We start from the raw sequence: 115,343 nt of genomic DNA on the forward strand, positions 1-115,343 counted from the left end.
ATTGGGAAAACTATACCGATAAAAAGAAAGACCACAAACTGGAAGAAGTAGTGGAAGAGGTCAAACAGGGCGGAATGCCTTTAAAAGAATACACCTGGACCCATGGGGATGCCCGATTGACGCAAGGCCAAATCATTGCATTGGTAACGTGGGCCGATGCCGCTAGGGCCAAATACTAAAAAGCTCCTCAACCAAAGGAGGAACGCCTTCAACTGCCGTTTTTTGGATGATGGTCAGGTTGCCGAAATCAGATGCTCTTACCGTGGGTTTGGGATCCACAAAATATATAGGGGTTTGATGATCTGCATAATGGATCAAACTGGCTGCTGGGTATACCTGCATGGAAGTGCCAATAATGATCAAAATATCAGCCTGTTGGGTAATTTCCGCCGCGGTTTCCAGTAAAGGCACCATTTCGCCAAACCACACAATATGGGGCCGTAATTGATGACCGGCATAATCCACATCGCCAAGGGTCAAGTCCTTTTTCCAATCCAAAACATAATTTTCATCTCGGATGCTTCGTACTTTGAAGAGTTCACCATGAAGGTGTACCACATGGCTGCTTCCCGCCTGTTCATGAAGGTTGTCCACGTTTTGGGTCACAATGCTCACATTGAACTGTTGTTCCAGTTGGGCCAAGGCCAAATGTCCTTGGTTGGGGCTTACTTCCAATAATTGCCTTCTTCGTTGGTTGTAAAATTCCAATACCAGTTCAGGATTTCGGGCAAACCCTTGGGGAGAGGCCACTTCCATCACATCATGACCCTCCCAAAGCCCATCGGCATCACGAAAGGTTTTCAATCCACTTTCCGCACTCATTCCCGCTCCAGTTAGGACAACTATTTTTTGCTTTGGCATATTGGTGGTTTTAATCTGAATGACAATGTTTTATGTGCATATTTTTTATGTACATTCAACAAGCGAATATTGGTAAGTGTAAGTATAGCTTATCCTATTCAAAATAACAACCAACCTCTTTAAAATGAAAAAACAAATCCTCTTTCTCCTTGTGGGATGCATCGCCATGGCCGGTTACTCCCAATCCAACGAAAAAGATAGTATTGCAATGGCTGCTGCTAAAGCAGATTCCATAAAGATGGAAAAAGCCATCAAAAAAAGGATGGAAATGTTCGCCAAGGTAGCAGAGATTGCCATTTTTCCAGTGATTGAAGCAGGAACATTTTCGGGTGTTGTTCCCGTAGAAGGTGTTACAGAAATCCCGAATCCAAACTTGGATTACAAACTGTTGTTCGAATTGGTGGAGTTTGATGATGAAGACCCATCCAAAGTAGATGCAAGTTTGACCGAAGTGGCGCGAATCATCAATCTACATGTGGCTTCAGGTATTCCGGTGGAAAAGATTTTTCCTGTGCTTGTAGTTCATGCAGGTTCGCTCAATGCGTTTACCACCAATACGTTTTACAATGAGAAATTCAAGATGGATAATCCCAATTTGAAGCTGATCGGCGAATTGGAAGATTTGGGTGCCAAGTTCATTTCGTGCGGACAGGCCATGTTTTTCTTCGAGGTGGATAAGGAGGCCTTGTTGCCCATGTTCAAAGTATCGTTAACGGCCCAAACCGTGATGAGCTCCTACCAAATGCAGGGTTATGTGAAATTTCGGATCAACACAAAGTAAGCCCGTTAATTGGGGTGATGAATGTTACCTACTCGCAACAAAATAGGAAACCTGACCGCTTTGATTTCTCCATCTTGCCAGTGAGGTTTTAATTGGATTAAAAGGTTCTCTACGGGATTTTGTTGGTGTTGTTTGATGTAATGCTTTACAGCCGACCACGTATTCAGATACCCGATGAGGTGTTCCAATTTCCAGCGATGGACATTTTCAAACGATGGGGTTTCCAATTCCGAAAAAGGGAAAGGGATGGTGGTGTAATGCTCGTCAATGTATCTTCTTTCCTTGTCCCAATACGGGCCGATGACGTTGGTATAAAATTCTGTGATTACTTTGTCAATTTCAGGGTTGATTTCAATCCTGCCATACCCAACGACAGCAAGCAAGGCGTTCTGCTTGCCCGTTCGTCTTACTTCCGCATAAAAGGCATCAAAATTGAACCAATGAATGGCTTGGGCCACTACGATCAAGTCAAAAATGCCATCTTCAAAATCCGTTTTTTCTGCAGGTTGAACCGAATAGGTGATGTTCTTTGCTCGCAGGGCATGGTCTAGCTGGGCCTGACTGATATCCGTGGCAAAAATGTGCTCAAAGGTCTTGGCCAGTTCAAAAGCTACCTGTCCGTTGCCCGTACCACAATCCCAGGCAGCTTTTTTAGTAGCAACCAATCCGTTCAGATAGGCAAACAATTCCGAAGGATACGTCGGTCGGAATTTGGCATACTGATCCGATTGCGAAGAGAAATTATCTTTCATGAAAAGTTGGCCAACTAGTTTTTGTAGACCACTTGTTGGATCTCACTGATCTGGATTATGGGTTGAATGTTGGTGTAATTTTTAAAATCGTTTACAATGGCGTCGCGGTTGGCACCAATGGCCTGGCCATATTTTGCAATATCGGTAACGTAAAAATAGCCCACAGCCAAATGGGCCGGTGGGTCGTTTGGGGTTCTCCCGGAAATGACCTTGTCAATTTCATAGAATTTTAGGTTGTCCCCAATAAAATTGGCCACCATGGGCATGTGCTTTTGTTCGTAATAGGCCATATCGAAGGTTTTGCCCTCTCCGTTCGGGTACAAAATGGTCACTTTGTACATGCCTTTGATTAAGGTTGAAGGCAGTTGGCCTGTTTTACAACTCACTAAGAATGCAAGGGATAACAAGGGAAGGATGCATTTCAATTTCATGTGCGTGGAGATTGGTGGTGTTTGTTTAAAGTGTTCGGGTAAATATATGATTTTCAGAATTTTGAATGCGGTGTGATTGCGACAAGGGGGCGATTTTCGATATTTATACGGTTTTTAAGTTGAAAATTTTGAGTGAATTCAGTTTACTCTATTTGTGAAGTAAAATCTCCTAGTATTTTTTACAGACTATTTTTTCTTTAGTACAGTATTACAAATTTTTTCAATTTGGAGAACTATATTGTCAAGTTGAGATTTTATTTTATCATCTTCGTAACCTTCCCAAATCACAGCTTCGTATTCCTCCATTTTATCAAGATGTTTTTGAAATTGTTCATCAGTAAATTTTCTTCTTCCTTGGTCTCTCCAATATCTTCTCCCTAAAAAATTGGAAACAGTCATAATCTTGTTAGTCAACTTAACAATTTCATTGAATGGGCTTTCAGATTCTCTCCCAAAAACGGTAATAAAACGATATTTCATTGCTCTTAATTTGAAAAAAGGTTCTTTGTTCTTTTCAAACCTTTCAATAACAGTATAAGCTCTGTCAAGTATTTCAGTATCTTCTGGTTTTTCGTTTTCCATCCTTTTTCTTGAGCTTCCTTCATTTACATACCCAAGAGGACTCCTAATTATTGAAATTGTTTCTTGTACTTCATAAAAAAGGGAAAGAACTTCTTCTGCCAATTCATATTTTCTTTTCCATTTAACTTCTCTTCTCCAAGAATTAATTCCATAGATGGCGACACTAGATGCAATAATTATCGAAAGACTTTTTAAAATTTCAAATGCTATATTCCAATCTATGTTTTTCATTTCAGATTTTGGTTTATTTCAACTGTAGGCAACTTGTTAATATAGATACGTCTTTACATCTAATCATCCCAAATTACCACAAAATCTGGTTCCTTTTCCATTTTAGATTGTCTGAATACGCCTCTTCAAATTTTTCTATCTTGCGGCCCATGGTAGATTTGGATTTGTTGGACTATTTGGAAGGGTATCTCACCGAAGAGCGCAAACAGCGTTTTTTGGAGGTGTTGCAGCTTCGAACCAAGCACATTACCGTTGCCATTGAGGATGTTTTCCAAATGCACAATACCAGTGCCATTATCCGCAGTTGTGATGTATTTGGGGTGCAGGAGGTGCATGTGGTAGAGGACCGATTTGCCAGAATGCTGGACAAGAACATTGCCATGGGCGCCGAAAAATGGGTGGATGTGCACAAATATCACAACACTTCAGCTTGCGTGGCGGCCTTGAAACAGCAGGGATATCAAATCATTGCCACAACGCCCCATGACAATTCCACGTTGTTATCCGATTTTTTCCCGGAACAAAAGTCGGCCCTCTTTTTTGGCACTGAAAAAGGGGGATTAAGCGAAGAGGTTATGCAAAAGGCCGACGGTTTCCTTAAAATTCCCATGGTCGGCTTTTCGGAAAGTTTGAACGTTTCCGTGGCGGCGGCTATCATCATACAAGAGGTGGCCCATAAAGTAAGGACTTCCCATTTGGATTGGCGCCTGACCGACGACGAGATTCTTGATAAACGGTTGGACTGGACAAAAAAATCCATTCAACATGTAAAAGGCATCATCAAAAGGTATTATGCCGACTGAGGATTTTTTGTACTTTTAACTACAAACCAATCCATTACGCTATGTTGTTCCTGTATATCCTCTTGGGCCTTGTGGTCCTTATTCTCATCTTGGGTGCCATTGCGCCAAAAACCTATGATGTTTCGCGATCTGTTGAAATTTCCAAACCAAAAAAAGAGGTTTTTGGCTATCTCAAATCCCTAAAAAATCAAGACCATTGGAGTCCTTGGGCCAAAAAGGACCCCAATATGGTGCAGACCTTTACCGGAACCGATGGCGAAGTGGGTGCCACCAATCGTTGGAAGGGCAATAAGCAAGTTGGGGAAGGGGAGCAGGAAATCACCAAAATTGTGGAAGGAGAACGCGTTGAGGGACAACTTCGCTTTTTAAAACCTTGGGAATCTACTTCTGATTGCTATTTGATCACCAAAGAAATAGATTCTGAAACAACCAAGGTTGTTTGGGGTTTTTCAGGAAAGAACAAGTTTCCCATGAGCATCATGATGCTGTTCATGAACATGGACAAAGCCGTAGGCAAGGATTTTGAAGAAGGCTTGGCCAATCTGAAAAATATCTTGGAAAAATAGTAGGAATCTAGGGCTCCACCAACTCCAAAAGCGCAGTATCAAAGTCATTTTCCAAAATTACTTTTCCATTCGTGACCAAAACTTCGGTCTCGGAATAGGTATCGAATAATTTGGTGCCATCACCAAAGAATCCTTTTACGGAAAGCGACTTTTTACCTTTTGGAAGATCTAGTCCCACCACCACTTTGTCCTTGAATTCACCTTCCATATACGTTCTGGAAAATACATAAGGGGCTTTGGTCAAAATTTTATGTTTACCGGCCCCAATGGATGGGTGGTTTCTGCGGAATTGCCCCAATTTTTGCCAGTGTTTGTGGATTTTTTGGATTTCGGGAACCGTATCCAAATCCTTCCAGTTCATGAACGAACGCAGATTGGCATCGCCTTCGGCTCCTTCCACGATCAAAGGTCTTGAGGTTTCATCCCCATAATAAATTTGGGAGGCACCAGGCGTCAACAACAATACATTGGCTGCGCGATACGGCTTTTTGCGTTCCCGATCGAACGGTCCACCATCATCATGGGAAGAAAGATAGTTCAGGACACTTTTTCCTTTCAATTTGGTATTCAGGATGTTGCTGTATTTTGAAAAAATGGATTCGTAATCGTTGTTGGCATCGCCCTTCAATTCAAAATTGATGAGGCTTTTGAAACCAAACCCAAAGAAGTCCACTTTTCTGTCCCCAAAATCGTAATCACGACCGCCTGAAATACCATAATTGTACACTTCGCCGACCATGTAGAAAGGGTTTTCGTCCAAAATCCTATCCTGATGTTTCTTCTTCCACATGTCAAAAGCATAACAGGCCTCTTTGTAAAGATCGCCCCAGGCATTTTCGTTCACATGCTTCACGGTATCTACCCGAAAGCCATCCACACCATAATCGTTGATGTAATCCGTCAACCATTTGATGATGTAATATCTGGGTGCCCTTGGGTAATCGGTGCGTTCAAAAAAGAGATTCAACTCATCCAATTCCTTGCTTAACCTACCTTCATCTTTCCATTTGGCCAAAAGAGCATCGGGCAATTCCACCGGCTCATCGGATTCGGTCAAAATATCAGGTAGATTGGCGACCAAGGTACACTCCGTGGTGTTTTCATAGGTGGTAAATTCGCAAGTTGGTCCGGTTCGTACCCAATCATCGGGCCAAACAGGGTCTTTATCTGTCACGGGTCCGGTGTGGTTCAAAACCACATCCAAAAGAATGCGTATTCCTTTGCTGTGGGCTACTTTGACCAAATTGGCCAAGTCTTTTTTCGTTCCAAAATTAGGGTCCATGGCAGTCCAGTCCTTGGTCCAATATCCGTGATAACCGTAGGTATTGCCAGTGCCTTCATTTGTGGCACCATGAATCTGCTCTACAATAGGTGTCAGCCAAATGGCATTTACGCCCAAATCGGTAAAATATCCTGCTTCAATTTTTTGAATGATACCTTGAATGTCGCCACCTTCAAATCCCCGTAAAACACCGGTTTCTTCGGTACGGTCAAAATTGACATCGTTTTCGGGGTTGCCATTGTTGAAACGGTCGGTCAACAAAAAGTAAACATTGGCCCCTTCCCAAACAAAGGGAACCTGTTTTTTGGGTTCTTGTGTTTCTACTACCTGCACAGTGGTCTCCTCTTGCTTTGGAACTTCCTTACAGCCTGAAAATAGGGGTATCATGGACATGACGACAAGTAGTTTTTTCATGAATTGGGATTTTGTCTAAAGCTATAAAATGAATATGGAATTCGAAAATTTATTTATAGCCGGGCCTCCGCAGCCCTTGAACAAAAAATCCCTTACTGTTTTCGGTTCAGCACCTTGTATTCTTCATAACAGCTAGAGATGGCATCCAAAATCTGGAGGTCGTTCGCTGTGGTGATAAAGGACTTGGAGTAATTGCAGTTGTTCAAAATGTCCTCAATATCCACTTTTTCCAATTGGAGCAATTCCATCAGGGTTTCCCGATCAAACTTGGAAGCCAATAGATCACGAATATTGTCGTCTTCCTTGATCTGACGGAGTTTCCGCATTTGTCTGGGCTTTTTCCCAAAAAGGTTCCGCAGCAAGTCCGCTGGATTGAGGATAGCCCCCAAAACCTTGGTCACTGCACTTGGATTTTTGTTTCCAGCTTCATAACTGGTTGGTAACCCTGAAATGCTGTATTGTTTGGAATTGTTGATGGGTAGGTTCTTTACATCTATTTCGAGATATCCCGTGAGTTGATAAGGTCTAACGATTACTTCTTCCAAGGCATAGGCCAATTCCGTAAGGGCTATTTTGGTTTCCCCGTATCGGAACATGTCGTTGGTAACCCGAACTTTCTGTGTCTTAAAACCGAGGTAGGACAAGTAAAGGGTATCATTAACGGCCGCCGGAATGGTAAACTTTCCGTTTTGGTTCGTAATGGTCCCCTTTACCAAATTCAGGTTGATGACGTGCACACTTTCCAGAGGAAAATCCGTCTGCGCATTCACAACTGTCGCTGTAATCTCTCTAATTTCCTGATTTTCCTCCTCATTTTGGGCAAAGCCCATAAGGGAAACCAAGGAGAAAAATGTAAGTAGAATTCTTCTCATGCAATCTTTGTAGGTATAAAAGTACTAAACAAAGAAAAATAAACAGGATCCTGCTATGATTTAATATAGAATTAACTAATAAAAACCAGGTCTCTTTTTACCTCCCTTTTTAGCGAAATTTCCTTTTTTACCGCTTTTGAACGGCTTGTTTCCGCTGGGTTTACGACCGCCGCCGCCGCCTTTAAAGCCACCGCCTTTTCTGCCGCTGCGTTTTTTGCCACCGCCCTTGCCGCCACCGCCACCTCCTGGCTTGGTAGATACTTCAACGTTTATAAAGCGTCCGTCAACCTTAAATTCGGTGAAGGTTTGAATGATAAGTTCTGTAAGCTGTGCATCGGTGTTGAAGAAGGAGAAGCTATCTTTGGTATCCACATTGTAGATGTCCTCTTTTTCCAAGTCAAGCGTATCTCGAAGAAAATCTTTCAACGACATCCAGTCGTAACCGTCACGCTCCCCAATGTTGATGAAATAACGCACAGAACCTTCAGTTGGTAGGTCGTCTTTGGAGAAATCTTCACGGTCACCTCTTTCCTTGCCACCTTCGGAAGAATTAAGGTCTTTGGTTTTGCTATAGTAGTTGTAGAATTGGGTAAACTCTACAGACACCATCTTTTTGATCAACTCATCGCGATCAATTCCATTCAATACATCATAAATGGCAGGTAGGTAGCTGTCGATTTCCTTGTTGACCTTGGTGTCTTTGATCTTGTTGGCCAAGTGGTACAATTGGATCTCGCAGATTTCAATACCTGAAGGAATCTGTTTTTGAATGAAATCCTGTTTGATCTTGCTTTCAATGGCACGAATCTTTCTTACTTCGGAGCGGGTAACGATAACCATGGAAATCCCTGATTTTCCTGCCCTTCCGGTTCTACCACTTCGGTGGGTGTAGGTTTCGATTTCGTCGGGCAACTGATAGTTGATTACGTGGGTAATATCATCCACATCGATCCCACGAGCAGCAACATCGGTTGCCACAAGCATCTGTACCTGTTTCTTTCTAAAGGCGTTCATCACCAAATCCCTTTGGTTTTGGCTAAGGTCACCATGCAATGCTCCGGCGTTGTACCCATCCTCGATCAATTTCTCGGCCACTTTTTGGGTGTCGCGCTTGGTACGGCAGAACACCACGGAAAATATTCCAGGGTTGGCATCGGCCAAACGTTTCAGGGCAGAGTAACGATCTCTTCCACCTACAGTGTAATATTCGTGTTGTACAGTGGCTGCTCCTGCATTTTTGGTTCCCACGGTAATCTCTACAGGGTTCACCATGAATTTTTTGGCAATGGAAGCCACTTCTTTAGGCATAGTCGCCGAAAAAAGCCAAGTAAGCTTCTCTTCCGGAGTATTGGACAAAATGTCCTTGATATCCTCATAAAAGCCCATGTTCAACATTTCATCGGCTTCGTCGAGTACGCAATAATCAATTTTGGAAATATCCACCATGCCACGACCGATCATATCTTTCATACGACCTGGAGTTGCCACAACAATTTGTGCACCTCTTCTGATCTGGCTGGCTTGTTCGGTAATGCTCGCGCCGCCATAAATGGCAACCACGTTCAATCCTTTTAGGTATTTGGAGTAAAGTTTTATTTCATTGGTAATCTGCAAGCAGAGTTCACGGGTAGGGGAGAGGATAAGTCCCTGTGTGGTCCTACTTTCCACATTGATCTTTTGAATCATGGGAAAACCGAAAGCAGCGGTTTTTCCTGTTCCGGTTTGTGCCAAGGCCACCAAATCGGTGTCCTGCTCCAATAAAATAGGGATGGCTTTTTCTTGTACTTCAGATGGGGACTCAAATCCTAGGTCGGAAATAGCGTCCAATAGGGGTTTGTCCAACCCCAAGGTTTCAAATTTTGTCATAGTGGTATATACCTTTGATCGCAAATATGTTGTGTTGCATAGAGCGATTTTTAGTATATCCCGTTGGCCCATCGCAACACCTTGCCCATACCGGCGGCGTTAATAAAGCGGCAAAGGTACACTAAATATGATCAGTGGGACCTAAGTAGGCAAGTTTTTTAAGAAGGCAACCAATTTTGCAACGGCCATTCCTCTGTGACTTATCGCATTTTTGGTCTCAGAAGGTAGTTCCCCAAAGGTTTGTTCATGCCCGAATGGTTTAAAAATAGGGTCGTATCCGAATCCGCCTTCCCCATATTGGGTATGGGTGATTTCCCCTTCAACAATCCCTTCGAAAACATAAGGTTCGCCGTTCCAATTTAAATGGATAACGGTTTTGAAATGGGCATTTCGGTCCGTTTGACCTTCCATTTCTTTTAAGACCTTGGTCATGTTGTCCTGTGCATTCTTGCCTTCACCGGCATATCGGGCCGAGAATACGCCAGGTCTGCCATCCAACGTATCGATCAACAATCCGGTATCATCCGAAAAACAATTGAAACCATAGGTTCGGGTCACAAAATCTGCTTTGATTTTTGCATTTTCCTCCAAAGTGGACCCCGTTTCCGGAATTTCATCAAAACAGTTGATATCATTCAAGGATAAAAGCTCAATAGAATCGGGCAAGAGCTGTTTTACTTCCTTAAGTTTATGGTCGTTGTGCGTGGCAAAAACAAGTTTCAAATCGTATGGGCTTCAATTGAAATTCAAAAGTACTAATTTCGCCCTACAACAATTTTGGAATGAAATTTAAAGTGCCTCCGGCTTTGGTCATGCTCGTTTTTGGTGGAATGATGTACCTCTTGGCCCGATTCCTGCCCATCGGCGGATTTGATTTCTTCGGCAGGAGGGAGTTGTCCTATGGGCTATTGGCGCTTGGTATTTTGGTGATCCTGATTTCCGTTGTACAATTCCTGGTAAAGAAAACTACCACGGATCCCTTACATCCTAAGAAAACTTCGGCATTGGTCACCAATGGTATCTTCACCTATACCCGAAATCCTATGTATCTGGGCATGCTCCTGTTTTTATTGGCCTTGGGATTGCAATTGGGGAACGCCTTCAATTCCCTGTTGGCGGCAGGTTTTGTGTCCTATATGAACCGATTCCAGATTAAGCATGAAGAGGAACTTTTGGAAGCCAAGTTTGGGAAGGAATATCGCATCTACTGCAAACTGACAAGACGTTGGTTTTGAGTTGTAAACTTGTAGAAAAACCGTTTTTGGGTGCTATTTAAAACAATTTGAAAGCGTTTTTTGATTTATCCACAATTCTGTAAGGTTTTTAAAAAGTTGCGATTACAAGGAATGAATTAATATGTAATTTTACACTTTAATTTTTTTGAAGCGATTCATGGTGGAAGCAGGCCGAAAATATGTTTTCGATTTTGATAGTACCTTGACAAGGGTTGAGGCGTTGGATGTTTTGGCAGAAATGACCTTGCAGGGCAACCCCAAAAGGGAGGAGATCGTAAAGGAAATCCAGAAGATAACCAATCTCGGCATTGATGGTGATATTTCCTTCACCGAATCGTTGGAGCGCAGGATCCGCTTGTTGAATGCCAATAAGGCCGACCTTCAGAATCTTGTTGCCGAGCTTCGTCAAAAAATTTCTCGTTCCATTGCGGCCAATAAGGAGTTTTTCCATGAATATTCTGAGGATATCTATGTGATTTCCTGTGGGTTCAAGGAATTTATCGATCCAATTGTTGAAGAATACAATATCCCTTCGGATAGGGTTTATGCAAATACCTTCAGGTTTGATGAAGAGGGTAATATAATCGGTTTTGATGAGACCAATGTATTAGCGGCCCACAACGGAAAAATTGAATGTTTGAAAAGATTGGATCTGGACGGAGAGGTTCAGGTCATTGGCGATGGTTATAGCGATTATGTGATGCGCGAGGCCGGTATCGCCCATAAGTTTTTTGCCTACACTGAAAATGTGCACCGTGAAAAGGCGGCAAGCAATGCCGATCACGTGGCACCTAACCTAGATGAATTTTTATTTGTGAACGATTTACCAAGAAACCTGTCATACCCCAAAAATAGAATCAAGATCCTTTTGCTTGAAAATGTACACCCAGCGGCTTTTCAAAACCTTTCCGAGGAAGGTTTTTCCGTGGAATTGGTAAAGCACAGCTTGTCCGAGGATGAACTCATTGAGCGTTTAAAGGGCGTTCACGTTTTGGGTATCCGTTCCAAGACCCAGGTCACCAAAAAGGTATTGGATGCAGCCAATAAATTGATGGTCATCGGTGCTTTCTGCATCGGTACAACCCAAATCGATTTGGAGTACAGTAGGAAAAAGGGAGTGGTGGTTTTCAATGCACCGTATAGCAACACCCGTTCCGTAGTAGAACTTGCCGTGGGGCATATCATCATGCTCATGCGAAATATTTTTACCCGCAGTAGCGAAATTCATAATGGGGAGTGGAACAAAACCGCTTCCAATTCAAGGGAAGTCCGTGGTAAGAACTTAGGTATTGTGGGTTACGGTAATATCGGGAAACAGATGTCCGTTTTGGCCGAAGCTATTGGCATGCGTGTTTATTACTATGATGTAGCCGATCAATTGGCTTTGGGTAATGCCGTTAAATGCAACAGTTTAGAGGATTTGTTGTCCGTTTCGGATGTGGTGACCCTACATGTGGATGACAACAAGGCCAACAAAAACTTTATTGGGGAACGTGAGATCAACCAAATGAAGGATGGTGCCATGCTCATCAACCTTTCACGAGGATTTGTGGTGGATATCGACGCTCTTGCCGCCGCATTGAAAAGCGGAAAATTGGGTGGTGCCGCCGTGGATGTTTTCCCAGTGGAACCAGCTGGTAACGGGGCTTTTGAAACGCCTTTGCAAGGACTTCCAAACGTTATCCTGACCCCGCATATTGGTGGTAGTACCGAAGAAGCCCAACGCGATATTGCGGAGTTTGTTCCAAATAAGATCATGGATTATATGAACTCTGGATCTACTGTGGATTCGGTGAACTTCCCGAATATCAGATTGCCAAAACAGAACAAGTCACACCGCTTTTTGCACATTCATAAAAACGTACCGGGAATCATGGCCAAGATCAATGAAGTGTTGGCCAAATACGGTCTTAACATTACCGGGCAATACCTTTCTACCGACCCAGAAGTGGGTTATGTGATCACGGATTTGGACCGTGAGTACGATAAAGAAGTAGTGAAGGAGTTGAAAAACGTGGAAAACACCATCAAGTTCAGGGTACTTTATTAAAAGATAAAAGACCGTTTCACTTCGGGATTCAAGAACAAAGACATTTTGACTCCTGACTCCTGACTCCTGACTCTTGACTCTTGATTCTTGAACTTTTTGCTTAGTTATGGTGATACGGTTCGTTCCGTAAAATGGTAAACCCGCGGTAGATTTGTTCCACCAAGAACAGCCGGACCATTTGGTGTGAAAAGGTCATTTTGGACAAACTGATTTTCCCAGAGCACTTCGCATACACTGCCTCACTGAAACCATAAGGACCTCCAATCACCAAAACCAGGTTTTTGATGCCGCTGTTCATTTTTTTCTGGAGGAAATCGGCAAAATCCATGGACGTGTATTGCTTACCTTTTTCATCCAGTAAGATCAACGTGTCAGTAGGTTGTAATTGAGCCATGATCAGCTCGCCTTCCTTTTCTTTTTGTTGGGCTTCGGACAGATTTTTACTGTTTTTGATATCAGGGATAATTCGGAATTCAAACTTGATATAATGCTGTAACCGCTTGGCATAAACCAATATAAGTTCTTCCAACTCAGCCTTGTCCGTTTTCCCTATGGCAATCAAAGTTATCTGCATGCCCAAAAATAATGATTCAAGCTAAACAATAAGCACGCAAATGTGGTGGGCAAGCAGCAATGTTTTTACTATTTTCGTTGAAACCCCAATGGAATGATATCCGAAGAACAATTTCAAAAAGAACTTGATTTGATCATCACCAACGCCGTTCGTGAAGATGTAGGCGATGGCGACCATAGTTCATTGGCCTGTATTCCGGCCACGGCGACCGGTAAGGCAAAACTTTTGGTGAAGGACGAAGGCATCATTGCCGGGGTGGAATTTGCCCGGATGGTATTCCAATACATCGACCCGGATTTAAAAATGGAAGTGTTGTTGCAAGATGGCAGTTCAGTGAAATACGGCGATGTAGTCTTTTATGTGGAAGGTAGCTCCCAAAGCATTTTGAAGGCAGAGCGATTGGTGCTCAATGCCATGCAACGCATGAGTGCCATTGCCACCAAGACACAAGATTTTGTTTCCCTTTTGGATGGTACCGATACCAAGATTCTCGACACCCGCAAGACAACCCCAGGTATAAGGGCTTTGGAAAAATGGGCCGTAAAGATTGGGGGTGGGGAAAACCATCGGTTTGCTTTGTATGACATGATCATGTTGAAGGACAACCATATCGATTTTGCAGGTGGGATCACCAAAGCCATTGTAAAAACTCAGGAATATCTCAATGAAAAGGGAAAGGACCTAAAGATTATTGTTGAGGCCAGAAACCTTGATGAAGTGGACGAGATTTTGAAGTCAACAGGAGTCCATCGAATTCTTTTGGATAATTTTGATTATGATGACACACGTGAGGCTGTGAACCGAATAGGGGAACAATGCCAGACCGAATCCTCAGGAGGAATCAACGAGGAAACCATTCGAACGTATGCAGAATGTGGGGTCAATTTTATTTCGTCAGGGGCATTGACGCATTCCGTTTATAATATGGATCTAAGTTTAAAAGCAGTGTAGATGTCCGAAGCAATTGAAGAACAGTTGGAAAAAATTCCCATTCTCAATTGGGCGGTTCGTCTATTGAAAAAGATTAAGCTCAAGGCCTTTGAAGGCCTCTCCTTTTATGATCTTATTGAAATGTACCTCATGGGGATTGTTAGGGGAGCGGTTTCCACACGTGCCAGCTCCATTGCCTTTAGCATCTTCTTGGCCTTGTTCCCATTACTGATTTTTTTGGTGACCTTGATTCCCTTCATTATACCTTTTGTAAGTGTGGGCAATGCCAATTTTGACCATCAGTTTCTCGATTTTTTGGAGTCTTTTCTTCCTTCGGCCACCAGTGAATATTTCGGTGACATCTACCAACAGATCAAAGATCAAAAACAAGGGGGACTTTTGTCTTCCGCCTTTATTTTGTCCATCTTTTTGGTGGCCAATGGCGTGAATGCCATTTTTGGGGGTTTTGAGAATTCCTATCATGTGGAATTGACGCGCAATTTTTTCCGTCAATATGCCTATGCCTTAATGGTGGGGCTCATTCTGTCCATTCTCTTAATCATTGGCGCGGTAGCCTTTGTATATTTCGAATTCTATATTGTGGAATACACCAGTGAATACTTGGGTAAAAAATTGGGGTATGATGTGGCCAAAGGGGATTCCGTGGGGATACAGGTAGCCAAGGTTTTGTTTTTCCTGAGTCTTTCCTATCTCACCACGGCCATTCTCTATTATTTTGGTACTGCGGAAGGTAGAAAGGCACGATTTTTTTCTGCTGGGGCCTTGATGACCACCCTCTTATTTTTGTTGACTTCCTATCTGTTCGGTATTTATGTTGAAAAATTTGCCCGCTATAACGAACTCTATGGAGCTTTGGGAGGATTGTTGATTCTGATGGTGTATATCTGGTTGAATTCCAATATTTTACTTTTAGGATTTGAATTGAATGCTACCTTGAACTCCTTGGGTAGAAGGCATCGACGCCAACAGGAGGAACGTGCCAAAAAACTAGAAGAACAACCACAACAACTTGGGGAAGATCAATAAAATTTCAAAGTAGGCAAAAAGGAACGTGTATGGACTTTTTTCTGGATGTAGTACTGCCCATTCCCTTGGAAAGACTTTTTACGTATAAGATCACACCTCAGGAAGCTGATTTTATTAAAAAGGGGATGAGGATTGCGGTGCCATTTGGCAAATCCAAGATCTATACTGCACTTGCCTATCGGGTGCACCAAGAAGCGCCAATTGCCTACGAACCCAAGGAAATTTACCAGATTTTGGATGAAGTTCCCTTGGTCAACGAATTTCAGTTCAATCATTGGGAATGGATTGCGGAGTACTACATGTGTACTTTGGGCGAAGTAATTCGGAGTGCCCTGCCAAGCGCCTTTATGCTGGAAAGCGAGACTTTGATCCTGTTAAACAAAGAGGTTCAAGTTGATGAAATGGACCTTCAGGATGATGAGTTTTTGGTCTTTGAAGCCTTGCAACACCAGACACATCTTCAAATTGGGGAAATCTGCGACATTGTGGACAAGAAGAATGTACTATCCCTCATTAATCGATTGGTACAGAAAGAAGTAGTGCTTCAAAAGGAAGAACTGTATGAGCAGTACAAACCTAAAATGGTGCGATATGTAAAGCTTTCGGATACCTATGGCGATGATGCAAAATTGGAAGAATTGCTGAACGAACTCTCCCGAGCCCCCAAGCAAAGTCAGGTGGTGCTGACCCTGTTCCAGATTCAGGCAAAAAACAAAAAACCGATACCGGTTGACGACCTAGAAAGAGAAAGTGGCAGCTCCAAAGCGGTCATCAAAGCTTTGATTGACAAAGGAGTTCTGGAAGAGTACCACATCAGAAAAGATCGAGTGGATTTTGAGGACACTTCCGAGGAATTCCGAAATATTGCGCTTAACGAATATCAATCCAAGGCATTTGCTGCAATTCAGACTTCCTTTGAAGAAAAGAAACCGGTATTGTTGCATGGTGTCACTTCTTCGGGAAAAACGGAAGTCTATGTAAAATTGATACAGCAATGTTTGGATGAAGGCAAACAGGCGCTTTATTTATTGCCGGAAATCGCGCTGACCTCCCAATTGATCAATAGGCTACAGCATTATTTTGGGAACAAGGTTTCGGTATATCACTCCAAATACAGCATCCACGAAAGGGTAGAGGTTTGGAACAATGTTTTGCACAATGCAGAAAAGGCCCAGATTGTGATTGGTGCCCGCTCTTCGCTCTTTTTACCATATTCCAACCTTGGTTTGGTGGTGGTAGATGAGGAGCATGAGAGCTCCTTTAAGCAATTTGACCCGGCTCCAAGGTATCATGCCCGCGATGCGGCCATTGTTTTGGCCTCGCTCCATGGTTCCCATATTGTTTTGGGCTCGGCTACGCCTAGTATCGAAAGCATGTACAACGCTAAGTCAGGCAAGTATGGCTATGCTGCCATTCCATACCGATTCGGGAATGTATTGATGCCCGATATCAATTTGGTGGATATTAAGGAAGCTACCCGAAAGAAGCGGATGAAGGGCCATTTTTCAGAGACATTGATCAATGCCATTGCAGAAGCCTTGGAAGAAGGGGAACAAGTGATCCTTTTCCAGAACCGAAGAGGTTTTGCACCTGTGGTGGAGTGTACCACCTGTGGGTATGTGGCCCAGTGCCCCAATTGTGACGTGAGCCTTACCTATCATCAGCATCGAAATCAATTACGTTGCCATTACTGTGGATACCATATGGCGTTGCAGCAAGCCTGTTTGGCCTGTGGCAATGCTACTTTGGATAAAAAAGGATTCGGAACGGAACAGATTCAGGAAGAATTGGGCCAACTTTTCCCTAAAGCAGCTGTTGGGCGAATGGATTTGGATACCACAAGGGGCAAATATGCCTATGAAAAAATCATTTCGGCTTTTGAAAACCAAGAAATGGACATTTTGGTGGGCACCCAAATGGTGACCAAAGGTCTCGACTTTAGGAATGTAAGCTTGGTGGGTATCATGAATGCTGACACCATGCTCAATTTCCCTGATTACCGGGCACATGAGCGTAGTTTTCAAATGTTGACCCAGGTGGCAGGTAGGGCAGGGCGTACCCAAAAGCGGGGTAAGGTGCTGATACAGAGTTATAATCCGTATCATCAGATCTTGCAACAGGTGACCACCAACGATTACGATAAAATGTTCGCCGAGCAATTATATGAAAGGGAACAGTTCAAATATCCGCCTTTGGTCCGCATCATAAAGATCACTTTAAAGGATAGGGATTTCAATAAATTGAACGAAGCTTCGGACTGGTTGGCTAGTTCTTTGCGGAATGTGCTCAAGATTCCGGTTTTGGGACCCGAGTACCCTCCCGTTGCTCGCATCCGAAGGGATTATTTAAAAAATGTATTGATCAAGATTCCCCGGGATTACCCGTTGGTACAAACAAAAAATAGCATTAAAAGAATCGAAAGATCTTTTAATGCTATTTCCAAGTATAAAAGTGTACGATTGATCTACAATGTAGACCACATATGATTATACGTTGGCAAGTGCTTCAGCCAGCTCGGTTTTTTTGTTTCTACTTAAAGGAATCTGTCTTCCCCCAACTTCAACATTTTTACTGTTGAATTTTTCTATCTTCTCCAGATTCACAATATAAGATTTATGGATACGAAGGAATTTTTCGGCAGGCAATTGGTTTTCGAAAGACTTCATGGTGGAAAGGATTACGATATTGGCCTCATCGGTCACCAATTTAATGTAATCTCCCAATGCTTCTACCCATTTAATGTCGTTTAGGATAACCTTACGTTTTTTAAGGTTGCTTTTCACAAAAATGTGCTCTTCATCCTCATCAACCCTGTTCATTTGCTCGAATTTGGCAACGGCTCTTTTTACAGAGGCTTCAAAACGGGCCAGCGTGATAGGTTTGTGAAGGTAATCGGTTACGTCGTAGTCAAAAGCTTTAAGTGCATAATCAGGTTTACCGGTGATCAAAATAACCTGTGGTGGGTTCTCTAGGGCCTCTAAAAGGTCAAAACCACTGATGATTGGCATTTCTACATCTAGAAAAATAAGGTCGATGTCGTGGTTTTTCAGGCCATTTTTAGCTTCAATGGCGTTGCTATACTCTGCAACTAAAGCAAGATGTGGATGATTGTTGACCAATTTGGCAACGGCCATCCGCTGCATGGAAGAATCGTCTACAATTATACTTTTTAATTTCATAGAATGGGGTGATTTGTAGGGTTTTAAATCATCGGCAAATTACACAAAAATGACGGTAAGGAACAACAAAAGATGTAAACATGGTCTATTTTGTTGTGTATATTGCCATATACGTTATTTGGGTTTATTGGGTTTTGTTGTTGTTGATAACTCATGTACTTTAAACGAAGTTTTTTTGCTTTTCTTGCAAGGTGATAGAAATATTACTACTTTTGCGCTCCTTTTAAATATATTATAATGAACCATTACGAAACTGTTTTCATTTTGAATCCCGTTCTGTCTGAAACACAGATAGAGGAAACAGTCAAAAAATTTGAGGATTTTTTGATTAACAATGGTGCCAAAATGGTCTCCAAGGAAGATTGGGGACTTAAAAAATTGGCCTATCCCATTCAGCACAAGAAAAGTGGTTTTTACCACTTGTTCGAATTCACAGCCCCTGGTGAGGCCATCGGTCCTTACGAGGTGGAATTCAGGAGAGATGAGCGCGTTATGCGTTTTTTGACCGTTAGGTTGGACAAGCACGCTATTGCTTGGGCAGAAAAACGAAGAACCAAATTAAAAGCAAAGGCATAGGTTATGGCATCTATTGAGCAACAAGCAAAAGCTAAAAAAGACGGGGAAATCAGATATTTGACCCCGTTGAACATTGAGACCAACAAACAAAAGAAGTATTGTAGGTTCAAAAAATCAGGTATCAAGTATATTGATTACAAAGATCCTGATTTCTTGATGAAGTTGGTGAACGAGCAAGGAAAATTGCTTCCTCGCAGACTTACCGGTACTTCCTTGAAATACCAGAGAAAAGTGGCCCAGGCAGTTAAACGTGCCCGTCACATTGCGTTAATGCCGTACGTTGGCGATATGTTGAAATAAAAAATACCGAAGAATGGAACTTATTCTAAGAGAAGATGTACAGGATTTGGGATTTAAGGATGATATCGTTTCCGTAAAGAACGGTTACGGCAGAAACTACCTTATCCCACAAGGTTTGGCCACATTGGCTACTCCATCTGCCAAAAAAGTTTTGGCTGAAAACCTTAAACAAAGAGCCCACAAAGAGAAGAAAATCGTTGATGAGGCGACTAAAATTGCCGAAGCCCTAAAACAATTGCAGATCCGCATCGCTGCTAAAGCTGGTGCCGGTGATAAATTGTTCGGATCTGTGACCAACATTGATTTGGCCGAGGCTTTGGACAAAGAAGGACACCAAATCGAGAGAAAATTCATCAATATTAAAGGTGGATCTATCAAAAGGGTTGGTCCTTACGAGGCAACTATCAGACTTCACAGGGAAGTTGTAGTAGAATTTCCTTTTGAAGTAATCGCTGAAGCGAAGTAACATACTGTAATAAGTATTTGGAAATAAGAGAGTTATCTTCGGATGGCTCTTTTTTTGTTTCGATTTTTTAAAGAAATTCAGACCAATTATTTTTGCACCATGAAATACAAAAGACTTTCTAAGGAACAATTGGAGGAACTGCACCCGGAGTTTATCAACTTTTTGGCAACACAATCCATAACTGCCGAAGAGTGGAAAACGCTCAAGACCGAAAAGCCCGAAGTGGCCGAGGAGGAAATCGATGTGTTCAGCGATTTGATTTGGGAAGGAGTACTCTCCAAAGTGGAATATCTGGAAAACATTTCGGAACGACACATGCACTTGTTTCATTTGACCGAAAAGGAAATGAAGCTACTTTCCGTAAAAGTGATGAATCCTGAAATTGACCTTCGAACTAAAGTCGGTTTTGATTGGTTCAAACGGAATTTTCAATCCGATTTCGTGGAATACCTAACCGCGTCCAAAGCGTATGGCGCTGATAAAAACGTGGACAAGTTTGAATTGATCAAGCAAGGAGCGGCAATAACTAAAGGCGATCTGTATAAATGGTTTGATCAGATTATGGAGTAATTAATCTGAATAAAGGAGGAGGGAGCCAAGAACCAAAACTTCTTTTCTTTTCCTTCTGAGAGGATTAGACAATAGAACTGTGAAATGTCATTCTGAACGGAGTGAAGAATCCTATTTGCTAGTAGAACTTTGATGAGATTCTTCACTCCGTTCAGAATGACACCTAGGAAATTATTTGTCATTTCGACAGAGCGAAGTATGAGCGACGAGAAATCTCACATTCAAATGGATTTCTCACATTCGTTCGAAATGACATACTTATACTTTAAACCTATAACAAACCCCTTATATTTGCACCTGAATTTAAGATTACATGGCACAAAAACCATCCATACCTAAGGGAACCCGTGATTTCTCACCAGAAGAGGTGTCCAAGCGTAACTATATCATCCAAACCATAAAAAAGCATTTTGAAGCCTATGGTTTTCAGCCCATAGAAACTCCGTCTTTTGAGAATTCAGAGACGCTAATGGGCAAGTATGGGGATGAGGGGGATCGCTTGATTTTTAAGATCTTGAATTCGGGCGATTTTATTTCCAAGGTTGATGATGTGACCTACAGTTCCAAGAATTCAAATTCGCTTACCCCAAAAATCTCAGAAAAGGCCCTTCGTTACGATTTGACCGTGCCTTTTGCCCGCTACGTGGTCATGCATCAGAATGAAATTGATTTTCCGTTCAAGCGCTACCAAATCCAACCCGTTTGGAGAGCCGATAGGCCCCAAAAAGGTCGTTTCCGTGAGTTTTACCAGTGTGATGCCGATGTGGTCGGTGCCGATTCCTTGTTGCAGGAAGTGGAATTTGTGCAGTTGTATGACGCCGTGTTCACGGATTTAGGATTGAAAGGCTGTACCATAAAGATCAATAACCGTAAAATTCTTTCGGGTATCGCTGAAGTGATAGGAGCCAAGCATTTGTTGGTCGACTTTACCGTAGCCCTGGATAAATTGGACAAGATAGGAGAGGAGAAGGTGAAGGTCGAAATGATGGAAAAGGGCATTTCTGAAGCAGCAATTACCAAGGCCCAGCCTTTGTTTGAAATGTCAGGCTCCGCGTCGGAACAATTGGAGCAACTAAAAACCTTATTGGCCAACTCTGAAGTGGGTATGCGCGGTGTTTCTGAATTGGAGGAAATCATTTCCACCGTAAATAGTATCGGATTGCAATCCGCTCATTTACAATTGGATGTGACCTTGGCCCGTGGATTGAATTACTATACCGGAGCCATTTTTGAGGTTGCCGCGCCCGAAGGCGTGAGCATGGGTTCCATTGGTGGCGGTGGCCGCTACGATGACTTAACCGGCATTTTTGGATTGAAGGATGTGAGCGGTGTGGGTATTTCTTTTGGTTTGGACCGCATCTATCTCGTTTTGGAAGAATTGAACCTGTTCCCGGATAGTTTGGATACATCTTTGGATGTGCTTTGCCTCAATTTCGGTAAAGGTGAGGGTTTGGCTTCCTTGAAACTGGTATCCACTCTTAGAAAAGCTGGCCTGCGTGCTGATTTATACCCGTCTGATGCCAAGGTGCAAAAGCAGTTCAAATACGCAGATAAAAGAAATGTCCCTTATGTGATCCTATTGGGCGAACAGGAACTAGCCGAAGGGAAATTCGTAGCCAAGAACATGAAAACGGGGGACCAAAAATCCTATGGATTGGATGCTGCAATTCAATTTGCCGAAGCCATCAAATCCGACTTTTAATTTCCTTTACGATAGTTTTGTAATAGGTAGGTCCGTGGGGCACATATTTGGCTACATTGGCCAGACCCCAGGTTTCCTCGGCAAATTGGAACAAGGGAATCAATGCTAGATCATCTACCTCACTATCCTGCTTGATCAAAGCACTTAGGGGCACCTTTAATTCACATAGAAAAATATGGTGGAGTTCGGCATCAATAAAATTTTCGGATATTTTATGAACGGCTTTAAAGGTTCCAATGGACTCCAAGTCGTTAACAGTAATGCTTAGTCCCACTTCTTCTTCTACTTCCCGAACCGCAGCCAAGGGAATGTTTTCCCCAGCCGATACATGTCCTGCAACTGAAACGTCCCATAACAGTGGGTGGGTGTCCTTGTGTTTTCCCCGTTGTTGGATCAATACCCTGCCATCCTTGGTATACAGCCAAACATGGATGGTGGGATGGAGTAGCCCTTTTCGATGTGCTTCGGACTTTAGACAGGATTGCCCCGTTGGGTTGCCTTGCTCATCCAAAATGTCCACATATTCATCCATATCCCTAAAGATAAGTACTAACTGTCATTCTGGAGGAGCTTTGCGACTGAAGAATCTAATCTAAGATCAGATGCTATGCTCCAAATGACCCATTAGTTAATCAAAATAACTGAACGTTTCTCCTTCTTTGATGGTCAACAAAGTTTCATAGATCAAACGGATTACGTTTTCCACGTCCTCCTTGTGCACCGTTTCCACAGTGGTATGCATGTAGCGCAAAGGCAAGGAAATCAAAGCGGAGGCCACACCACCGTTGCTGTAGGCAAAGGCGTCCGTATCCGTACCTGTATAACGTGATGATGCCAAACGTTGGAAAGGAATCTTTTTCCCTTCTGCGGTTTCAATAATGCGTTCCCTGAGCTTATTCTGCACTGCCGGGGCATAGGAAACCACAGGTCCGGAACCGATCAAGATTTCCCCCTCCTTCTTTTTGTCGATCATAGGAGTGGTCGTATCATGGCAAACATCGGTTACAATGGCAATGTTCGGCTTAATGGTCTGGGTAATCATTTCAGCACCGCGAAGACCAATTTCTTCCTGAACAGAGTTGGTCACGTAAAGCCCAAAAGGCAGCTTTTTCTTGTTTTCATGGAGCAGTCGGGCCACTTCCGCAATCATAAATCCACCTACGCGGTTATCCAAGGCACGACAAACGAACTTATCCTTGTTCAGGATATGGAATTGATCAGGATAGGTGATCACGCAACCCACGTGAACGCCCATTTTCTCTACTTCGGCTTTGTCTTTGGCACCTATGTCGATAAAGATATTTTCTAAGGTTGGTGCTTCTTCTTTAGCACGGTCGCGTGTATGGATGGCGGGCCAACCGAAAACACCTTTAACAACACCCTTTTTGGTATGGATGTCCACCCATTTGGATGGCGCGATCTGGTGGTCACTTCCTCCATTACGGATAACGTACAGCAGGCCATTGTCAGTGATATAATTAACGTACCAAGAAATTTCATCGGAATGCCCCTCGATCACCACCTTGTATTCGGCCTTCGGGTTGATGACGGCCACGGCGGTACCGTAGGTATCCGTGATAAATTCGTCAACATAGGGTTTTAGGTAGTCCATCCAAATTTTTTGACCCTCCCATTCATAGCCAGTGGGCGATGGGTTGTTCAAATATTTTTCAAGAAATTCAAGGGACTTTTTATTGATGATCTTAGCTGATGCCATACGTCTGATTTAGTACACAAACATAAGAATATTCACTTTTATTTAATAACCAAATCATACCTTTATATGTAATTTTGGCAGGACTTTAGACAAATGGACCGTATGTTTCGGACTTTCATTTTTGGCTTTTTTCTGATGATTTGGTCCCTTGGGTTTTCCCAGGAAACCGAAAAGGATTCATTATTGTTTCCTAAGGATTCCGTGGAGGATTACTACGTCCGTTTTGAAGGTGATTCCATTTTAATGAGCTCCATTGCACTGGATGAGGTTTATATTTTTGGGAAGCTTCAATTTGCGGATAAGAACGAGCGTCTTCGGTATTTGATCCTTCGTAGAAAGACCTTGAAAGTGTACCCATATGCCAAGTTGGCTGCGGAGCGATTGGTGGAGTTGAACGATAGTCTGCAGCACATCACGAAGAAACGACATCAAAAAAAATATACCAAAAAAGTTCAGAAATATATTGAAGAAGAGTTTTCAGCTGAACTCAAAAAATTGACCCGTACCGAAGGTCAGATTTTGGTGAAATTGATCCACAGACAAACAGGGGAGACCGCTTTTGATTTGGTGAAGGAATTGAGGAGTGGCTGGCGTGCCTTTTGGTACAACACCACGGCCAGTATGTTCAAAATCAGTTTGAAAGAGGAATTTTTACCCGAAGAGGTCCTTGAGGATTATTTGATCGAGGATATCTTACAACGTGCGTTTTCAGCGAATCAACTGGTGCGGCAAAATTCGGTGCTGGACTATGATTACGCCCAATTATCGAATAAGTGGAAAGTTAATTCCCCAGCTTCCAAAAACTAGTTCTTGGTCTTTTTGCCAAAAACGGCATCCATCACAATACTTACCGAACGGAATCCCAAATAAATGGCCAATCCGGCAAACAAAATGCCAAGGATCAAAACGGGTATGTAGAGAAAATGACCTTCGTTCTTAAAGGCCTCATAAATTAAAAAGGGGCCCATGAACATTGCCAATACAGTGAATCCGAATGATTTTAAGCCTTTGACCAAAAGTTCCTTGTCCGTATGCCTCATAGGACCAAAGTAGGAATATTAACTTATATTTAGAGGGTAATGCACAAAAATTAACCATGGAAATACTAGTTCTTGCCGCGGTTGTCCTCTTCATCATTTTGGCCACTGTGAAGTTTAAGATGCACCCCATTTTCTCCCTTACCATAGCGGCTGTGGCATCTGGTTTTTTATTGGGACTTTCCCCTCAGGATATCATGACCATCATCGGGGATGGTTTTGGCAAAACGCTTTCAGGAATCGGATTGGTAATTGCTTTTGGTACCGTTATCGGGATTTATTTGGAAAAAACGGGAAGTACCCAAGTGTTGGCGAATAGCATTTTAAAATGGATTGGTTTGAAACGGTCACCGCTGGCCATCAATCTCGCCGGATATGTCATTTCCATACCCGTTTTTTGCGATTCGGGATTTATCATCCTTTCCTCTTTGAACAAGGCGATCAGTAAGAAAACAGGAATTCCGGCATTGGTGTTTGCCATTGCGTTGGCCACAGGTTTGTATTCGGCCCATGTTTTTGTGCCTCCAACACCAGGGCCATTGGCTGCTGCCGCCATTTTGGAAGCCGATTTGGGATTGGTCTTACTCTTGGGTTTGTTAGTGTCCATTCCCGTTTCTTTGGCTGGTTACTTTTGGGCGAAGCACATTGGAAAATCCCTAAAAGAAGATGAGGAAGCCGTATCCGTTAAAGAAAATACAGAGGAGCCCAATTACGGTATCAAACCCATTCAAGCCTTTATGCCATTGTTGGCGCCCATCCTATTGATTGCTTTAAAATCCATCGTCAATTATCCTACTTACCCTTTGGGTAACGGTTTGGTCTTTAAGATTTTGGATTTTTTAGGAAGTCCTATAATCGCCTTGTTGATCGGGGTTTTCCTTGCTTTTTCATTAGGAAAAAAAGTACCGTCAAAAGAAAAGGAAGGATGGGTTGCCGAAGCCTTTAAACAAGCAGGTTCCATTGTGTTGATTACAGGCGCTGGTGGTGCATTTGGTGGTATTTTAAGAACGATTGATATTGCTTCCCTTATCAACTTGGAATCTAGTTCAGGAATGGGAGGGTTGTTGATTGCCTTTGTGATTGCGGCCATCCTGAAAACGGCCCAAGGCTCTTCAACCGTATCCATTATCACCACCTCGGCCATTATAGCACCCTTGTTGGAAACCTTTGGTCTTGTTGGTGTTACGGATAAAGCTTTGGCTGTTTTGGCCGTTGGGGCAGGAGCCATGACCGTATCCCACATCAACGATAGTTATTTTTGGGTGGTTTCCCAATTTTCCAATATGAATGTGAAAACAGCATTACGCGGTCATACCTTGGGAACCTTAATGCAGGGACTTGTAGGGATATTGATGGTCCTTCTACTTTATATGGTACTGTGAGAGCCCTACTATTGAATGGTAATGGTTTGGGAGTACACCTGGGAAACCGCAAAATAACCAAGGGCATAATCATTGGGACGTTCCACATTGTCAAAAATGTCAATATTGTCCAATCCGGTGATATCAAAAACATTACCCCTGACCGTTGCCACAGGGGTTTGGAACACTCCTAGGTTGTCGGTAGTCTGTTCCACAACCAAATCCATGTAATTGTAAAAGTCTTCCGTGGCTCCCCAAATACTGACAGTTACATCTTGACCTACATTCAAATTGCTGTCATAGAAATAGGAGAACTGAAATTCCTGTCCATTAAAAAATTGATCTTCAACTGCTTGAAATTCCCCAAATCCAAAATCGAAAATATAAAAGTTTTGAGCCTCTGGATCATCGGTAAATGAAACGATGACCTCCGTTTCCTCATCATCAAAAAGGGTATCGTCTCCTTGCTCCAGATTATCCAAAGGAACCGCAGGGGCATAATCGGTCCGTGCATAGTACCGTCGACCTTTATGGGTAATCTCCATAATGAAAGTAATACCGGGCTCCACATAAGCGGTGCGTATTCTTTGGTCTTCCGTAAAATTAGGGTTGGGTATATAAATGCCGGTTCCCGGTTCTTCTTCAATCAGATGAGAAAACGAAAGACTTTCAAAAAGTCCATCCCTAGTAGGTCTTCCATAATAAATGACAGCACTTTCCACCTGCGTGGGCTGGTTGTCCTCAAAATAACTGCTGGTCTCCTTCATGGCAATCCTAACATCCACAAATTCCTGGCTTTTGTCCACTTTTAAGATGCCTCCCACCACTAAACGGGTTTCTACCTCTGGAAGTTCCACATCGATAACATCTTCACAAGAAATGAAGGTCAAGGCTACAACAACATATATCCAAAATCTTTTCATAGCGCCTAAAATTTAAAGTTATAGGTTACGGAAGGGATAATCCCAAATATTGATGTTCTTAGGGCTTCGCGCCTGCCGGTATCCTCATTTTCCCTAAAATTGATGGAGGCCGCGTTTTTTCTATTATAAACATTGTACAAACTGAACACCCATTCCGATTGCACTTTTTTACGCTGATTTCGTTTTGGGGTCAAGGTAGCCGAAAGGTCCAACCGATGATAGTCGGGAAGCCTTACTTTGTTCCTAGGGCCATAATAGGGTACCACCACACCTTCAATTTCAAATTGCCCGATGGGATAATTGGTGGGCTGCCCTGTTTGAAAGATGAAATTGGCGTTGAAATTCCATTTCTCGTTTAGGTCGAAGCTTCCAAATAGAGCAAGGTCGTGTGTCTTGTCATAAGGAGTGCTATACCATTCCCCTAAATTAATCCCGGTTTCAAGGTCAGACCTCCCGGTATCCAAACCTAGATCTCGGCCAGGTGTTCGTTGTTCGGATCGCGATAGGGTATAAGCTAGCCATCCGGTAAACCTTCCCTCATTTTTCCGAAGTAAAAACTCGATACCGAATGCCCTTGCCATCCCGTTTAAAATGACTTGTTCAATGGCATTATTGGCAATCAGGTTGGCACCGTCTATATAATCGATCCTATTCTGAATGTCTTTGTAGTACACTTCGGTTTCAAAGCTATACCGACCGTTTTTAATGTTCCTAAAATATCCTACGGCATACTGATCTAACAACTGCGGTTTCACAAAAGGACCGCTTGGCGTCCAAACATCCAGAGGGGTAGGGGAACTGGTATTGGAAAGGAGGTGCAGATACTGCGCCAGACGGGTATAACTCGCCTTTACGGAGCTCTTGCCATTAAAATTGTAAGAAGCAGACACCCTTGGCTCCAAATTGAGGTATTTTTTCAAGGTGCCACCACGACCTGGGTTGATGGTGTCAATGGGTTGGGCTTCCCGATATACCAAGGTAAATGGATCAAAAATAACGGGATTGTTGTCTTCATAAACATAGAATTCGTCCTGACCCAAACGGTTGAACTGACTCACCCTTAGACCATACTCCACGCTCAATTTTTCGGTCAAATCGTGTTCTACATCCAAATAAATGGCATTCTCGTTGGCATATTTTTTGGTCAATTGTTCCTCAACGATCCCTGAACTGGGACTATTCGGTTTGATTTTACCCGGATTGAACACATAATACGTGTTCTGTATGCCGTAGTTCAGTTGGAGCTTATCATTTAGGTAATGCTTTAAGTCGTACTTCAGATTGAAGTTTTGGATGCCAGAATCCCATTCAAATCCCACAAAATCAAGCTCTAAGCCATAATAATAATCCGAATAGATCAAGGAGAGGTTCGAAAATAATTTCTCGGAGAACAGATGGTTCCACCTAAAATTACCCACAGCGTTCCCGTAAGTATTCACAAACTTATCGTTGACGCTGAAAAGGTCCCTGCCAAAATACCCAGAAAGGAAAATGTTGTTGTTCTCATTGATCTTATGGTTGATCTTGGCGTTCAGATCATAGAAATAGGCCTTATTGTTGACATCGAACAACGGGAGGAACAAATGTGCATACGAAGCGCGGCCCCCGACCAAAAATGCTGTTCGTTCATCTTTTATCGGTCCTTCCAAAAGCAATCTACTGGCAACGGCACCAATACCACCGTTCACTTTAAAGTCCTTGCTATTTCCCTCTTTTTGAAAAATTTCCAAAACTGAGGACACCCTACCTCCATAGCGGGCCGGAATTCCTCCTTTAAAAAGTTTTACATCTTTGATGGCATCGGGATTAAAAACTGAAAAGAACCCGAACAGGTGGGAAGAATTAAAAACGGTGGCTTCATCCAAAAGAATCAGGTTTTGATCGGTTGCACCGCCCCTAACATTGAATCCAGAAGAAGCTTCGCCTGCATTGGTGACCCCAGGGAGCAGCAACAACGATTTGATGACATCCGCCTCGCCCAGCACCACCGGAATCTGTTTTATGGTTTGTGCCGCTAGGGTATTCACGCTCATTTGGGGCTTTCTAATGTCCAATCGTTCCGCATCATCGGTAACCACCACTTCTTCAAGTTCTTCAGCTTCTTCGGCCAAGTTGAAGTCTTTCTTCAAGTTTTTATTCAGGTTGATCGTCTCAACAATATCCTGAAAGCCCAAATAACTAACGGTAATGCGATATTCACCTTTTGGAAGGGTCAAGGAGTAAAATCCGTATTCGTTGGTGGTAGTACCAGTGCGCAATTCTGTTACCGCAATGGTTACACCGATGAGGGTCTCGTTGCTTGTGGCTTCCGATACGGTTCCGCTAAGCGTATATTTTTCTTGGGCAATGAGCACATAAAAATGCCCAAACAGGGCAAGCAAAAGTGCGAGAAGATGTTTGGGCATTTTGATTGGTTTTTTTAAAAATACAAAATTGAATCGAACGATGGAAACAAACCATTTCGCCCCATCCAATTTTAACATAAAGGCTGATTACCAAAAAAATAAGGCGCACAAGGTTATTCCTTGTGCGCCTTATGGTTATGAATTTCCAAGATGAGATCTAAGCGATACGATCCAGGATTTTGTTCAATGTTGCACTCGGGCGCATGGCTTTAGATGCCAATTCTGCATCTGGAAGATAATAGCCTCCAATGTTTACTGCAGCACCTTGGGCATCAATCAATTCTTGGGCGATTTTTGCTTCGTTTGTGGACAATTCCTGATAAACTTTACCGAAAGTTGCCTTTAGATCGGCATCGTCGTTCTGCGCTGCCAATTGTTTTGCCCAATACAAGGTCAAATAAAAATGACTGCCCCTCGTGTCAATTTCATTAACCGATCTGGAAGGAGATTTATCGTTGTTCAAGAACTCTTCCGTTGCTTTGTCCAAAGCTTCGGCCAAAACCTGTGCTTTTTTATTGTTGTTTTTTTCGCTGAAGAATTCCAATGAAACGGCCAAGGCCAAGAACTCCCCAAGGGAATCCCATCGCAAGTGACCTTCTTCCAAGAATTGCTCCACGTGCTTGGGAGCAGAACCTCCAGCACCTGTTTCAAACAATCCGCCACCGTTCATCAACGGAACAATGGAAAGCATTTTGGCACTGGTTCCCACTTCCAAAATTGGGAAGAGGTCGGTCAGGTAATCCCTCAATACGTTTCCGGAGACTGAAATGGTATCCTTGCCTTCTTTGATTCGTTTCAACGTGAATTTTGTCGCCTCGATAGGGGAAAGGATTCTAATATCCAAACCTTTGGTGTCGTAATCCTTCAGGTAAATATTTACCTTCTTGATCAATTCAATGTCGTGTGCCCTTTCATCATCCAACCAAAAAATGGCAGGTGTATCAGTGGCCTTGGCACGGGAAACAGCCAATTTTACCCAATCTTGAACCGGTGCATCCTTCACTTGGCACATCCTCCAAATATCCCCTTCTTCAACATTGTGCTGAATCAAGGTTTCACCAGTGGCAATGTTCACCACTTTCACGGTACCTGAGGTTGTGATCTCAAAAGTCTTGTCATGGGAACCGTATTCCTCAGCTTTTTGGGCCATAAGACCTACGTTGGGCACCGTACCCATGGTAGTGGGGTCAAAAGCTCCATTTTCTTTACAAAAATCGATGGTAGCTTGATAAACGCCGGCATAGCTACTGTCAGGAATAACAGCTTTGGTATCCTGCAATTTGCCATTCTTATCCCACATTTTCCCTGAATTACGGATCATGGCCGGCATCGAAGCATCTATGATCACATCGCTTGGAACGTGTAGGTTCGTAATGCCTTTTTCAGAATTCACCATGGCCAGATCAGGACCGTTTTCAATGCTTTTGGCAATGGCAGCCTTGATTTCTTGATGTTGGTCTTCTGGTAATTGACCTATTTTGTTCAATAAGGTTTCAAGACCATTATTGGCATTGATTCCCAATTTTTCAAAGGTTTCCCCGTAATTTTTGAAAAGCTCAGCAAAATAAACTCTTAAAGCATGACCGAAAATAATAGGATCGGAAACCTTCATCATGGTTGCCTTAAAGTGCAAGGACAACAATAGATGATTTTTGCGAGCATCCTCAATTTCTTTGGATAGGAATTCAACCAACGCCTTCTTGCTCATAACTGTGGCGTCAATGATCTCTCCTTTTTGAAGGGCAATCTTGTCTTTCAATACCGTGACCCCACCTTTGGTGTCTACCAAATCGATACGAATATCGCAGGTCTCGGTTGTGGTCAGTGATTTTTCATTGGATTTGAAGTCGCCATGGTCCATAGTGGCTACATGGGTTTTGGAATCCGATGCCCAGGCGCCCATAGAGTGGGGATGTGCCTTGGCGTAATTTTTTACGGCCTTTGGGGCCCTGCGATCGGAGTTGCCTTCCCTTAACACGGGGTTTACGGCACTTCCCTTTACCTTGTCATACTTTGCCTTGATGGTCTTTTCTTCCTCGGTCTTGGCATCATCCGGATAATCAGGAAGGTTGTATCCTTTTTTCTGTAATTCCGCAATGGCTTCTTTCAACTGGGGAATGGAGGCACTGATATTGGGCAATTTTATGATATTGGCTTCGGGTGCTTTCGCAAGTTCTCCCAAAATGGCCAGGTCATCGGCAACCTTTTGATCGTCCGTCAAATATTCCGGAAAAATAGCGGCAATACGTCCAGCTAAAGAGATGTCCTTGGTCTCAATGGAAATATTGGCGGTCTCGGTAAAGGATTTTACAATAGGAAGGAAGGATAAGGTGGCCAAGGCAGGTGCCTCGTCTGTTTTGGTGTAAAAAATTTTAGCCATTTATATGTGTTATGTTTGAGCGGTGCAAATATACAATTTATGTATGGTGCACTTACTATGGAAGGTCTAAATATAGGCTATGCGGCGGGATTATCACAAAAAAACAAAAGCCATATCTTTGTTTTCACATAGATATGGCTTTCAGAATGGGATCGTAAGAGTTGTTCTGTGTTGCTACAGTACTGCAATCTGTGATTGCCTCTTTCGCCCCTTCAACGTTTTCTTTGCCCGGTTTACCCATCTTTCGATCGAGCCCCGTGTTACAAAGTGTTCCGATTCTTTCCTAAACTTTATCAAAACTGGAAATTGCCTTCCCGTTCGCACATAAAATTTACTATTTCTCCTTGAGCCTGACCATAGGCCTGTTTCAATTTGAAATTCCTTTTGTGATCAGTAGTGTTACCAATTAAAAGGGAAATCTCGGTTTTTTAAAGAACGTCAACTTTAAAAGTTGAAATATTCCTGTGATGGTATCACCGTCATATTTCTTTCACTAAAGTAGTATAAAGAATGAAAAGCGCAAATTTTGTAACGGATTTAAAATCAACAATATATGAACCGATGTTATTAACAATTGTTCATAAAAAAAGCACCCATATTGGGTGCTTTTTTAGATAAGGTGCTAATTGGATTAGCCCCTAACTTCCTTGATACGGGCCTTTTTACCGGTAAGACCTCTGAAGTAGAAGATTCTGGATCTACGTACTTTACCTTTTTTGTTTACCTCAATTCGTTGCAAAGCTGGCATGTTGATAGGGAAAATTCTCTCTACACCAACGGTACCTGACATTTTACGAATAGTAAAGGTTTCGGTTGCACCGCTCCCTCTTCTTTGGATTACCACTCCTTTGAAGAACTGGGTACGTGTTTTTTCACCTTCCTTGATTTCGTAATACACGGTGATGGTATCACCGGATGAAAATTCTGGGAAGTCTTTTTTTGGAACAAATTCGTCTTCAACAAATTTTATTAAGGATTCCATTGTTTGTTTTTTAGCGTTTACCAGAACCAACTTTCACGTATCTCGTCAGAGGTTGATTTTGAGATTGCAAAAGTAATGCAATATTTAGAATTGGCAAGGTGTTTTTTGATTTTTAGTGGAAAGCCCCTATTTTAATAGGTCTGGCCTTCTTTCTTGGGTACGCTCCATAGATTGTTGCTCCCTCCATTTTTCGATTTCGGGCAGGTTGCCGCTCAACAAAATTTTTGGGACTTCCCTTCCTTTGTACTCCGCAGGCCTGGTATATACTGGAGGTGCCAAAAGATTGTCCTGAAAGGTATCGGTCAAGGCAGAAGTTTCATCATTCAAAACTCCGGGAAGCAACCTTATGATGGCATCACATAAGATGGCAGCCGCCAATTCGCCCCCAGAGAGCACATAATCACCTACGGAAATTTCCCGTGTCACGAACATATCCCGGACCCTTTGGTCCACACCTTTATAATGTCCACATAAAATGATCAGGTTTCCCTTTAGGGAAAGTTCGTTGGCCATCCGTTGGTTCAGTGTTGTACCATCAGGGGTCATGTAGATGATTTCATCGTAATCCCGCTCTGCCTTTAATTGCGAAATACACTTGTCAATGGGTTCTACCATCATTACCATGCCTGCACCGCCTCCAAATTGGTAATCATCAATTTGCCTATACTTTCCCGTGGCATAATCCCTTAAATTGTGCAAATGGATTTCCACCAGGTCCTTTTCAATGGCCCTTTTTAAGATGGATGCTTCAAAAGGACTTTTCAATAGTTCGGGGAGTACGGTTATGATATCAATCCGCATGGACATGGTTCCTGAATTTTATTTCGCCCCAAAAGTAAGGAAAGCTGAAACAACATGTAGAAATAAAAAGGCTTCCCGAAGGAAGCCTGATATTATGACTTTTTCTGCTTGTTCAATTCGTCCTGTAACTGGCGACTAATTTTTTGCTCGCGCTCCAAGGATCTGCGGCGATGGGTCTCATATTCCTCTTCCAACTCCGCTAGTGCCGATTTGGCCTGTTGCGTTAAGAAATTACTGTTCCTAAATCGGTAGATAAAGAAAAGCAACAACAACAGGAGTCCAAAAATGATGGACCACAGGATGAAATTATAAGCTCCTTTGCTGATCAAGGCTCCAAAGAAAGAAATGCTGTCTTTTTCCTCGGTTACATTGTTCAGGTTATTGGTGGTTTCCTGCAGTTTGTTGTTCAGGCTCTCAATTTCAGCGTTGTTGGCATTGATGGTCCCGGTCAGCTCTTTAATGGTTTTATTGGCCGTACTGATCGTATCAAAAATATTCTTTTTGATGTCGTTCAGGCTCGATAATTTAATGACCTCATAGGCCACTCCGTTGGTGGATCTGTAATTGGTGGATACCCGTTCCAGATCCTCAAACTGGCCTTTAAGGGTAGTGTCTGTAGACTCGGTTGTTTCGTCCTCCTGCGCTTGTAGGCTGAAAATAGGGATAAGTAGTGCTAGTACTAAAAGTGTTCGTAAATGCTTCATGGTCAAATAGATTCTCGTAAAATTTAGATTAAGGGTAAAACGAAAGTACACCATTAAACCAAAAATCAAAAGAAAAACCTGATTCCTGGAGCGGTAAATCCGGGTTACCTGATCTTAATAATACGTATAACGCCTAACCTTGGCGATATATTTCGCCAAACGCACAACTTGATGGGAATATCCGTATTCGTTATCATACCATATGTAGAGTACCACACTTTTCCCGTCTGCGGATACTAGGGTCGCCGTACTGTCATAAACAGATGGGGCAGAGGTTCCTACGATGTCGGAAGACACCAATTCGTTGCTCAATGAATATTTGATCTGTTCCACAAGATCACCTTCCAGCGCATATTTTTTCAAGATGGTATTGATGCCTTCTTTGGAGGTCTTGTTTTTTACTTCCAGATGTAAAATGGCCAAAGATCCGTTGGGAACCGGAACCCGAATGGCGTTCGAGGTCAATTTTCCCTTTAGGGAAGGAAGTGCTTTGGCAGCGGCCTCTCCAGCACCCGTTTCGGTGATGACCATGTTCAGTGCTGCAGCTCTTCCGCGCCGGTATTTGCTGTGCATGTTGTCCACTAAGTTCTGGTCATTGGTGTAGGCGTGGATGGTTTCCAAATGGCCTTTTTTGATGCCCAAAGAATCTTCAATAACCTTTAAAATAGGTGTAATGGCATTGGTGGTGCACGATGCAGCAGAAAAAATCTTGACCTTGTCCGGATCAAAGTTTTTATGGTTCACTCCATGAACTACATTAGGAACTTCCTTTCCTGGAGCGGTCAACAATACTTTTCCAGCACCGTTGGCGTCCAAATGACGGGATAATTCCTTTTGATCTCTAAAAACCCCGGTATTGTCAATGATCAGGGCATTGTAGATGCCATATTTGGTATAATCAATATCTTCCGGTTTGCTGGCCCTAATGAGTTTTACGGTGGTACCATTAATGATCAACGCCTCATTTTTGGTATCAATATCCACAGTGCCTGTAAATTGCCCGTGTACGGAATCCGTTTTGAGCAATGCAGCCCTTTTTTCCAGCATATCCGGTGTCAACTCATCCCGAACCACAATGGCCCGCAGTCGGAGTTGGCTTCCACGACCGGTTTTGGCCATCAGTTCCCTTGCCACAAGTCTACCTATCCTTCCAAATCCGTAAAGGACTACATCCTTTGGTTTTATGGCCTTGGTAGTCTGCGCATCCTTTAATTTTTCTATGACAAAAGCCTTTACATTCAGGTCATTGTTCTCATCGGAATGGTATTCGTAGGTCAATTTGCCGATATCCAATTTGGCAGGAGGTAGGTTGATGTCATTGATGGCCCTCAAAATTTCCACCGAATCGAAAATTGAAATAGGTTTTTGCACAAATTCCCCGGCATATTCGTGCAGGTTGATGATGTCACTTACGTTTTTGTCGATAATCTGGTTTTTGAAGAGAACTACTTCTATGGCCTTGTCGTACCATAGGTCGCTGATAATTTTGATGAATTCTGTCGTAGCTTTTCTTCTATCTGCTTGAAAAGCAAGTTCTTTTTCGTAATTTTTAATATCACTCATGGATTTAAACTGTGCTGATAGGGTTGAAAATTTCGGCTAAATTAGATATTTCAATCGTTTTCGTAAAGGAAAATGAATATAAAAAAAGGCACCTTTTTACAGGTGCCTTACGTGTTTTTTCTGCACTTTTTATTGCAGGATCATATGTTCTTTTTCGCCATTTTCGTTGATCATGGTAAAACTCGTCCTTCCATATCGTGTGATTTCGCCAAAATACTTTTTGGCGTCATCCATATTGGTTACTTCGTTACCGTCTACTTCAATAATGACCTTGTTTTTGAGACCGTACCTTCCATAAGCCTCCGGTACGTCGATTATCTTCACACCTTTTGATACTCCAAATTTCTTTTTGTCCTCTTTGGAAAGATTTTTTACCGTAAATCCAGTTGCGGGGAGCAGAATACTGGTTTGTTTGGTAAGGGTTACATCTTTGATGATGTTTTCACCATCCCGTTCCACCATCACTTTAACTACATCGCCCGGGCGTTTGGCAGAAAGATAACCTGTTAGTTCCGAAAATTTATGAACGGATTGGTTATCTACTTGTTTGATGATATCGCCCTTCATGAGTCCGGCATTGGCTGCGCCTGATTCTTCGGTCACTTCGGAAATATATACTCCTTCAAGATCATCAATTCCCAATTCGGTGGCGGCTTCAGGGTTCAGGTCGCCCCCTTTGATTCCCAATAGTCCTTTTTGAACATTACCGAACTCCATAATGTCTTCCACTACTTTTTTGGCAATATTACTGGGAACGGCAAACGCATAACCCACATAGGAACCGGTTTGGGAGGTAATGGCGGTATTGATACCGATCAAATCCCCATTGGTGTTTACAAGGGCTCCACCACTGTTACCGGGGTTTACGGCTGCATCGGTCTGAATAAAGGATTGTGGTTTTTGTGGAGATAATGATCTTGCTTTTGCACTCACGATTCCAGCTGTTACGGTGGATGTTAAGTTGAAAGGGTTGCCCACGGCCAACACCCATTCCCCGATCTTCGCATTGTCAGAATCGCCAAAAGCCAAATAGGGAAGGGATTCTTCTGTATCGATTTTCAAAAGGGCAATGTCATAGTCCTCATCGGCCCCAATGACTTTGGCATCATAATTCTTATTGTTGTTCAGGGTAACCTGCAATTGACTCGAATTGGCAATTACGTGGTTGTTGGTCACAATATAACCGTCAGGGGAAATAATCACCCCAGAGCCTGTTCCAACTTGCGGAACCTGTTGACGTTCAAAACCATAAAAAAAATCCGAAAGGCTTGTAGGCCCCTTGCTCAGGGTCAGGTTTTTTACGTGTACCACGGAGTTTACGGTTTTTTCAGCAGCCAGGGTGAAATCCACTTCATTGATTCCGGCCCCTCTCGGCGAGGTCGGCAGGTTGCTTGTATTGATTATGGGGTTTTCCTGAGCGGTGGTCACCCATTTGTAATTTTCTTTTTCAAAAAACATCTTGTACGCCCCTAATGTAATGGCCCCTGCAAAAAGGGAGACAAGGAACAAACTGGCTATTCTCTTCATAATTCGATAATTATTTAACATTTAGCTCTAACAAAATTAAAGGAAATCCATTTTTTCATTTGTTTGTTTAACGCTGTTTTAACTCCAAAAAATTCCTTAAAAAATGCCCTAAATTTGTTCCTTTGTAGCAAATGATGAAACTACAGTTTTTTAAATATCAAGGTACGGGCAACGATTTCGTGATCTTGGACAATCGCGAGGGCAAGTTCCCCAAAACCAACACCCAATTGGTGGCACATCTTTGCGACCGCCGGTTCGGTATCGGTGCGGACGGACTCATCCTTTTGGAAAATGACGATACGGCCGACTTTAAAATGGTGTACTATAATGCTGATGGGGAAGAGGGTACAATGTGCGGAAACGGTGGAAGATGCCTTGTTGCTTTTGCCCATTTTTTGGGCATTGTGGATAGGGAAACAACCTTCAACGCTGTGGACGGCTTGCATTATGCCGAAGTGGAAGGTGACACCGTGAACCTTAAAATGGTAGATGTTGAGGAAGTGCATGAAAAACCTGCCTACAGTTTTCTGGATACCGGCTCTCCCCATCACGTACAATTGGTAAAGGATCTTAGTCATTTTGATGTGCACAAGGAAGGTAAAAAGTTACGCTACGGCCTTTACGGACAAGCGGGAAGCAATATCAATTTTGTGGAGCAAGAAGACTCAGAAACCTTTCAGGTAAGAACCTATGAAAGAGGGGTGGAGGATGAAACATTTTCCTGTGGTACCGGGGTTACCGCTGTGGCTTTGGCCATGCATACTGCCGGAAAAACCAAAGCCAATCAAGTGTATATCCATACTTTGGGTGGTGATTTGTCCATCAGTTTTGAACAACATAATGGCGGGTACACCAATATATTTTTGAAAGGTCCGGCCAAACAAGTATATCAAGGTGAAATCGAATGTTGAAGCTAAAAGGGGATAAAGTAGTACTGCGGGCTTTGGAACCGTCCGACCTGGATTTCCTTTACCAGCTGGAAAACGACACTTCCATTTGGGAAATCAGCGGTACCCTAAAACCGTACTCCAAAAAGGTATTGCAGTTATATTTGGAAAATGCCCATCTTGACATTTATGAAGTAAAGCAACTTCGTTTGTGTATTTGTGATTTGGAGGGGGAATGTATCGGTTTGATCGATTTGTTCGATTTTGATCCCAAAAACCGTAGGGCAGGTATCGGAATTGTGATTGCCCGTCCAGATGCCCGAAACAAAGGAACAGGGGCCGAGGCCTTGTCATTGCTATGCAATTATGCTTTTTCCGTTTTGGACTTGCACCAACTTTTTGCCAATATTTTAGAAGACAACGAATCCAGTATCCACCTTTTTGAAAAAATAGGTTTTGAAAAGATCGGGGTCAAAAAAGAATGGATCAGGACCAGTTCAGGGTTCAAAAATGAAATCATGTTTCAAAAGATAAATTCGGATGAATCTTAAACGAGTACTTTGGGCCACGGCCATTTTGGGATTATTGATCTGCGGGTTCATCGCGTATCAAATTTACAGTGCCATTTTTAGCCCCAATACCCAGTTCAACAATGACGAAGCGTTTGTGTACATCCATTCCGATGCTTCTTTTGCTGATGTTAAAGAATCCCTGCAACCCTTATTGAAGAACATTTCTTCTTTTGAGGCCGTTGCAAAGCGTAAAGGATATATTGTCAACATCAAACCAGGTAAGTATGCGCTAAAAAAGAGGATGAACAACAATGAGATCATCAATACCTTACGAAGTGCCAACTTACCGGTACGGGTTTCGTTCAACAACCAGGAATCATTGCAGGATTTGGCAGGAAGGATTTCGGAACAAATAGAAGCCGATAGTGTCTCTTTATACCAAGCATTTAATGATCCGGGTTTTTTGAATGCCTCCCATTTTGACGAAGATTCCAAATTGGGCATGTACCTGCCCAATACCTATGAATTTTTCTGGAACACCAATGCCGAAAGTTTCAGGGACCGCATGTTCAAAGAATATGAGCGTTTTTGGAACGAGGACCGTTTGGCCAAGGTCAAAAAAATGAATCTTACCCCAAATGAGGTCATAGCCTTGGCAGCCATTGTTCAAAAGGAAACCGTAAAATCGGACGAGCGACCACGGGTTGCCGGGGTTTATTTGAACCGGATAAGAAAAGGAATGTTCCTTCAGGCTGATCCAACGGTAATCTATGCGATTAAAAAGGAAACGGGCAATTATGACACCATCATCAAACGGGTATTGTACCGCGACCTTGAAATGGATTCCCCCTATAACACCTATAAATATGTGGGTATTCCTCCGGGTCCAATCACTATGCCAGACATCTCTTCCATTGATGCAGTTTTGAATCCCGAAAAACACGATTATCTCTATTTTGTAGCGGACGTTTCCAACTTCGGATACCACATGTTTGCCAAAACCTTGGAGCAACACAACCGAAATAAAGTGCAATACACCCGATGGCTGAATGAGCAAAAAGTGCTCAGATAACCCTCCTTGACGTTAATTTTCAGCCTTTTAACGGATTTTAAGTCTCATTTAAGAAAATCTTATGAGCTTTATAACTGTTAAAAAAATGTCTCCCCCTATATTTGCCGGCCGAAATTTTATTTCTGGACCTTGGTCTGGAAATCTTAAATAGGAACTATATGAAAAGATGGATTAGAATTGCTCTACATCTTGCCATGATCGTAGTTTTGACCAGTTTTGGATCGTACACTATAATGAAAAAAGGGGATTTTACCGTTCCCGATTCGTTGAAGGTAGCGACCGGGTCTGAAATCTTTGCACCATTGGATTCCATTGCGGGTCTTGATGTTGATGAAGTAACCCCTCCTTTTTTGGGTAAAGCCTATAACGGTTTTAAAGAGGCGCTGGCCTTTAAAGAATCCCAAGGAAGATATCACGTTGTAAATACTTTGGGCTATTTAGGAAAGTATCAATTTGGAAGTAGTACCCTTAATTTGATGGGTATCTATGACATGGACACTTTCTTGGACAGTCCCGAACTTCAAGAGAAGGCCTTTGCAACCAATATTGCCCGTAACAAATGGATATTGAGAAGAGATATCAAACGTTTTATGGGTAAAAAGATAGGAGGGATTGAAGTTACTGAGTCAGGTATTTTGGCAGCGGCACATTTGGCCGGAGCCGGAAACGTGAAGAAATATCTACGTTCTTATGGGCAAGAAGATGTAACGGATGCGTATGGAAGTAGTATTTCGTATTACTTGAAAAAGTTTGCGGGGTACGATATCTCCAAAATAGAGCAGAAAAAGAACGCTAAAGTATAGCGTGAGCATCACAAAATTAAAAACCCGGACTTATGTTCCGGGTTTTTTATGCTTGTAAAATATAGATGGTAGGTCTTTTGTCCAGGTCGATTTCTATTTCTCCCCATTCGTGGACACTTTTCGTTTTGATGAATTCCGTGGGTAATGAAATGTCACAAGCAATGCACAGCCTTGTGGATTTATGCAAAATTTTGAGCAGGTCTTTCAAAAGTTTGTTGTTGCGATAGGGCGTTTCCATAAAAATTTGGGATTGGCCCTTTTCCTGCGAAGTCCGTTCCAATTGCTTCAATACATTTTTCCTTTCGGCAAGATCAATGGGAAGATAGCCGTTAAAGGCAAAATTCTGTCCGTTCATGCCACTTGCCATCATGGCCATCAATATAGAGGAAGGTCCCACCAAGGGAACCACTTGAATTCTCTTCTCATGGGCCACTCTTACCACTTCCGAACCGGGATCAGCAATGCCTGGACAACCGGCTTCTGACAAAACCCCAATATCAAATCCATGAATGCAAGGGTCTAAATAAGAAGGGATTACGGCAGGGTTGGTGTATTTGTTCAGGGGTTGCAGTTTCAGGTTGGGTTGTGGTTTGTTTGGACTGATCCTTTTGATGAAACGCCTCGCGGTTTTCTCGTTCTCCACAATATAATGGTCGATACGCTCTATGGTGCCCTTTACAGAAATGGGAAGTACCTCCAATGGGGCATTGTCTCCCAATGTTGTGGGGATTAAATATACCTTACCGACCACTAAACCTGGTTTTGGCTCTTGCATAGGTTCAATTTAGCTTTTTTGCGATGGCTTCACAAGCCATATCGATCATTTTGTAGACTTTTTCAAAGCCATCCTCTCCTCCGTAATAAGGATCGGGAACCTCGTCAATGCCCAAATCCACTTCATCCAGCAATAGCTTTATTTTGCTGGCTTCCATTGCATTGGTCGCTAAACTGGCCACGTTAGAATAATTGCTTCGGTCCATTACATAGATATGATCGAACTCCATGAAATCCATCTCGGAAAAACGTCTGCATTTTTGACGACTGATGTCCAACCCATATTTTCTGGCGACAGCAATGGATCTGGAATCTGGAGGATTGCCTACATGATACCCTGCGGTACCGGCGGAGTCCACAAAAACGTTATCGGGATCTACTTTGGATTGCAATATGCCTTCGGCCAAGGGTGATCTGCATATATTTCCCAAGCAGACCATCAAGACTTTGGTTTTCATAAAAAGGGGATTGGTTCCTAACTGAACTTTTTGTTCAGGTCGTCAATGTATTTGCGGAACTGTTTGTCGGTTTCGGCCAAGTTGTCCACAGTTTTACAGGCGTGCAAAACAGTGGCATGGTCACGTTTCCCAATTTGGGAACCGATACTGGCCAAAGAAGCTTTGGTAAATTTTTTGGCAAAGAACATGGCCAATTGTCTAGCCTGCACAATATGCCTTTTTCTGGTTTTGGATTGAAGGGTGGCCACATCCATTTCAAAGTAATCGGATACCACTTTTTGGATGTAGTCAATGGATACTTCGCGTTTGGTATTCTTCACGAACTTCTCCACCACTTGTTGGGCGAGTTCCAGAGTTACTTCCCTTTTGTTGAAAGAGGATTGCGCAATCAAAGAAATGATGGCACCTTCCAGTTCGCGGATATTCGTTTTGATGTTCCGGGCTACATGATCAATGATATCTTCTGGCATTTCAACACCATCCCTGTACAATTTATTCTTCAGGATAGAAACACGTGTCTCATAATCAGGACTTTGCAGTTCTGCTGAAAGCCCCCATTTAAAACGGGACAAAAGCCGTTGTTCAATGTCCTGCATGTCTACAGGAGCTTTGTCCGAAGTCAAGATGACCTGCTTGCCGTTTTGGTGCAAATGGTTGAAGATATGGAAGAACACATCCTGGGTTCCCGATTTACCGGATAGGAACTGTACGTCATCAATAATGAGTACATCTATCAACTGGTAAAAATGGATAAAATCGTTACGGGTGTTCTTCTTTACCGATTCAATATATTGTTGGGTGAATTTCTCCGCGGAGATATACAACACCGTTTTTTCAGGATACTTGTCCTTGATCTCAACCCCAATGGCATGGGCCAAGTGGGTCTTTCCCAATCCAACACCACCAAATACCAAAAGTGGATTGAAAGAGGTGCCTCCCGGTTTGTTGGCAACGGCCATACCTGCCGATCTGGCCAAACGGTTGGAATCCCCTTCAAGGAAATTGTCAAAGTTATAGTTTGGATTGAGCTGGGACTCTATTTTGATGTTTCGTATCCCAGGAATCACAAAAGGGTTTTTCAGTTCGGGGCTTTTGGAGGTGATGGGTACATCCAGTTCCTGTGGTCCTACCGAAGTTCGGTTGGCACTTGGAATCTGTTCCGTAAAGGGTTCCTTGTTGCCATATTTGTTCTCCATCTTGATGATGTAGATCAGCTTTGCATTGGCTCCCAGTTCACGGGTCAAAGCTACCTTCAAAAGCTTCACATAATGCTCCTCTAACCACTCGTAAAAAAACTTGCTGGGCACCTGTATACTCAAGGCCTTATCGGTCAACTTCATGGGCTTGATCGGTTCAAACCATGTTTTGAATGCCTGCGGTTGGATATTATCCTGGATAAAAGCCAAACAGTTGTTCCATACGGAATTAGCAGTAACACTCATGAAGTTTTTCCTTGTTTTAATGGTTAGCTTTAATACTTCAGATTAAACATCTAAGGGGTAGCAAGATGCTCATTGGATGCGACAAATATGTGAACAATTCTTTTAAAAAAAAAATCAATTTGTCATTGAATCTCTTGTTTTTTTTTCGCATGTTACCCCCGCAAAAAGCAAGCCTCTAAATATATAATTTTTCAATTACAAATGGGCGTTAATTCACATTCTTTTCGAGTAAGATACGCAGAAACAGACCAAATGGGAGTGGTTTATCACGGCAACTATGCCCAATACCTTGAAATGGGAAGGGTGGAGTGGTTACGTGCCCTCGGGGTCACCTATAAAAGCATGGAAGACAGTGGTATTATGTTACCGGTAATTTCCTTACATATCGATTATAAAAAATCTGCCCTGTACGACGATCTTCTTACAGTGGAAACCCAACTCACATCAAGACCATTGGTTAAGATCGAGTTCGATTATAAGGTATTCAACGAGGCAGGGGACCTATTGGCAACCGCTCATACCGTTTTGGCCTTTATGGACAAAAAAACAGGTAGGCCCATCAAATGTCCTGAGTATATTCTCGATAAACTGGAAGATTGATTTTTTGGAGACAGGAGACAAGAAGTAGGTAAATGTTGGTTCTTGTTTCTTGTAGCAAAGCGGTCTTGATTCTTTAATAACCACAGATGAGAAAGTCAAATGGGATTTTCCCTGAAAATCAATTCAGTTCACAATCGCAATCTCCACGGTGTGCATTTCATCGAAAAGTTGAAAGATGGCATCCGATTCACCCAAACGAACCGAAAGCATCAATTGGCAATTCATGTCCATTTTTTGGGAAACGATGTTCAGGTTTTTTTGTTTGATGATGCGCATGACCTTGTCCATTTCCGAATACCCGAACTTTAATCTGAACTGGGCTTCCACAATCTTTTCTACAATCAATGCTTCTTCCAATGCCATTTGGGCGGCCGTTCGGTAGGCTTGGATCAATCCACCGACCCCTAATTTGGTCCCGCCGAATATCCGGGTAACGGTGATGAGCACATTGGTGAGATCATAGGCTTGAATCTGACCGTAAATAGGCATTCCCGCCGAATTGTTGGGCTCTCCATCGTCATTGGCACGATAAGATGGGTTTTCTACCCCTAATTGCCATGCATAACACACATGGTTGGCGGTATGGTATTTCTTTCTGAGTTCTTCAACGATTGGTTTTACTTCTTCCTCCGAAGTTATGGGATGAACGGTTGCATAGAATTTGCTCTTCTTGTCCTTGAAAAGAATTTCAGGGGAAGTTTCGGCCACCGTTTTATATACATCCGCTTTCTCCATCAAAATAAAGCTACCAATACAATACTGATGATGGCCAAGGCCACCCCGCCCCAATTTTTAATGCTCAATCGCTCCTTGAACAGTAAAATGCCCAAAAGGGTCGAGAGCATAACAATGGCTACATTATTTAAGGTAAACACCGCAGCGCTGCTCCAATTGTTGCTTCGCAAGGCTTGAATAAGAAAGTAAATGGAAAAATAATTGGGCACACCCAAGGCCACCCCTCCGATCACATTCTTGAGGTTCAGCTTCAAGTTCTGTTTTTTGCCCCCTATACCTATATATATAAGACCGGATAATGCGGCACAACCAAACACCATGGAGGAGAAGATGGGGATTTCTTGGTCGGTCAAGTGTTTTTCTTCAAAATATTTGATGCTTGCATCAATGGCGCCGGAGCCCAGAAAAACCAGTACGGGCAAAATCAAGTCTTTTCGGTTTATGGTGATACCCTTTTCTTTCAAGGATGCAAAATAAACCGCCGCTAATGCCAATAAAATACCAAGGGTTTGCAACAACGTCAAATGTTCCCCATAGAATAGAAGACCGATAATAACGGGGATTACCAACGACATTTTAGTGGCTACCGAAGCAACCGACACCCCTGAAGTTTGGGCCGTTTTCGCCATCAAGTTAAAGATGGTGATGAAAAGAACACCCATGGCCAAGGGGCCCCAAGCCCAAGATGTATTCAAAATTGCTGTTGCACTAACTGGACCTTCATATAAAAGGAAACCCACCGTACATGCCGTAATATAGTTGATGATGATGGCGACCAAGGTCTGAACCTTGTACACATCGTATAATTTGAAAACCACAAAAATCCAAGTGGAACTCAGAACACTTAATGCAAGGGCTAACATTTATAAACGAGATTTTAATTGGGTGATATCCTCTTGGCCCACTTGAAGGTTCCATATGTTGATGCCGAGGTTGGCTGCGGCATCGGTGTTTTCCTGAACATCATCTACAAAGAAGGTTTCTTCGGCAACCAACCCATTTTCATCCAATACAAATTGAAAAATTTCTTCATCCGGTTTACGCATTCCCATTTCATAGGACAAATAAAAAACCTCAAACGAATTTTTAAAGCGGTTGTACCGATTCATTCCCATTTGTTGTCTCACACTTTCCATATGCAGGTCGTTGGTGTTGCTCAACAAGAACAATCTGAACTCCTTTTCGTTTGCCAACCCTTCCAAGAATTGTAAACGTTCTTCGGGAAAATCCAAAAGAATGGCATTCCAAGCCTGAATCAAATAGTCACGATTGGCATCAGGGAAATGGGAGGAGACCTCGTTTAAGAATTCCGTAGATTCAATCAATCCCTTCTCATAATCCTTGAACAATCCATCGAGACCGGGTGTAATCCCTGAAAAACCATAAGGCAACATGGCTCGGGCCGTCGCAGGTTTATCGAGGTTGATGAGCACATCGCCAAAATCAAAGATGATGTTCTTAATCATGGGTATAAATAGATAAGGTGTCCGATACTATATTTTGGGTACTTTTCAATTTTCCAACAATTTTTGGGGCCGGAATGCCACTTTCAAAACGGGTTTGACCCACAAATACCCGCGCTTCATCCCAAAGACCTTCATTTATAAACAATTGAAGGGTCTTGGCACCACCTTCTATCAATACACTGGTAATGGAATGTTGATGAAGGACTTGGCAAATTTGATCAGCTAGAGGCTTTGAAAAATCAATGACGGCATAATCCACTCCATTCAAATATTTTGAACGGTCACTTACTTGGGTGATCACAACCGTTTTTACAGATTTGTCCAAAACATTGAAATCGGTGCCGATTTTTAAGTCTTTGTCTAAAACCACCCGAATGGGGTTTTTTCCTTCCCAATCCCTGGTGTTCAATTTTGGGTTGTCCGCTAAAACGGTATTTGTACCCACCAAAATTGCCTGTTCCTCACTTCTCCATTGATGCACCAATTGTCTGGAATACGCATTGGTGATCCAATAAGGTTCTGGATTCATTTTTCGTTTGGATGGGTCGGGAGCCAAAAAGCCATCTTGGGTTTCGGCCCATTTCAAAATAATATAAGGCCTTTTCTTTTCTTGATAGGTTAAAAACCTTTTGTGATGTTCCCTGCACTCCTGTTCCAAAATACCCACGTGCACCTTGCAACCTGACTCTTCCAATTTCTGGATGCCTTTACCTGCAACTTTATCATGGGGGTCCCTCAATCCGATGTAGACTTCTGGAATGTTATACTGAGTTATCAAATCGGCACAAGGTGGGGTTTTCCCGTAATGCGAACACGGTTCCAATGTCACATAAAGAGCGGATGACGCCAGCAAAGTTTTGTCCACCACGGAATTAATGGCGTTCACTTCCGCATGTGGCCCGCCATACGGACTGGTAAATCCTTCGCCAATGATTTTTTCGTTGTGAACAATGACACTACCTACCATAGGGTTTGGAGCGGTCGTGCCCAGTCCTTTTTTGGCAAGTTCAATACAGCGGAGGATATATTTTTGGTGTATATTCACCCAGCAAAAATAGCATATTAAACGGCATTATGGGGAATGCAACGATCCGGGAAATTAAACCGGAAGACAATGAACAAGTGGCCAAGGTCATACGCAAGGTTTTTGAGGATATGGGGGTTCCAAAAGTGGGAACTGCCTACGCGGACAAGGCCCTTGACGATATGTATTCCACCTACAATGTGCCACGTGCGGCCTATTTTGTAGTGGAGGTAGATGAAAAGGTCATTGGATGTGCCGGTGTGGCGCAACTTCAAAACTATGAAGGCAATGTTTGCGAACTGCAAAAAATGTACTTTTTGGAAGAAGCCCGGGGCAAGGGAATTGGTTCCCAAATGATTTCAAAATGTTTGGAAAAAGCCAAAGAATTCGGTTTTGAACAGTGTTATTTGGAAACCATGCCGTACATGGAAGCTGCCCAAAAACTCTACAAGAAGAATGGCTTTGAGTACATAGATGCCCCATTGGGCAATACCGGTCATTATTCCTGCCCCGTGTGGATGCTTAAACAATTGTAATGTTACTTCGGGATGTCAAAAACATATTCCAAAAGGATTTGGAGGGCGTCTATCCAAAAGAAGAAATAGATGCTTTTTTCTACGGCTGCATTGAGCATTTCCTCCACATGGAACGCTTCATTCTGGCGATTAAACCCGATATCGTTTTGACGAAGGAGGAAGAACAGCCTTTGTTTGAAACGCTGGCCCAATTAAAACAGGAAAAACCACTTCAATATATTTTGGGCGTGGCCCATTTTATGGATTTGGAATTCAAGGTGAACGAACATGTGTTGATTCCAAGACCTGAAACCGAGGAACTGGTGCAATGGGTTTTGGATGATTTAAATAATCAGAAGTCGGAAGTCGGAGATCAGATATCAGATATTCTGAAGAAGCAAAACCATTCGGACGCTGAGCGTAGCCGAAGCGTCATTTCGACTCCGCTCAATGACCATCATATAAGAATTTTAGACATCGGAACCGGAAGCGGCTGCATTGCCATTGCCTTGGCAAAGAATCTTCCTAATGCCAAGGTGTATGCTTTGGATGTATCGGAAGAGGCCCTAAAAGTGGCCCAAGAGAACGCAAAAAAGAATCAGGTAGATATAGAATTCATCCATAAAAGTATTTTGGATCCCCAACTTGATATTGAACTTCCATTTGACATTATCGTTTCCAATCCGCCTTATATCAGGGATTTAGAAAAATCAGAAATCCATAGAAATGTAAAGGAGCATGAACCCCATTTAGCCCTTTTCGTTCCGGATGATGACGCATTGATTTTTTACAAGGCCATTGCCCAATTTGCCCAAAGGCATCTGAGTAAAAATGGGTTGGTTTACTTAGAGATCAACCAATATTTGGGTGAAGAGACCAAGAGTGTTTTTAAAGCCCATAATTTTTCGGAAATTGAACTGCGCAAAGACATTTTTGGCAACGACCGAATGCTAAAAGCAAAGACTACATGAACATCAAAGAAAAAATAACTTCCCTTCGGGAAGAACTCCAGGAACACAATTATAAATATTATGTACTGGACCAGCCTTCCATAACCGATTTCGAATTCGATATGAAGCTCAAAGAGCTTCAAAAATTGGAAGCGGAACATCCTGAATTTTATGATCCTACCTCGCCGACATTGCGTGTGGGCGGAATGGTCACCAAGAATTTTGAGACCGTGGTGCATGAACACCGCATGTATTCGTTGGAAAACTCCTATTCCAAGGAAGATCTGGAAGATTGGGAAAAGCGTATCCAACGAATTTTGGGGGATGTGCCAGTGGAATTCACTTGTGAATTGAAGTATGACGGTGCTTCCATCAGTCTAACTTATGAAGAAGGAAAATTGGTCCGAGCCGTTACCCGTGGGGATGGTTTTCAAGGGGATGATGTGACCACGAACATCAAGACCATACGATCGGTTCCATTACAGTTAAAGGGAAATTACCCGCCCAAGTTTGATATACGAGGGGAAATTATCCTGACCTTGGATGGTTTTGCCAAAATGAACCAAGAACGCATTGAAGCTGGTGAAGATCCCTATATGAACCCGCGGAACACAGCATCTGGAAGTTTGAAACTTCAGGATAGTACCTTAGTGGCACAGCGGCCGTTGGAATGTCTTTTATATAGTATTGTGGGCAACAATTTGGGCATATCGTCCCAATTTGAAATGTTGGAAAAGGCAAGGGAGTGGGGTTTTAAAGTCCCAACGGTTGCCAAGCTCTGTACATCCACAGCGGAGGTGATGCAGTTTGTGGATTATTGGGATGTGCACAGACACAGTATGCCCTTTGAAACCGATGGAGTAGTGGTAAAGGTCAACAGCATTCCACAACAAGAAGAACTTGGATACACCGCAAAATCCCCAAGATGGGCCTTGGCCTATAAATTTCAAGCGGAACAGGCCACTACCATTTTGGACAAGATTACCTATCAAGTGGGCCGTACAGGTGCCATAACCCCTGTGGCCAATCTAGAACCGGTTTTGTTGGCAGGGACCACGGTAAAACGAGCCTCTTTGCATAATGCCGATCAGATAGCCAAATTGGATGTTCGGGAAGGCGATACTGTTTTTGTGGAGAAAGGGGGAGAAATCATTCCCAAGATAGTTGGTGTCGACTTTACCAAGCGACCAACAAATTCAGTGCCTACGGAATATATCACCCATTGCCCTGAATGTGGCACCGAGCTCATTAGAAAGGAAGGCGAAGCCCAACATTTCTGTCCCAACGATACCGGTTGTCCAACGCAGATTACGGGTCGCATCCAGCATTTTATTTCACGAAAGGCCATGGATATTGAAGGCATGGGGAGTGAAACGGTGGAGTTGCTTTTCAAGGAAGGGCTCATCGCCAATTATGCAGATCTCTACACCTTGACCAAGGAGCAAGTGGTTCCTTTGGAACGGATGGCGGAAAAGTCAGCGGAAAATCTGGTCAATGGGGTGGAGGCATCCAAAGCCATTCCATTTGAACGGGTATTGTTTGCTTTGGGAATTCGATATGTAGGAGAAACGGTGGCCAAAAAATTGGCCAAGGCCTATAAAAATATCGATGCGTTGATGGCGGCATCCAAAGAGGAACTGGTTGCCGTGGACGAAATCGGGGATCGGATTGCCGAGAGTGTCATCTCGTTTTTCTCAGAACCCACCAATTTGGAAATCATCAACAGGTTAAAAACCTACGGATTGCAGTTTTCCCTTTCCGAGGCGCAGTTGGAAAACCAGACGGACAAACTTAAGGGACAAATTTTTGTAGTTTCCGGTGTGTTTGAAAATATCAGCAGGGATGATCTGAAAAAACTCATTGAAGATAATGGAGGCAAAGTGGCCTCTTCCATATCATCCAAAACAAGTTTTGTGGTTGCTGGGGACAATATGGGCCCCAGTAAAAAGACCAAAGCCGAGAGTTTGGGTGTCCCCATAATTTCAGAAGAGGAGTTCATGCAAAAATTAGGGTCATGAAACCAAAATCCTATCAAGAATTTGAAGCATCATTAATTGCGGATAAACCACCGGGACATTGGTCCTTACCATTACAGGCATTGTGGCACGACGCTAATGGGGATTGGGAGGCCTCCCATGACATTGCGCAGGATATCCATTCGCCCATGGGCAGTTGGATCCACGCCTATTTACACCGAAAGGAAGGGGATAGGTGGAATGCCAGTTATTGGTATAGTCAGGCCTCTAAGCCATTTCCAGCGTATGATTTGAATAAAGAGCTACGCAAATTGGTGGATGCAAATTTATAATGATATCATTTGAATTTTTGTTGTCAGTTTTGAACAATTCTTTGATTAGTGATCTCAAAAGACTGAATTCAACATCAACATTGACGGTCTGATTAATCGGTAGCTGTGTCTCGTCAATTCAAACTAATCATCCGTCAACTAATTGATTTTTTTCTTAAAAATTACGGGCATATTAGGCTGTAATTAATACCAAAGAAAAAAATGAAAATCAAAAGTTTATCTTTTTTGTTAGTAATACTTTCTGTTATATCATGTGGAAAGGACGATCCAGAAACCTTGAATAATACACCAATATTCATTGACCAAGAGTTTGTTGCAACGGAAGATATTGATGCCAACCATGTCATAGGCACCTTAGTGGCATCTGATCCTGACGACGACCCGTTGACTTTTAAAATATTATTGAACGAAAATGACATGTTCACTTTGTCAACTTCAGGGGAACTTCGTTTAAAGGAGGGAAAAAATCTTGACTACGAAACTGCGATTGACCATGATATCAAGGTGACGGTGAGTGATGGCGACAGACAAGTTGATGCAATTATTACCATTTTGGTTGAAAATATAATTGATACTAAAGCGGAGGAACTACCATCCTTTGTAACCACATGGAAAACCACAGTTGAGGCGCAGGAGGTAACTATAGGAACCAATGCGTTATACCAATATAATTATACAATAGATTGGGGGGATGGCACTGAAGAAGAGATTCTGGCCGTTCAAAACCCAACACATCAATATGAGAAGCCAGGCAGTTATCAGGTAGTAATTCAAGGGGACTTTCCTTCAATCGTTATGGTTGATATGAAAGAAGAGTCCCGTATGGCATTAGTTTCTTTGGATAAATGGGGAACTATGGAATGGCAGGCGCTAGATAGGGCTTTTCAAGGTTGTTCAAAGATGATATATAGGGCAACAGATGCGCCGGATTTATCAAATATTACCAATTTGGATTACATGTTTGCGGACGCAACAATTGTTAATTCAGATTTGAATAGCTGGGATGTTAGCCATGTAAAAAGTATGTCACATATGTTTTTAAATGTTACTTCATTCAAAGGTGAAATAAAAGATTGGGAAGTAACTAAGGTTAGTGCAATGGATTTTATGTTTGCTGGAGCCTCTTCTTTTGATGGCGATATCAGCGATTGGGATGTCAGCGGTGTCACGGATATGACAGCGATGTTTTTGAATGCCTCTTCATTTAATCAAGATCTCGGTGGTTGGGAAATAGGTCAAGTATCTTCAATTCTAAATATGCTGGATGGAACGCGCTTATCAACTAAAAATTATGAATCAATCTTAATTGAGTGGTCAAAACAAGCAGATCAATTAGGTTCGGTTTTGGATGGTTTAGTTTTTGGCGTGTTAGATTTGAAATATTGCAGTGATGATTCTTCAAATTCTAGGGAAAGCCTAATTGTTGATCATGGTTGGGAATTTATTGGTGACTCCCAAAAATGTAACTAAAGAAAAAATAGACAAATATGGCAACCATCTAAAAAAAGATGAGTTTTTAGATGGTTGCTTCCTTTCAGCTTTATCGGCAGAACGATTCAAACCACAATACTCACACCCTCTGCAATGGTTTTTTTATCTGCATCAAAATAAAAGTCGATGCGCCCCAAGTTAATCCCGTAGCAACCCACTTGGTTCACTAACACGGAATCCCCGTTCTTATTGGTGCGCACATCTGGCTTGTCCAAAAAAGTATGGGTGTGGCCCCCAATAATCAGGTTGGTATGGTAGGTACGTTGGGCCAATTGTGTATCCATGGGTCTTTCAGGATTTTCGTAATCATAACCCAAATGGGAAAGACAGATGACCAGGTCACATTGTTCGTCTTCCTTTAATTTTCGTTCCATGTCCAAAGCAATCTCGTAAGGGTCAAGGTATTTGGTCTCTTTGTATAATTTTTTGGTTACCAGGCCATCCAGTTCAATGCCAAGTCCGTACACACCAATTTTTACACCATCCACTAGATATGTTTTGAATGGTTTGGTGTACCCATCCATCACAGTATTGGAAAAGTTATAATTGGCAGAGATCATGTCAAAAGTGGCATAGGGCATTTGGGCCAAAAGACCATCAATTCCGTTGTCAAAATCATGATTGCCAATAGTGGAGGCGTCATATTTCAGCTTACTCATCAGTTTAAATTCCAGTTCACCTCCATAAAAATTGAAGTATGGAGTGCCCTGAAAAATATCCCCTGCATCAAAAAGTAACGTATTTGGGTTTTCATTACGGATTTGCTGAACCAATGTTGCCCTTCGGGCCACGCCTCCCATATCCGGATAACTGGAATGGGTTGCGGGAAACGGGTCAATATGGCTATGCACATCGTTGGTATGCAGAATGGTGATATGTTTTTTGCCTATGTTGGAGCAAGAATTCAAACTAAGCCCTCCCATACCTATTAAGGCTGAAGCGGCTGCTGAGTTGGTGATAAAGTCCCTTCTTTTCATTTATCCAATTGTATAAAGCGGTCGTCGACCACGGCTTGTACAGTGTCCACTTTCTTAAAATAATCGATGATGGCATTGCGGAGCAGATAATCCGTATCGGTAACGGAAACCATATCATCAAAAAAACCGATACTGGCTCCGCCCTGTACCAAATAATCGGAAGTGGCCACGTAATAATTTCGACTTTCATCAAAAGGTTTGCCCTGAATGTTCACTGATTCCAATGCGCCATTTTTATCGGTCACGATTTGCATGCCCGATATGGGATGTCTGCGGGTGGCCTTGGTCAAAAAGTCGATTAACTTACGCACTGCGGTGCCGTTCAGTTCCACCACTTCAATATAATTTTCAAAAGGCATTACCTCATAGGCGTTACGCGCCGTTACCTTTCCTGCGGATATGATGGAACGAACCCCGCCATAGTTCAATACCACAAAATCCAGATCCTTTCCGGTCCTTGATTTAAAGATGGGTGCGGTCTCCGAAAAAACAATGTCCGCCATCAAATTCCCCATGGAGGTATTGCGTTCGCCATCATCCAACAACAATGATTTTGGCGCAATGGCCAAGGTGCTGTCCAATACCTCATTTATTCGGTTTCGGAAGGGTTCAATAAAGCTGGAAATGGAATCGGTCTCCTCGATCGAGGCATCAATGGGAAGCTGTTTTCCCTGGATTTCGGTAAGGGCTCCCGTATCATTTTTACAAGAAGCCAAAAAACAAAAAGTTACAATTGCAACAAATTGTTTGAATTTTAAATCATTCACGTACGTATCTTTGTTAAGTCGTCTTGGTAGATTAATTACCTTTGTAAAAATGCACAAAAATATGTTTATAAAGGGACTCCAGGTCAAATTTAAGGTTAAATCTGGGCTTAAATATTTAAAGGAGGAAATGGAAAAACCTCCTTTGCCCTTGGCCAGGGAGAAAGGGATTACCAGTGTGGGATGCATTGTGGATGTAGATCACTTTTCCAACGCGGAGGCCTTTTATGAGTTGATAGAGGAATTTTCCCTAAGACCGAATGCCATCAAGATTATTGGCTATAAAAGGGAATACGATAAAAATTCCCCCTATGCCATCCAGATGTTTTCTGATCGGGACTTAGGATGGAAAGGCCAGATTGAAAATGGGTATGCCCTGGAATTTTTAGGTAGGGAATACGATATGCTCATCAACTATTATGATGAGGATATTTTGATGATGAAATTGTTGTCAGTAAAAACCCAGGCCAGGTTGAAGGTTGGATTGGGGTCTCAAGATTCCAAGGTCAATGATTTGATTTTGAACACTCCCATAAAAGATTTTAAGCTTTTTAAGAGTGAATTAAAAAAATATTTGAAGGTATTAAACGAAATATAATGGAACAATTGTTAGGAACCGGAGTTGCGTTGGTCACCCCTTTTAACGAGGATCTGTCCGTAGATGTGGCAGCCTTGGAGCGCATTGTGGAGCACAGTGTGCAGGGTGGAGTGGAATATTTGGTGGTGTTGGGAACAACGGCCGAATCTGCAACCTTGTCCAAATCCGAGAAACAATTGGTTGTAGATGTGGTGGTCCGTGCCAATGCAGGTCGACTACCGCTTGTATTGGGCATTGGGGGTAATAACACCATGGCCTTGGTGGAGGAATTAAAAACCACTGATCTAAGCGATTTTGATGCGGTTCTTTCCGTGTCCCCATACTACAACAAACCGACCCAAGAGGGTATTTTCCGTCATTTCAAGGCATTGGCAGAGGCATCTCCAAAACCTATCATTTTATATAATGTGCCTTCCAGAACAGGCAGTAACATGCTTCCTGAAACAACCTTAAGGTTGGCACATGAGGTTCCCAATATTGTGGCGATCAAAGAAGCTTGTGGCGATATGGCCCAAATCAATAAGATCATCCAAAACAAACCGGAAGGTTTTATGGTCATTTCCGGAGATGATATCACTGCTTTGCCTACTGTATTGGCCGGTGGGGCAGGGGTAATTTCCGTTTTGGGACAAGGATTGCCGGCTCAACTTTCCAATATGATCCGTTTGGGGCTTTCGGGTGACTCAGAGGAAGCGTATGAAATCCACAATAGCTTATCCCAGCTCATGAACCAAATTTTTGAGGAAGGGAACCCTGCGGGCATCAAAAGTGTTTTTGAAAACTTAGGGTTGGCCAGCGCAACCGTTCGTTTACCCTTGGTTGAAGCAAGTGCCACATTGAAGAATAAAATCGGTTTGTCCTTGAAGGCATTGGACAAGGCACATGTTTAAAATTCGTTAAAAGTTCCCCAAAACCTTGCAGGAACCACATTTTGCCCGTTACATTTGGGAGCGGTAAATTCTTTTTTTAAATCCGTTCATTATCACTAATTTTGCAAAATGTTTTTGAAAATGAGGTCAATACTCCTTCTTTGCTTCGCAGCCATTCTCCTAACCTCCTGTAGCGAGTACCAAAAGGTGCTCAAGAACACCGATGTTGGGCCCAAGTATGATATGGCCGAAAAGTTGTACAACGAAGGGGACTACAAAAGGGCCGTTCGTCTGTTCGAACAGATAGCCCCAAAATATGTGGGTAAGCCACAAGGGGAGCGCGTCATGTTCTTTTTCGCGGATTCCTATTTCAAGACAAAGGATTACTATCTGGCTGGTTATCAGTTTGAGCGTTTTGTAAAATCCTACCCAAGGAGCGAGAAGATCCAAGAAGCTACCTTCTTGGGAGCCAAAAGCTACTACATGCTTTCTCCCAATTTCTCTTTAGATCAAACCGATACGGACAAAGCCCTAGCCAAATTGCAGGTATTCATCAACAATTATCCGGATTCCGAGTATTTTGATGAAGCCAATGCCATGGCCAAGGAATTGACCACCAAAAAAGAAAAGAAACAATTGGAAATTGCCAAGCAATACAATAAAATTGGTGCTTGGGATTTACCAAGATTGGTTTCGGCCATTAAGGCTTTTGATAATTTTGTGACGGACAATCCGGGTTCCGTTTATAGGGAAGAAGCATTGTACTACCGAATAGAGGCTTGGGCCAATTTGGCTTTTTACAGTACTTTGGACAAAAAACAAGAGCGTTTGAACGAAGCTTTGGGGTCGTACAACACCCTGATGAGGTATTACCCAGAGTCGAAGTTTAAGGATGATGCGGACAAATTGGCCGAGAAAATCCAAAAAGAATTGAGTGCATTTACCATTTCAAAATAAAAGTTTTTAAACAGTTGCATATGCAAGATTTGAAAAATACTAAAGCCGCAGTTTCCACTGTTACCTTGAACAGGAACGAATTTGATACCAGCACTGGTAACATTTATGAGGCTATTTCCATTGCTTCCAAAAGAGCCATCCAGATCAATTCTGAAATAAAAAAGGAATTGTTGGAGAAGTTGGAGGAGTTCGCTACTTACAGCGATAGTTTAGAGGAAGTTTTTGAGAACAAGGAGCAAATCGAAGTTTCCAAGTTCTACGAAAAATTGCCAAAACCACACGCCTTGGCCGTTCAAGAGTGGTTGGAAGACAAAATCTATTACAGAAACACAGAGAAAGACGCCTAAGAGATGCTTGGCGGTAAAAAAATCCTTTTGGGTATTTCCGGGGGAATTGCCGCATACAAGGCTACATTTCTTGTTAGGTTATTCATAAAAGCTGGCGCTCAGGTCAAAATAGTAATGACCCAGAGCGCCAGCTCTTTTGTTTCCCCTCTCACATTGTCTACCCTTTCCAAAAATCCCGTTCTGATGGATTTTGTGAACGAGGAAGACGGTTCCCTGTCATGGAACAATCATGTGGAATTAGGGTTGTGGGCCGATATCATGCTAATCGCTCCAGCCACTGCCAACACCTTGTCCAAAATGGCAAACGGGGTGTGTGATAATCTGCTATTAGCATCTTATTTGTCCGCTAAATGTCCGGTCTATTTTGCCCCGGCCATGGATTTGGACATGTACAAACACCCATCCACCAAAAACTCCATTGAAAAACTGCAATCGTACGGTAATGTGATGATTCCTGCCGAATCAGGGGAACTCGCTAGTGGCTTGCATGGGGAAGGGCGTATGGCCGAACCTGAAAATATCGTTCGGTTTATTGAAAAACATTTGGCCGAAGGACTTCCATTGAGCGGTAAAAAAGTGATGATCACGGCCGGGCCAACGTATGAAGCCATTGATCCAGTCCGATTTTTGGGGAACAAATCCACAGGAGCCATGGGCTTTGAATTGGCCCAAAAAGCAGCTGATATGGGAGCGGAAGTCGTATTGGTTTCTGGACCGACCCATCTCTCCATAACACATTCCGGTATTCAATTGGTTCGGGTAACATCGGCACAAGAAATGTATGAGGCCTGCCATAAGGTCTATTCTGATATGGATATTGCCATTTGCGCTGCGGCTGTGGCGGATTATCGTCCCAAGCATGTGGCCAGCGAAAAGATCAAGAAGAAGGAAGGGGATATGTTTTTGGAACTGGAACGCAATCCTGATATTCTTTTATCCTTGGGAGAAATCAAAAAGCACCAGTTTTTGGTGGGATTCGCCTTGGAGACCGAAAACGAACTTGAAAATGCCAAAGGAAAGCTACAACGCAAGCATTTGGATGGCATCGTGCTAAATTCCCTGAAAGATGATGGGGCAGGATTCGGGGGAACTACCAATAAAATTACTTTTATAGATAAGAATTTGGAGATTAAAACGTTTGGTTTGAAGACGAAGCCCGAAGTGGCCTCGGATATTTGGGACGAAATCATCTCCAGAATCCATGCGTAACGTACTGATTTTCATTTTTTTTCTTGCGATTTCAACAGTAGTTCCCGCTCAGGAACTAAACTGCGCCATCACCGTGAACTCTGATCAGGTTGGGCAGACCAATCAGCAGATTTTCAGAACATTGGAACGTTCCTTGAACGACTTTGTCAACAAGAACAAATGGACCAATCGTGTCTACCGTGAAAACGAAAAGGTCAATGCGCGGATGTTCATCACGGTGACCCAATACGAATCGGACCGTTTCGAAGCCAACATCCAAATTCAATCATCTCGACCTGTTTTCAATACCAGTTATGAAAGTCCTGTTTTCAATTATAAGGACGATGCCTTTAATTTTCAATACCAAGAATTCCAGCCGTTGGTTTACAATCCCAATTCGTTCGATTCCAACTTGGTCGCGGTAATTTCGTACTATGTGTATGTGATCCTAGGGTTGGATGCGGATACGTTCTCATTGGAAGGGGGCAACGATTATTACCGATTGGCCCAAAATATTGTAACCCAAGCACAAAGTTCCAACTATAGTGGATGGAGCCAGGAAACGGGAACCAGAACGCGTTTTGAATTGGTGGACAATCTGTTGAGCAATTCTTTTAGGGAATATCGGGTGGCCATGTACAATTACCACAGAAAGGGCCTCGATATCCTTGCCGATAACAACAGCACAGGCAAACAGATTGTTGCGGGTAGTCTCCGATTGTTTGAAACCTTGATCAAGCGTAGGCCGAATGCCTTTTTGATCCAGACCTTTTTCGATGCCAAATCGGACGAAATCAAGAATGTCTTTTCCGATGGGCCAAAAGTTGACATGGTCAAACTCAAGGAAACCCTGAACAAAGTGGCCCCATTTTATTCCTCCACCTGGAATGAGATAAATTACTAGTGCATTTCTACAAAAGAGATTTATCTTTACGGCAAAATCTTCAGAATTGCTGGCAAATCTTTCCATTCAAAATTACGCACTGATTGATGATGTGAGCGTTGCATTCACCAACGGGTTCACCACTATTACAGGTGAGACCGGAGCGGGAAAATCCATTCTATTGGGTGGGCTTTCCTTGGTTTTGGGGAAACGCGCCGACCTTTCATCCCTCAAAAATGAGGAGCAAAAGTGCGTGATCGAAGCGGAGTTCGACATTTCAAAATACCAATTACGGCAATTCTTTATTGACAATGATCTGGATTATGAGGATAGGACCATTCTGCGCAGGGAAATCCTGCCCAGTGGTAAATCCAGGGCGTTCGTCAATGATTCTCCGGTAACGCTGGACGTTCTAAAGGAGCTGGGCGAACAATTGGTGGATGTGCATTCCCAACATCAGACCCTTAGACTGACAGAGAACGATTTTCAGATGAAAGTGGTAGATGCGTTGGCCGGCAATGCTGATAATCTTGGGGAATATCAAAGGTTATTGTCGCAATTGCGAAAAGTATCCAAGGAACTTCAGGAGTTGGAGACTTTTCAGTCCAATGCCGATAAGGAACATGACTACAACAGTTTTTTGTTGGAAGAACTGGAAGCTGCCAAACTGAAGGAAGGCATGCAGGAGGCATTGGAGGTGGAATATGAGCAATTGAGTAATGTGGAGCAGATCATGGAACAATTATCTGCTGGTTATCAATTGATGAACGATGAGCAATTGGGCTTATTGGGAAGATTGGGTGACTTGAAACGCGCTTTTCAGACCCTATCGGAATTTGGTCCAGCCTACAAGGCGTTGAGTGACCGGATTCAATCAGTACTCATTGAAATGGATGATGTGGCCGCTGAGATTGAACAGATGAAGGATTCTGTAGAAGCTGATCCGGAACGATTGGAAGTAGTAAACGGACAATTACAACAGTTATATGATCTTCAGAAAAAGCATCATACCGATTCCGTTGCCAATTTAATTGCCATTCGGGAAGAATTGGCGATTAAGGTGGAGGCCGTAGCCAATATTGAATTCAAGATCAAGCAAAAGAATGAAGAGGTAGCACAAATGACCACTAAGGTCGATACCAGTGCGGGAAAAATACACCAGTCCAGAAAAGCTGTCATACCAAAATTGAAGGGAATGTTGGAAGAAAATCTGGCTACATTGGGCATGCCCTCAGCTAGTTTTAAGATCGAAGTAAATCCATCCAACTCCTTTAAAACCAACGGTAAAGATGATTTGATATTTTTGTTTGCTGCCAACAAGGGCTCCAGCTATGGAGAACTCAAAAAAGTGGCATCAGGAGGGGAGTTGTCCCGTATCATGTTGATTATCAAATCCATTTTGGCACAATACGAAAACTTGCCTACCATGATGTTCGATGAGATAGACACAGGGGTTTCTGGGGAAATTTCGAACCGAATGGGGGAGATCATGCAGCAAATGAGCGGTACCATGCAAGTATTTTCTATCACCCATTTGCCCCAAGTGGCCTCCAAAGGTCAATACCAATACAAGGTGTACAAAGAAGAAAGCGCTTCGGGAACCAGTACCCATATCAAACAACTCAGTTCGGAGGAACGTATTCGGGAATTGGCGGAAATGCTAGGGGGCAAATCGCTTTCCGAATCGGCTTTGGCCCATGCTCGTGAGCTTTTGCAGTAATACTTTGCCTTTTGTGTAGACTAGTCATTTCGAAATGAAACGCGACGTGTTGATTGAGAAATCTAGTGGATTTTGGATTCTTCGCTTCGCTCAGAATGACATAATGCTGACGTTGGGGAAACATAATTCGTAAATTGTGACAGCCACTCCTAAGCCTTCGAGTCTATTCGTGCAATTTGTGTCGGTAAATAGGAAAGGGATTCTTCGCTTCGCTCAGAATGACATAATGCTGACGTTGGGGAAACATAATTCGTAAATTGTGACAGCCACTTCTAAGCCTTCGAGCTAATTTGTGCTATTCGTGTCGGTAAATAGGGAAGAGACTCTTCCTTTGCTCAGAATGATGCGAAAGCAGGACAAGTCAATATCTCCCTAATCTATACCGCTAGGAATGATTAACAATCGAAATAGTTTAAATATCTTTGCTGAACAATCAACAATTGATAGAAAATATGGCATACAATCTCTTAAAAGGTAAAAAAGGAATCATTTTTGGGGCTTTGGATGAAAATTCCATCGCTTGGAAAACAGCAGAACGCGTTCATGAGGAAGGCGGTACGTTTGTACTGACCAATGCACCGATTGCCATGCGTATGGGACAGATCAAGGATTTGGCAAGTAAGACCAATTCCGAGATTATTCCTGCCGATGCCACCAGCGAAGAAGATTTGAAGAACCTTGTGGAGCAATCCATGGAGATTTTGGGTGGAAAATTGGATTTTGTCCTTCATTCCATCGGAATGTCCGTAAATGTTAGAAAAGGCAGGGCCTACACTGATGAGAATTACGATTTTACGGCCAAAGGCTGGGATGTGTCCGCACTTTCTTTCCATAAGGTAATGCAGACCCTTTATAAAACGGATGCCATGAGTGAATGGGGCAGTATTGTGGCCCTAACCTATATGGCAGCTCAGAGGACTTTCCCTGATTACAACGATATGGCCGATAACAAAGCCTATTTGGAATCTGTGGCCAGAAGTTTTGGTTATTTCTTCGGAAAGGAGAAAAAAGTTAGGGTGAACACCATTTCCCAATCTCCGACTCCAACCACTGCAGGTCAAGGGGTTAAGGGATTTGATGGGTTCATCAACTATGCCGAAAAAATGTCGCCGTTGGGCAATGCTACTGCGGATGACTGTGCCAACTATACGGTTTCCCTATTCTCGGACCTTACCAAAAAGGTGACCATGCAGAACTTGTTCCATGATGGCGGGTTCTCCAATACCGGTGTAAGCCAAGAGGTGATCGATGAATTTTCAAAGTAATCAATAAAAATATTATGGAAAGCCATCCTTTTTAGGGATGGCTTTTCTATTTCATATGGAGGCATTCTTTTCCATTGTGGTTCCGGTGTACAACAGGCCAGAAGAAGTTCGGGAACTGTTGCAAAGTCTTGCACAACAAGATTTTGAAAGGGATTTTGAGGTTGTGATCGTAGAGGATGGTTCTTCGGAAAGTTCGGAATCCATTATAAAAAACTTTCAAGAGCAACTCCAGATTTCGTATTACTTCAAGGAAAACTCCGGACCAGGTGATTCCCGAAATTTTGGGATGCAAAAAGCGAAAGGAAACTATTTCCTAATTTTGGATTCGGATTGCATTTTACCCAATCAATACCTTTCAGAAGTAGACAAAGAGCTGAAAGCGAATTTTGTCCATTGTTTTGGTGGTCCTGACGCCGCCGATGCCTCCTTCACTAAGGTACAGAAGGCCATCAATTATGTAATGACTTCTTTTTTAACGACAGGTGGTATCCGTGGAGGAAAAAAATCGGTCGGGAAGTTTCAACCCCGTAGTTTCAATATGGGGATTTCCAAGGAAGCTTTTGAAAAGACTGGTGGTTTTGGAAGGATTCACCCTGGGGAAGATCCAGATCTCACGTTTCGTATCTGGAATGCGGGTTTTGAATCCAGGTTGTTTCCCAATGCCTTCGTGTATCACAAACGCAGGATAGACTGGAATAAATTTTATATCCAAGTGAACAAATTTGGGATGGTACGCCCCATCCTGAACAAGTGGCATCCTGGCACCTCACGCATTACATATTGGTTCCCGACGCTTTTTATATTCGGGTTGATAGTGGCTTTTATTTTGGCCCTTTTCGGAATTGTTTTGCCCATCGCCCTATACGCCTTCTATTTCGTAATTCTGTTTTTGGACGCTCTGCGCAAGGAGGGAAACATGAAAATTGCCTTTTGGGCGCTTTACGCTGCCATTATCCAATTCATAGGTTACGGAATTGGTTTTTTCAAGTCCACAATGTTGCTTAATTTTAGTAGCAAGGAGCCGGAAGAATTGTTCCCCAAACTGTTTTTCAAGAAAAAATAACGTGGTCAAAAAGGTATTGAAAGGTCTAAACCAAAAGAAAGCGAAAGTATTTTCACTCTTCTTGCTATGCTCTTTTTTGGCTTGGTTCATCAGCAACCTTTCGGATACCTACGAGTCCAGATCGGATTTTTTGGTGAATTACCGCAACTTGCCCGATACCCTTTTGCAGGGAAAGAATTCCAACGAGCACCTTGAAGTCAAACTCAGAACGAGTGGATTTCAATTTTTGTACTACAATTTTTTTAAAAAACGGGTGGACATTAATGTTTCGCAGGCTGTTTATAGAAATGGAAGGTACGTGATCCCAGAAGATGAACTCAAGGAACAGCTGGACCAACAATTATCACAGAATATTTCACTTTTGGACGTAAATCAAAACCAATTGGTATTGGATTTGTATCAAGTGGCCAGTAGAAAAATACCGATTGTTCCAAAAATGGACCTGCAATTGGAACAGAACTATATCTTGGATGGAAAACTCATCTTGATTCCGGATTCAGTTACAGTAAAAGGACCCAATAGTGAAATTGACACCATCAAGGAAATCCGGACATCTCCCATAAAGTTGGCCAATGTTTCGGATAGTTTTGAAAGAGAGGCAGTTTTGGTTTTCCCAAAAGGATTGGAGAACAGTGTTTTTTCAGATGCTCGGGTGTCTATTTTGGGGAAGGTGGATAAGTTTTCGGAAAAGGTCTTCGAGGTTCCGGTACAGGTACTGAATGTTCCTGAAGGTTTTCATGTAAAGACTTTTCCTAGCACGGTCACTGTTCTTTGCAAGGCAAGCATAGAGCGGTTAAAATCGCTTTCAGCTGCGGATTTTGCTGTGGAATCGGATTATGAAAAGTCAAAAGGCAACGATAATACGTTATTCTTGACGATAGCCAAAAGGCCCGAGAATGCCTATGACGTTCGGTTGCAGCAAACCAGTGTAAACTTTGTTTTGGAACAGCCATGATGATCGTAGGGCTCACCGGTGGAATAGGGAGCGGCAAAAGTACCGTGGCCAAAATGTTCGAAAAGTTAGGCGTGCCTGTTTATGACTCAGACCATGAGGCGAAGTTGTTGATGGTTACCTCGCTTACCATCAAAGATGGTGTTACGAGACTTTTTGGTGAAGATGCCTATACTGAAGGGGAAATAAACCGGAAGTACATCGCTTCAAAAGTATTCAAAGACAAAGAATTGTTGAAACAATTGAATGCCATTGTCCATCCGGTGGTGCGTGAACATTTTCTGCAATGGACGGCCCAACAATCCGCTCCTTATGTGATCCAAGAAACTGCCCTGATTTTTGAAAACAATGCCCAGGATAAGTATGATTTTACCATTTTGGTAACCGCCCCAGAAGAGGCAAGGATTAAGCGGGTCATGACAAGAGATAGTATGGACAAGGAAGCAATCCTAGACCGAATGAAGAACCAAATGCAAGATGCTGACAAGATACCTTTGGCCCATTTTTGCATTGAAAATGTTGATTTGAAAACGACCAAGAGAAAGGTTAAACAACTTCACACCAAACTGTTGGCCCTCGCCGCCAAATTTTAACATTTTTGTTAAGGTTAGGTTAAACGGTAAAAGGCCTAAATGTTAAATTTTTAATTTTGACTCAATGAACAAGAAGCTTTTCGTTCTTCTGGTCATTCTGATGAGCTTATCCCTGATTGGGATTATTTTCGTTCAGGTTTATTGGATCAGGACATCCATAAACGACAAAGAAGAACAATTTTCAAGGACGGTCACGGACATTTTGGACAAAGTGGCCAACAGGGTGGAGATGATGGAGATGAAGGAGGTTTCCGACCGCATCGCTTCTCAGTTAGATTCTATTGGGCCGCCAACAAGCAGTCAGTACAGGCAAATTTTGTTTGTAGATCAGGACTTGAATTCTGATGAAATACTTTTTTATTCCCACGGAATACTAGAGGAAGATTATAATATAACATCAACGTTCTTTGATAACACGGACGGGCAAGATTCCACAACGCTTAAAAAATACACGAGTAAGCGTACCAAGGCCATTTACAAAAAAGAAACTGGTCTGGATGGGAAAACCTACGGGTTGACTCCTTTGCAGAAATATGAAAAAATCGGGAACCTGAACAGTGTGGAACGAGCAGCTATGGAAGATGTGCTTAGGGAATATGCCCAGACCACTCCCATTCATAAGCGGGTATCCAAACAGGAATTGGAACTCCTCTTGAGCCAAGAACTCCAAAATCGGAACATTGACATTGATTATGAGTATGGCGTATATAGTCAAGGCTATCCAACCAAAATAAGGTCCAATAAGTTCAAGTTTACTGGAACTAAAATGTACAGGGCGCCCATTTTCAAGGACAGCGAAGGACAAACCAGTTTTTCATTGTTGTTGACTTTTCCGACCATGAAGAAATTTATTTTCAGGTCGATCATGGGTATGGCATTTTTGTCTTTGATGTTCATTTTGATCATCATGTTGGCGTATTCCAGTGCCATTTATCAGTTGATAAAGCAAAAGCAGATTTCAGAGATCAAGTCTGACTTCATCAACAACATGACCCATGAGTTCAAGACCCCGATTGCCACGATCAATTTGGCGGTAGAGGCCATAAGGAATCCAAAGGCCATTGAGGACAAGGAAAAAGTATTGCGCTATTTGGGAATGATTCGTGATGAGAACAAACGTATGCATGCCCAAGTAGAGAATGTATTGAGAATTTCCAAACTGGAGAAAAATCAGTTGGATATCAGCAAGGATAGGGTAGATATGCATGACATTATCAGCGATGCCATTGCGCATGTAGAGTTGATCGTGCAAGACCGTGGCGGTTATGTAAATGCGCATTTAGATGCCGAAAGGTCAGATGTTTTGGCCAATGACATGCACATGACCAATGTGGTGGTTAACATTCTGGACAATGCGATCAAGTATTCGCCAGAAACCCCAAAAATAGATGTGTTCACCGAAGTGGTGAAGAACAATATTATAATAAAGATTCAGGATCATGGAGCTGGTATGAGCAAAGCGGTTTTGAAAAAAGTGTTTGAAAAATTTTACCGGGAACATACCGGTGACGTTCACAACGTAAAGGGTCACGGATTAGGATTGGCCTACGTTAAACGAATTATTGATGATCACCAAGGAGAGGTTTATGCCGAAAGCGAAAAAGGTAAAGGAAGTACCTTCTTCATAAAGCTCCCTTTAATTTAAAACGAACTATGGAAACAGAAAGAAAAAAGATACTACTCGTAGAGGACGACCCTAATTTCGGGATCGTGTTGAAGGATTATTTGGCTATGAATGATTTTGAAGTGGTTTTGGCCAAAAACGGAATGGAAGGTTTTGAAAAGTTCAAAAAGGACAATTTTGATGTCTGTATTTTGGACGTGATGATGCCTTACAAGGATGGATTCACCCTTGCCAAGGAAATTCGCGAAAAGAACGAGAACGTTCCGATCATATTCCTGACTGCAAAGACCATGAAGGAAGATGTGTTGAAAGGTTACAAGGCGGGTGCCGATGATTACTTGAACAAGCCCTTCGATTCTGAAGTATTGTTGATGAAACTGAAGGCCATCCTACAAAGAAAGGCAACCGGTTCATTGGCGGATAGCAAGCAGTTCGAGTTCCAGATCGGGCATTTCCATTTGAACTCCAAGCTCCGCTTCCTTAAATACCAGGAAGAAGAGCCCATAAAACTTTCTCCAAAAGAGAACGAACTGTTGCGTTTGTTGGCCTTGCATGAAAATGACTTGATGCCAAGGGAATTGGCATTGACCAAAATCTGGAGGGATGATAACTACTTCACTTCCAGGAGTATGGACGTGTATATTGCCAAATTGAGAAAGTACCTTAAAAAGGACGATTCAGTGGAAATTTTGAACATACACGGAGAAGGATTCCGACTGGTGGTCAAGGCCGAAAACCAATGATCACATCTAAAATAAATAGAAAAAGCTACCATATGGTGGCTTTTTTTATGTTATATATTGAAGGGAAAGCCAGCCTTTCCCGGGCACATTATTTCAACCGGTTTAAAATCTCTTTTACAATTTTGGCGGGTTTATCCTCAATGGAAACCGTAATTTCCTTTTTGGGCGGTTCCAAGGTATCAAACTGGGATTGAAGCAAATTTGCAGGCATAAAATGCCCTTTTCGCTTTAACAGACGGGATTGGATCAAGTCAAAAGACCCTTCCAGATACACAAAAGCCATACAATAACCCATGCCGGCTCGCAAGAGGCTCCTGTAGTTCTTTTTAAGGGCAGAGCAGGCAATGATGGCTCCGGTATGTCGGTGATCCAAGGCCAATTTATTGAGTTTGATCAACCATTCTTTGCGATCTTCATCATTCAGGGGTTGACCGGAACTCATTTTTTCAATATTGGACTTGGGGTGAAAGTGGTCGCCATCAAAAAAGGGACGGTCCAACTCTTTGGCCAATAGTTTTCCAATTTCAGTTTTTCCACAACCGCTTACGCCCATTATGACCAAAACACTCTTATTGTGGGGCATGCTGTAAGGATTTAAGGCGGTCCGTGACCAATTCAATCATTTTATCAGGTTCAAGATTATAGGGTATCCACAAAATGCTGTCGTTCTTTCGTAACCAGGTCAGCTGGCGTTTTGCAAACCGTCTGGTATTTTTTTTGATTTCTGAAACGGCATGTTCCAGTGGAAAAAGGCCATCAATATATTCAAAAAGTTCTTTGTAACCAACCGTTTGTAATGCATTCAGATTGCGATGCGGGTACAATTTTTTCACTTCCTCCAACAAACCCGCTTCCATCATCAGGTCCACACGCAAATTGATTCGTTCGTAAATCACTTCCCGAGGTGCATCTAGACCAATATACAAGGTATCAAAAGGTCTTTCGGCTTTCTTTTGATTTAGGAAAGAGGAATAGGGCCTGCCACTGGCAATACAAACCTCAAGTGCCCTGATCAACCGATGGGGGTTATCTAGATCCACTATTTTATGATAATGCGGATCACGGACCCTAAGTTCATCTTGAAGGGATTCTAATCCTTCTGTTTCTAATCTTTTGTTGAGATTATCACGTATAACCGGTTCAACATCAGGGAAATCATCTAGCCCATTGACCACGGCATCTACATAAAGTCCACTTCCGCCTACCATGATGGCAGTATCATATTTTTGGAATAAATCATCCAAAAGTTGGATTGCTTCCTTTTCAAAATCTCCCACGGAATAGGGCTCCAAAATGCTTTTATGTTGAATAAAATGATGGGTGGCAGCCTCCAATTCCTGTTTGGAGGGGACGGCAGTTCCAATCGCCATTTCCTTGAAAAACTGACGTGAATCCGCCGAAATGATCTCTGTGCCAAAATGTTTCGCCAAAAGAATTCCCAAGGCCGTTTTTCCTATGGCCGTCGGCCCAACCACTGTCAAAAGAACCTTATTGTTCATAATGGATGGCCGCAATTATAGCAATGGGTGGCATCGTCCCTGTGACCTTCCACGGAACAATTGGGACAGGCTTGGGTGTTTACATGTACAATATGTTTGCCCTCTTCCTTGCCTCCAGTTTTATTGCTTTTTGTAAATTCAGCAGTAACGATACCGGTCGGTACCGCAATGATGCCATAACCCAAGATCATGATCACGGTGGCCAAAAATTGGCCTAAATTGGTTTGAGGGGCGATGTCGCCATACCCAACGGTGGTCAAGGTTACAATGGTCCAATAGATGCTTCGGGGAATGCTGGTAAAACCGGATTCGTCTCCTTCCACAATGTACATCAGCGTCCCCAGAATCACGGAAAGGATGAGCACCACATAGATAAAAACAGCTATCTTGGTCCGACTGGCCTTTAGAGCGGCCTGCAATTGTGAAGCTTCCCCAATGAACTTCACCAATTTCAATATCCTGAAAATCCGAAGTAAACGGAATGCCCTTACCGCTAACAATACCTGGGATCCAGCAAAAATATAGGATAGGTATAATGGTATTGTGGAAAGAAAATCGATGATGCCATAAAAGCTCAATGCGTATTTCCATGGTTTTTTAATGCTGATGAGCCTGGCAATATATTCCAAGGAAAATAAAATAGTGATGATCCATTCCAGGGTCAGTAGGGTAGTATGATGCTTATCGTCAAACCCTTTAATGCTTTCGAGCATGACCAATACCACACTAAAGATGATCAACACAAAAAGAAGGAGGTCAAAAAGTTTGCCCGCAGGAGTGTCCGCCTCATAAATCACTTCATGAAGTTTCCTTTTCCATCGGGATTGTTCTTTTGGTTCTATCAACTTGAAGAGGTTAGGGGTACTGTCTTTAATCTATTGTTTTTTCTAAGATAGGATTCTATGATGAAGGTGGTGTTATCGTCACTTGCCATCGGGGTCATGATGGATTCCAAGATATGAATATTATTGATCTGATGGTTGAGTTCCACATATCCAAAACCTTGAAGCTTACCGCTTTTGATCAGGATGAAACTTCGCTCGCCTGTAATTCTACCGCGATCCAATAGGGCAATATCCTTGCCTTGAATACTATACCTTTCATATGCGGTGATTACTTTTTCATTGCATTCCAAAACACTTGCGCCTTCTATTTCCTGAATGGTACAGACAGCTTCAAGGTCTAGGGAGCAGGGGCAAAGTTCAAATTCGGTTTGGATTTTTCCCAAGAAATTTTTGGCCGCTTCGGTTCCATTGAAGGCCATGGAAGTGGATTTTAGGACCCTGCTATCAGCAACCTCCAAAACGATATGTTCCGTTCCATTTTGGCCAAAATCCACGATATGTGAGAATAGTTTCTTTTTGCTTACCTGGTTGAATTTGGGATTGTTCTTTTTCTGCTCCAAATAGGCTTTTAAAATGGCGATCAATTCGCTTCCGGTGGGTTCGTAGGAAACCTTTTTGGTCTCTTTTTGAAGTTTTCTGCCCAACTTTCCGATATTGGTAAAATGCTGGTTTACTCTCTTTTTTATATCCTTGGTCTTTCCCAAAAATATGATGGCCCCTTCTCGATCGTGTAAATAATAAACTCCTGTTTCCGAAGGAAGGTTGTAGACCATGTCCAATTGATTGGGGGAGAGCTCTCCATGGGTCTCTTCACGAATTACTTCGGTGATGATCTTTTTGTCCGTATCCTTGTTCAACAATAGTTTGAACAATTTCAAGGTAGCCAAGGCATCGCCATTGGCCCGGTGCCGGTCACTCATCGGAATACCTAGGGAGCGGGCCAATTTTCCCAAGCTATGAGATTCTGCATCCGGGATCAATTGTTTGGATAGGTCTACCGTGCAAAGTGTTTTTCGTTGGTAATTATACCCCAATCGCCTAAACTCTGTCCGTAGTATTCTATAATCGAATTGTGCATTGTGCGCCACAATAACGGCGCCTTCGGTGATTTCCACAATCCGTTTGGCCACTTCGTGGAACTTGGGTGCGGAACGGAGCATGGCATTGTTGATTCCCGTTAGTTTGGAAACAAAGGGTTGTATTTCCCGCTCTGGATTGATCAGGCAAATAAATTGATCTACAACCTGATGGCCATCAAAGCGGTGGATGGCAATCTCCATGATGCCTTCTTCATTGTATTTTCCTCCCGTGCTTTCAATATCCAGTATGGCGTACATGAAATCCCTTGGTTGTTTTACGAATAATTCCTTGACCCAAATATACTACTTCCAATGCGCACCATGGTACTACCTTCTTCAATGGCGATTTGGTAATCACCGCTCATCCCCATGGAAAGTATAGAAATGCCTGACAGCCTTTGTTTCAATTTTTCAAAAATGGATTTAAGATGGGCAAACTCCTTCCGGATTTGTCCTTCGTCCGAAGTGAAAGTAGCCATACCCATGAGCCCGACAACTTTTATGTTTTCCATTGTTTGAAATTCATCTGAGGCGATGAGTTCATTCAATTCCTGCTCATCCAAACCAAATTTGGTATCCTCTTCGGCAATGTGCATTTGCAGCAGACAGGAAATCACACGGCCATGCTTTTGAGCCTGTTTGTCAATCTCCATCAATAATTTCAGACTGTCCACACCATGGATCAACGACACAAATTCGGCCATGTATTTCACCTTGTTGCGTTGAAGGTGCCCGATCATGTGCCATTCAATATCCTTGGGCAAGGCCTCCCATTTCTCCACCATTTCTTGGACTTTGTTCTCCCCGAAAACCCGTTGACCCGCTTTGTAAGCCTCTAAAAGGGCTTCCTTTGGTTTGGTTTTGGAAACAGCGACCAAGGTAACGTTTGTTGGAATGTCCGATTTAATCTGTAGTAAATTGTCCTTAACTGACATTTTGCATTTTTGAATGTAGTTCAACTTAGAACTTCAAAGTTCGTAAATTGTGAGTCCACTACGAAGTTTTGGCTCAATATAGGTGCTTTTTGGTGGCATGGTCAATCCTGCATTGGCAATCGCCTTGATTTCTTCAACTGTTGTGGGAGACAAACTGAACCCGACAACAAATTCGCCTTGATCCACCCGTTCTTTCATTTGGATAAGGTTGTGTTTGCCAAAACCATAGGCAATCCGTTGGTCGTTCCGAAGGTCCGTAATATTTAAAATAGGTTCCAAAACGGTCTTGAACAGAATTTGTGTGTCCAATTGACTCAAAGCATTGGAAAAGGCATAGTTGGTCATCCGTAGATGCAACAAATAGAATTCCCCTTCCAAATACATGCTGAATTCGTGCTTTTTGGAAGGTTTGTAAAGCCCATCTTCCCGTTTTTCAATCCTGAAATGCTCATCTAGCTTGATCAAAAATTCTTCCTTGGTTAACCCGTTCAAATCCTTCACCATTCGGTTGAACTCGTAAATTTTGATTTGCGATTCAGGAATCAAATACGCCATAAAATAATTGTATGGCTCGGTTCCGTTGTGTTCAGGGTTTTCATTTTGAAGTTGTTCCGCGAGCAAATGACTTGAGGCACTTCGGTGGTGACCGTCCGCAATATAGAGGGCATCCAGTCCATCAAAAGCATTTTGCAGTTTTTCGATTCCTTCGGGATAGGAGATTTTCCAGAGTTTGTGGTTCACCTTGTCCGTGGTGGTAAAATCATATTCCGGTTCCCGTTGGATTTTTTTCTGGAAGATTTCATCCACAGTGGGATTGTCCGGATAGGTCATCAAAACAGGTTCGGCATTAAAGCCGACGGAATAGAGGTAATCCGCAAACAATTCTTCCCGATGATGAAGGGTGTCCTCGTGTTTTTTAATGACGTCGTTCCTGTAATCCTCAACACTACAGGCACAGAAAAACCCCAGGCTTTTAAAATCGTCTTTCTCAATTTGATAGAGGTAGAAGCTTGGTTCTTTGTCTTTTAGGAATACGTTTTCCTCCAAAAATTCAAGATATCGGTTGCGGACCAAGTGAAAACGTTCTTTTCCTGTAATATGCTTTTCAAACTTAAACCCCGGATTGATGATATGAAGGAACGAAAATGGATTGAACTGCAGAATGGCCTGCAACTCCTCCGGACCATATTCCTCATAAGATCGGGACGCCACAAAAAAAGCCTTGTCCTTGGTAGGGCGAATGGCCTTGAAAGGTTTTACTATGGCCATGAAATTTTCATTTGGTTTAGGTGATTATCCAACAATTTAGTGCTGTTATTTTTCAACATATAAAAATCCCATGTCATTTCGAACAAAGTGAGAAATCTCACTTCAATTTATTCGGCTGGAGATTCCTCGTCGCATTGCTCTGTCGGAATGACGGCCAAACCCAATATGGAAGTTTTTAAATGCAAGAGATTTAAATTGTTAGATGTTTATTTAAACTGTGCCGAAACCTTTTCCGCTTTCTTGGACTCGGAATAATCGTAAAAACCTTCCCCGGATTTCACACCCAATTTGCCTGCCATCACCATGTTCACCAACAAGGGGCAAGGAGCATATTTCGGGTTTTTGAAACCATCGTACATCACGTTCAAAATGGAAAGACAAACATCCAAACCGATAAAATCGGCCAGTTGTAACGGACCCATGGGGTGGGCCATGCCCAATTTCATCACCGTATCAATTTCGGTAACACCGGCCACTCTATTGTAGAGGGTTTCAATGGCTTCGTTGATCATCGGCATTAGAATGCGGTTGGCTACAAAACCAGGATAATCATTGACTTCCGTGGGCGTTTTGCCCAATTTTTCCGAAAGCTCCATGATGGTTTTGGTCACTTCGTCCGAAGTGCTGTATCCACGAATGATTTCCACCAATTTCATGATGGGAACCGGGTTCATGAAGTGCATACCGATGACCTTGTCCGGACGTTGGGTCACGGAAGCAATCTGGGTAATGGAAATGGAAGATGTATTGCTGGCCAAAATGGTCTGTGGCTGACACATTTCATCCAAATCCTTGAAAATCTTAAGTTTGATGTCCAAATTTTCAGTAGCGGCCTCTACCACAAGTTCGGCTTCCGAAACGCCGTCCATGATGTGGGTAAAAGTTGAAATATTGGCCAAAGTGGCCGCTTTGTCCGACTCTTTGATGGATTCCTTGGCCACCATGCGATCCAAGTTTTTGGAAATGGTTGCCAAGCCACGTTCCAAGGAAGCCTGAGAAATATCGATAAGGTTTACGCTGAAGCCACTCTGCGCAAATACGTGGGCAATACCGTTGCCCATGGTTCCTGCGCCTATTACCGCTATTTTTTTCATGGAAATGCTATTATGTTTTGGTTATTCTCTCCGAAGATTGAACGAACAGTAAATTATTTTTTAAACGATTCAATGATCTGAAGGGCCACCCGCAACGCGTTGGTGCCTTGTTGAAGCGTAACCACCGGGGTAGTATCATTGTTGATGGCATCCGCAAAGGTTTCCAGCTCATCCAAAATGGCATTGTTCACGTCAATTTCTGGATTTTCGAAATAGATTTGCTTTTTCACACCTTCCGCATTTTGAAGGATCATATCAAAATCCCCAGGTTTTTCGGGAGCATCCTTCATTTTCACCACTTCTACTTTCTTTTCCAAAAAGTCCACAGAAATATAGGCGTCTTTTTGAAAGAAGCGTGATTTGCGCATGTTTTTCAAGGAAATACGACTAGATGTAAGGTTGGCAACGCAGCCGTTTTCGAACTCGATTCTGGCGTTCGCAATATCAGGGGAGTTGCTGATGACGGAAACCCCACTGGCATTGATCTGTTTTACTTCGGAGGGAACAACGCTCAAGATCACATCTATATCGTGGATCATAAGGTCGAGCACCACAGGAACATCCGTTCCCCGTGGATTGAATTCCGCCAAACGGTGGGTCTCGATGAACATGGGATAGCCAATTTTTTCCTTTACCGCCAAAAATGCTGGATTGAAACGTTCCACATGTCCAACTTGGCCCTTTACACCATATTTTTGGGAAAGAACCAACAGTTCCTCGGCTTCTTCCAAGGTATTGGTGATGGGTTTTTCAATAAAGATGTGCCTGCCCTTCTGAATGGATTTTTTGGCACATTCGTAATGGGAAAGGGTAGGGGTCACAATATCGACCACATCCACGGCATCGATCAAATTATTGATGTTTTCAAAATAGGTGTACCCGAATTCGGCGGCCACCTTTTTTGCATTGATCTCATCGGGATCATAAAATCCCACAAGCTCATATTTCCCCGATTGGTTTAAGAGTCTAAGGTGAATTTTCCCCAAATGTCCTGCACCCAGAACACCAACTTTAAGCATAGTATTCAATTTTGTCAAAAATACGGATATGATGGCACTTTGCCTCAAAAAATAAAAAGTAACTAAGGGTATTTTTTAGAGAACTTGTTAAATTCGTGGACCAGACCAATGACCATGAAGGATACGCTCAAGCATAGGGGAATGCGCAATAAATTGGCCGAAATTGTGGAAGCCAAGGGGATAACGGACAAGAAAGTTTTAGAGGCAATAAAGACCATTCCAAGACATTTGTTCTTGGATAGTGGTTTTGAGGACCACGCCTATCAAGACAAGGCCTTTCCCATTGGTGCGGACCAAACCATTTCACAGCCGTATACCGTGGCTTTCCAGACAGAGCTCCTTCAGGTGAAACCTAACGATAAAATCCTTGAAATTGGCACAGGAAGTGGTTACCAAACAGCGGTTTTACTTCATTTAAAGGCAAGGGTCTACACTATTGAAAGACAACAGGAACTTTTCAAAAAAACCAAACTGTTTTTTACCAAAATGGGTTATCGACCAAAAAAAATGATATTTGGTGATGGCTACAAAGGATTGCCCGAAGAAGCTCCATTTGATGGCATCATTGTTACTGCCGGCGCACCTGAAGTACCAAAAGCCTTGATGTCCCAGTTAAAAGTTGGGGGCAGATTGGTGATTCCTGTTGGGGAAAACGAACAGGTCATGACACTCTTCCTTCGGAAATCAGAAAAAGAATTTGAAAAGCGGGAATTGGGTGCCTTTAGGTTCGTTCCGTTGCTGGAAGATAAAAATTAGTTGTTGAAACTTTTTTTCACGCGGTCCAGGTTCCGTTTGGTGTCGCGATCCTTAATGGTATCCCGTTTGTCATACAGTTTTTTACCTTTTGCCAAGGCAATGTTCACTTTGGCCAAACCTCTGTCGTTAAGAAAAAGATTCAAGGGGATGATGGTAAGTCCAGAGGTGGTCACTTCCTTGCGAAGTTTTTTCAACTCCCTTTTGTTGAGCAACAATTTACGTTCTGCTTTGGGTTTGTGGTTGTAATAACTGCCATGGCTGTATTCATCAACCTGCATGTTCACCACAAAAAGTTCTCCCTTATCATTAAATTCGCAAAAGCTTTGGGACAGGTTGGCCTTGCCCAAACGAATCGATTTGATTTCAGTTCCACCCAATACGATGCCTGCCGTGTAGGTATCGAGGATCTCGAAATCAAACCGGGCCCTTTTGTTTTTTATGTTGATATTTTGCTGCATCGTGTGCAAAAGTATAAACTCTTAGTCAAGTAAATTGTAATGTTATGCTAGATTTTACGATTATGAACAAAACCAAAACCATGAAGTATCTGTTTGCTGTCGCTTTCCTTATCCTATTTGTTTCGTGCAAAGAAAATGCACCCAAACCGTTGACTGCCCAAGAAATTGTGGATAAGGCCATTGAAGCGAGTGGAGGGGAGCTTTACAAAAACCATAGCACCGGTTTTGCATTTCGGGGTAAAACCTATCACTCTAAAAATGAAAACGGAAAAATTGTGTTGGATCGGATTTCTGCAACGGATTCCATTACCATTCGGGATGTGAAAAATGGGAATGATTATGAGCGATATATCAATGATTCGTTGGTCGCCGTTCCTGATAGCATGGCTGTTCGATATGCCAACTCGGTTAATTCTGTGCACTATTTTGCCCGATTACCCTATGGATTAAATGATGGTGCCGTAAACAAGGAATTATTGGGAAAAGAAACTATTGGCGGTAAGGAATATTACAAGGTCAAGGTAACTTTTGACCAACAGGGTGGTGGCGATGATTTTGACGATACTTACCTATATTGGTTTGATATAGAAACTTTTAAAGCGGATTACCTGGCTTATGACTTTCATGTGAACGGAGGTGGACAGCGTTTTAGAAAAGCCTATAACGAACGGTATGTGAACGGTATCCGTTTTGTGGATTACGAGAACTATAAGGCCAAAAATGTGGATTCCGATATTTTGGAAATCGGACAACTTTACAACAAAGGGGAACTCGAATTGTTATCCAAAGTAGAACTGACCAATATTCAGGTAGATTAAGGTCAATCCATTTTTAACCGGATATCGGTAGGCACTCCATCAATGATCCGAACGATGAACAAATTGCTGTTGTCTGTATCATCTATTTGTTCATATTTTTCAATCCCGATCATTTTGTTCACAAAATCTGGAATGGTGTTGCTATGACCCACAACCAGCACATTTTTTCCTTCATTGATTAACTTGAATTCCTCCACATCCAAAGTTTTCGGGTCGTAGTATTGCACATCTACATTTTGTTTTACCGAAGTAGGTGCGGCGGTCATAGTGGTGCGCTCGTAATTGGTGGAATAAATGGCATCCATAGGAATGGCGTCGAATACTTCGGCCCATCTTATGGCACGGTCCAAACCATCCTGATTAAGCTCTGGGTCCGGGTTTTCAGGATCTGTCCTGTCTTTTTCCGCATGACGGATAAAATAGAAAGTAGAGATTACAGGTTCTACATTTTTCGTATCTTTTTTGCAGCTGATACTTCCAATGATTAAAATTGCAATGGCAATCAATGGTTTGATGGTTCGCATAGTACAGATCTAAAGTTCCCGTGTTTTTGTTTAGCTGATCTAAAAGTAACGTTTAATTTTTATTTTCTCGTATGCATAGGTACTTGGTCTTTTTCTCGTGTGCACTGATTTGTATCGGGTTATCTGCCCAAGAGCCCGCTTTGCCAACTGATTTTAGGCAACACTCGTTAACGCAATTCAACTCTAGTCTTTGGAATGCTACCTATGCTTACGATTGGAACCAACCCAATTCCCTTTCCGTTTGGTCGCGTTGGCAATGGCAGACCATTGATGGGGATCCCTCTTCTATTTTTGCCAATTACACCCATAGTTTAGGGCCAAAAGCAACTTTCGGGATTGGCTTTTTGCAGCATAATACGGGTACCTTTCTGAATACGGGAGGCAATGCCAATTTTGTATATGCCTTCCCTATCAATGATGATGTAAAACTGTTGGCAGGTATCAATGTTTTTGCGTTTCAACAAACGGTGGCAGACGAACAGTACGGGACCAATGAAGGGTTGGACCAAGCGACTTTGGAAAGTTTTGAAGGGTTCCGGGTAAAATTCTCGCCTGCCCTGCGTCTTATGGTAAATCGATTCGGGGTTGGTTTGGCCTTTGAAAATGGCTTCGGATTTAATCTTTCGGATAGTGAAAGTGCAACTGCCAATAATTTCAAAACGATTATTGGAACCTTGAGCAACGATTTCCCATTAGCTATTTTTCAAGATTGGGGCGAAACTTATTTTAGGCCCGTGGTGTATGTTAAATCGATACCCTACTTGGATACCCAATTCGGGATCAATGGATTACTTTCTACGCCAAAATTTTGGGTTCAGGGCGGATACAACAGTTTTTATGGAGTTTTTGGAGGATTGGGGGCCACTTTCGCTAAGTCTTTCTCTATTGGCGGGCTAGTGGAGTTTGGAACGGATCCCGAATTGGATGCAAAGGATCCCACTTTGGAATTGATAGCGTCCTACAACTTCGGAAAAACGGAAAAGAAAATCAGGGAACCTGAACCTGATGAGGAAGAGGAAGTGGTTACGGAAGACCAAATGAATGAAGAAGCACAAAGACAAGAGGAATTGGAACGCGAGAGACAATTGGCCCTTCAAAGAGAACAGGATTCCATTGCCCAGGCACAACAGTTGGCCTTACAATTGAAGGCCCAACGTGAAAAGGACAGTATTGCTGCCTTGCAAACCCAAAAAGTGGAGCTTCGACCCAATGAAAAATATGAAGAGGTAGAAAATGAGGAAGGTGTAGCCCCTGGTTTTTACTTGATTGCCAATGTGTACGGTACCCAAAAGTATTTTGATAATTTCATGAAAACCTTGCGCCAGAAGGGATTGGAGCCTAAATCGTTTTATAGAAAAATCAATAAGTACAATTACGTGTATTTGGAACGATACAATTCCATGGATGAGGCAAGAAAGGCAAGGGATAGCAAGTTCTTTGGAAAATACCCCGATAAGACTTGGATCTTCAGGGTGAAAGGAAATTGAGAATACTTTATTTTTTGATTTCCTTTTTGACCAAATGCTCCAGATAGGTCAAGGTGTTGATCAAATATTTCCGGTCACGGGTTATGGTACTCATAGAAATGGCACCTTGAATCATTGTGAACAATTGTTTGGCAAATTGAAGTGGCGGCAGGGATAGGTGCAATTCATCACTTTTGGCACCATTTTCCAAAACAAGGGCAATTTTACCTTCAATATCCTTAATGGTTTCCCTAACTGCAGCCGATAAAAGGGTGTTGTTCCCTTGTGAATCCACACCAACGTTCAGGATAGGACAACCTCCCATGGGAAGGGTAAACACATCATATTGCTTATAAAATTGAATCAAGGTAAAGAGCTTGTCCATAGCTCCTTCGTGCTCCCCTAATTTAGCATCGATGGCAGATAGTAGCTGATTGCGATTGTATTCAAAAGCAGATAGGGCCAATGCTTCCTTGTTCTCAAAATTGCCATAAATGGCACCTTTGGTAAGGCCGGTTGCCTCAGTCAAATCACTCATGCTGGTCCCCACATAACCGTGTTTGTTGAAAATGGGGGCCACGGTCTCAATAATGTAAGCGGTGGTTCGCTCTGCTTTCTTGGTCATGGAGCAAAAGGTTGGTTTAGGGTGAAACTAAGATATAAAAAAAGAGATACTGTTTGGTATGCTACCTAACAAATGCCTTCATTTTAACAGAGTTTCACCTTTAAAACCACCAGAATGGCTTTGATTTGACATCAAACTGTAATTCGTTTATGCCCAAACCCTTCTTAAGAAGTTGAGAAAATTAAGATTCATGATCTTGTCAATATCCGTTTGGCTATACCCTCGTTTTTTTAGGAGGTCCGGAACTTTTTGAAGGTCGGCAATGGTATCCATGTCCGCAGGGCTTTGTTCCAATCCATAACCGCCATCCAAATCGGTACCAATGCCCACATGGTCTGTATTGCCTGCCAATTGACAAATGTGATCAATGTTATCGATCATGATTTCTAAAGTGACACCCATATCCTTCGGTGTAGATTTTCCTCGGACCCAATTGGGAACCATCATCCAAGCATCCAAAACAACCCCGATAACAGCTTTTCTTTGGATCAATTCCTTGATTTGCTCATCTGAAAACTGCCTGTTGTGATCTACAAGCTTCCGGCAATTGTTATGACTCGCCCAAACGGGGCCATTATAGACTTTCATCGATTCCCAAAAGCTCATGTCGCACAGGTGTGTGGCATCCAGAATCAGGTTGAGTTCCTCTATTTTTTTCAATAGTTCTTTTCCTTTCGCTCCAATTCCGCCCACAGAATCCGTTCCATAGGCATAAACTCCAGGGCCGTAATGCGCAGGACCGATAGCCCGTAAACCACTTTCATAGGATTGTTCCAAATAGTCCAAATCCACAATGGAATCGGCACCTTCCAGACTAAGAATAAAACCAATGGGCTTGTTGGATTGGTCAGTTTGCCACAGCGCCAAATGGCTTTCCATGTCGTTCAAATTCTTAATCTGAACCATTTCACAGGCCTTTTCCATGGATTTGTACCACGCTAATTGTCCTTGGGTCTGTGCCCAAGCTTGATGCTGGGAATGCCATCCGGGCAGGCGATTCTCTTTTTTTACATATCGGGCAATTTGCGTCGCAACGCAAAGACCGATGTTGCCCTCTCGCATGGCAGGCAGCGAAACCATATTCTTGCCACGGTCTGGCTTGTCGGTCTTTCCTGCTTCACGTTCCCTAATTTCTGGTACGGCAAGCGTTAAATCCCGATTCCACTCCATGGCATTCATGGAAAGGTCTAGATGGGCATCAAAAATGAACATAACAGGTGTCTTATGGATGAAGTTCGAACATGGCCTCGATTTCCACGGCAATGTTGCCCGGGAGCATCATGCCTACGGCGCTACGAACGCCTATACCGTTATCTTCGCCGAAAACATCGGCCATCAATTCGCTAAAACCATTGATCACATAGGGTTGATTGCCAAAATCAGGGGTACAGTTCACCATCCCTAGCACTTTGACCACTCTTTTGATTTTATCCAAGCTGCCAAAATGGGTGGAAATGGTAGAAAGCATGGTCAAACCCACTTGACGGGCGGCCAATTTTGCTTGATCCTTGTCTAGGTCATCCCCGGCGCGGCCAACCATCTTGGAGCCATCCATGTTAATGGGCCCTTGACCGGATACGTATAAAAAATTATCCACGACCAATATTGGTTTGTACACCCCTGCAGGTGGTGGAGCGGGAGGAAGTTGAATATTCAATTCCTCTAATCGTTTGGTAGGCAAACTTTGCATATATCTAATTAAATGATTGTATTTAAAACCAAAACCCCAATGAGGCCCATGATGCCCACAAGGGTTTCCATGACCGTCCAAGTAGACAGGGTTTCCTTTACCGAAAGGTTGAAGTATTCCTTGAACATCCAAAATCCGGTATCGTTGACATGGGAGAGCATCAAACTTCCGGAACCGATGGCCAAAACCATCAATTCTGGACTCACTCCAGTGCTGGAAGCCAAGGGTAAAACAATTCCTGCAGCGGTCAATCCGGCTACGGTAGCTGAACCCACACTGACCCTGATGGCAGTGGCAATAAGCCAGGCCAAAATCAAGGGAGATATGCTGGAACCCTTCAGACTATCGGCAATGTAATCGCTTACATGGCTGTCTATCAACACTTCTTTCAAAGCCCCGGCACCGGCAATGATCAATAAAATCATGGTGATACCAGTTACGGATGAAGTTAAGGAGGCCATGATTTTGGACATTTCCTTCCCTTTGGCAATGCCTAAGGAATAAATGGCGAAAAGCACCGAAATTAATAAAGCGATGACAGGATTTCCGATGAAGGTGAGGATGCTGCGAAGCAAACTTTCCTCCATAAAATTTTCTGCCACAATCGCGATTCCAATTAAAAGAATAGGGGATAGGGCAGTAAAAATACTGATGAAAGTAGAGGGTAGTTCTTCCTCTGGAATACTATTCGGGTTGTAAAATTCTTTAAGCGGTTTGGCCTCCACCTTTTTGATGGTACGCGCAAACAAAGGTCCAGCCACAATAATGGCAGGAATGGCAATAAAAAGACCGTACAACAAGGTTTTGCCGATATCCGCATTGAACATAGCCGCAATGGCGGTGGGTGCAGGGTGGGGTGGAAGGTAACCATGCGTTACAGAAAGCGAAGTAAGCATCGGTAAACCAACATAGAGCAATGGAAGCCCTGTGGAATACGCAACGGTAAACACTAAGGGAATCAGGATGACAAAGCCAACGGAATAGAACATCGGAATCCCAACAATGAAACCGGTGATGACCATGGCCCATTGCACGTGTTTCAATCCAAATTTGGCCACCAATTGGGTGGTTATCCGTTGTGCGGCACCGCTATCCGCGACCAATTTGCCCAACATGGCGCCAAGCCCAAGGATCAATACCAAAAAGCCCAAGGTATTGCCAATTCCCCGTTGAATGGACAGCACCAGGTTTCCCAGTTCCATGCCCTGAAAAATTCCAACAAAAAGGCAAACAATGATAAAGGCTAAAAAGGCATTCAGTTTTACTTTGGCAATCAGCAAGAACAAGAGAAGAATGCCGAGAACGGCTATGATTAGTGGCATGGGTCGGTTTTCAGTTTGTAGCTAAATATGTGTCGCTAGCTAAAATAAGGATTTAAATGTAAAGACCTAGTCCGATTTTGATATCCAACAAATTTGACTTTACCGTAAACAAAAACCTTCCCCAATTGCTCGAGGAAGGTTTCGCCTTGTAGTGAATTGTTTAATTATTTCTGAATCAACTCATCCTGATTTCTGAATACCAGTTCGTCATCAAAGGAATCCAAAAGTACAATGCTGTCCGATTGGATCTTACCTGCCAACAACTCTTTGGATAGATTGTTAAGCACCTCTTTTTGAATCAATCGTTTAACGGGTCTTGCACCATATTGAGGGTCGTACCCTTTTTGTGCCAAGTAATCGATGGCTTCTTGGGTAGCATCCAAAGTGATGTGCTGTTTGGCCAACATTTTCTTCAAGCTGTTCAACTGAAGTCCCACAATATCCTTGATGTCCTTTTTGTTCAAAGGTGCGAACATGATGATGTCGTCGATTCGGTTCAAGAATTCAGGACGGATGGTTTTACGCAACAATCCCAAAACTTCTACCCGTGCAGCTTCCGAAGCACTTTCCATGTCGATGGCGTTTTCAAACTTTTCCTGAATGATATCACTTCCCATGTTACTGGTCATGATGATGATAGAGTTTTTGAAATCGGCCAAACGACCTTTGTTGTCCGTCAACCTTCCCTCATCCAAAACCTGCAAGAGAATGTTGAAGGTGTCAGGGTGCGCTTTTTCTATCTCGTCCAATAAGACCACGGAATAGGGTTTTCTTCTCACGGCCTCGGTCAATTGACCGCCCTCGTCATAACCCACATATCCGGGAGGTGCACCCACCAATCGGCTCACAGAGTGACGCTCTTGGTATTCGCTCATATCGATTCGGGTGATGGCATTTTCATCATCGAACAGATAAGCGGCCAAGGTTTTGGCCAATTCCGTTTTACCCACACCGGTAGTTCCCAAGAATAGGAAGGAACCGATGGGTTTCTTCTCATCCTGTAGACCTGCCCTACTTCTTCTAATCGCATCAGAAACGGCAGTGATAGCCTCATCTTGACCAATCACCCGTTGATGGAGCACATCTTCCAACTTCAATAATTTTTCACGCTCGCTCTGCATCATTTTGGTGACAGGGATTCCGGTCCATTTGGCGACCACTTCCGCTATATCCTCATAAGTCACCTCTTCTTTGATCAACGTGCCTGCGGTTTGCTGTTTGGCAAGCTCATCTTCCAACTTGTCCAGTTTTTCCTGGGCTTCTTTGATCTTGCCATAACGTAGCTCGGCCACTTTTCCGTAGTCCCCATTACGTTCGGCACGTTCGGCTTCCATTTTATAGTTTTCAATATCTTCCTTGGTTTTTTGGATATTGTCCACCACCGTTTTTTCACTTTCCCATTTGGCAAAGATCTCATGTCGCTCTTCCTTCAAATTGGCCAGATCCAGGTTCAAGGTCTGTAATTTGGCCTTGTCGTTTTCCCTTTTGATGGCTTCTATCTCTATTTCGAGCTGCATGATCTTTCTGTCCAATACATCCAATTCTTCGGGTTTGGAGTTGATTTCCATTCGAAGTTTGGAAGCGGCCTCGTCCATAAGGTCGATGGCCTTATCTGGTAAGAACCGGTTGGTGATATAGCGTTGTGACAATTCCACTGCACCGATTACCGCCTCGTCTTTAATACGGACCTTGTGGTGTGCCTCATATTTTTCTTTGATACCCCTAAGGATGGAGATGGCACTTTCGGTATCGGGCTCGTCTACCATTACTTTTTGGAATCGACGTTCCAGAGCTTTGTCCTTCTCAAAGTATTTTTGGTACTCATCCAAGGTTGTGGCACCAATGGCGCGGAGTTCACCCCTCGCCAAGGCAGGTTTCAATATGTTTGCGGCATCCATGGCTCCCTGTCCACCTCCAGCACCCACCAAAGTGTGGATCTCGTCAATAAACAGTACAATATTACCGTCTGATGAGGTTACCTCTTTTATGACAGCTTTAAGTCGTTCCTCAAATTCCCCTTTGTATTTGGCGCCAGCAATCAAGGCACCCATATCCAAGGAGTAAATGATCTTGTCCTTCAAGTTTTCAGGCACGTCTCCTTGTACAATTCGATGGGCCAACCCTTCGGCAATGGCAGTTTTACCCACACCGGGTTCTCCTACCAACATAGGGTTGTTCTTGGTACGCCTAGACAAAATCTGCAAAACTCTTCTGATTTCCTCATCCCTACCGATTACGGGGTCCAATTTGCCACTGTCAGCCAACTGGTTCAGGTTCTTGGCGTATTTGTCCAGAGAGTTATAAGTTTCCTCGGCACTTTGTGAGGTCACCTTACCTCCTTTGCGCAACTCCTGTATGGCAGCGGTCAAATCTTTTTCGGTTACGCCTTGATCTTTGAGGATTTGGGAGATTTTACTTTTTGACTTGAAAATGGCCAACAGTAAATGTTCCAAGGAAACGAATTCGTCCCCCATGTTCTTGGCCACTATGCTAGCTTCGTTAACGGTTTTTCCTGCTTCTCTTGACAACATGATATCTCCTCCCGAAACCTTGGCGAAACTTTGAAGTTCCTTATCCAAGATTTGGTTCAGCAGGTTTACGTTTACGTTCAATTTCTTCAAAATGAAGGGAAGCACGTTTTCATCCACTTCTGAAATAGCTTTGAAAAGGTGTTCGTTCTCAATTTGTTGATGCCCTAATTCTTGGGCCAATTGCTGGGCCCGTTGAATGGCTTCCTGTGATTTTATGGTAAAATTATTAAAGTTCATCGTCGTTGTTTTTCTCTCTATAGTCAAGAATCCTACCAGCGTAGAATTACCGTCAAAATGTCTGATAATCCTTAAAAATAAAGGACATTTAGTCAGGTGTAAGCTTTTTGAAGTACAACGACCTATGAACTAAATTTGCAGTATGGGAATATTTGACAGTGTCTTCGGAAAGAAGGAAAAACAAGAGCAAAAGCAATTGCCTTGGATAGAATTAAATGATAGGACTCAATTGGATATGATTTTGGAAAAATCAAACCAAAGAGCACAGGTAATCTATAAACACTCCAGCACCTGCGGGATCAGCAGTATGGTGTTGAACATGTTTACCAATTCCTATGATCTGGAAACGGATTGTGACCTCTATTTTTTGACCATTCAGCACCACAGGGACATTTCCAATGAAATTGCCCATAAGTTTCGTGTTCGTCATGAATCACCTCAGATGTTGATCATCAAAGATGGGGAAGTGACTTTTCATACTTCGCATGGGGCGATAGCGGATATAGACTTTTCAAAATATTTGTAGAGACGAAAAGTCGAGAAAATGTCGGTTCGAGCGCAGTCGAGAACTTTTTCTCATCTCGACTGCGCTCGATGTGACACTATTCCAAAATTGAATTAATTGAATTGATATTTTGAGACAATGCCTTTCAGCCTCGCTTTGAGGTCTTCTCCGGCATCATATACCATTTGTTCATTGGATGGGAAAGGAACTTCCCTAGCGTTCAGATAAACCAAAAGGTCGTCTTCCAAAGCTCTTTTATCACCTTGATAATTGGCGAACACATGTTCAAAAACAAACTGGCTGGAAAGAGGATAAGCATTGATTTCCTGACCGTTGTTTAAGTCGGTGAACCGAACCTTAGCCCCAATTTGGGCACTTTTGGTTTGGGTGAACTGGAAGAACTTACAAGTAACGGTACGCATTTTATCAACCTTGATCTTATTGCCCAAGCTGTCCTTCACAACATTTCCATTTTTGTCCAATAAGTATTCCCAACCATCCTTGATCTGTTTCTCCTTGATGATTTGGGTTTCGTTTACACGCTCAGGAGAGACATTGATTTCCATGAAATCGAGGTTCATGGCATAATCATACTTTACATTGGCCAATGGGTTGGTGTGGTATTGCAACCAGAAATTGTCAATGCCGAAAGCATTAAAATCCAATAGTTCGCTTTCCAAACGCTCAGGAATGATCTGCTCGGTCTGATTAGCAATCTCTACACGAACATATTCCAATCCTTTGTTGTAGGCTTGGTCCATTTTGGCAATGGTTTCCTTGTATCCGGGATTTATTTCCTGAAGATACTTCAAATCGTCATAGGCGGCCCTAAAATCCGCTTTGTATTCGGCTGTGGCCAACAAATTTGAGGCGTTTTCGTAAAGATGCTCGGATAGATCATCCTTGGTAGCCAGAATTTTATTGTCGTAGTTCACAAAATTGAACTTGGCATTTCTGCCTTCGTCATTAATATGAAGTGGAAGCAGAGGTTTGATCCTTTCTTGGATCTGTTTCAACTGCAAATACTTATTGTAGATGTTTTCCAAATTGGCCGGATTGCCATCATTTTGCAAGAAAGCGATTTCCTGCTGTTCCCTTTCGGTATGCTTGGCAAAGGCCTCTTCCAAAAGTGTGATGTATTCCTGATTCCCTTTTTTGGTCTTGTTTTCAGCCAAGTTTTTAATGGCCTTGTTCATTGCGGTAACATAGTTTCCGGTATTCAGGGCCTCTTGGGTTTTCTTGACACCTCCACAAGCGGCAAGAACGATAATTGTGGTTAAGAGTAGAACTTTTTTCATGGTCGTCGATTTTACTGGTTACTTAGGCGGGTTCAAGAGCTGTGCCAAAAAACCACTTCTTATTAACGAAAAAGGATGAACGGTAGTATATTTTCGGTGAAAAGCTTAGAAATGAGTGTTTTGAGGCATTCTTACAAAAGGTAAAAATTGTTAATTGCCGTTTGATAAATTTGATGGTCAATCCACTTTTTTTAGGTTTTAATCCCCTTTCAATTTGTAATTTTACCGCTTATTAAAAAACCATAGGCAATGCAACGAGACCAAGCGATTTTCGATTTGATAGCAAAAGAAAAGGAAAGACAGATTGAAGGAATTGAATTGATAGCTTCCGAGAACTTTACCAGTCCACAGGTAATGGAAGCGGCAGGTTCGGTTTTAACGAACAAATATGCAGAAGGCTATCCGGGAAAACGCTACTATGGTGGTTGTGAGGTCGTGGACCAAGTGGAACAATTGGCTATTGACCGTGCCAAGGAATTGTTCGGGGCCGTATATGCTAACGTGCAGCCCCACTCGGGTTCTCAGGCCAACGCTTCGGTTTACCATGCTTGTTTACAGCCTGGTGACACCATTTTGGGATTTGACCTTTCGCATGGAGGGCACTTGACCCATGGATCACCCGTAAATTTCTCTGGAAAGTTGTACAATCCCGTTTTTTATGGTGTTGATGAAGAAACCGGAACCTTGAACTACGACAAGATCCAAGAAATTGCGGATAAGGAAAAACCGAAATTGATTATCGCTGGTGCCTCTGCCTATTCCAGGGATATGGATTTTAAACGCTTCCGGGAAATTGCGGATAGTGTCGGCGCCATTTTGGTTGCGGATATTTCGCACCCTGCGGGACTTATCGCCAAAGGAATCCTGAACGATCCTATTCCACATTGCCATATTGTGACCACAACCACCCACAAAACCTTGAGAGGTCCTCGTGGTGGCCTTATATTGATGGGCGAAAACTTTGACAATCCGTTTGGTATTACTTTGAAAAATGGGGAACTAAGGAAAATGTCAGCACTTTTAGACCTTGCCGTTTTCCCAGGAAACCAAGGTGGTCCGTTGGAACACATCATAGCCGCCAAAGCAGTTGCTTTTGGAGAAGCACTTTCCGATGATTTCTTGCATTATATGATCCAAGTGAAGAAAAATGCCGCAGCTATGGCCAAGGCATTCATGTCCCTGGATTACAAAGTTATTTCTGGCGGAACGGACAACCATATGATGTTGATCGACCTAAGGAACAAGAACATTACCGGTAAGGATGCGGAAAAAGTGTTGGAACATGCCGCTATCACGGCCAATAAGAACATGGTACCGTTCGATACCCAATCACCTTTTATTACTTCAGGTATTCGTTTTGGTGCTCCGGCCATTACTACTAGGGGATTGAAGGAAGCCGACATGGAAACCATTGTTGGCTTCATCGATGAGGTGATCAAGGATCCTGAAAACGAAAAGAAAATAGCCCAAATAAAACAAAAGGTCAACGATTTGATGAAGTCGCGACCTTTGTTCAGTGCTTAGTATTTGCTTACAAGTACTATGTTTTATTCGAAAAGGAACAAATCTTCCTTTTCCAGTTTTTTGCTGTTCAGGGAATAGATCATGGCTTCATGCTGGGACTGATTTTCAAAATAAAGCCCCCAATAATCAAAATACCCATATTGGGCCGTTTTGGTACGCGGGTTTTCCAAGGTGGTATCTTCAAAAACAGGAACAAAGATTTCATAGGGCATTTCGGTCAATCCTTTGGTGAAGTACACAAAATGTTGTCCGATGCCAGAAATGATTGGCCCCAATTGTTTGACGATGCTATGTTCGTATAATCGGGATATGATGATGGAAGTCTCTGCAAAATGCAGGGAAAGCTCCAATATATCTAGTGAATGGTTGTTCTGGGAATTCAATTTTTTAAGTGCCACTTCCACGGATGATGACATGGTGGATTGACTTTCTTCAGAAAATGTAACGCCTCCCCAGTCCCCATTATTAAAATGCCTAAGACAGTCAATCAGCCCAAAATTGAGATGCAGGTCAAGGATCAGATCCGCCCTGTTCTCGGCATGGTTAAATTTACATTGGACCTTGGCCGATGCAAAAAAGTCCTTTTCCAAAGTTTTTAGAAAATCGTCGAGTCCGTTAGCGGCCTCAAATACCTTTGCGCCACTGTTACGATTGCTATTGGTTTTTCTTGGGAACGACATATTTTATGGGAGTAATTTTCTTTTTCCTTAAAAATAGGATGAATCTTCCTGACGGGATTACACGAAAACCTTAAAAATTCTATGGGTTTCCCGTAATTGTAGGGGGTTTACGGCAAGAAAGCGTCAATAAAAATTACTAAAACATGCTTTTTGAAGGTCGGCTTATTTTAGGGCTAAATAAAGCCTCTATTTTTCGCTGCTAGGATAAGGGCCAGATCGTTCTCGTTTTCGGTGCCAAAAAGTGTCTTTAAGTGCCGTTTTCTATTTTCAATGGAAGAGGGGGAAAGCCGAATGTATTTCTCAAGATCCTTGTTCTTGGTCCCTTTGGAAAGGTGAAATAATATTTGCTTGTCCTTTTCGTCCAATTCAATATCGTTGGCCATTTTTCTGCGGATGGCGGAGAGTGCCTTGGAGGAATAATACGGAGGGTCCGAGATGATAGTTTTTACAGCATCTTCCAAGGTTCTTGGGTCAATGTCGGTTTTCACCAAATAACCATCAGGGTCCACTGTTTTTAAGATGCTGTTGATCCTGTAATTGTCACTAAAGGAGGACATGAATACGATCTTGCTTTCAGGGACGATCTTTCGGGCCAAAATACCCAAATCCTCACCGGAGTGTGGTTGTTCTTCGTTAGGGGCAAAAAGTTGCACGTCCAAGAATAGAATGTCGTATTTAAAGGAATGCACGGAATCCTCGATGAGTTTTTTGCCCGCTTCGTAAGTGGTGGCTGTGTCCACAATAATGGTATGGCCTTCCAGTTCAATGCCCTCCAGAATAAACTTGTATCCGAGCATGGTCATTTCATGGTCATCTATGGCTAAAATTCTAAGCGTTTCCATTTCAAATTTTTATTAGCAAAAGTTAGGTGTTCAACACTTCTTTGCGTTCTACTGCATCCGAATCGATATAAATGGCAGGAATGGTCACCGTAATGGTGGTGCCTATTCCTTTCTTGCTGTCAATATCGAGCGCAGCGTGTATTTTTTTAGCTCGTGAAATGATGTTTCGCAATCCAATTCCACGTTTTCCCTTGTTCAAATCAAATCCGACGCCGTCATCCATAATGGTCAATTTCAATTTGTTCCCAACGGATTCAAAAGAAATATCCACATGTTTACTTTTGGCGTGTTTGACGCAATTTTTAAGTGCCTCTTGGACAATTCGGTAGGCATTGATTTTGATGTCTCCCAACAAATTATCCCAATTTACTTTGTTGTCAAAAGTAAAAGAACATGATATGCCGGAAGAGTTTTGGATACCATCGATCATATCTTCCAACGACACAATAAAATTATGAAATTTTTCATAAGAGGCATTGTTGAGCTCATGCGAAATGGTCCTGATCTCTTCTTCCACGTCCCTTAGTTTTTCAATGAGTCCTGCGCGTTGGGTAACCGATGCTTCATCTTCGCGTTCGTTCAATCCGCTTAAAATGAGTCGAATACCGAGCATTTCTCCCAAAATGCCATCATGGAGCTCTTCCGAAATTCGTTTTTGCTCCAATTGTTTCCCTTCTTCAAATTTACCTTGTTGGGACAACATGAGGTTGTAGATTTCTTGGTTGCTCTCTTGTTGTTTTTGACGGAATTTGAGTCGGCTATTGTTGATGTAAAGGGTTACGATGATCAAAAATGCAGCACCAAAAAGGATAAGGGCGAGTGCCGCACCGACCCAAACCTGTTTCTCTTGGGTAAGGATCTCGTTTTTTTCGATGACCTCATCGGTTTCCAAACGTATACGGGCAAACTTGTCCCTTTTGGTGCGCTCTTCTTCTTGAATGGCCTCATTGAGCTTGGAGTATTCCTCAAAATATGATTTTGCATTGGCGGTATCCAATTGTCCCAATAATTGAAGGGTTTCCAGAGAGCGATCGTTGTTATAGGTTTCTTTGGCAATATCATGGGCTTCTTTAGCTAACTGAATTGCCTTTATGGTATCACCTTCAAATGCCAAAAGCTCTGCATAATATTGTTTTGGTCGTGCAAGATCTTGTTCTTTACCTTGTTCATTGGTGACCACTAACGCTTCGTTTAACAGACTCGCCACTTTTTCTAAGTCTCCGCCAGATTTAAAAATGGAGTATGCAAGTCCTGAAATAGCTTTGGTATATAAATCGGGGTCTTGCTCTCTAAATTTGGTATCGGTAAGGAGTTTGGAGTAGGTGTCAATGGCATTGGAGTATTCCTTCATTCTCATGAGGGTACTGGCAATATTATTTTGGTTAATCCAAACAAGGTTTTGACTTTCTGAAGGTTCCAAATTTTCCAGATATTCCCCGGCCTTTTTATAATACATCAAGGATTCGTCAAATTTTTTCATTCCCCCTGAAATGACACCCAAGACATTATAGCAATTGTGAATTCTTTTATAGTCTTCAAGCTCATCAAATATTTTTAAAGCATTGTATAAACTATTTTCAGCACCCAAATAATCTTTATATGAGTCTTGAATCCTAGCCATATTATAAAACATGATTCCTATCGATTGAAGTGATTCGTCACGGGGAAGTTTTTCAAAGTTGTTCAATGCTTTTTCGTAGTGATAAAAAGCACTGTCCAGGACCGAATAGGATTCAAAAAAATGGGCCAAATCCCAATGAGAATTACCCAATTCCATAAACAACCTAGCGTCTCTTGCCTGTTGAATTACATTGGCACTTGATTTTCTAAAGTTCAATGAATCCTTTAGGTTTTTGTATACTAAAGAAATATTGGAAAGTTGATTTACACGAGTTGTATCATTTTTTAATCGACCAGCACTCCTTTCTGCTTTCTCTAAATAAAATTTTCGATCTTCATAGGATAATTCCTGAGCTTTTTTTGCTACCGCCAACCATTCTTGTATTGAATCAATTTCTGGACTGGAAGATGCTTCTTCCTTATTTCTTTTCTTGCTACAGCTGAAAATGAACAATGTTGCCAGTAAAAAAATGAATACTTTCAATTGATAGGTGCTTGAGTCATCATCCAAATTAATAAAAAAGCCCCAAAACTTTACAGGTTAGGGGCTTTGATATATTAATTGTTCGGTCAAAAAGTCCGTTGTTCGCCAACATTGAGTTCCAATCTAGCTAAACTCTGTTTTCTCACTCCTACTTCAATACGATGTTTGAATTGAATTTCCTGGAGTTCTTCCAATGTTTTGGCTTCACTTATATATTTAGAATCTTTATTCAAGATACGTTCATCTTGCTTATAAATAATAAGCATTGCTAAAATAATCAGGTTTAGAAGTATCCGTGATGCACTTCTCATGATTCAATCTTACTTCTATTATTGTCCTCTTCCTTCTGAAACAGTTCCTTCGCCATCTGTAGCGCTCTGGTCTACCTTCAATTGTTTAAAGGTTGCTTCGGTGTCCTGTACATCGGTATCCGCTTCGCAAGAATAAAATCCAACGGTCAATAATGCGATTGCCAAAATGCTTACTACTTTTCTCATAATGCTAGGTTTTAGGGTGTTAAAATTGGTTTATGGAGCCAAGATATATAGACCCTGATAGCTTATTGTGTAAGGCAAAATGAGTTTAGTGGAATACGGAATTCTGTGAGTATTCTACAGGATTTTGATAGAATTTGGTTAGTTGAGTGCCTTTACCGCCGTTTTGGAGAGGATTTCCTTCAGCATATCGATCTTGTCCTTGTACGTTTTGGAGAAAGGTAGTTCCTCTTCACGGTCATGGCTTAAGGTACAAATGGATTTGCCATAATTGATGCGTGAAACGTAGCGACTGTTCAAGATATAGCTTTGATGGATCCTGATGAATCCTTCCGGAAGTTTATCCTCGAACGATTTTAGCGTCTTGAATGCACTGATTACATTCCCGTCCTTCATATAAAAGTCCGTGGTATTGTTGTCCGACTTTAGATACAGGATGTTTTTGGTATCCAAATAACGGTAATCATTATAGGACTTGAGGCAAATCGTAGAGGGAATATCCTGTTTTGGATGCAGCTTCCTTAAACGGAGAATGGTCTTTCTGATGTCAAACTCGTTGTGGGGAAGGATCCAATAATCAAAGAAACCGCTTTTAATGGCGTTGTAGGCGTACTTTTTAGTGGTAGCGTACCCAATGATAATAGGTAGGGAGGGCATATACTGGTTCAGTTCGGTCACCATTTGAAAATAGTCCATCCCGTCTTCACCTAAATTGATCAATACAAGGTCCGGGGAATGTTTCAAAAGGGTATTCAGCCCTTCCGATGCACTGGTGGCTACTCCGGAACAAGTCAAATCTTCATACTCCTCCAAATAGAGCTGCAATTGTAGCTTGGAAGTAGCGTTCGAGTCAATGATGTTATAGGTATATTCCATGTGCAAAATGCTGATTGCAAGTTACTAACGCCCATAAAAATCCCATTGCAGTTTTCCCTTAAAAAAACTATGGGTTTCATTACAAATCGATTGATTTTCCTACAGCTTCTCTTAAAAATTCGTTAATTCACAAAAAGTGGTAACGAAAAATGAGTTTGCAACAAGTTAATTTTCAGGGGGATTTTTATTGAAGTTTTACTGCTTCAACGTTTTGGAATTTTGGTTGGATATTGCCTGAATGAGTAGATATTTCGCATAAGTTCGGTCGGTTTTTTGGTCGTTTGTTTCTTTGGTCTACTACTAGTTTACGACTTGAAGTGGTTTTATCCTAATTTTTGGAACCTTAATGACCTCCCGAATCCCTGTTATTCGATGAACTACATAAATAGATGCGAATTATTCTAAAAATCCGATCAGAACTTGATAAGTGTGAAGCGAATTAACGCTCACATAAAAAGTGACTGAACCGCCTCCGGTACCCGTTTTGGTCGGAAAGTAACGGCATCCAAAAGGCACCATTCCGTAACACCTTTCACCAACAGTTCATCGCTGTCTTTTTTCTTGATTTCTACGATTCGTGTAGAAATAGGTCCCTTGTTACTTTCAATATAAGTGTTGATCAGGATGGTATCGCCCAAAAGGGCAGATTTATGGTACGAAATATAGTGGTTCCGAACCACCCAGATCATTTCCTTCCTCATGTCCTCCGTGGTCACTTTTTCCCAATGATTTTTGGAGATTGTCTGGATCCATTCCACATACCGAACATTGTTTACGTGGTTCAAATCATCAAGGTCATCTTGTACCACCTCAAAGACTTCCGAAAAGGTTTGCATCAATTCTTTTTAAGGATTTGCACCTCGAACAGTTTGTCCCAGTTTTTGCCGGTTACAAAAAAGGTCTTTCTTTCGGGGTGATAGGCCACTCCGTTCAATACCGAATTGGTATCATCCCATTCCGACCCCTTTTTTACTTGGCTTTTGAGTCCGCCAAAATTGATGACCCCTTCAATGGCCCCGGAAGTGGCATCAATGATCATCATGCTTTCCTTTTGGTAAACGTTGGCGTAAAGTTTTCCATTCACATATTCCAATTCGTTGGCCATATTGAAGATGGATTTGTTGGTCACCGTCTCTACGTGGCCCGTTTCTTCCAAGGTTTCAGGATCAAGGAACCAGATTTTTTCAGTACCATCACTCTTGAATATTTTTTTGCCATCATTGCAAAGTCCCCAGCCTTCCCGGCTTTTACCATAGGTAAAGCTTTTGATTTTTTCAAGATTGGAGGCATCATACACAAAGCCCATTCCACTTTGCCAGGTTAGCTGGTACAGTTTGTTGTTCATTAAGGTGATGCCCTCTCCAAATAGGGAATTGTCGATGTCTATTTTTTGAAGTACTTCGCCTGTTTCAAAATTCACTTTCCTTACAGAGGACGCGCCACGTTTCCCGGTACTTTCATAGAGCAAACCATCATGAAATTCCAATCCCTGCGTGTACGCTTTGGTGTCATGTGGATAAGTGTTGATGATTTCATAGGTATACACTTCAGGAGCGGAAGCGGCCAAAAGCCTCAAATCTTCTTCAACTTCTACGGATTGACCGTCCAAATCAAATTTGGCGATCAATTTTTTGTTGCCCAAAGTGGGAAGATCCAAAGTTATTTTTCCATTTTCAACAGGTAATTCCTTTCCATCCATATAATATGTAAGGTTGGAAATTTCGAGTCCTTTCTTGTTTTTTAAGGCGACGCCAACCTGTTCATTTTGATGTAGGGTCTTGTTTTCCAATTGAATGGAAAAGAATTTGGAAGGGTCCGAATTGCCTCCGCAGGCCAAAAAGAAGAGAAGGATTCCCGTTAAAGAAAAAAGTTTCACCATGGTCTTAATTTCATTTTTCATGCGATCTGTTCCTAGAACTTCGAAATTAAGAATGAATTGGGATTGCGACAAATTTAAAAGGTCGTATATTTGCACTCGGCAAGTCCTACACGACCAGCTCCCGTAGAATCCCCCAGGGTGGGAACGCAGCAAGGGTATATGGTTGTAGCGGTGCGATGTAGGTAGCTTGCCGTTTTTTGTTTCCAGAATTTAAGCAATCATGGAAAATAAAGTTGTACTGATCACAGGAGGTTCGTCCGGCATCGGAAAATCCATTGGAACCTTTTTATCAGCCAAGGGATGCAAAGTTTATGGTACTGCCCGTAATCCCCAAAACTACCCCGATTTTGATGCCTTTGAGCTGATCCAATTAGATGTAAAGGATGTTGATAGTGTTCAAAATGCCGTAAAGCAAGTTATTGCAAAAGCTGGCCGATTGGACGTGTTGATCAACAACGCAGGGGTGGGCATCACCGGTCCCATTGAAGAGACCCCTCATGAAGAAATCCTAAAAGTTTTTGATACCAATTTTCATGGACCCGTTCATATGATGAAGGCCGTTCTGCCACAAATGCGCAAGCAGGGTGGGGGAACCATCATCAACATTACTTCCATAGCTGGATACATGGGCTTGCCTTATCGTGGATTTTACTCTGCAACCAAAGGTGCTTTGGGATTGATTACCGAAGCGCTACGTATGGAAGTAAAGGATTTTGGAGTGACCGTCACCAATATTGCCCCTGGTGATTTTGCCACCAATATTGCCGCTGGTAGATATCATGCACCCGTTTTGGATGGTTCTGCCTATGAGGATAAATATGCCCAGACCATTAATGCCATCAATGATGATGTGGACAGTGCTGGGGACCCCATTCAAGTGGCCCAGGCAGTCTATAAGATTATGCAACAAGGCAAACCTAAGGTTCACAATCCTGTTGGGGCGTTCATGCAAAAGTTTTCCTTGAAACTAAAAAGCATTTTGCCCGATAAAGTATACGAAAAGCTATTGATCAACCATTATAAGTTGTAGTTTTATAACCCTTAAAAACAAATCATAAACAGTTACCGATGAAATTTTTTATTGATACCGCCAATCTTGACCAGATTAAGGAAGCCCAAGCTTTGGGCGTGCTTGATGGGGTGACCACCAATCCATCCCTAATGGCCAAGGAAGGCATTACAGGAAAGGACAATATTCTTAAACATTACGTGAACATTTGCAACATTGTGGAAGGCGATGTTTCCGCTGAAGTGGTCGCCACCGATTTGGAAGGTATGATCAGGGAAGGTGAAGAATTGGCCGATCTACACGAGCAGATTGTGGTTAAGATCCCGATGATCAAAGATGGGGTAAAGGCACTTAAATATTTTTCCGATAAAGGAATCCGAACCAATTGTACCCTGGTGTTCTCCGCAGGGCAGGCATTGTTGGCCGCCAAAGCTGGAGCAACCTATGTTTCTCCATTTTTGGGCAGGTTGGATGATATTTCCACCGATGGTCTTAATTTGATCTCTGAAATTCGTTTGATTTATGACAACTATGAATTTGAGACCCAAATTTTGGCGGCATCCATCCGTCACACCATGCACGTGATCGATTGTGCCAAGATTGGTGCCGATGTCATGACCGGACCGTTATCATCTATTGAAGGATTGTTGAAACACCCACTTACCGATATCGGTCTGCAGCAATTCCTTGCCGATTATAGAAAAGGAAATTCTTAAGTAATTAGGATAAAAATAAAATGAGAAGGCCCTGAATTTTCGGGGCTTTCTTATTTATAAGGATTTGTACAGGTCGGCAAAACCATCAATGACCACGGTGTCCTTGGCAATCACACACTTGTTGAGACCATCAATGATCATGGCCATTTGTATTTCTTTGAAGTTTTCCCCGTAATACTGTTTGGTCTTGTCCAAATGGTACTCATCCATCAACATTTTCCATTGCGAATAGCTGGTCCTAAGGTTGATGCCCACAAAATTATAGTGCGGGTATTTTTTTTCCAGTTCGGTGATGTGCTGGTTCACATTTTTGAAATGTTTCATTTGGGAAGCGGTCCAAAAATAAAATACGGTGTTCTTTTTATCGTTGGCCAATTCCTTGAGAGACACTTCATGGTCATCCGCATCCCTTAAAGCTAGATTGGGAAGGGTGGTATTGGGTTGGAGGTTTTTGATGCTTTTGTAGAGTAAGTCAATTTCTTCCTTGTGTTCTTCGTTGGAAGACAGTGATTGGAACTTATCGATGAACAAACGGCATTCCTCACTGGGATTGTGCTCCTTCAACAAATAGTCGATAGCGATGTTGCGGAACAGGATGTCGCGAAGATTGTTCTGCTTCACTATACTATCCACAAGGGTCAATTTGTGCTTATTGAAATGTAAACGATCACTGACCGGTTGCCCCTCCGTAGTGCAATTGTCAAGACAGGTCATGTAGGCCAAATTCCCAAAGTGCCACTTCATGTAATCAAAATAGGGCCTGAAATAAGTGAAGTCTTTATTGTCCAGATCAATGTTCTTCCTAAAATCGTAAAAATTGGCAGGAAGGTCATGAAAGGCTACCTCTCCAGTTTGTTTCTTATGGAAGAAAGGGTACTTTTCCTTGTTGATGTACAGATCATAATCAATGGAAGCCTTGGCCATGTCCAAAACACGTTCCGATAATTGGTTGTCGGCGGCAAATTGTTCCAAGTGCTCCAGTTTAAGGGCACGGAGGGAATCGATTTTGCGACTGAATTCATCCGGGTCCAACGGATAAAAATCCTGAACGGCATCATTATCTTTCTCATTGCTCAAGAACATTTCTATCAAGAAATTGTTGATTTCGCTCCCGGTTCCGGAATATACCAAGGATTCGTCAAACTCGACGGTATTCAAACGTGCCAACAGACTATCTCCCTGTTGTAGATACACGTATTGGAGCTCGGGCGCATGGTCAAAGTGATAAAGCCCTTCATCAATACTGTCCAAGTTGAAGGCAAATCTATTATTGTCGTCCAGTTTTACAGAATCCACATAAGAATCGTTGTGATAGAGCACCACATAGTCGCTTGTTGGGTTGACAATTTCGCCACCAAAAAAAACTGTTGATTGTTGTTCTGTTTTGTCAGAACAAGAGAATACGAATAGTAAGGTGAGGCCGAGTAAAAATTTTACCATATGCAGGGAACCTTCCATTAGGCTACCAAAAATAGCAATACAGGTGGGTCCACGTTGTTAATGGGTCGTTAAATGTTGTTAAGGTGCTCAATTCTGCCGTTCAATTAACGCTGATTATGTTAGAAATAAGGATTCGTTTTAGCTACTTTTGCACAAAAATTACATAGTTGCATGTTATCAGTATCCAATTTATCCGTACAGTTTGGCAAAAGAGTGTTGTTTGATGAAGTGAACGTCACCTTCACCCATGGCAACTGTTACGGGATCATTGGCGCCAACGGTGCTGGAAAATCCACTTTTCTAAAAATTCTTTCTGGACAGGTTGACCAGACCTCGGGCCATGTGCATTTGGAACCAGGAAAAAGGATGTCCATTTTGGAACAGAACCACAATGCCTATGATGAATTTACGGTATTGGAAACCGTGGTGATGGGGAACAAACCTTTGTTCAAGATCAAAAAGGAGATCGATGCGCTTTATGCAGACTATACGGATGAAAACGCAGAGAAGATAGGGGAACTACAGGTGCAGTTTGAAGAAATGAACGGCTGGAACGCCGATAGCGATGCTGCCGCCCTTTTGTCTAATTTGGGCATTACCGAAGACCTGCATTACACCACTATGGCCGATATGGATTCCAAATTGAAGGTGAGGGTACTTTTGGCCCAGGCCCTATTCGGAAATCCCGATGTTTTGGTGATGGATGAGCCTACCAACGACTTGGATTACGAGACCATCAACTGGTTGGAGAATTTCTTGGGCAACTATGAAAATACCGTGATCGTGGTATCTCACGACAGGCACTTTTTGGATGCCGTGTGTACCAGCATCGCAGATATCGATTTTGGAAAAATAAACCTGTTCTCAGGTAACTATACATTCTGGTACGAAAGTAGCCAATTGGCTGCTCGCCAGCGTGCCCAACAAAACAAGAAAGCCGAGGAAAAGGCCAAGGAACTTCAAGAGTTCATCATGCGTTTTAGCGCCAACGTGGCCAAGAGCAAACAAGCTACTTCGCGTAAAAAAATGTTGGACAAACTGAAGGTAGAAGATATAAAACCGTCTAGCCGAAGATACCCTGCCATCATTTTTGATAGGGAGCGCGAAGCTGGTGACCAAATCTTGAACATTGAAAAATTGTCCGCAACTTCTGATGATGGGGATTTACTCTTCCAAGATGTGAACATCAACTTGGCAAAAGGGGACAAGGTTGCTATCTTATCAAAAGACTCTAGGGCCACTACGGCTTTTTACGATATCATTTCTGGCAAAACGAAGGCAACCAGTGGCAGCTTCCAATGGGGAGTGACCACAACCCAATCCTATTTGCCGGCAGATAATTCCGATTTTTTCAAGGACAACATCAATTTGGTGGACTGGCTGCGTCAATGGGCCAAAACCGAAGAGGAGAGGGAAGAAGTCTACATTAGGGGATTCTTGGGTAAAATGCTTTTCAGTGGCGAAGAGGCCCTTAAAAAATGTACCGTGCTTTCCGGTGGTGAAAAAGTACGTTGCATGCTAAGCCGTATGATGATGCTCCGTGCCAATGTGTTGATGTTGGATGAACCTACCAACCACTTGGATCTCGAAAGTATTACGGCCTTCAACAACTCCTTGAAAAACTTTAAGGGAACCGTGCTGTTGACCACTCATGACCATGAGTTTGTGCACACTGTAGCCAACAGAATCATTGAACTTACGCCTAAAGGAACCATAGATCGCTACTTGACCTTTGATGATTATATGTCAGACAAGACCATCAGGGAGCAGCGTGATAAAATGTATGCCGTTACGGCCTAGGTATTAAAATACTTGCTGTTCCAAATGGCGGGGTTGAAATTTTTCCCCAAGGCAAATCCGTAAAAGATTACCACGGAGGCAATGCATTTGAACATAAAGAAGTAAATGATCCAGAATTCCGCTGTAGTGCTTTTTTTGGAAAAAAGACCTTCGGGCACCATCAAAGTCACCAAATAGCTGATCAACAGGACCAGAATTACCAAGTTACCAACGTTCTTGAAGGGCCAAACCATTAATTTACGCAAGGGATGTAGGTCGTTGCCCCATTTGTGTACCAAATAGAAATATTCGTTGCCGATAGGTGCAAAAAGCAGGGGGTCGTCCTTATCTTCCAACTTGAAGAGCTTGGAAGGCGCCATGATTTTGAACCCTTTGAGTTCCGTGTTATGGAGTTTTTCCAAATGTTTGATTTTTGAAATGGCTTCTTGTGGAATCTTTCCTTTAAAATAGGAGCTGTTCAAAAAGCGAAGCCTGTAGTCAATGCAAATTTCCTTGATTTGGTCAATGTGAAAGATCTTATCGGTCTCCAAAAGGTCAAAATCAAAATGATTGTGGTTGCCGTTGTTTTGGCTTCCCAATTGTTGTTGGATCCTTGCTTCCTTAAGGTTGTCTTGCTTTAAAATCTCACGTACTTCGGACAAGATTTGAGCTTCTCTTGGTTGGTTCTCCTTGGTTCTTTGGAGTTTACGGTGAATGTCTGTTTTCTGGAACATTTGGGTCGTTTTTCTTAGCAATTCTCTCAAAGTTAAGGAATTGAATTCTTGAATATGACATCCGTCATAAAATTCTAAATGTTAAGATATTGTTAAATGAGGCAAGCTATCGAATTTTCAAATTGGAATTCAGGAAATTGATGTATCTTATCGAAGTTTTTGGCATTTAATCGTATAATTATACTAAAAAAGTTGGTCCCAAATCCTTAAGAACACTGATGAAAACCCCCATTTCGAAAATCCTACTTGGCATGTGCATGGTCTTTTCTCTTTCGGGAATGGCCCAAACTGCTTCCAAAGACCTAAATTTCAGTACAGAAGAGACCAATAATCACAAGATTCTTTTGGCGGCCGTAAAAGCGACCCAATTAGAAGATTTGTTGGATAAATCTGGGCCCTTCACCATTTTTGCTCCTTCGGATGCCGCTTTTGAAAAATTTTCCAGTGAAAAAATTGCGCAACTCATCAATTCCAAGGACAAAAGCGAGCTGAAATCGTTGTTGACCTACCATATCGTAGCCGGACAGTTAACGGCTAGTCGTATTTTACGGGCAATGTGTAGGGGAAATGGTCAGGCAAGCTTCACCACTGTCCAAGGGAAAAAATTAATGGCCCATTTGGATGGTTACGATATTGTTCTGACCGACCCCATGGGGAATACAGCGCGCATCACCACAGCAGACCTCAATTTGAACAAGGACGACGTGGTTCATGAAATTGATAGTGTGATTCTACCTACGCAAATGTAATTAGCGAAGTTCCGCTCCCAATTCCTTTTGATACTGAGCTAATAGCTTGCCCATAATCTTGTCGATTTGCTTATCGGTAAGGGTCTTGTCCTCATCCAGCAAAGTGAAGCTCACTGCATAGGATTTTTTGCCTTCTGGAAGGTTTTTGCCCGTGTACACATCAAAGAGGTTTACCTTTTTCAAAAGCGATTTTTCAGTTTTCCATGCGATATCATACACCTTTTGGAAACTTACCGAATCATCCAGCAACAAGGCAAAGTCGCGGGTAACCTCTGGGAATTTTGGTATTTCCCTAAAAGTTACGTTTTGGGTGCTCACGGATTCCAAAATGGCATCCCAATTAAAATCCGCAAAGAAAACTTCTTGTTTCAAGTCGAATTTTTTAAGCTCTTTCTTGGATACCAACCCAAAAGAAGCCAAAGTGATATTGTTTTTCACCAAGCTCAATCCTTCGGATAAATGGTCAAGATGTTGTGGTTGTACCCCAAGGTCCTTTATGCCCAAGCGTTCAAAAATCGTTTCCACAATCCCTTTTATATAGAAGAAATCCGTGTTTTTTGAAGCAGTGGTCCAAGAGTCCTGTTTGCGCTCGCCGGAAACATAAAGGGCTAGATGCCTTTTTTCTTCATGTCCGTCAGCAGTTTTGCTGTAGGTCTTGCCAAACTCAAAAAGCTTAAGGTCGTTTTTTTGTCTGTTATGGTTGTATCCCACAGTTTGAAGACCTGAAGATAACATGGAAGTCCGCATCACAGAAAGGTCAGAGCTAAGGGGATTCAACATTTTTACGGCTAGGTTTTCATCTTCGGAAGATAGGGTGTCGACTGAAACCAAACTATTGGTCATGATTTCATAAAAACCTTTGGCGGCCAAAGTGTTTCCAACGATATCCTGGATCCTATGGTTTTCAAACCTAGAAGTTGTGGCAATGGATGCATTCAGTTTTTCCTTAAAATCGATATTGTTATAGCCATAGACCCTCAGGATTTCCTCGATAACATCCACCTCACGGGTAACATCCACTCGATAGGTAGGAATGGTCAAACCAAGTCCGGATTCCGTCACGTTGTTGATTCTTATTTCCAAAGAAGAAAGAATGGATTTGATGGTATCCCTCGGAATTTCCTGTCCAATAAGGTTATAAATCTTGTCGAAGGTCAAAAAGACCTGGCGATCCTGAGGCTTTTTGGGATAGAGATCTACAATTTCAGAAGAAATGTAACCTCCGGTAATTTCCCTGATTAACAGTGCTGCGCGCTTTAGGGCATATTCGGCCATGTTAATGTCGATACCTCTTTCAAAACGGAAGGAAGCATCCGTATTAAGGCCATGTCTTTTGGCTGTTTTTCGGATAGCGATTGGGTCAAAATAGGCACTTTCCAAAAATATGGAAGAAGTGTTCTCGGTAACCCCCGAGTTCAATCCACCGAAAACTCCGGCAATACACATGGGTTTTTCAGAATCACAGATCATCAAATCTTCGGCATGCAATTCCCTTTCCACCCCATCCAAGGTCTTGAATTTGGTACCGGCCGCCAAAGTTTTCACTTCAATTTTGTTGCCTTTTATTTTGGAAGCATCAAAAGCATGCAAAGGTTGCCCAAGATCGTGCAACACGTAGTTGGTGACATCCACCACATTGTTGATGGGTGATAGGCCAATGGCCTTCAATCGATTTTTTAACCAATCTGGGGAATCTTGAACAATGATATTACTGATGGTTACACCACAGTATCGTGGGGCTAAATGGCTATCCTTCACTTCCACATCGATTTTTAACGAACGATTATCAATGGAAAAGTTACTTGTGGAAGGGGTAACCAGTTCTTTTTGGATTTCCTTTTGCTCCAACCCGGCCTTTAGATCGCGTGCCACGCCAAAATGGCTCATGGCATCGGCCCGGTTAGGGGTAAGGCCTATTTCAAAAACCTCATCATCCACCACATCAAAAATCTTGGAACAAGGTGTACCGGGTTTCAATTCTTCGTTCAGGATCATTATGCCAGCGTGACTGCTGCCCAGACCAATTTCGTCTTCGGCACAGATCATTCCCTGGCTTTCTTCACCACGGATTTTACCTTTTTTAATCACCCATGCTTCCCCTTCTTTGGTATACAAGGTGGTACCAATGGTTGCCACGGGAACTTTTTGCCCAGCAGCAACGTTGGGAGCACCACAAACAATTTGCAAGGGGGTTTCTTGGCCAACATCTACAGTGGTCAATTTCAGTCGGTCTGCATTCGGGTGTTGTTCACAAGTAATCACGTGGCCTACCACAATGCCCTTTAAACTGCCCTTAACCGATTCGAATTTGGATATACCCTCAACTTCCAGACCTAAATCTGTTAAAAGTTCGCCTGTTTTTTGCGAGTCCCAATCAATATTCAAAAATTGCTTCAGCCAGTTGTAAGAAATCTTCATACCCCATTTTTAGAGTGGACAAATATAAAACAATAGGGGAACAGATTCAACGTAAATAATGGTCATATACCGTTTGGTTTGATATGTTGTCGACTGGATTTGCTACATTTAGGAAAAATCTTTCATTATATGAAATGGAAATGGTCCTTGTTAGTGATTGTTTTACTGGCGGTTACGTCTTGTAAAAAGGAAGCGAAAAAGGAATTGGCCCTTGGAGACTGGCGGGCTACCTTAGGTGTTTCTGAGGGGCAAGAATTGCCTTTTAATTTTACGCTTTCCAAGGACGAAGCAGGCAATTATCTCATGAAAATGTACAATGCTGAAGAGGAGGTGATTGTAGATGAATTTACCTTTAGCGGAGATTCCATCAACATAAGGATGCCCATTTTTGAGGGCCATATTTCTGGAACCTATACTGAAAATGAAATCAAAGGAGATTTTATTGAAGAAGGTAAAGAACGCACCGTGCCCTTTACCGCAACATTTGGCAAACGTGACCGATTTGAGATAAAACAAGATGCAAAGGTGAACATTTCCGGTATTTGGGAAGCTTATTTCAACGTGAATACGGACAATGAGTACCCAGCCAAGGGCATTTTTATGCAGAATGGGAACAAAGTGAAAGGCACTTTCCGCACTAAAACCGGGGATTACCGCTATCTGGATGGGGTGTTGTCCGGGGACAGTCTCAAACTTTCTGCTTTTGATGGATCACATGTGTTTTTGTTCTTGGCTCAGGTGACCGATAGTACCCTGGATGGTAAATTTTATTCTGGCAGACATAGCGTTCAGGAGTTTTTGGGCGCACGAAATGAAGCCTTTGAACTACCCGACTCCGATAGTCTTACTTATTTGAGGGATGGATATGAAAAACTGGATTTCTCTTTCCCCGATGAAACAGGAAAAATGGTGAACCTTTCCGACCCTATTTTTAAAGACAAACCCGTGTTGGTTCAGATTATGGGTACTTGGTGTACGAATTGTTTGGACGAGACCCGGTTCTATGTCGATTTCTTGGAGAAAAATCCTGAATTGGATGTTCAGTTTGTTGGTTTGGCCTTTGAATATGCCAAAACGGAGGAGAAGGCATTTGAAGGCATCAAACGGCTAAAAGAGCGTGAAGATGTTCCTTATCCCATTTTATTGGCGCAATATGGTACCTCCAACAAACAAATGGCGAACGAAAAATTGCCTATGCTCAATCATATATTGTCCTATCCTACAACAATTTACATTGACAAGGACGGACAGGTTTCTAAAATACACACCGGGTTCAACGGACCTGCTACAGGTGAAAAATTTGAGCAATTCAAACAACAGTTCGATGAAACGCTACAGTCGTTGACAGGTGAAAAGGTAGTTGCTAAATAATAGTGGATTTCCCTAGATCAATGTTTTCATCGTTCATCTTGAAATTGTCCTCAATATCCACAATGTTGTGAGCGATAAAATCTCCCACTTGGTTGGTACCATATTGACTTTTGGATTTCAGGTCGACAGTAACAATGCCTTTTTTTAAGGACTTGTCCACTGCTTTTTTCACGGCCCAAGCCTCTTCATCTAGTCCAAAATGTTCCAACAGCATAGCTGCAGATAGGATGGAAGCAATGGGGTTGGCAATATTTTTGTCCTTGGCTTGTGGATAAGATCCATGAATGGGCTCAAAAAGGGCATTTTCGTCCCCAATGGAGGCGGAAGCCAACAATCCGATGGATCCACTGATCACACTTCCTTCATCAGATAGGATGTCACCGAACATATTTTCAGTTAAGATCACATCAAATTGGGTCGGGTTCAGAATGATCTGCATGGCAGCATTGTCCACAAACATATAATCCAAGGCCACTTCAGGATAGCTTTCACCGATTCGAGTAACCACTTTTCTCCATAACCTGGAAGATTCTAACACGTTGGCTTTATCAACTAGGGTCAGTTTCTTTTTTCGGGCCTTGGCAGCCTTAAAGGCCAAATGGGCAATACGACTGATCTCTTCCTCGGAATATTCACAAAGGTCGGAGGCAACAGTTCCTGCGTTGTTCAATTTTTTCTCACCAAAATAGATGCCGCCGGTCAATTCCCTAAAGATCACAAAATCCGTCCCTGCGATAATTTCCTTTTTTAACGGGGATTTGTTTAACAGGGTAGGGTGTGAAATTACAGGTCTGATATTGGCATACAGCCCAAGTGCTTTGCGTAATTGCAGCAAACCTTGTTCCGGTCTAATCTTCGCATCTGGATTGTTGTCATATTTAGGGTCACCGATTGCACCGAACAATACCGCATCCGCTTCTTGGCAGAGACTTAATGTTTCCTCAGGAAGGGGAGTGCCTTTTTTTTCAATGGCTATGGCCCCAACAGGAGCTTCCTTAAAAGTAATGGTATGGTTAAAGGTTTCTTCTACCGCTTGCAAACATTTTACCGCCTGGGCCAAAACCTCGGGTCCAATACCATCACCAGGAAGTAAAGCAATGTTAAGGTGCATAGAAAGACCTTTGTTTAAGCAAGATTTTGAATACCGATGTTGCTGGTTTCCACAATTTCATGGATATCGTTGTCCACGATTTCCTTTTTGCGGTCCGCATATTTCAGGAAGTTCTCGTAAACCACGTCCAATTGCAATTTGGTGAGTTCGTAACCTACTTTTTTGGCTCGATAGGCCAAAGCGGCACGTCCACTTCTAGCGGTCAACACAATGGATGATTCACTTACACCAACATCTTTTGGGTCGATGATTTCATAGGTTTCCCTTTGTTTGATGACCCCATCTTGATGGATTCCAGAACTGTGCGCAAATGCGTTGGACCCCACAATGGCCTTGTTGGGTTGAACGGGCATTCCCATTTTTTGGGAAACCATTTGGCTGGTATCCCACAACAGTTTACTGTTGATGTTGGTATCTAGGTTCAAATACGGATGTTGTCTCAGGATCATCACCACTTCTTCAAGCGAAGTGTTTCCGGCACGTTCACCGATACCGTTGATGGTACATTCAATTTGGCGCGCTCCGTTGATAACCCCTGCAATAGAATTCGCAGTGGCAAGTCCAAGATCGTTATGGCAGTGGCAAGACAGGATGGCCTTATCGATGCCCGTAACGTTTTCCTTCAAATATTTCATTTTGGCTCCGTACTCTTCTGGCAAACAATAGCCAGTGGTGTCGGGAATGTTCAAAACAGTGGCACCGGCTTTGATAACGGCTTCGCAGACCCTGGCCAAATACTCGTTGTCCGTACGACCAGCGTCCTCTGCGTAAAATTCCACGTCTTCCACAAAGGTTTTGGCGTAGGCCACGGCTTCCACAGCTCTTTCAATAATCTGCTCGCGGGTGGAGTTGAACTTAAATTTGATGTGGGAATCAGAAGTTCCGATTCCGGTATGTATTCTTGGTCTTTTTGCAATTTTGATGGCCTCGGCGGCCACTTCGATATCTTTTTTAACGGCACGTGTCAATCCGCAGACCGTGGCATTCTTCACCAATTTGGCAATTTCCTGTACAGAATTGAAGTCGCCAGGGGAGGAAATAGGGAAACCGGCTTCGATCACATCCACACCCAGTTGATCCAACCGTTCGGCAATCACCAATTTTTGTTCCGTGTCCAATTTGCACCCCGGAACTTGTTCTCCATCTCTTAGCGTTGTATCAAAAATTTGTACCTTATCTTTACCCATTATTCCAATCTGTTTTTTCTAGGATATACGAAAATAGAGAAGGTAGGGCTAAAATGAAAGGTAGGCTAAGTTTCGTTACAACGTTAAATTACATACTGAGTAATTTAAATTACTGAAATACAATATTTTAAATTGATTTTTTTACGATGACAAATGCCCATAAGGACGCGTTGTTTGTGTTGATAAAATCGCTTTCCAAATCGGAAAAGCGCCAATTTAAACTGTATGTTGGCCGCTTGGGGGTCAATACGGATGCGAAGTTTTTGGCGCTGTTTAACCTGTTGGACAAGATGCGAAAGTATGATGAGCATCAAATTTTGGAAAGTGGCATTGTCACAAAAGCGCAGCTTTCCAACTTGAAGGCCCACCTCTATAAACAAATTTTGGTCAGTTTACGGTTGAATCCGGTGAATCAAAATGTACGGATACAGATCCGTGAGCAATTGGATTTTGCCACTATCCTTTATCAAAAAGGGCTCTACAAGCAAAGCTTGAAAATATTGGACAAGGCCAAAAGTTTCGCTATTGAAAATGAGGAAAAGAATGTGGCCTATGAAATTGTGGAGTTGGAAAAGGTAATCGAGACCCAGTACATCACCCGAAGTATCCCGGATCGTGCGGATGAATTGGCCGTACAGGCCAAGGAACTCAGTGCCCACAATGTCATGACCAGCAAATTATCCAACCTTTCGCTTCAATTGTATAGTATGATGTTGAAGGTAGGTTATGTACGAAGTGATGAGGACCTTAATACAGTTAAGACCTATTTTGAGACGCATTTGCCCAACTATGATTTGGAAAGTCTAGGTTTTAGGGAAAAACTGTGGTTGTATAAGGCCTACCTCTGGTACAGCTTGTTGACCCAGGACTTTTTGTCAGCCTACAAATATGCCAGTAAATGGGTTGATCTTTTCAATGACAACCCAGGCATGATTCCATTAAACCCTGTGTTTTACTTGAAAGGCAACCACTATCTGTTGGAATCGCTCTTTTTTGTGAAGTACGCTTCCCAGTTTAGGGAAACTTTGGAACGATTGGAAGAGCAGGTGGAAGATCCCAATTTTCCGCAGAACGACAATATTGCTTCCTTGGCTTTTTTGTACATCAACACCAATAAATTGAACCTTCACTTTTTGGAAGGCACCTTTGAAAAGGGTATCTACTTGGTGAACATCATCGAGTACGGCATCAAAAAACACAAGGAAAGGATAGATGAGCACCACATTATGTTGCTTTATTACAAGATTGCTTGTTTGTATTTCGGTCATGGGGACAATAAAAACTGCATCGTTTATCTCAAAAAAATCATATCCAACAAGAACCTCAAAATGCGGGAGGATCTAATGTGCTTTGCACGGGTGCTGAGTTTGGTGGCCCACTACGAAGCCGGAATGGACTATCATTTGGAAGTGCAACTTAAAAGCACGTACAAGTTCTTGTTGAAAATGAACGACTTACATGCTGTTCAAAAGGAGATGATCAAATTCTTGAGGAACCTTGGGGAAATCTATCCAACGGATCTTAAGAACGAGTTCCAAAAGTTGTATAACGAACTGAAGAAATACGAAAATCACCCTTATGAAAAGCGGGCATTCCTGTATTTGGACATCCTTTCATGGCTGGAAAGTCACTTGGAGAACAAGCCTGTCGGACAAATCATACGCGAAAAGGCATTGGCCCTTACCCGTTAATACAAGCATCCCAAACAGGGTCTTTTGGAGGCGGTGCCACAAAGGTGATGGATTCTTTTGTCACGGGATGTTCCAATTCCAAACTTCGGGCGTGTAGATGTATGCCTCCGTCAGCGTTGCTTCGGTCTGCTCCGTATTTCAAATCTCCCTTGATCCAGCAGCCCATAGTGGCCAATTGCGCCCTAATTTGATGATGGCGTCCTGTTTTTAGGTCGATTTCCAACAAATAATAACTATCCAGTTTTTTGATCAGGCGATAATCCAGAACAGCCTTTTTACTGTCAGGAACTTCCTTGGAATGCGCATAGGATTTGTTTTGCTTGGGATTGCGGACCATCCAATGGGTGAGGGTAGCACTATCTTGTTCAGGTGGATTTTTAACCACGGCCCAATACGTTTTTTTTGTCTTTCCTTCGGAGAATAATTTGTTCAATCTGGGAAGTGCCTTGGAAGTTTTTGCAAAAACCACCAAACCGGAAGTAGGCCGATCCAACCGATGGACCACGCCCAGATACACATTGCCGGGTTTGTTATATTTTTCTTTGAGATATTCCTTGACCACATCGCTCAAAGGGGAATCGCCAGTTTTGTCACCTTGTACAATATCCCCAACACGTTTATTGATCACAATAAGGTGATTGTCCTCAAAAAGGACCTGGAGATTGGATTTATTGGATCGTTGGATTTCAGGATTATTGGATTTCACTTTAAGGTTGATTTAAACTTTGAAGTCATTTTAATGATTCCATTGAGTTTTTGGACAAGTTCTTGTGTTTGCTGGTTTGTAAGAAATCCCAAGTCGTTTGATATGAGGAGTTGGGTTTCTAATTCATACATGGATCCGATGGCAATTTCCAAAAAATGAGACAATTCTTTATTTGAACTTCTGGAACATCCTTCTGCAATGTTGGATGGAACCGATACTGAAGCCCTTCTCAATTGATTTGTAATGCCGAATTTTTCAGTTTCAGGAAAATTGTTGCTGACTTGATAAATGTCCGAGCAAAATGTTTTGCTCAGCTTCCATATTTCCAATTCCTTAAATCGATGCATATTGGCTGTTTCATGGAGGCTGAAATAATAATGTTCTTTTTTTAATATTCCGATAATCTAACTATCCAATTGTCCAACAGTCTAGTATGATTCTTCCTCGTTGGGAAAGTCCTTGCTTTTTACATCTTCCACGTATTGGGAAATGGCATTGCTCATCTCATCATAAAGATTCAGATAACGTCTCAGGAACCTTGGGTGGAATTCATGGGTCATGCCCAACATATCGTGTACCACCAAAACCTGACCATCAACACCGCCTCCAGCACCTATTCCGATTACAGGAATGGAAACACTTTCCGTAACCTTTTTGGCCAATTTGGCAGGAATTTTTTCAAGGACGATGGCGAAACAGCCCAATTCCTCTAGCAATTTGGCATCTTCCATCAATTTATCCGCTTCTTCTTCTTCCTTGGCCCTAACAGTGTAGGTCCCGAATTTATAAATGGATTGTGGCGTAAGTCCCAAATGTCCCATAACGGGGATGCCCGCTTCCAATATCCTACTGATGGAAACCTTGATTTCCGAACCGCCCTCCACCTTTACGGCATGGGCACCACTTTCCTTCATGATCCGAATAGCGGAGCGCAGTGCTTCCTTGGAATCCCCTTGATAACTACCAAAAGGAATATCTACGACCACCAAGGCCCTTTTGGTGGCACGAACCACTGAAGAGGCATGGTAGATCATTTGATCCAGGGTTATGGGCAAGGTGGTCTCATGACCGGCCATTACATTACTGGCCGAATCACCCACCAAAATGGCGTCTACATTGGCAGCATCCACAATTTTGGCCATGGAATAGTCGTAGGAAGTCAACATGGAGATTTTCTCCCCAGTTTGTTTCATTTCCACCAACGACTTAACGGTTATCCTTTTGTATTCTTTTTTCGCAACAGACATTGTCCTCGTTATTTATCAGCTAAATGTAAGCAGATTTGTTTAATTTGGACTTCAATCAAAAAACTAAAGAAATGAAAAATATACTTAGCGCACTGATACTCTTTCTTTTAGCTGTAACGGTAAATGCGCAGGGGCCAAGCCCTTCCGAAGAAGAAACCAAGCAAAAGATTCAAGGCGTTATCGAGACCTTTTTTGATGGATTCCATAAACAGGATTCCACTATCATTAAATCAACCGTTGCAGATAATGTAGTCCTGCAGACAACGGCTAAGAATCCTCAAGGAAAAACCTTGTTCAAGATTGAGGAGTTCTCCAAATTCCTGAAATCTATTGTTTCCATTCCGGATAGTGTAAAGTTCGAGGAGAAGTTGACTTCCTTTTCCATTCAAATAGACCGTACCATGGCCAATGCCTGGGTGGGATACGAATTTTGGCTGAACGATACCTTTAGCCACTGTGGAATCGATTCCTTTCAATTGGTGGATTTTGATGGGGAATGGAAAATCGTTTATTTGATAGACACTCGTGGAAAAGAGGGTTGTTTGGATTAACAATCACTCAAAAATACCCCCACGGCAAGACCTCCTTCGGAGGTTTCCTTGTATTTGGAACTCATGTCCTTGGCTGTTTCCCACATGGTGTTCACCACTTTATCCAGCGGCACCTTGGCATCTTTTGGGTCGGTATCCAAAGCCAATTCCGCTGCGTTTATCGCTTTAATGGCACCCATGGCATTACGTTCAATGCATGGCACCTGTACCAAGCCACCAATAGGGTCACAGGTAAGGCCGAGGTGGTGTTCCATGGCAATTTCGGCGGCCATAAGCACCTGTTCCGGTGAACCACCCATTAGTTCTGTCAACCCAGCGGCGGCCATAGCGGATGACACCCCAATTTCCGCTTGACAACCACCCATGGCAGCAGATATGGTAGCCCCTTTTTTGAAAATGCTCCCTACTTCACTGGCGACCAGAAGAAACTGTCTTACATCATCAAAATTGGCATCGTGGTTTTCAATGACCATATAGTACATCAGCACAGCAGGGATAACACCGGCACTTCCATTGGTCGGGGCCGTGACCACTCTGCCCAGTGAGGCATTTACCTCGTTGACACTCAAGGCAAAACAACTGACCCATTTAATGATCTGGCGGAATTTCACCTCCGTATCACGAATACCTTCCAGCCATTCTTGTGGATTGGAGTAGGGGACCGTTCCCTTCAGTTTTTGATGCATGTCAAAAGCCCGGCGCTTTACATTGAGTCCGCCAGGGAGCGTACCTTCGGTATGGCAGCCCACATACATGCACTCCAGCATGGTATTCCAGATATTTTGCAACCCTTCATCAATTTCCTGGGCTGTTCGCAAGGAAAGTTCGTTTTCCATCACAATTTCTGAAATGGACTTCTGTTCCGCCTCACAATAATGCAGCAATTCGTTTCCTGTTTGAATGGGATAAGGAAAGGTTTTGAACGTCTCCTTGTTTTCTTTGGAATGGAGGAGTTCTTCCTTCACCACAAATCCCCCACCAATGGAATAATATGTCTCTTCAGTAAACTTGCCATTGGATAATTGGGCTGTAAAACGGATGCCATTGGCATGAAAGGGCAAAAACTCCTTTTTAAAAGTAATATCCTGTGAATAATTGAATGGAATTTCCAATTTCCCACCAAAAAGTATCTTTCCCTGTTCCTTAATCCTGTCAATACTTCCTGTAATACTGTCAATTGGGACGGTTACAGGATCGGCTCCCAAAAGTCCCATGGCTACGGCAACATCGGTGGCATGTCCCTTACCTGTTAGTGAGAGTGAGCCATAAAGTGCTACGGAAATGGATTGTACCTGTTCAAAAACACCTTCGTCCTCCAGCTCGCTTATCCAGCGCTCGGCGGCACGCCACGGGCCTAACGTGTGGGAACTGGAAGGGCCGACCCCAATCTTGAGCATATCAAAAACACTGATACATTCCATCCGTATAATTTAGATTTTCAAATATAGCATCTTGATCCCTAATAATTGAGAATTTCCAATTTGGGATGACATCATTTTGGTTTTTGTTCAAGCAGATGCCCATTTGCCGGACTTTCAAAAAAATATTCGCAATTAGCTGACACCTTGTCAGATTATTGTCCATGGCATGATCATTGACATTTCATGTCCGAAGACAAAAAGAATTTTAAACAGATATAACTTAGATACAATGAGCAAAATTATAGGTATAGACTTGGGTACGACCAACTCCTGTGTCTCTGTAATGGAGGGTAACGAACCAGTGGTGATTCCAAATGCCGAAGGTAAACGTACAACCCCATCCATGATTGCCTTTGTTGAAGGCGGGGAGATCAAAGTTGGAGACCCAGCTAAAAGACAAGCGGTAACCAATCCACACAAAACGATTTATTCCATTAAACGATTCATGGGGAACAAGTTTTCCGAATCGCAAAAGGAAGCGGAAAGGGTTCCTTATAAAGTGGTAAAGGGCGACAACGATACCCCAAGGGTGGATATCGACGGTCGTTTGTACACACCACAAGAACTATCGGCCATGATCCTTCAAAAAATGAAGAAAACAGCCGAGGACTACTTGGGACAAGATGTAACCAGGGCGGTAATCACGGTGCCTGCTTACTTTAACGATTCCCAAAGACAGGCTACCAAGGAGGCTGGTGAAATTGCCGGACTTACCGTGGAGCGAATCATCAACGAGCCAACCGCTGCATCTTTGGCTTACGGTCTTGACAAAAAAGATACGGACCAAAAGATTGTGGTATTCGACTTTGGTGGTGGTACGCATGACGTTTCCATCCTAGAGTTGGGTGATGGTGTATTCGAGGTTTTGGCCACAGATGGTGACACCCACTTGGGAGGTGATGACGTGGACCAAAAAATCATCGATTGGTTGGCCGAAGAGTTTAAGAAAGACGAGGACATGGACCTTAGAAAGGATGCCATGGCCCTTCAACGTTTGAGAGAAGCCGCTGAAAAAGCGAAAATCGAGTTGTCATCATCTGCACAGACGGAGATTAACTTGCCATACGTAACGGCTACGGCAACCGGTCCTAAACACTTGGTGAGAACCTTGACCAGGGCCAAATTTGAGCAGTTGATCGAGGATTTGGTTAAAAGGACCATTGCTCCTTGTGAAACGGCTTTGAAGTCTGCCGGACTTTCTAAAAGTGATATTGACGAAATTATCTTGGTAGGTGGTTCTACCCGTATTCCTGCAGTTCAGGAAGCAGTTGAGAAATTCTTCGGCAAAAAACCATCTAAAGGGGTTAACCCTGATGAGGTGGTGGCCGTGGGTGCCGCAATCCAAGGTGGTGTATTGACCGGAGATGTGAAGGATGTATTGTTGTTGGATGTTACCCCACTTTCCTTGGGTATCGAGACCATGGGTGGTGTATTGACCAAATTGATCGAGTCCAACACGACCATCCCGACCAAAAAATCCCAGGTGTTCTCTACTGCTGCGGACAATCAACCATCGGTTGAGATCCACGTGTTGCAAGGGGAAAGACCTATGGCAGCGGATAACAAGACCATCGGTAGGTTCCACTTGGATGGAATTCCACCAGCGCCAAGAGGTACTCCTCAAATCGAAGTAACTTTTGATATCGATGCAAACGGTATCATCAAGGTTTCGGCTACGGACAAAGCCACTAACAAAACACAGGATATCCGTATTGAGGCATCTTCTGGATTGACTGATGAAGAAATCAAAAAGATGAAAGCCGAAGCCGAGGCCAATGCCGAAGCAGATAAAAA

General features: G+C 42.6%; 115 protein-coding genes and 1 other RNA gene (2 of these 116 cut by a window edge). 53 read left to right on the top strand and 63 right to left on the bottom strand.

Annotated elements, in window-relative coordinates:
- A protein-coding gene (locus LKX84_RS03470; RefSeq protein ID WP_228235722.1) for a heme-binding domain-containing protein crosses the window boundary here: on the top strand, positions 1-179 show its 3' end. The gene continues 274 nt to the left of window position 1, outside the view; only the last 179 of its 453 coding nucleotides appear in the window; the start codon falls outside the window, past its left edge; the stop codon is at positions 177-179.
- Here the strand turns inward: LKX84_RS03470 and LKX84_RS03475 are convergent.
- A complete protein-coding gene (locus tag LKX84_RS03475; protein WP_228235723.1) occupies positions 163-861 on the bottom strand; it encodes an SIR2 family NAD-dependent protein deacylase in 699 nt (232 codons plus the stop codon). The genes LKX84_RS03470 and LKX84_RS03475 overlap by 17 nt on opposite strands.
- A 124-nt stretch (positions 862-985) precedes the next feature.
- On the opposite strand from LKX84_RS03475, the gene LKX84_RS03480 reads away from it, so the two are divergent.
- On the top strand, positions 986-1,642 hold the full coding sequence (locus LKX84_RS03480) for a DsrE family protein (protein WP_228235724.1): 657 nt from the start codon (positions 986-988) through the stop codon (positions 1,640-1,642).
- Between the two features lie 5 nt (positions 1,643-1,647).
- Here the strand turns inward: LKX84_RS03480 and LKX84_RS03485 are convergent, their stop codons facing one another.
- From LKX84_RS03485 to LKX84_RS03495, 3 genes are all read right to left on the bottom strand, one after another.
- Positions 1,648-2,394, bottom strand: a complete 747-nt coding sequence (locus LKX84_RS03485) for a class I SAM-dependent methyltransferase (RefSeq protein ID WP_228235725.1) — start codon at positions 2,392-2,394, stop codon at positions 1,648-1,650.
- 14 nt (positions 2,395-2,408) lie between these two features.
- A complete protein-coding gene (locus LKX84_RS03490) occupies positions 2,409-2,825 on the bottom strand; it encodes an EthD family reductase (RefSeq protein WP_228235726.1) in 417 nt (138 codons plus the stop codon).
- 186 nt (positions 2,826-3,011) lie between these two features.
- Positions 3,012-3,638, bottom strand: a complete 627-nt coding sequence (locus LKX84_RS03495) for a hypothetical protein (protein WP_228235727.1) — start codon at positions 3,636-3,638, stop codon at positions 3,012-3,014.
- Positions 3,639-3,787: 149 nt separating this feature from the next.
- On the opposite strand from LKX84_RS03495, the gene LKX84_RS03500 reads away from it, so the two are divergent.
- Positions 3,788-4,441: a TrmH family RNA methyltransferase gene (locus LKX84_RS03500; protein ID WP_228236078.1), complete on the top strand. Its 654-nt coding sequence runs from the start codon at positions 3,788-3,790 to the stop codon at positions 4,439-4,441.
- Between the two features lie 41 nt (positions 4,442-4,482).
- On the top strand, positions 4,483-5,007 hold the full coding sequence (locus LKX84_RS03505; RefSeq protein WP_228235728.1) for an SRPBCC family protein: 525 nt from the start codon (positions 4,483-4,485) through the stop codon (positions 5,005-5,007).
- A gap of 7 nt (positions 5,008-5,014) precedes the next feature.
- On the opposite strand, the gene LKX84_RS03510 is transcribed toward LKX84_RS03505, so the two are convergent.
- From LKX84_RS03510 to LKX84_RS03525, 4 genes are all read right to left on the bottom strand, one after another.
- Complete coding sequence (locus LKX84_RS03510) at positions 5,015-6,703, bottom strand: alpha-amylase family glycosyl hydrolase (RefSeq protein ID WP_228235729.1); 1,689 nt, start codon at positions 6,701-6,703, stop codon at positions 5,015-5,017.
- 92 nt (positions 6,704-6,795) lie between these two features.
- Complete coding sequence (locus tag LKX84_RS03515; RefSeq protein ID WP_228235730.1) at positions 6,796-7,575, bottom strand: carboxypeptidase-like regulatory domain-containing protein; 780 nt, start codon at positions 7,573-7,575, stop codon at positions 6,796-6,798.
- A 75-nt stretch (positions 7,576-7,650) separates the two neighbouring features.
- Positions 7,651-9,441, bottom strand: coding sequence for a DEAD/DEAH box helicase (locus LKX84_RS03520; protein WP_228235731.1), 1,791 nt, complete (start codon positions 9,439-9,441; stop codon positions 7,651-7,653).
- Positions 9,442-9,582: 141 nt separating this feature from the next.
- Positions 9,583-10,164, bottom strand: a complete 582-nt coding sequence (locus tag LKX84_RS03525; protein ID WP_228235732.1) for a non-canonical purine NTP diphosphatase — start codon at positions 10,162-10,164, stop codon at positions 9,583-9,585.
- 59 nt (positions 10,165-10,223) lie between these two features.
- On the opposite strand from LKX84_RS03525, the gene LKX84_RS03530 reads away from it, so the two are divergent.
- Positions 10,224-10,676, top strand: a complete 453-nt coding sequence (locus LKX84_RS03530; RefSeq protein WP_228235733.1) for a methyltransferase family protein — start codon at positions 10,224-10,226, stop codon at positions 10,674-10,676.
- Positions 10,677-10,833: 157 nt separating this feature from the next.
- Positions 10,834-12,726 carry a phosphoglycerate dehydrogenase gene (gene serA / locus LKX84_RS03535; protein ID WP_228236079.1) on the top strand — a complete coding sequence of 631 codons (1,893 nt, stop codon included), beginning with the start codon at positions 10,834-10,836 and terminating at the stop codon, positions 12,724-12,726.
- 100 nt (positions 12,727-12,826) lie between these two features.
- Here the strand turns inward: serA and rlmH are convergent, their stop codons facing one another.
- On the bottom strand, positions 12,827-13,300 hold the full coding sequence (gene rlmH / locus LKX84_RS03540) for a 23S rRNA (pseudouridine(1915)-N(3))-methyltransferase RlmH (RefSeq protein ID WP_228235734.1): 474 nt from the start codon (positions 13,298-13,300) through the stop codon (positions 12,827-12,829).
- Between the two features lie 93 nt (positions 13,301-13,393).
- Here rlmH and nadC point away from each other — a divergent pair, with 93 nt between their 5' ends.
- From nadC to priA, 3 genes are read left to right on the top strand one after another with little or no spacing between them, the layout of a single operon-like run.
- Positions 13,394-14,251: a carboxylating nicotinate-nucleotide diphosphorylase gene (gene nadC, locus LKX84_RS03545; protein ID WP_228235735.1), complete on the top strand. Its 858-nt coding sequence runs from the start codon at positions 13,394-13,396 to the stop codon at positions 14,249-14,251.
- On the top strand, positions 14,252-15,277 hold the full coding sequence (locus LKX84_RS03550) for a YihY/virulence factor BrkB family protein (RefSeq protein ID WP_228235736.1): 1,026 nt from the start codon (positions 14,252-14,254) through the stop codon (positions 15,275-15,277).
- A 29-nt stretch (positions 15,278-15,306) separates the two neighbouring features.
- Positions 15,307-17,763 (top strand): primosomal protein N', encoded by a 2,457-nt coding sequence (gene priA / locus LKX84_RS03555; RefSeq protein WP_228235737.1) that lies wholly within the window; start codon positions 15,307-15,309, stop codon positions 17,761-17,763.
- On the opposite strand, the gene LKX84_RS03560 is transcribed toward priA, so the two are convergent.
- Positions 17,764-18,456 carry a LytR/AlgR family response regulator transcription factor gene (locus LKX84_RS03560; RefSeq protein WP_228235738.1) on the bottom strand — a complete coding sequence of 231 codons (693 nt, stop codon included), beginning with the start codon at positions 18,454-18,456 and terminating at the stop codon, positions 17,764-17,766.
- Positions 18,457-18,693: 237 nt separating this feature from the next.
- On the opposite strand from LKX84_RS03560, the gene rpsF reads away from it, so the two are divergent.
- The 5 genes from rpsF to hisS all read left to right on the top strand — a co-directional run bounded on the left by rpsF (position 18,694) and on the right by hisS (position 22,070).
- A complete protein-coding gene (gene rpsF, locus LKX84_RS03565; RefSeq protein ID WP_228235739.1) occupies positions 18,694-19,032 on the top strand; it encodes a 30S ribosomal protein S6 in 339 nt (112 codons plus the stop codon).
- A 3-nt stretch (positions 19,033-19,035) separates the two neighbouring features.
- Positions 19,036-19,332 (top strand): 30S ribosomal protein S18, encoded by a 297-nt coding sequence (rpsR, locus tag LKX84_RS03570; RefSeq protein ID WP_072882551.1) that lies wholly within the window; start codon positions 19,036-19,038, stop codon positions 19,330-19,332.
- A gap of 13 nt (positions 19,333-19,345) precedes the next feature.
- The gene (rplI, locus tag LKX84_RS03575; RefSeq protein WP_228235740.1) at positions 19,346-19,798 is read left to right on the top strand and encodes a 50S ribosomal protein L9; all 453 of its coding nucleotides are present in this window, start codon (positions 19,346-19,348) and stop codon (positions 19,796-19,798) included.
- A gap of 99 nt (positions 19,799-19,897) precedes the next feature.
- Positions 19,898-20,368: a DUF6495 family protein gene (locus LKX84_RS03580; RefSeq protein WP_228235741.1), complete on the top strand. Its 471-nt coding sequence runs from the start codon at positions 19,898-19,900 to the stop codon at positions 20,366-20,368.
- A 313-nt stretch (positions 20,369-20,681) separates the two neighbouring features.
- Positions 20,682-22,070, top strand: a complete 1,389-nt coding sequence (gene hisS, locus LKX84_RS03585) for a histidine--tRNA ligase (RefSeq protein WP_228235742.1) — start codon at positions 20,682-20,684, stop codon at positions 22,068-22,070.
- Here hisS and LKX84_RS03590 read toward each other — a convergent pair.
- Together LKX84_RS03590 and LKX84_RS03595 are read right to left on the bottom strand one after the other, a co-directional pair.
- Entirely contained in the window at positions 22,054-22,602 is a 549-nt protein-coding gene (locus LKX84_RS03590) for an NUDIX hydrolase (protein WP_228235743.1), read from the bottom strand. The genes hisS and LKX84_RS03590 overlap by 17 nt on opposite strands.
- Before the next feature lie 96 nt (positions 22,603-22,698).
- On the bottom strand, positions 22,699-23,787 hold the full coding sequence (locus LKX84_RS03595) for a M42 family metallopeptidase (RefSeq protein WP_228235744.1): 1,089 nt from the start codon (positions 23,785-23,787) through the stop codon (positions 22,699-22,701).
- Positions 23,788-23,889: 102 nt separating this feature from the next.
- Here LKX84_RS03595 and LKX84_RS03600 point away from each other — a divergent pair, with 102 nt between their 5' ends.
- Positions 23,890-24,594 carry a DUF4294 domain-containing protein gene (locus LKX84_RS03600; protein WP_228235745.1) on the top strand — a complete coding sequence of 235 codons (705 nt, stop codon included), beginning with the start codon at positions 23,890-23,892 and terminating at the stop codon, positions 24,592-24,594.
- Here the strand turns inward: LKX84_RS03600 and LKX84_RS03605 are convergent.
- Positions 24,591-24,827, bottom strand: coding sequence for a DUF6095 family protein (locus LKX84_RS03605; RefSeq protein WP_228235746.1), 237 nt, complete (start codon positions 24,825-24,827; stop codon positions 24,591-24,593). The two genes, LKX84_RS03600 and LKX84_RS03605, sit on opposite strands and share 4 nt — an antisense overlap.
- Before the next feature lie 56 nt (positions 24,828-24,883).
- Here LKX84_RS03605 and LKX84_RS03610 point away from each other — a divergent pair, with 56 nt between their 5' ends.
- Complete coding sequence (locus tag LKX84_RS03610) at positions 24,884-26,206, top strand: GntP family permease (RefSeq protein WP_228235747.1); 1,323 nt, start codon at positions 24,884-24,886, stop codon at positions 26,204-26,206.
- An 8-nt stretch (positions 26,207-26,214) separates the two neighbouring features.
- Here LKX84_RS03610 and LKX84_RS03615 read toward each other — a convergent pair whose 3' ends face one another.
- The 8 genes from LKX84_RS03615 to LKX84_RS03650 all read right to left on the bottom strand — a co-directional run bounded on the left by LKX84_RS03615 (position 26,215) and on the right by LKX84_RS03650 (position 37,470).
- On the bottom strand, positions 26,215-27,108 hold the full coding sequence (locus LKX84_RS03615) for a DUF4249 family protein (protein WP_228235748.1): 894 nt from the start codon (positions 27,106-27,108) through the stop codon (positions 26,215-26,217).
- A gap of 5 nt (positions 27,109-27,113) precedes the next feature.
- Positions 27,114-29,513 (bottom strand): TonB-dependent receptor, encoded by a 2,400-nt coding sequence (locus tag LKX84_RS03620; protein WP_228235749.1) that lies wholly within the window; start codon positions 29,511-29,513, stop codon positions 27,114-27,116.
- Between the two features lie 157 nt (positions 29,514-29,670).
- The gene (locus tag LKX84_RS03625) at positions 29,671-31,893 is read right to left on the bottom strand and encodes an NADP-dependent isocitrate dehydrogenase (protein ID WP_228235750.1); all 2,223 of its coding nucleotides are present in this window, start codon (positions 31,891-31,893) and stop codon (positions 29,671-29,673) included.
- A 631-nt stretch (positions 31,894-32,524) separates the two neighbouring features.
- Positions 32,525-32,875: a 50S ribosomal protein L19 gene (rplS, locus tag LKX84_RS03630; RefSeq protein ID WP_228235751.1), complete on the bottom strand. Its 351-nt coding sequence runs from the start codon at positions 32,873-32,875 to the stop codon at positions 32,525-32,527.
- Positions 32,876-33,001: 126 nt separating this feature from the next.
- Entirely contained in the window at positions 33,002-33,676 is a 675-nt protein-coding gene (gene trmD / locus LKX84_RS03635) for a tRNA (guanosine(37)-N1)-methyltransferase TrmD (RefSeq protein WP_228236080.1), read from the bottom strand.
- 92 nt (positions 33,677-33,768) lie between these two features.
- Positions 33,769-34,380, bottom strand: a complete 612-nt coding sequence (locus LKX84_RS03640; protein WP_228235752.1) for a tRNA (guanine-N1)-methyltransferase — start codon at positions 34,378-34,380, stop codon at positions 33,769-33,771.
- Between the two features lie 114 nt (positions 34,381-34,494).
- The gene (locus LKX84_RS03645) at positions 34,495-35,943 is read right to left on the bottom strand and encodes a glyceraldehyde-3-phosphate dehydrogenase (protein WP_228235753.1); all 1,449 of its coding nucleotides are present in this window, start codon (positions 35,941-35,943) and stop codon (positions 34,495-34,497) included.
- A 129-nt stretch (positions 35,944-36,072) separates the two neighbouring features.
- A complete protein-coding gene (locus tag LKX84_RS03650; protein ID WP_228235754.1) occupies positions 36,073-37,470 on the bottom strand; it encodes a trypsin-like peptidase domain-containing protein in 1,398 nt (465 codons plus the stop codon).
- Positions 37,471-37,604: 134 nt separating this feature from the next.
- On the opposite strand from LKX84_RS03650, the gene dapF reads away from it, so the two are divergent.
- From dapF to LKX84_RS03670, 4 genes are all read left to right on the top strand, one after another.
- Positions 37,605-38,381 (top strand): diaminopimelate epimerase, encoded by a 777-nt coding sequence (gene dapF / locus LKX84_RS03655; protein ID WP_228236081.1) that lies wholly within the window; start codon positions 37,605-37,607, stop codon positions 38,379-38,381.
- A complete protein-coding gene (locus LKX84_RS03660; protein ID WP_228235755.1) occupies positions 38,375-38,908 on the top strand; it encodes a GNAT family N-acetyltransferase in 534 nt (177 codons plus the stop codon). The genes dapF and LKX84_RS03660 overlap by 7 nt, the downstream gene beginning before the upstream one ends.
- Positions 38,898-39,941: an endolytic transglycosylase MltG gene (gene mltG / locus LKX84_RS03665; protein WP_228235756.1), complete on the top strand. Its 1,044-nt coding sequence runs from the start codon at positions 38,898-38,900 to the stop codon at positions 39,939-39,941. Before LKX84_RS03660 ends, mltG begins: the two co-directional genes overlap by 11 nt.
- Before the next feature lie 158 nt (positions 39,942-40,099).
- On the top strand, positions 40,100-40,744 hold the full coding sequence (locus LKX84_RS03670; RefSeq protein WP_228235757.1) for a hypothetical protein: 645 nt from the start codon (positions 40,100-40,102) through the stop codon (positions 40,742-40,744).
- A gap of 46 nt (positions 40,745-40,790) precedes the next feature.
- Here LKX84_RS03670 and LKX84_RS03675 read toward each other — a convergent pair whose 3' ends face one another.
- The 3 genes from LKX84_RS03675 to dnaA are packed head-to-tail and all read right to left on the bottom strand — an operon-like array spanning position 40,791 to position 43,418.
- Positions 40,791-41,519 (bottom strand): SAM-dependent methyltransferase, encoded by a 729-nt coding sequence (locus LKX84_RS03675; RefSeq protein WP_228235758.1) that lies wholly within the window; start codon positions 41,517-41,519, stop codon positions 40,791-40,793.
- A 4-nt stretch (positions 41,520-41,523) separates the two neighbouring features.
- Entirely contained in the window at positions 41,524-41,976 is a 453-nt protein-coding gene (locus LKX84_RS03680; RefSeq protein ID WP_228235759.1) for a low molecular weight protein-tyrosine-phosphatase, read from the bottom strand.
- Positions 41,977-41,993: 17 nt separating this feature from the next.
- Positions 41,994-43,418: a chromosomal replication initiator protein DnaA gene (gene dnaA / locus LKX84_RS03685; RefSeq protein WP_228235760.1), complete on the bottom strand. Its 1,425-nt coding sequence runs from the start codon at positions 43,416-43,418 to the stop codon at positions 41,994-41,996.
- 201 nt (positions 43,419-43,619) lie between these two features.
- Here dnaA and LKX84_RS03690 point away from each other — a divergent pair, with 201 nt between their 5' ends.
- Positions 43,620-44,018, top strand: coding sequence for an acyl-CoA thioesterase (locus LKX84_RS03690; RefSeq protein ID WP_228235761.1), 399 nt, complete (start codon positions 43,620-43,622; stop codon positions 44,016-44,018).
- A gap of 123 nt (positions 44,019-44,141) precedes the next feature.
- Here LKX84_RS03690 and LKX84_RS03695 read toward each other — a convergent pair whose 3' ends face one another.
- From LKX84_RS03695 to ribD, 4 genes are read right to left on the bottom strand one after another with little or no spacing between them, the layout of a single operon-like run.
- A complete protein-coding gene (locus LKX84_RS03695; protein WP_228235762.1) occupies positions 44,142-44,753 on the bottom strand; it encodes an IMPACT family protein in 612 nt (203 codons plus the stop codon).
- Positions 44,753-45,616, bottom strand: coding sequence for a DMT family transporter (locus LKX84_RS03700; protein ID WP_228235763.1), 864 nt, complete (start codon positions 45,614-45,616; stop codon positions 44,753-44,755). The genes LKX84_RS03695 and LKX84_RS03700 overlap by 1 nt, the downstream gene beginning before the upstream one ends.
- The gene (locus LKX84_RS03705; protein ID WP_228235764.1) at positions 45,617-46,219 is read right to left on the bottom strand and encodes an HAD family hydrolase; all 603 of its coding nucleotides are present in this window, start codon (positions 46,217-46,219) and stop codon (positions 45,617-45,619) included.
- Positions 46,212-47,264, bottom strand: a complete 1,053-nt coding sequence (gene ribD / locus LKX84_RS03710) for a bifunctional diaminohydroxyphosphoribosylaminopyrimidine deaminase/5-amino-6-(5-phosphoribosylamino)uracil reductase RibD (RefSeq protein ID WP_228235765.1) — start codon at positions 47,262-47,264, stop codon at positions 46,212-46,214. The genes LKX84_RS03705 and ribD overlap by 8 nt, the downstream gene beginning before the upstream one ends.
- A gap of 29 nt (positions 47,265-47,293) precedes the next feature.
- On the opposite strand from ribD, the gene LKX84_RS03715 reads away from it, so the two are divergent.
- The 5 genes from LKX84_RS03715 (at position 47,294) to LKX84_RS03735 (ending at position 52,486) form a co-directional block, all read left to right on the top strand.
- Complete coding sequence (locus LKX84_RS03715; protein WP_228235766.1) at positions 47,294-47,779, top strand: GNAT family N-acetyltransferase; 486 nt, start codon at positions 47,294-47,296, stop codon at positions 47,777-47,779.
- Positions 47,779-48,729: a N5-glutamine methyltransferase family protein gene (locus tag LKX84_RS03720; RefSeq protein WP_228235767.1), complete on the top strand. Its 951-nt coding sequence runs from the start codon at positions 47,779-47,781 to the stop codon at positions 48,727-48,729. The genes LKX84_RS03715 and LKX84_RS03720 overlap by 1 nt, the downstream gene beginning before the upstream one ends.
- Positions 48,726-50,726 carry an NAD-dependent DNA ligase LigA gene (gene ligA, locus LKX84_RS03725; protein WP_228235768.1) on the top strand — a complete coding sequence of 667 codons (2,001 nt, stop codon included), beginning with the start codon at positions 48,726-48,728 and terminating at the stop codon, positions 50,724-50,726. The genes LKX84_RS03720 and ligA overlap by 4 nt, the downstream gene beginning before the upstream one ends.
- On the top strand, positions 50,723-51,016 hold the full coding sequence (locus LKX84_RS03730; protein WP_228235769.1) for a hypothetical protein: 294 nt from the start codon (positions 50,723-50,725) through the stop codon (positions 51,014-51,016). Before ligA ends, LKX84_RS03730 begins: the two co-directional genes overlap by 4 nt.
- Positions 51,017-51,217: 201 nt before the next feature.
- Positions 51,218-52,486, top strand: coding sequence for a BspA family leucine-rich repeat surface protein (locus LKX84_RS03735; RefSeq protein WP_228235770.1), 1,269 nt, complete (start codon positions 51,218-51,220; stop codon positions 52,484-52,486).
- Positions 52,487-52,572: 86 nt separating this feature from the next.
- Here LKX84_RS03735 and LKX84_RS03740 read toward each other — a convergent pair whose 3' ends face one another.
- Both LKX84_RS03740 and LKX84_RS03745 read right to left on the bottom strand, forming a co-directional pair.
- The gene (locus LKX84_RS03740) at positions 52,573-53,484 is read right to left on the bottom strand and encodes a metallophosphatase (RefSeq protein ID WP_228235771.1); all 912 of its coding nucleotides are present in this window, start codon (positions 53,482-53,484) and stop codon (positions 52,573-52,575) included.
- Positions 53,481-54,200, bottom strand: a complete 720-nt coding sequence (locus LKX84_RS03745) for a 5'-nucleotidase C-terminal domain-containing protein (RefSeq protein WP_228235772.1) — start codon at positions 54,198-54,200, stop codon at positions 53,481-53,483. The genes LKX84_RS03740 and LKX84_RS03745 overlap by 4 nt, the downstream gene beginning before the upstream one ends.
- A gap of 112 nt (positions 54,201-54,312) precedes the next feature.
- Between LKX84_RS03745 and LKX84_RS03750 the strand changes: the two genes are divergently transcribed.
- The 13 genes from LKX84_RS03750 (at position 54,313) to LKX84_RS03810 (ending at position 67,050) form a co-directional block, all read left to right on the top strand.
- Entirely contained in the window at positions 54,313-54,846 is a 534-nt protein-coding gene (locus tag LKX84_RS03750) for a DUF6913 domain-containing protein (RefSeq protein WP_228236082.1), read from the top strand.
- Entirely contained in the window at positions 54,846-55,736 is an 891-nt protein-coding gene (dapA, locus tag LKX84_RS03755; protein ID WP_228235773.1) for a 4-hydroxy-tetrahydrodipicolinate synthase, read from the top strand. Before LKX84_RS03750 ends, dapA begins: the two co-directional genes overlap by 1 nt.
- 108 nt (positions 55,737-55,844) lie before the next feature.
- Positions 55,845-56,672 carry an outer membrane protein assembly factor BamD gene (locus LKX84_RS03760; protein ID WP_410548864.1) on the top strand — a complete coding sequence of 276 codons (828 nt, stop codon included), beginning with the start codon at positions 55,845-55,847 and terminating at the stop codon, positions 56,670-56,672.
- Positions 56,673-56,692: 20 nt separating this feature from the next.
- Positions 56,693-57,019, top strand: coding sequence for a DNA-directed RNA polymerase subunit omega (locus LKX84_RS03765; protein ID WP_228235775.1), 327 nt, complete (start codon positions 56,693-56,695; stop codon positions 57,017-57,019).
- A gap of 3 nt (positions 57,020-57,022) precedes the next feature.
- Complete coding sequence (gene coaBC / locus LKX84_RS03770) at positions 57,023-58,228, top strand: bifunctional phosphopantothenoylcysteine decarboxylase/phosphopantothenate--cysteine ligase CoaBC (RefSeq protein WP_228235776.1); 1,206 nt, start codon at positions 57,023-57,025, stop codon at positions 58,226-58,228.
- Positions 58,221-59,111: a DUF4835 family protein gene (locus LKX84_RS03775; protein WP_228235777.1), complete on the top strand. Its 891-nt coding sequence runs from the start codon at positions 58,221-58,223 to the stop codon at positions 59,109-59,111. Before coaBC ends, LKX84_RS03775 begins: the two co-directional genes overlap by 8 nt.
- Positions 59,112-59,157: 46 nt before the next feature.
- Complete coding sequence (recN, locus tag LKX84_RS03780) at positions 59,158-60,810, top strand: DNA repair protein RecN (protein ID WP_228235778.1); 1,653 nt, start codon at positions 59,158-59,160, stop codon at positions 60,808-60,810.
- 452 nt (positions 60,811-61,262) lie between these two features.
- Positions 61,263-62,075: an enoyl-ACP reductase gene (locus LKX84_RS03785; protein WP_228235779.1), complete on the top strand. Its 813-nt coding sequence runs from the start codon at positions 61,263-61,265 to the stop codon at positions 62,073-62,075.
- A gap of 55 nt (positions 62,076-62,130) precedes the next feature.
- Positions 62,131-63,138 (top strand): glycosyltransferase, encoded by a 1,008-nt coding sequence (locus LKX84_RS03790; protein WP_228236083.1) that lies wholly within the window; start codon positions 62,131-62,133, stop codon positions 63,136-63,138.
- Position 63,139: 1 nt separating this feature from the next.
- Positions 63,140-64,093, top strand: coding sequence for a YbbR-like domain-containing protein (locus tag LKX84_RS17985; protein ID WP_228235780.1), 954 nt, complete (start codon positions 63,140-63,142; stop codon positions 64,091-64,093).
- Positions 64,090-64,683 carry a dephospho-CoA kinase gene (coaE, locus tag LKX84_RS03800; RefSeq protein ID WP_228235781.1) on the top strand — a complete coding sequence of 198 codons (594 nt, stop codon included), beginning with the start codon at positions 64,090-64,092 and terminating at the stop codon, positions 64,681-64,683. The genes LKX84_RS17985 and coaE overlap by 4 nt, the downstream gene beginning before the upstream one ends.
- A 64-nt stretch (positions 64,684-64,747) precedes the next feature.
- The gene (locus LKX84_RS03805; RefSeq protein WP_228235782.1) at positions 64,748-66,328 is read left to right on the top strand and encodes a sensor histidine kinase; all 1,581 of its coding nucleotides are present in this window, start codon (positions 64,748-64,750) and stop codon (positions 66,326-66,328) included.
- An 8-nt stretch (positions 66,329-66,336) separates the two neighbouring features.
- On the top strand, positions 66,337-67,050 hold the full coding sequence (locus tag LKX84_RS03810) for a response regulator transcription factor (protein WP_228235783.1): 714 nt from the start codon (positions 66,337-66,339) through the stop codon (positions 67,048-67,050).
- Between the two features lie 88 nt (positions 67,051-67,138).
- On the opposite strand, the gene LKX84_RS03815 is transcribed toward LKX84_RS03810, so the two are convergent.
- The 8 genes from LKX84_RS03815 to LKX84_RS03850 all read right to left on the bottom strand — a co-directional run bounded on the left by LKX84_RS03815 (position 67,139) and on the right by LKX84_RS03850 (position 74,790).
- Positions 67,139-67,633, bottom strand: a complete 495-nt coding sequence (locus LKX84_RS03815; protein ID WP_228235784.1) for a gluconokinase — start codon at positions 67,631-67,633, stop codon at positions 67,139-67,141.
- Positions 67,620-68,549, bottom strand: a complete 930-nt coding sequence (miaA, locus tag LKX84_RS03820) for a tRNA (adenosine(37)-N6)-dimethylallyltransferase MiaA (protein WP_228235785.1) — start codon at positions 68,547-68,549, stop codon at positions 67,620-67,622. The genes LKX84_RS03815 and miaA overlap by 14 nt, the downstream gene beginning before the upstream one ends.
- Positions 68,546-69,394 (bottom strand): ion transporter, encoded by an 849-nt coding sequence (locus LKX84_RS03825; RefSeq protein WP_228235786.1) that lies wholly within the window; start codon positions 69,392-69,394, stop codon positions 68,546-68,548. The genes miaA and LKX84_RS03825 overlap by 4 nt, the downstream gene beginning before the upstream one ends.
- Complete coding sequence (locus LKX84_RS03830) at positions 69,391-70,731, bottom strand: exonuclease domain-containing protein (protein WP_228235787.1); 1,341 nt, start codon at positions 70,729-70,731, stop codon at positions 69,391-69,393. Before LKX84_RS03830 ends, LKX84_RS03825 begins: the two co-directional genes overlap by 4 nt.
- A gap of 17 nt (positions 70,732-70,748) precedes the next feature.
- Positions 70,749-71,408 carry a YggS family pyridoxal phosphate-dependent enzyme gene (locus LKX84_RS03835; RefSeq protein ID WP_228235788.1) on the bottom strand — a complete coding sequence of 220 codons (660 nt, stop codon included), beginning with the start codon at positions 71,406-71,408 and terminating at the stop codon, positions 70,749-70,751.
- A 33-nt stretch (positions 71,409-71,441) separates the two neighbouring features.
- Positions 71,442-72,677, bottom strand: a complete 1,236-nt coding sequence (locus LKX84_RS03840; RefSeq protein WP_228235789.1) for a DUF1015 domain-containing protein — start codon at positions 72,675-72,677, stop codon at positions 71,442-71,444.
- 206 nt (positions 72,678-72,883) lie between these two features.
- Entirely contained in the window at positions 72,884-73,771 is an 888-nt protein-coding gene (locus tag LKX84_RS03845) for a 3-hydroxybutyryl-CoA dehydrogenase (protein ID WP_228235790.1), read from the bottom strand.
- A gap of 53 nt (positions 73,772-73,824) precedes the next feature.
- The gene (locus LKX84_RS03850) at positions 73,825-74,790 is read right to left on the bottom strand and encodes a Gfo/Idh/MocA family protein (protein WP_228235791.1); all 966 of its coding nucleotides are present in this window, start codon (positions 74,788-74,790) and stop codon (positions 73,825-73,827) included.
- Positions 74,791-74,904: 114 nt separating this feature from the next.
- Here LKX84_RS03850 and LKX84_RS03855 point away from each other — a divergent pair, with 114 nt between their 5' ends.
- The gene (locus tag LKX84_RS03855) at positions 74,905-75,546 is read left to right on the top strand and encodes a protein-L-isoaspartate(D-aspartate) O-methyltransferase (protein ID WP_228235792.1); all 642 of its coding nucleotides are present in this window, start codon (positions 74,905-74,907) and stop codon (positions 75,544-75,546) included.
- On the opposite strand, the gene smpB is transcribed toward LKX84_RS03855, so the two are convergent.
- A complete protein-coding gene (smpB, locus tag LKX84_RS03860; RefSeq protein ID WP_228235793.1) occupies positions 75,543-76,004 on the bottom strand; it encodes an SsrA-binding protein SmpB in 462 nt (153 codons plus the stop codon). The two genes, LKX84_RS03855 and smpB, sit on opposite strands and share 4 nt — an antisense overlap.
- A gap of 80 nt (positions 76,005-76,084) precedes the next feature.
- Between smpB and LKX84_RS03865 the strand changes: the two genes are divergently transcribed.
- Positions 76,085-76,822: a DUF6503 family protein gene (locus LKX84_RS03865; protein WP_228235794.1), complete on the top strand. Its 738-nt coding sequence runs from the start codon at positions 76,085-76,087 to the stop codon at positions 76,820-76,822.
- Between the two features lie 2 nt (positions 76,823-76,824).
- Here LKX84_RS03865 and LKX84_RS03870 read toward each other — a convergent pair whose 3' ends face one another.
- Positions 76,825-77,346 (bottom strand): SixA phosphatase family protein, encoded by a 522-nt coding sequence (locus tag LKX84_RS03870; RefSeq protein WP_228235795.1) that lies wholly within the window; start codon positions 77,344-77,346, stop codon positions 76,825-76,827.
- Positions 77,347-77,417: 71 nt separating this feature from the next.
- On the opposite strand from LKX84_RS03870, the gene LKX84_RS03875 reads away from it, so the two are divergent.
- Positions 77,418-78,833, top strand: coding sequence for a PorP/SprF family type IX secretion system membrane protein (locus LKX84_RS03875; protein WP_228235796.1), 1,416 nt, complete (start codon positions 77,418-77,420; stop codon positions 78,831-78,833).
- A gap of 7 nt (positions 78,834-78,840) precedes the next feature.
- Here LKX84_RS03875 and LKX84_RS03880 read toward each other — a convergent pair whose 3' ends face one another.
- From LKX84_RS03880 to clpB, 5 genes are all read right to left on the bottom strand, one after another.
- Positions 78,841-79,437: a TetR/AcrR family transcriptional regulator gene (locus LKX84_RS03880; protein ID WP_228235797.1), complete on the bottom strand. Its 597-nt coding sequence runs from the start codon at positions 79,435-79,437 to the stop codon at positions 78,841-78,843.
- Positions 79,438-79,584: 147 nt separating this feature from the next.
- Positions 79,585-80,649 (bottom strand): dipeptidase, encoded by a 1,065-nt coding sequence (locus tag LKX84_RS03885; protein WP_228235798.1) that lies wholly within the window; start codon positions 80,647-80,649, stop codon positions 79,585-79,587.
- Positions 80,650-80,659: 10 nt separating this feature from the next.
- Positions 80,660-81,127 (bottom strand): RidA family protein, encoded by a 468-nt coding sequence (locus LKX84_RS03890; RefSeq protein ID WP_119648901.1) that lies wholly within the window; start codon positions 81,125-81,127, stop codon positions 80,660-80,662.
- An 8-nt stretch (positions 81,128-81,135) separates the two neighbouring features.
- Positions 81,136-82,449 (bottom strand): gluconate:H+ symporter, encoded by a 1,314-nt coding sequence (locus LKX84_RS03895; RefSeq protein ID WP_228235799.1) that lies wholly within the window; start codon positions 82,447-82,449, stop codon positions 81,136-81,138.
- A gap of 164 nt (positions 82,450-82,613) precedes the next feature.
- Positions 82,614-85,217, bottom strand: a complete 2,604-nt coding sequence (clpB, locus tag LKX84_RS03900) for an ATP-dependent chaperone ClpB (RefSeq protein WP_228235800.1) — start codon at positions 85,215-85,217, stop codon at positions 82,614-82,616.
- A gap of 142 nt (positions 85,218-85,359) precedes the next feature.
- On the opposite strand from clpB, the gene ytxJ reads away from it, so the two are divergent.
- Positions 85,360-85,743, top strand: a complete 384-nt coding sequence (gene ytxJ / locus LKX84_RS03905; RefSeq protein ID WP_228235801.1) for a bacillithiol system redox-active protein YtxJ — start codon at positions 85,360-85,362, stop codon at positions 85,741-85,743.
- Positions 85,744-85,835: 92 nt separating this feature from the next.
- On the opposite strand, the gene LKX84_RS03910 is transcribed toward ytxJ, so the two are convergent.
- Positions 85,836-87,020, bottom strand: coding sequence for a hypothetical protein (locus LKX84_RS03910; RefSeq protein WP_228235802.1), 1,185 nt, complete (start codon positions 87,018-87,020; stop codon positions 85,836-85,838).
- A gap of 249 nt (positions 87,021-87,269) precedes the next feature.
- On the opposite strand from LKX84_RS03910, the gene glyA reads away from it, so the two are divergent.
- Positions 87,270-88,544: a serine hydroxymethyltransferase gene (gene glyA / locus LKX84_RS03915; protein WP_228235803.1), complete on the top strand. Its 1,275-nt coding sequence runs from the start codon at positions 87,270-87,272 to the stop codon at positions 88,542-88,544.
- A 23-nt stretch (positions 88,545-88,567) separates the two neighbouring features.
- Here the strand turns inward: glyA and LKX84_RS03920 are convergent, their stop codons facing one another.
- The 8 genes from LKX84_RS03920 to LKX84_RS03955 form a co-directional block, all read right to left on the bottom strand.
- A complete protein-coding gene (locus LKX84_RS03920; RefSeq protein WP_228235804.1) occupies positions 88,568-89,224 on the bottom strand; it encodes a hypothetical protein in 657 nt (218 codons plus the stop codon).
- 173 nt (positions 89,225-89,397) lie between these two features.
- Complete coding sequence (locus LKX84_RS03925; protein WP_228235805.1) at positions 89,398-90,066, bottom strand: histidine kinase; 669 nt, start codon at positions 90,064-90,066, stop codon at positions 89,398-89,400.
- A gap of 22 nt (positions 90,067-90,088) precedes the next feature.
- On the bottom strand, positions 90,089-92,170 hold the full coding sequence (locus LKX84_RS03930; protein WP_228235806.1) for a sensor histidine kinase: 2,082 nt from the start codon (positions 92,168-92,170) through the stop codon (positions 90,089-90,091).
- Positions 92,171-92,256: 86 nt separating this feature from the next.
- On the bottom strand, positions 92,257-92,481 hold the full coding sequence (locus LKX84_RS03935) for a hypothetical protein (RefSeq protein WP_228235807.1): 225 nt from the start codon (positions 92,479-92,481) through the stop codon (positions 92,257-92,259).
- An 18-nt stretch (positions 92,482-92,499) separates the two neighbouring features.
- On the bottom strand, positions 92,500-92,667 hold the full coding sequence (locus tag LKX84_RS03940; RefSeq protein WP_228235808.1) for a hypothetical protein: 168 nt from the start codon (positions 92,665-92,667) through the stop codon (positions 92,500-92,502).
- 138 nt (positions 92,668-92,805) lie between these two features.
- Positions 92,806-93,540: a LytR/AlgR family response regulator transcription factor gene (locus LKX84_RS03945; RefSeq protein ID WP_228235809.1), complete on the bottom strand. Its 735-nt coding sequence runs from the start codon at positions 93,538-93,540 to the stop codon at positions 92,806-92,808.
- Between the two features lie 446 nt (positions 93,541-93,986).
- Positions 93,987-94,376, bottom strand: a complete 390-nt coding sequence (locus LKX84_RS03950; RefSeq protein WP_228235810.1) for an acyl-CoA thioesterase — start codon at positions 94,374-94,376, stop codon at positions 93,987-93,989.
- Positions 94,376-95,440: a glutaminyl-peptide cyclotransferase gene (locus tag LKX84_RS03955; RefSeq protein ID WP_228235811.1), complete on the bottom strand. Its 1,065-nt coding sequence runs from the start codon at positions 95,438-95,440 to the stop codon at positions 94,376-94,378. Before LKX84_RS03955 ends, LKX84_RS03950 begins: the two co-directional genes overlap by 1 nt.
- 76 nt (positions 95,441-95,516) lie before the next feature.
- Between LKX84_RS03955 and ffs the strand changes: the two genes are divergently transcribed.
- From ffs to fsa, 3 genes are all read left to right on the top strand, one after another.
- An RNA gene (gene ffs, locus LKX84_RS03960) (signal recognition particle sRNA small type) lies at positions 95,517-95,615 on the top strand.
- A 24-nt stretch (positions 95,616-95,639) separates the two neighbouring features.
- Positions 95,640-96,449 (top strand): SDR family oxidoreductase, encoded by an 810-nt coding sequence (locus tag LKX84_RS03965; protein ID WP_228235812.1) that lies wholly within the window; start codon positions 95,640-95,642, stop codon positions 96,447-96,449.
- Positions 96,450-96,487: 38 nt separating this feature from the next.
- Positions 96,488-97,144 carry a fructose-6-phosphate aldolase gene (fsa, locus tag LKX84_RS03970; protein WP_228235813.1) on the top strand — a complete coding sequence of 219 codons (657 nt, stop codon included), beginning with the start codon at positions 96,488-96,490 and terminating at the stop codon, positions 97,142-97,144.
- Positions 97,145-97,198: 54 nt separating this feature from the next.
- Here fsa and LKX84_RS03975 read toward each other — a convergent pair whose 3' ends face one another.
- Positions 97,199-98,602, bottom strand: coding sequence for a TlpA family protein disulfide reductase (locus tag LKX84_RS03975; protein ID WP_228235814.1), 1,404 nt, complete (start codon positions 98,600-98,602; stop codon positions 97,199-97,201).
- Between the two features lie 153 nt (positions 98,603-98,755).
- Between LKX84_RS03975 and LKX84_RS03980 the strand changes: the two genes are divergently transcribed.
- Positions 98,756-100,384, top strand: coding sequence for an ABC-F family ATP-binding cassette domain-containing protein (locus LKX84_RS03980; protein WP_228235815.1), 1,629 nt, complete (start codon positions 98,756-98,758; stop codon positions 100,382-100,384).
- Here LKX84_RS03980 and LKX84_RS03985 read toward each other — a convergent pair.
- Complete coding sequence (locus tag LKX84_RS03985; RefSeq protein WP_228235816.1) at positions 100,381-101,097, bottom strand: hypothetical protein; 717 nt, start codon at positions 101,095-101,097, stop codon at positions 100,381-100,383. The two genes, LKX84_RS03980 and LKX84_RS03985, sit on opposite strands and share 4 nt — an antisense overlap.
- Positions 101,098-101,315: 218 nt before the next feature.
- Between LKX84_RS03985 and LKX84_RS03990 the strand changes: the two genes are divergently transcribed.
- The gene (locus LKX84_RS03990) at positions 101,316-101,846 is read left to right on the top strand and encodes a fasciclin domain-containing protein (RefSeq protein ID WP_228235817.1); all 531 of its coding nucleotides are present in this window, start codon (positions 101,316-101,318) and stop codon (positions 101,844-101,846) included.
- Here LKX84_RS03990 and pheT read toward each other — a convergent pair whose 3' ends face one another.
- The gene (gene pheT, locus LKX84_RS03995) at positions 101,847-104,264 is read right to left on the bottom strand and encodes a phenylalanine--tRNA ligase subunit beta (RefSeq protein WP_228235818.1); all 2,418 of its coding nucleotides are present in this window, start codon (positions 104,262-104,264) and stop codon (positions 101,847-101,849) included.
- A gap of 129 nt (positions 104,265-104,393) precedes the next feature.
- Between pheT and LKX84_RS04000 the strand changes: the two genes are divergently transcribed.
- Complete coding sequence (locus LKX84_RS04000; protein ID WP_228235819.1) at positions 104,394-105,635, top strand: peroxiredoxin family protein; 1,242 nt, start codon at positions 104,394-104,396, stop codon at positions 105,633-105,635.
- Here LKX84_RS04000 and leuB read toward each other — a convergent pair.
- Together leuB and LKX84_RS04010 are read right to left on the bottom strand one after the other, a co-directional pair.
- Entirely contained in the window at positions 105,628-106,746 is a 1,119-nt protein-coding gene (gene leuB / locus LKX84_RS04005; protein ID WP_228235820.1) for a 3-isopropylmalate dehydrogenase, read from the bottom strand. The genes LKX84_RS04000 and leuB overlap by 8 nt on opposite strands.
- 14 nt (positions 106,747-106,760) lie before the next feature.
- Positions 106,761-107,933 (bottom strand): 2-isopropylmalate synthase, encoded by a 1,173-nt coding sequence (locus LKX84_RS04010; protein WP_228235821.1) that lies wholly within the window; start codon positions 107,931-107,933, stop codon positions 106,761-106,763.
- A gap of 146 nt (positions 107,934-108,079) precedes the next feature.
- On the opposite strand from LKX84_RS04010, the gene LKX84_RS04015 reads away from it, so the two are divergent.
- Positions 108,080-109,624 carry a hypothetical protein gene (locus tag LKX84_RS04015; RefSeq protein WP_228235822.1) on the top strand — a complete coding sequence of 515 codons (1,545 nt, stop codon included), beginning with the start codon at positions 108,080-108,082 and terminating at the stop codon, positions 109,622-109,624.
- Here the strand turns inward: LKX84_RS04015 and LKX84_RS04020 are convergent.
- From LKX84_RS04020 to panB, 3 genes are all read right to left on the bottom strand, one after another.
- Entirely contained in the window at positions 109,614-110,330 is a 717-nt protein-coding gene (locus LKX84_RS04020) for an RluA family pseudouridine synthase (RefSeq protein WP_228235823.1), read from the bottom strand. The genes LKX84_RS04015 and LKX84_RS04020 overlap by 11 nt on opposite strands.
- Complete coding sequence (locus LKX84_RS04025; protein ID WP_228235824.1) at positions 110,327-110,677, bottom strand: four helix bundle protein; 351 nt, start codon at positions 110,675-110,677, stop codon at positions 110,327-110,329. Before LKX84_RS04025 ends, LKX84_RS04020 begins: the two co-directional genes overlap by 4 nt.
- Positions 110,678-110,758: 81 nt before the next feature.
- Positions 110,759-111,577: a 3-methyl-2-oxobutanoate hydroxymethyltransferase gene (gene panB / locus LKX84_RS04030; protein ID WP_228235825.1), complete on the bottom strand. Its 819-nt coding sequence runs from the start codon at positions 111,575-111,577 to the stop codon at positions 110,759-110,761.
- Positions 111,578-111,648: 71 nt separating this feature from the next.
- Between panB and LKX84_RS04035 the strand changes: the two genes are divergently transcribed.
- Positions 111,649-112,128, top strand: a complete 480-nt coding sequence (locus LKX84_RS04035) for a nuclear transport factor 2 family protein (protein WP_228235826.1) — start codon at positions 111,649-111,651, stop codon at positions 112,126-112,128.
- Here the strand turns inward: LKX84_RS04035 and LKX84_RS04040 are convergent.
- Complete coding sequence (locus tag LKX84_RS04040) at positions 112,125-113,549, bottom strand: L-serine ammonia-lyase (protein WP_228235827.1); 1,425 nt, start codon at positions 113,547-113,549, stop codon at positions 112,125-112,127. The genes LKX84_RS04035 and LKX84_RS04040 overlap by 4 nt on opposite strands.
- A 229-nt stretch (positions 113,550-113,778) precedes the next feature.
- On the opposite strand from LKX84_RS04040, the gene dnaK reads away from it, so the two are divergent.
- On the top strand, positions 113,779-115,343 hold the 5' portion of the coding sequence (gene dnaK, locus LKX84_RS04045; RefSeq protein ID WP_228235828.1) for a molecular chaperone DnaK. It continues 352 nt past the right edge of the window; 1,565 of the gene's 1,917 nt are visible here — the first part of the coding sequence; the start codon lies at positions 113,779-113,781; its stop codon lies off the right edge, out of view.

The sequence above is a fragment of the Allomuricauda sp. M10 genome (genome assembly GCF_020782875.1).
Classification (GTDB): Bacteria; Bacteroidota; Bacteroidia; order Flavobacteriales; family Flavobacteriaceae; genus Flagellimonas.

Coding starts and splice junctions, on each gene's coding strand:
- LKX84_RS03475 (WP_228235723.1), bottom strand. CDS start 861: ATGCCAAAGCAAAAAATAGTTGTCCTAACTGGAGCGGGAATGAGTGCG.
- LKX84_RS03480 (WP_228235724.1), top strand. CDS start 986: ATGAAAAAACAAATCCTCTTTCTCCTTGTGGGATGCATCGCCATGGCC.
- LKX84_RS03485 (WP_228235725.1), bottom strand. CDS start 2,394: ATGAAAGATAATTTCTCTTCGCAATCGGATCAGTATGCCAAATTCCGA.
- LKX84_RS03490 (WP_228235726.1), bottom strand. CDS start 2,825: ATGAAATTGAAATGCATCCTTCCCTTGTTATCCCTTGCATTCTTAGTG.
- LKX84_RS03495 (WP_228235727.1), bottom strand. CDS start 3,638: ATGAAAAACATAGATTGGAATATAGCATTTGAAATTTTAAAAAGTCTT.
- LKX84_RS03500 (WP_228236078.1), top strand. CDS start 3,788: ATGGTAGATTTGGATTTGTTGGACTATTTGGAAGGGTATCTCACCGAA.
- LKX84_RS03505 (WP_228235728.1), top strand. CDS start 4,483: ATGTTGTTCCTGTATATCCTCTTGGGCCTTGTGGTCCTTATTCTCATC.
- LKX84_RS03510 (WP_228235729.1), bottom strand. CDS start 6,703: ATGAAAAAACTACTTGTCGTCATGTCCATGATACCCCTATTTTCAGGC.
- LKX84_RS03515 (WP_228235730.1), bottom strand. CDS start 7,575: ATGAGAAGAATTCTACTTACATTTTTCTCCTTGGTTTCCCTTATGGGC.
- LKX84_RS03520 (WP_228235731.1), bottom strand. CDS start 9,441: ATGACAAAATTTGAAACCTTGGGGTTGGACAAACCCCTATTGGACGCT.
- LKX84_RS03530 (WP_228235733.1), top strand. CDS start 10,224: ATGAAATTTAAAGTGCCTCCGGCTTTGGTCATGCTCGTTTTTGGTGGA.
- serA (WP_228236079.1), top strand. CDS start 10,834: ATGGTGGAAGCAGGCCGAAAATATGTTTTCGATTTTGATAGTACCTTG.
- rlmH (WP_228235734.1), bottom strand. CDS start 13,300: ATGCAGATAACTTTGATTGCCATAGGGAAAACGGACAAGGCTGAGTTG.
- nadC (WP_228235735.1), top strand. CDS start 13,394: ATGATATCCGAAGAACAATTTCAAAAAGAACTTGATTTGATCATCACC.
- LKX84_RS03550 (WP_228235736.1), top strand. CDS start 14,252: ATGTCCGAAGCAATTGAAGAACAGTTGGAAAAAATTCCCATTCTCAAT.
- priA (WP_228235737.1), top strand. CDS start 15,307: ATGGACTTTTTTCTGGATGTAGTACTGCCCATTCCCTTGGAAAGACTT.
- LKX84_RS03560 (WP_228235738.1), bottom strand. CDS start 18,456: ATGAAATTAAAAAGTATAATTGTAGACGATTCTTCCATGCAGCGGATG.
- rpsF (WP_228235739.1), top strand. CDS start 18,694: ATGAACCATTACGAAACTGTTTTCATTTTGAATCCCGTTCTGTCTGAA.
- rpsR (WP_072882551.1), top strand. CDS start 19,036: ATGGCATCTATTGAGCAACAAGCAAAAGCTAAAAAAGACGGGGAAATC.
- rplI (WP_228235740.1), top strand. CDS start 19,346: ATGGAACTTATTCTAAGAGAAGATGTACAGGATTTGGGATTTAAGGAT.
- LKX84_RS03580 (WP_228235741.1), top strand. CDS start 19,898: ATGAAATACAAAAGACTTTCTAAGGAACAATTGGAGGAACTGCACCCG.
- hisS (WP_228235742.1), top strand. CDS start 20,682: ATGGCACAAAAACCATCCATACCTAAGGGAACCCGTGATTTCTCACCA.
- LKX84_RS03590 (WP_228235743.1), bottom strand. CDS start 22,602: ATGGATGAATATGTGGACATTTTGGATGAGCAAGGCAACCCAACGGGG.
- LKX84_RS03595 (WP_228235744.1), bottom strand. CDS start 23,787: ATGGCATCAGCTAAGATCATCAATAAAAAGTCCCTTGAATTTCTTGAA.
- LKX84_RS03600 (WP_228235745.1), top strand. CDS start 23,890: ATGTTTCGGACTTTCATTTTTGGCTTTTTTCTGATGATTTGGTCCCTT.
- LKX84_RS03605 (WP_228235746.1), bottom strand. CDS start 24,827: ATGAGGCATACGGACAAGGAACTTTTGGTCAAAGGCTTAAAATCATTC.
- LKX84_RS03610 (WP_228235747.1), top strand. CDS start 24,884: ATGGAAATACTAGTTCTTGCCGCGGTTGTCCTCTTCATCATTTTGGCC.
- LKX84_RS03615 (WP_228235748.1), bottom strand. CDS start 27,108: ATGAAAAGATTTTGGATATATGTTGTTGTAGCCTTGACCTTCATTTCT.
- LKX84_RS03620 (WP_228235749.1), bottom strand. CDS start 29,513: ATGCCCAAACATCTTCTCGCACTTTTGCTTGCCCTGTTTGGGCATTTT.
- LKX84_RS03625 (WP_228235750.1), bottom strand. CDS start 31,893: ATGGCTAAAATTTTTTACACCAAAACAGACGAGGCACCTGCCTTGGCC.
- rplS (WP_228235751.1), bottom strand. CDS start 32,875: ATGGAATCCTTAATAAAATTTGTTGAAGACGAATTTGTTCCAAAAAAA.
- trmD (WP_228236080.1), bottom strand. CDS start 33,676: ATGCGGATTGATATCATAACCGTACTCCCCGAACTATTGAAAAGTCCT.
- LKX84_RS03640 (WP_228235752.1), bottom strand. CDS start 34,380: ATGAAGCATTTACGAACACTTTTAGTACTAGCACTACTTATCCCTATT.
- LKX84_RS03645 (WP_228235753.1), bottom strand. CDS start 35,943: ATGAGTGATATTAAAAATTACGAAAAAGAACTTGCTTTTCAAGCAGAT.
- LKX84_RS03650 (WP_228235754.1), bottom strand. CDS start 37,470: ATGAAGAGAATAGCCAGTTTGTTCCTTGTCTCCCTTTTTGCAGGGGCC.
- dapF (WP_228236081.1), top strand. CDS start 37,605: ATGAAACTACAGTTTTTTAAATATCAAGGTACGGGCAACGATTTCGTG.
- LKX84_RS03660 (WP_228235755.1), top strand. CDS start 38,375: ATGTTGAAGCTAAAAGGGGATAAAGTAGTACTGCGGGCTTTGGAACCG.
- mltG (WP_228235756.1), top strand. CDS start 38,898: ATGAATCTTAAACGAGTACTTTGGGCCACGGCCATTTTGGGATTATTG.
- LKX84_RS03670 (WP_228235757.1), top strand. CDS start 40,100: ATGAAAAGATGGATTAGAATTGCTCTACATCTTGCCATGATCGTAGTT.
- LKX84_RS03675 (WP_228235758.1), bottom strand. CDS start 41,519: ATGCAAGAGCCAAAACCAGGTTTAGTGGTCGGTAAGGTATATTTAATC.
- LKX84_RS03680 (WP_228235759.1), bottom strand. CDS start 41,976: ATGAAAACCAAAGTCTTGATGGTCTGCTTGGGAAATATATGCAGATCA.
- dnaA (WP_228235760.1), bottom strand. CDS start 43,418: ATGAGTGTTACTGCTAATTCCGTATGGAACAACTGTTTGGCTTTTATC.
- LKX84_RS03690 (WP_228235761.1), top strand. CDS start 43,620: ATGGGCGTTAATTCACATTCTTTTCGAGTAAGATACGCAGAAACAGAC.
- LKX84_RS03695 (WP_228235762.1), bottom strand. CDS start 44,753: ATGGAGAAAGCGGATGTATATAAAACGGTGGCCGAAACTTCCCCTGAA.
- LKX84_RS03700 (WP_228235763.1), bottom strand. CDS start 45,616: ATGTTAGCCCTTGCATTAAGTGTTCTGAGTTCCACTTGGATTTTTGTG.
- LKX84_RS03705 (WP_228235764.1), bottom strand. CDS start 46,219: ATGATTAAGAACATCATCTTTGATTTTGGCGATGTGCTCATCAACCTC.
- LKX84_RS03715 (WP_228235766.1), top strand. CDS start 47,294: ATGGGGAATGCAACGATCCGGGAAATTAAACCGGAAGACAATGAACAA.
- LKX84_RS03720 (WP_228235767.1), top strand. CDS start 47,779: ATGTTACTTCGGGATGTCAAAAACATATTCCAAAAGGATTTGGAGGGC.
- ligA (WP_228235768.1), top strand. CDS start 48,726: ATGAACATCAAAGAAAAAATAACTTCCCTTCGGGAAGAACTCCAGGAA.
- LKX84_RS03730 (WP_228235769.1), top strand. CDS start 50,723: ATGAAACCAAAATCCTATCAAGAATTTGAAGCATCATTAATTGCGGAT.
- LKX84_RS03735 (WP_228235770.1), top strand. CDS start 51,218: ATGAAAATCAAAAGTTTATCTTTTTTGTTAGTAATACTTTCTGTTATA.
- LKX84_RS03740 (WP_228235771.1), bottom strand. CDS start 53,484: ATGAAAAGAAGGGACTTTATCACCAACTCAGCAGCCGCTTCAGCCTTA.
- LKX84_RS03750 (WP_228236082.1), top strand. CDS start 54,313: ATGTTTATAAAGGGACTCCAGGTCAAATTTAAGGTTAAATCTGGGCTT.
- dapA (WP_228235773.1), top strand. CDS start 54,846: ATGGAACAATTGTTAGGAACCGGAGTTGCGTTGGTCACCCCTTTTAAC.
- LKX84_RS03760 (WP_410548864.1), top strand. CDS start 55,845: ATGTTTTTGAAAATGAGGTCAATACTCCTTCTTTGCTTCGCAGCCATT.
- LKX84_RS03765 (WP_228235775.1), top strand. CDS start 56,693: ATGCAAGATTTGAAAAATACTAAAGCCGCAGTTTCCACTGTTACCTTG.
- coaBC (WP_228235776.1), top strand. CDS start 57,023: ATGCTTGGCGGTAAAAAAATCCTTTTGGGTATTTCCGGGGGAATTGCC.
- LKX84_RS03775 (WP_228235777.1), top strand. CDS start 58,221: ATGCGTAACGTACTGATTTTCATTTTTTTTCTTGCGATTTCAACAGTA.
- LKX84_RS03785 (WP_228235779.1), top strand. CDS start 61,263: ATGGCATACAATCTCTTAAAAGGTAAAAAAGGAATCATTTTTGGGGCT.
- LKX84_RS03790 (WP_228236083.1), top strand. CDS start 62,131: ATGGAGGCATTCTTTTCCATTGTGGTTCCGGTGTACAACAGGCCAGAA.
- coaE (WP_228235781.1), top strand. CDS start 64,090: ATGATGATCGTAGGGCTCACCGGTGGAATAGGGAGCGGCAAAAGTACC.
- LKX84_RS03805 (WP_228235782.1), top strand. CDS start 64,748: ATGAACAAGAAGCTTTTCGTTCTTCTGGTCATTCTGATGAGCTTATCC.
- LKX84_RS03810 (WP_228235783.1), top strand. CDS start 66,337: ATGGAAACAGAAAGAAAAAAGATACTACTCGTAGAGGACGACCCTAAT.
- LKX84_RS03815 (WP_228235784.1), bottom strand. CDS start 67,633: ATGCCCCACAATAAGAGTGTTTTGGTCATAATGGGCGTAAGCGGTTGT.
- miaA (WP_228235785.1), bottom strand. CDS start 68,549: ATGAACAATAAGGTTCTTTTGACAGTGGTTGGGCCGACGGCCATAGGA.
- LKX84_RS03830 (WP_228235787.1), bottom strand. CDS start 70,731: ATGTACGCCATACTGGATATTGAAAGCACGGGAGGAAAATACAATGAA.
- LKX84_RS03835 (WP_228235788.1), bottom strand. CDS start 71,408: ATGTCAGTTAAGGACAATTTACTACAGATTAAATCGGACATTCCAACA.
- LKX84_RS03840 (WP_228235789.1), bottom strand. CDS start 72,677: ATGGCCATAGTAAAACCTTTCAAGGCCATTCGCCCTACCAAGGACAAG.
- LKX84_RS03845 (WP_228235790.1), bottom strand. CDS start 73,771: ATGAAAAAAATAGCGGTAATAGGCGCAGGAACCATGGGCAACGGTATT.
- LKX84_RS03850 (WP_228235791.1), bottom strand. CDS start 74,790: ATGCTTAAAGTTGGTGTTCTGGGTGCAGGACATTTGGGGAAAATTCAC.
- LKX84_RS03855 (WP_228235792.1), top strand. CDS start 74,905: ATGAAGGATACGCTCAAGCATAGGGGAATGCGCAATAAATTGGCCGAA.
- smpB (WP_228235793.1), bottom strand. CDS start 76,004: ATGCAGCAAAATATCAACATAAAAAACAAAAGGGCCCGGTTTGATTTC.
- LKX84_RS03865 (WP_228235794.1), top strand. CDS start 76,085: ATGAAGTATCTGTTTGCTGTCGCTTTCCTTATCCTATTTGTTTCGTGC.
- LKX84_RS03870 (WP_228235795.1), bottom strand. CDS start 77,346: ATGCGAACCATCAAACCATTGATTGCCATTGCAATTTTAATCATTGGA.
- LKX84_RS03875 (WP_228235796.1), top strand. CDS start 77,418: ATGCATAGGTACTTGGTCTTTTTCTCGTGTGCACTGATTTGTATCGGG.
- LKX84_RS03880 (WP_228235797.1), bottom strand. CDS start 79,437: ATGACCAAGAAAGCAGAGCGAACCACCGCTTACATTATTGAGACCGTG.
- LKX84_RS03885 (WP_228235798.1), bottom strand. CDS start 80,649: ATGTTCATTTTTGATGCCCATCTAGACCTTTCCATGAATGCCATGGAG.
- LKX84_RS03890 (WP_119648901.1), bottom strand. CDS start 81,127: ATGCAAAGTTTGCCTACCAAACGATTAGAGGAATTGAATATTCAACTT.
- LKX84_RS03895 (WP_228235799.1), bottom strand. CDS start 82,449: ATGCCACTAATCATAGCCGTTCTCGGCATTCTTCTCTTGTTCTTGCTG.
- clpB (WP_228235800.1), bottom strand. CDS start 85,217: ATGAACTTTAATAATTTTACCATAAAATCACAGGAAGCCATTCAACGG.
- ytxJ (WP_228235801.1), top strand. CDS start 85,360: ATGGGAATATTTGACAGTGTCTTCGGAAAGAAGGAAAAACAAGAGCAA.
- LKX84_RS03910 (WP_228235802.1), bottom strand. CDS start 87,020: ATGAAAAAAGTTCTACTCTTAACCACAATTATCGTTCTTGCCGCTTGT.
- glyA (WP_228235803.1), top strand. CDS start 87,270: ATGCAACGAGACCAAGCGATTTTCGATTTGATAGCAAAAGAAAAGGAA.
- LKX84_RS03920 (WP_228235804.1), bottom strand. CDS start 89,224: ATGTCGTTCCCAAGAAAAACCAATAGCAATCGTAACAGTGGCGCAAAG.
- LKX84_RS03925 (WP_228235805.1), bottom strand. CDS start 90,066: ATGGAAACGCTTAGAATTTTAGCCATAGATGACCATGAAATGACCATG.
- LKX84_RS03935 (WP_228235807.1), bottom strand. CDS start 92,481: ATGAGAAGTGCATCACGGATACTTCTAAACCTGATTATTTTAGCAATG.
- LKX84_RS03940 (WP_228235808.1), bottom strand. CDS start 92,667: ATGAGAAAAGTAGTAAGCATTTTGGCAATCGCATTATTGACCGTTGGA.
- LKX84_RS03945 (WP_228235809.1), bottom strand. CDS start 93,540: ATGGAATATACCTATAACATCATTGACTCGAACGCTACTTCCAAGCTA.
- LKX84_RS03950 (WP_228235810.1), bottom strand. CDS start 94,376: ATGCAAACCTTTTCGGAAGTCTTTGAGGTGGTACAAGATGACCTTGAT.
- LKX84_RS03955 (WP_228235811.1), bottom strand. CDS start 95,440: ATGAAAAATGAAATTAAGACCATGGTGAAACTTTTTTCTTTAACGGGA.
- LKX84_RS03965 (WP_228235812.1), top strand. CDS start 95,640: ATGGAAAATAAAGTTGTACTGATCACAGGAGGTTCGTCCGGCATCGGA.
- fsa (WP_228235813.1), top strand. CDS start 96,488: ATGAAATTTTTTATTGATACCGCCAATCTTGACCAGATTAAGGAAGCC.
- LKX84_RS03975 (WP_228235814.1), bottom strand. CDS start 98,602: ATGGAAGGTTCCCTGCATATGGTAAAATTTTTACTCGGCCTCACCTTA.
- LKX84_RS03980 (WP_228235815.1), top strand. CDS start 98,756: ATGTTATCAGTATCCAATTTATCCGTACAGTTTGGCAAAAGAGTGTTG.
- LKX84_RS03985 (WP_228235816.1), bottom strand. CDS start 101,097: ATGTTCCAGAAAACAGACATTCACCGTAAACTCCAAAGAACCAAGGAG.
- LKX84_RS03990 (WP_228235817.1), top strand. CDS start 101,316: ATGAAAACCCCCATTTCGAAAATCCTACTTGGCATGTGCATGGTCTTT.
- pheT (WP_228235818.1), bottom strand. CDS start 104,264: ATGAAGATTTCTTACAACTGGCTGAAGCAATTTTTGAATATTGATTGG.
- LKX84_RS04000 (WP_228235819.1), top strand. CDS start 104,394: ATGAAATGGAAATGGTCCTTGTTAGTGATTGTTTTACTGGCGGTTACG.
- leuB (WP_228235820.1), bottom strand. CDS start 106,746: ATGCACCTTAACATTGCTTTACTTCCTGGTGATGGTATTGGACCCGAG.
- LKX84_RS04010 (WP_228235821.1), bottom strand. CDS start 107,933: ATGGGTAAAGATAAGGTACAAATTTTTGATACAACGCTAAGAGATGGA.
- LKX84_RS04015 (WP_228235822.1), top strand. CDS start 108,080: ATGACAAATGCCCATAAGGACGCGTTGTTTGTGTTGATAAAATCGCTT.
- LKX84_RS04025 (WP_228235824.1), bottom strand. CDS start 110,677: ATGCATCGATTTAAGGAATTGGAAATATGGAAGCTGAGCAAAACATTT.
- panB (WP_228235825.1), bottom strand. CDS start 111,577: ATGTCTGTTGCGAAAAAAGAATACAAAAGGATAACCGTTAAGTCGTTG.
- LKX84_RS04035 (WP_228235826.1), top strand. CDS start 111,649: ATGAAAAATATACTTAGCGCACTGATACTCTTTCTTTTAGCTGTAACG.
- LKX84_RS04040 (WP_228235827.1), bottom strand. CDS start 113,549: ATGGAATGTATCAGTGTTTTTGATATGCTCAAGATTGGGGTCGGCCCT.